Source organism: Pseudomonas sp. RC4D1 (assembly GCF_018390395.1).
GTDB classification, from domain to species: Bacteria; Pseudomonadota; Gammaproteobacteria; order Pseudomonadales; family Pseudomonadaceae; genus Aquipseudomonas; species Aquipseudomonas danubii.
In genome coordinates, this window is sequence record NZ_JAHBAW010000002.1 from 1,848,930 (window position 1) to 1,961,381 (window position 112,452).

At 60.4% G+C, this 112,452-nt stretch carries 107 protein-coding genes, 1 other RNA gene, 2 pseudogenes and 1 riboswitch (2 of these 111 running past the window's edge); of the genes and pseudogenes, 48 read left to right on the forward strand and 62 right to left on the reverse strand.

The annotated features are described in order from the left end of the window. The 6 genes from KHO49_RS24075 to KHO49_RS24100 form a co-directional block, all read left to right on the forward strand. Positions 1–417: the 3' portion of an ABC transporter permease gene (locus tag KHO49_RS24075; protein ID WP_047305985.1), read on the forward strand. Its footprint begins 297 nt before the window's first position; the window shows 417 of its 714 coding nt (coding positions 298–714); its start codon lies beyond the left edge, outside the window; it ends in the stop codon at positions 415–417. Positions 418–426: 9 nt separating this feature from the next. Beyond that, complete coding sequence (locus tag KHO49_RS24080; RefSeq protein WP_102860356.1) at positions 427–1,131, forward strand: ABC transporter permease; 705 nt, start codon at positions 427–429, stop codon at positions 1,129–1,131. A 43-nt stretch (positions 1,132–1,174) separates the two neighbouring features. Then, entirely contained in the window at positions 1,175–2,356 is a 1,182-nt protein-coding gene (locus tag KHO49_RS24085) for a pyridoxal phosphate-dependent aminotransferase (protein WP_213665913.1), read from the forward strand. A gap of 110 nt (positions 2,357–2,466) precedes the next feature. Beyond that, the gene (locus tag KHO49_RS24090) at positions 2,467–4,212 is read left to right on the forward strand and encodes an amidohydrolase (protein ID WP_213665914.1); all 1,746 of its coding nucleotides are present in this window, start codon (positions 2,467–2,469) and stop codon (positions 4,210–4,212) included. Next, a complete protein-coding gene (locus tag KHO49_RS24095; protein ID WP_123394011.1) occupies positions 4,212–5,138 on the forward strand; it encodes a CobW family GTP-binding protein in 927 nt (308 codons plus the stop codon). Before KHO49_RS24090 ends, KHO49_RS24095 begins: the two co-directional genes overlap by 1 nt. Before the next feature lie 165 nt (positions 5,139–5,303). Beyond that, on the forward strand, positions 5,304–6,005 hold the full coding sequence (locus tag KHO49_RS24100) for a hypothetical protein (RefSeq protein WP_213665915.1): 702 nt from the start codon (positions 5,304–5,306) through the stop codon (positions 6,003–6,005). Between the two features lie 97 nt (positions 6,006–6,102). Here the strand turns inward: KHO49_RS24100 and glyA are convergent, their stop codons facing one another. Then, entirely contained in the window at positions 6,103–7,458 is a 1,356-nt protein-coding gene (gene glyA, locus KHO49_RS24105) for a serine hydroxymethyltransferase (RefSeq protein WP_213665916.1), read from the reverse strand. A gap of 472 nt (positions 7,459–7,930) precedes the next feature. Here glyA and KHO49_RS24110 point away from each other — a divergent pair, with 472 nt between their 5' ends. Then, on the forward strand, positions 7,931–8,533 hold the full coding sequence (locus tag KHO49_RS24110; RefSeq protein WP_102880852.1) for a helix-turn-helix transcriptional regulator: 603 nt from the start codon (positions 7,931–7,933) through the stop codon (positions 8,531–8,533). After that, entirely contained in the window at positions 8,520–9,401 is an 882-nt protein-coding gene (locus tag KHO49_RS24115) for a queuosine precursor transporter (RefSeq protein WP_123394009.1), read from the forward strand. The genes KHO49_RS24110 and KHO49_RS24115 overlap by 14 nt, the downstream gene beginning before the upstream one ends. A gap of 100 nt (positions 9,402–9,501) precedes the next feature. Here the strand turns inward: KHO49_RS24115 and KHO49_RS24120 are convergent, their stop codons facing one another. After that, positions 9,502–10,056, reverse strand: coding sequence for a cytochrome b (locus tag KHO49_RS24120; protein WP_213665917.1), 555 nt, complete (start codon positions 10,054–10,056; stop codon positions 9,502–9,504). A 281-nt stretch (positions 10,057–10,337) separates the two neighbouring features. Here KHO49_RS24120 and KHO49_RS24125 point away from each other — a divergent pair, with 281 nt between their 5' ends. The 7 genes from KHO49_RS24125 (at position 10,338) to KHO49_RS24155 (ending at position 17,624) form a co-directional block, all read left to right on the forward strand. Then, entirely contained in the window at positions 10,338–12,422 is a 2,085-nt protein-coding gene (locus KHO49_RS24125; RefSeq protein ID WP_213665918.1) for a type VI secretion system Vgr family protein, read from the forward strand. Next, positions 12,419–12,997: a DUF4123 domain-containing protein gene (locus KHO49_RS24130; RefSeq protein ID WP_185021133.1), complete on the forward strand. Its 579-nt coding sequence runs from the start codon at positions 12,419–12,421 to the stop codon at positions 12,995–12,997. Before KHO49_RS24125 ends, KHO49_RS24130 begins: the two co-directional genes overlap by 4 nt. Then, positions 12,997–13,839, forward strand: coding sequence for a hypothetical protein (locus KHO49_RS24135; protein WP_123394005.1), 843 nt, complete (start codon positions 12,997–12,999; stop codon positions 13,837–13,839). Before KHO49_RS24130 ends, KHO49_RS24135 begins: the two co-directional genes overlap by 1 nt. Beyond that, positions 13,832–15,751: a hypothetical protein gene (locus tag KHO49_RS24140; RefSeq protein WP_213665919.1), complete on the forward strand. Its 1,920-nt coding sequence runs from the start codon at positions 13,832–13,834 to the stop codon at positions 15,749–15,751. Before KHO49_RS24135 ends, KHO49_RS24140 begins: the two co-directional genes overlap by 8 nt. 6 nt (positions 15,752–15,757) lie before the next feature. Next, positions 15,758–16,672, forward strand: coding sequence for a hypothetical protein (locus KHO49_RS31150; protein WP_249735714.1), 915 nt, complete (start codon positions 15,758–15,760; stop codon positions 16,670–16,672). A 43-nt stretch (positions 16,673–16,715) separates the two neighbouring features. Next, positions 16,716–16,985, forward strand: a complete 270-nt coding sequence (locus tag KHO49_RS24150) for a PAAR domain-containing protein (protein WP_123394003.1) — start codon at positions 16,716–16,718, stop codon at positions 16,983–16,985. A gap of 393 nt (positions 16,986–17,378) precedes the next feature. Beyond that, positions 17,379–17,624, forward strand: coding sequence for a hypothetical protein (locus tag KHO49_RS24155; protein WP_213665920.1), 246 nt, complete (start codon positions 17,379–17,381; stop codon positions 17,622–17,624). Between the two features lie 167 nt (positions 17,625–17,791). Here KHO49_RS24155 and cyoE read toward each other — a convergent pair whose 3' ends face one another. The 7 genes from cyoE to hmpA all read right to left on the reverse strand — a co-directional run bounded on the left by cyoE (position 17,792) and on the right by hmpA (position 25,407). Beyond that, on the reverse strand, positions 17,792–18,679 hold the full coding sequence (cyoE, locus tag KHO49_RS24160; RefSeq protein ID WP_102880855.1) for a heme o synthase: 888 nt from the start codon (positions 18,677–18,679) through the stop codon (positions 17,792–17,794). A 10-nt stretch (positions 18,680–18,689) separates the two neighbouring features. Continuing rightward, a complete protein-coding gene (cyoD, locus tag KHO49_RS24165; RefSeq protein ID WP_016964601.1) occupies positions 18,690–19,019 on the reverse strand; it encodes a cytochrome o ubiquinol oxidase subunit IV in 330 nt (109 codons plus the stop codon). Beyond that, complete coding sequence (locus tag KHO49_RS24170; RefSeq protein ID WP_011063285.1) at positions 19,020–19,646, reverse strand: cytochrome o ubiquinol oxidase subunit III; 627 nt, start codon at positions 19,644–19,646, stop codon at positions 19,020–19,022. It lies immediately after the preceding gene. Between the two features lie 3 nt (positions 19,647–19,649). Further along, a complete protein-coding gene (gene cyoB, locus KHO49_RS24175) occupies positions 19,650–21,668 on the reverse strand; it encodes a cytochrome o ubiquinol oxidase subunit I (protein ID WP_102860344.1) in 2,019 nt (672 codons plus the stop codon). A 3-nt stretch (positions 21,669–21,671) separates the two neighbouring features. Next, positions 21,672–22,616, reverse strand: a complete 945-nt coding sequence (gene cyoA, locus KHO49_RS24180) for a ubiquinol oxidase subunit II (RefSeq protein WP_102860343.1) — start codon at positions 22,614–22,616, stop codon at positions 21,672–21,674. 795 nt (positions 22,617–23,411) lie between these two features. Then, on the reverse strand, positions 23,412–23,921 hold the full coding sequence (locus KHO49_RS24185) for a disulfide bond formation protein B (RefSeq protein ID WP_102880856.1): 510 nt from the start codon (positions 23,919–23,921) through the stop codon (positions 23,412–23,414). Between the two features lie 304 nt (positions 23,922–24,225). Continuing rightward, positions 24,226–25,407, reverse strand: a complete 1,182-nt coding sequence (hmpA, locus tag KHO49_RS24190) for an NO-inducible flavohemoprotein (protein ID WP_110652250.1) — start codon at positions 25,405–25,407, stop codon at positions 24,226–24,228. 156 nt (positions 25,408–25,563) lie between these two features. Here hmpA and norR point away from each other — a divergent pair, with 156 nt between their 5' ends. The 4 genes from norR (at position 25,564) to KHO49_RS24210 (ending at position 29,560) form a co-directional block, all read left to right on the forward strand. Further along, entirely contained in the window at positions 25,564–27,120 is a 1,557-nt protein-coding gene (gene norR / locus KHO49_RS24195) for a nitric oxide reductase transcriptional regulator NorR (protein ID WP_110652249.1), read from the forward strand. A 186-nt stretch (positions 27,121–27,306) separates the two neighbouring features. Continuing rightward, positions 27,307–28,209, forward strand: a complete 903-nt coding sequence (locus tag KHO49_RS24200; protein WP_102880859.1) for a chemotaxis protein CheV — start codon at positions 27,307–27,309, stop codon at positions 28,207–28,209. A gap of 3 nt (positions 28,210–28,212) precedes the next feature. Then, complete coding sequence (locus KHO49_RS24205; RefSeq protein ID WP_102880860.1) at positions 28,213–28,692, forward strand: GNAT family N-acetyltransferase; 480 nt, start codon at positions 28,213–28,215, stop codon at positions 28,690–28,692. A gap of 118 nt (positions 28,693–28,810) precedes the next feature. Beyond that, positions 28,811–29,560 (forward strand): YkgJ family cysteine cluster protein, encoded by a 750-nt coding sequence (locus KHO49_RS24210; RefSeq protein WP_213665921.1) that lies wholly within the window; start codon positions 28,811–28,813, stop codon positions 29,558–29,560. Positions 29,561–29,592: 32 nt separating this feature from the next. On the opposite strand, the gene KHO49_RS24215 is transcribed toward KHO49_RS24210, so the two are convergent. The 3 genes and pseudogenes from KHO49_RS24215 to KHO49_RS24220 all read right to left on the reverse strand — a co-directional run bounded on the left by KHO49_RS24215 (position 29,593) and on the right by KHO49_RS24220 (position 31,579). Continuing rightward, entirely contained in the window at positions 29,593–30,648 is a 1,056-nt protein-coding gene (locus tag KHO49_RS24215) for a methyl-accepting chemotaxis protein (RefSeq protein ID WP_372342534.1), read from the reverse strand. 246 nt (positions 30,649–30,894) lie between these two features. Then, positions 30,895–31,176 (reverse strand): annotated as a pseudogene (locus KHO49_RS31600) (PAS domain-containing protein); the annotation flags it as partial. 157 nt (positions 31,177–31,333) lie between these two features. Continuing rightward, positions 31,334–31,579: a hypothetical protein gene (locus tag KHO49_RS24220; protein ID WP_102860335.1), complete on the reverse strand. Its 246-nt coding sequence runs from the start codon at positions 31,577–31,579 to the stop codon at positions 31,334–31,336. A 222-nt stretch (positions 31,580–31,801) separates the two neighbouring features. On the opposite strand from KHO49_RS24220, the gene KHO49_RS24225 reads away from it, so the two are divergent. The 7 genes from KHO49_RS24225 to KHO49_RS24255 all read left to right on the forward strand — a co-directional run bounded on the left by KHO49_RS24225 (position 31,802) and on the right by KHO49_RS24255 (position 41,708). After that, positions 31,802–32,962 carry an efflux RND transporter periplasmic adaptor subunit gene (locus KHO49_RS24225; protein ID WP_213665923.1) on the forward strand — a complete coding sequence of 387 codons (1,161 nt, stop codon included), beginning with the start codon at positions 31,802–31,804 and terminating at the stop codon, positions 32,960–32,962. Further along, a complete protein-coding gene (locus tag KHO49_RS24230) occupies positions 32,959–36,054 on the forward strand; it encodes a multidrug efflux RND transporter permease subunit (RefSeq protein ID WP_213665924.1) in 3,096 nt (1,031 codons plus the stop codon). Before KHO49_RS24225 ends, KHO49_RS24230 begins: the two co-directional genes overlap by 4 nt. 8 nt (positions 36,055–36,062) lie before the next feature. Then, the gene (locus KHO49_RS24235) at positions 36,063–36,740 is read left to right on the forward strand and encodes a heavy metal response regulator transcription factor (protein WP_102860332.1); all 678 of its coding nucleotides are present in this window, start codon (positions 36,063–36,065) and stop codon (positions 36,738–36,740) included. Then, complete coding sequence (locus KHO49_RS24240) at positions 36,730–38,094, forward strand: heavy metal sensor histidine kinase (RefSeq protein ID WP_213665925.1); 1,365 nt, start codon at positions 36,730–36,732, stop codon at positions 38,092–38,094. Before KHO49_RS24235 ends, KHO49_RS24240 begins: the two co-directional genes overlap by 11 nt. A 225-nt stretch (positions 38,095–38,319) precedes the next feature. Beyond that, positions 38,320–38,544: a hypothetical protein gene (locus KHO49_RS24245; RefSeq protein WP_102860330.1), complete on the forward strand. Its 225-nt coding sequence runs from the start codon at positions 38,320–38,322 to the stop codon at positions 38,542–38,544. Between the two features lie 163 nt (positions 38,545–38,707). Continuing rightward, entirely contained in the window at positions 38,708–40,057 is a 1,350-nt protein-coding gene (locus tag KHO49_RS24250) for an OprD family porin (protein ID WP_213665926.1), read from the forward strand. A gap of 139 nt (positions 40,058–40,196) precedes the next feature. Next, complete coding sequence (locus KHO49_RS24255; protein WP_213665927.1) at positions 40,197–41,708, forward strand: sensor domain-containing diguanylate cyclase; 1,512 nt, start codon at positions 40,197–40,199, stop codon at positions 41,706–41,708. Between the two features lie 67 nt (positions 41,709–41,775). On the opposite strand, the gene lpxC is transcribed toward KHO49_RS24255, so the two are convergent. From lpxC to rsmI, 18 genes are all read right to left on the reverse strand, one after another. Next, positions 41,776–42,687, reverse strand: a complete 912-nt coding sequence (gene lpxC / locus KHO49_RS24260) for a UDP-3-O-acyl-N-acetylglucosamine deacetylase (RefSeq protein WP_011063304.1) — start codon at positions 42,685–42,687, stop codon at positions 41,776–41,778. A 112-nt stretch (positions 42,688–42,799) separates the two neighbouring features. Continuing rightward, on the reverse strand, positions 42,800–43,993 hold the full coding sequence (ftsZ, locus tag KHO49_RS24265; protein ID WP_011063305.1) for a cell division protein FtsZ: 1,194 nt from the start codon (positions 43,991–43,993) through the stop codon (positions 42,800–42,802). Between the two features lie 72 nt (positions 43,994–44,065). Continuing rightward, positions 44,066–45,325, reverse strand: coding sequence for a cell division protein FtsA (gene ftsA, locus KHO49_RS24270; protein ID WP_011063306.1), 1,260 nt, complete (start codon positions 45,323–45,325; stop codon positions 44,066–44,068). Positions 45,326–45,339: 14 nt separating this feature from the next. Further along, entirely contained in the window at positions 45,340–46,206 is an 867-nt protein-coding gene (locus KHO49_RS24275; protein ID WP_102860327.1) for a cell division protein FtsQ/DivIB, read from the reverse strand. A gap of 4 nt (positions 46,207–46,210) precedes the next feature. Then, a complete protein-coding gene (locus KHO49_RS24280; protein WP_102860326.1) occupies positions 46,211–47,167 on the reverse strand; it encodes a D-alanine--D-alanine ligase in 957 nt (318 codons plus the stop codon). Continuing rightward, positions 47,164–48,618, reverse strand: a complete 1,455-nt coding sequence (gene murC, locus KHO49_RS24285; protein WP_102860325.1) for a UDP-N-acetylmuramate--L-alanine ligase — start codon at positions 48,616–48,618, stop codon at positions 47,164–47,166. The genes KHO49_RS24280 and murC overlap by 4 nt, the downstream gene beginning before the upstream one ends. Next, complete coding sequence (murG, locus tag KHO49_RS24290; protein ID WP_213665928.1) at positions 48,611–49,681, reverse strand: undecaprenyldiphospho-muramoylpentapeptide beta-N-acetylglucosaminyltransferase; 1,071 nt, start codon at positions 49,679–49,681, stop codon at positions 48,611–48,613. The genes murC and murG overlap by 8 nt, the downstream gene beginning before the upstream one ends. Then, complete coding sequence (gene ftsW, locus KHO49_RS24295; protein ID WP_102860323.1) at positions 49,671–50,888, reverse strand: putative lipid II flippase FtsW; 1,218 nt, start codon at positions 50,886–50,888, stop codon at positions 49,671–49,673. Before ftsW ends, murG begins: the two co-directional genes overlap by 11 nt. Beyond that, a complete protein-coding gene (gene murD / locus KHO49_RS24300) occupies positions 50,885–52,231 on the reverse strand; it encodes a UDP-N-acetylmuramoyl-L-alanine--D-glutamate ligase (RefSeq protein ID WP_102880871.1) in 1,347 nt (448 codons plus the stop codon). Before murD ends, ftsW begins: the two co-directional genes overlap by 4 nt. Before the next feature lie 5 nt (positions 52,232–52,236). Then, entirely contained in the window at positions 52,237–53,319 is a 1,083-nt protein-coding gene (gene mraY / locus KHO49_RS24305; protein WP_102860321.1) for a phospho-N-acetylmuramoyl-pentapeptide-transferase, read from the reverse strand. Further along, positions 53,319–54,686, reverse strand: a complete 1,368-nt coding sequence (locus tag KHO49_RS24310) for a UDP-N-acetylmuramoyl-tripeptide--D-alanyl-D-alanine ligase (RefSeq protein WP_102880872.1) — start codon at positions 54,684–54,686, stop codon at positions 53,319–53,321. The genes mraY and KHO49_RS24310 overlap by 1 nt, the downstream gene beginning before the upstream one ends. Continuing rightward, positions 54,679–56,142: a UDP-N-acetylmuramoyl-L-alanyl-D-glutamate--2,6-diaminopimelate ligase gene (locus tag KHO49_RS24315; protein ID WP_110596350.1), complete on the reverse strand. Its 1,464-nt coding sequence runs from the start codon at positions 56,140–56,142 to the stop codon at positions 54,679–54,681. The genes KHO49_RS24310 and KHO49_RS24315 overlap by 8 nt, the downstream gene beginning before the upstream one ends. Next, positions 56,142–57,881, reverse strand: a complete 1,740-nt coding sequence (locus tag KHO49_RS24320; RefSeq protein WP_102860318.1) for a peptidoglycan D,D-transpeptidase FtsI family protein — start codon at positions 57,879–57,881, stop codon at positions 56,142–56,144. Before KHO49_RS24320 ends, KHO49_RS24315 begins: the two co-directional genes overlap by 1 nt. Next, a complete protein-coding gene (gene ftsL / locus KHO49_RS24325) occupies positions 57,878–58,171 on the reverse strand; it encodes a cell division protein FtsL (protein ID WP_102860317.1) in 294 nt (97 codons plus the stop codon). The genes KHO49_RS24320 and ftsL overlap by 4 nt, the downstream gene beginning before the upstream one ends. Continuing rightward, positions 58,168–59,115 carry a 16S rRNA (cytosine(1402)-N(4))-methyltransferase RsmH gene (gene rsmH / locus KHO49_RS24330; protein WP_162884089.1) on the reverse strand — a complete coding sequence of 316 codons (948 nt, stop codon included), beginning with the start codon at positions 59,113–59,115 and terminating at the stop codon, positions 58,168–58,170. The genes ftsL and rsmH overlap by 4 nt, the downstream gene beginning before the upstream one ends. Beyond that, positions 59,112–59,567, reverse strand: a complete 456-nt coding sequence (mraZ, locus tag KHO49_RS24335; protein WP_019693566.1) for a division/cell wall cluster transcriptional repressor MraZ — start codon at positions 59,565–59,567, stop codon at positions 59,112–59,114. The genes rsmH and mraZ overlap by 4 nt, the downstream gene beginning before the upstream one ends. Before the next feature lie 308 nt (positions 59,568–59,875). Beyond that, positions 59,876–60,229: RNase P RNA component class A (gene rnpB, locus KHO49_RS24340), an RNA gene on the reverse strand. 72 nt (positions 60,230–60,301) lie between these two features. Next, positions 60,302–61,174, reverse strand: coding sequence for a 16S rRNA (cytidine(1402)-2'-O)-methyltransferase (gene rsmI / locus KHO49_RS24345; RefSeq protein ID WP_102860316.1), 873 nt, complete (start codon positions 61,172–61,174; stop codon positions 60,302–60,304). Between the two features lie 219 nt (positions 61,175–61,393). On the opposite strand from rsmI, the gene KHO49_RS24350 reads away from it, so the two are divergent. The 4 genes from KHO49_RS24350 (at position 61,394) to KHO49_RS24365 (ending at position 64,849) form a co-directional block, all read left to right on the forward strand. Next, positions 61,394–63,205: a penicillin-binding protein activator gene (locus KHO49_RS24350; RefSeq protein ID WP_213665929.1), complete on the forward strand. Its 1,812-nt coding sequence runs from the start codon at positions 61,394–61,396 to the stop codon at positions 63,203–63,205. Further along, positions 63,205–63,576, forward strand: coding sequence for a YraN family protein (locus KHO49_RS24355; RefSeq protein ID WP_102880876.1), 372 nt, complete (start codon positions 63,205–63,207; stop codon positions 63,574–63,576). Before KHO49_RS24350 ends, KHO49_RS24355 begins: the two co-directional genes overlap by 1 nt. A gap of 104 nt (positions 63,577–63,680) precedes the next feature. Continuing rightward, on the forward strand, positions 63,681–64,274 hold the full coding sequence (locus tag KHO49_RS24360) for a phosphoheptose isomerase (protein ID WP_213665930.1): 594 nt from the start codon (positions 63,681–63,683) through the stop codon (positions 64,272–64,274). Further along, positions 64,271–64,849 (forward strand): BON domain-containing protein, encoded by a 579-nt coding sequence (locus KHO49_RS24365; RefSeq protein WP_102860313.1) that lies wholly within the window; start codon positions 64,271–64,273, stop codon positions 64,847–64,849. Before KHO49_RS24360 ends, KHO49_RS24365 begins: the two co-directional genes overlap by 4 nt. Positions 64,850–64,902: 53 nt before the next feature. Here KHO49_RS24365 and KHO49_RS24370 read toward each other — a convergent pair whose 3' ends face one another. From KHO49_RS24370 to rplM, 7 genes are all read right to left on the reverse strand, one after another. After that, a complete protein-coding gene (locus tag KHO49_RS24370; protein WP_102860312.1) occupies positions 64,903–65,316 on the reverse strand; it encodes a ClpXP protease specificity-enhancing factor in 414 nt (137 codons plus the stop codon). Between the two features lie 16 nt (positions 65,317–65,332). Beyond that, the gene (locus KHO49_RS24375) at positions 65,333–65,950 is read right to left on the reverse strand and encodes a glutathione S-transferase N-terminal domain-containing protein (RefSeq protein ID WP_102860311.1); all 618 of its coding nucleotides are present in this window, start codon (positions 65,948–65,950) and stop codon (positions 65,333–65,335) included. 152 nt (positions 65,951–66,102) lie between these two features. Then, complete coding sequence (locus KHO49_RS24380; protein WP_102860310.1) at positions 66,103–66,882, reverse strand: cytochrome c1; 780 nt, start codon at positions 66,880–66,882, stop codon at positions 66,103–66,105. Then, complete coding sequence (locus KHO49_RS24385; protein ID WP_102860309.1) at positions 66,882–68,093, reverse strand: cytochrome b; 1,212 nt, start codon at positions 68,091–68,093, stop codon at positions 66,882–66,884. Before KHO49_RS24385 ends, KHO49_RS24380 begins: the two co-directional genes overlap by 1 nt. After that, positions 68,093–68,686, reverse strand: a complete 594-nt coding sequence (petA, locus tag KHO49_RS24390) for a ubiquinol-cytochrome c reductase iron-sulfur subunit (RefSeq protein WP_102860308.1) — start codon at positions 68,684–68,686, stop codon at positions 68,093–68,095. Before petA ends, KHO49_RS24385 begins: the two co-directional genes overlap by 1 nt. A 253-nt stretch (positions 68,687–68,939) precedes the next feature. Then, positions 68,940–69,332 (reverse strand): 30S ribosomal protein S9, encoded by a 393-nt coding sequence (gene rpsI, locus KHO49_RS24395; protein ID WP_003228056.1) that lies wholly within the window; start codon positions 69,330–69,332, stop codon positions 68,940–68,942. Positions 69,333–69,346: 14 nt separating this feature from the next. Further along, the gene (gene rplM, locus KHO49_RS24400; RefSeq protein ID WP_007928449.1) at positions 69,347–69,775 is read right to left on the reverse strand and encodes a 50S ribosomal protein L13; all 429 of its coding nucleotides are present in this window, start codon (positions 69,773–69,775) and stop codon (positions 69,347–69,349) included. A gap of 247 nt (positions 69,776–70,022) precedes the next feature. On the opposite strand from rplM, the gene KHO49_RS24405 reads away from it, so the two are divergent. Continuing rightward, positions 70,023–71,063: an NADP(H)-dependent aldo-keto reductase gene (locus tag KHO49_RS24405; RefSeq protein WP_213665931.1), complete on the forward strand. Its 1,041-nt coding sequence runs from the start codon at positions 70,023–70,025 to the stop codon at positions 71,061–71,063. 65 nt (positions 71,064–71,128) lie between these two features. Here KHO49_RS24405 and KHO49_RS24410 read toward each other — a convergent pair whose 3' ends face one another. Further along, positions 71,129–72,265, reverse strand: a complete 1,137-nt coding sequence (locus KHO49_RS24410) for an acyl-CoA dehydrogenase family protein (RefSeq protein ID WP_213665932.1) — start codon at positions 72,263–72,265, stop codon at positions 71,129–71,131. A 244-nt stretch (positions 72,266–72,509) separates the two neighbouring features. On the opposite strand from KHO49_RS24410, the gene KHO49_RS24415 reads away from it, so the two are divergent. Beyond that, positions 72,510–73,409, forward strand: a complete 900-nt coding sequence (locus KHO49_RS24415; RefSeq protein WP_170001537.1) for a GlxA family transcriptional regulator — start codon at positions 72,510–72,512, stop codon at positions 73,407–73,409. A gap of 42 nt (positions 73,410–73,451) precedes the next feature. Here KHO49_RS24415 and zapE read toward each other — a convergent pair whose 3' ends face one another. The 3 genes from zapE to KHO49_RS24430 all read right to left on the reverse strand — a co-directional run bounded on the left by zapE (position 73,452) and on the right by KHO49_RS24430 (position 76,644). Further along, a complete protein-coding gene (zapE, locus tag KHO49_RS24420; RefSeq protein WP_102860304.1) occupies positions 73,452–74,546 on the reverse strand; it encodes a cell division protein ZapE in 1,095 nt (364 codons plus the stop codon). A gap of 88 nt (positions 74,547–74,634) precedes the next feature. Beyond that, positions 74,635–75,990 carry a tryptophan--tRNA ligase gene (locus KHO49_RS24425; protein WP_213665933.1) on the reverse strand — a complete coding sequence of 452 codons (1,356 nt, stop codon included), beginning with the start codon at positions 75,988–75,990 and terminating at the stop codon, positions 74,635–74,637. 24 nt (positions 75,991–76,014) lie between these two features. Further along, positions 76,015–76,644 (reverse strand): alpha/beta hydrolase, encoded by a 630-nt coding sequence (locus KHO49_RS24430; protein ID WP_213665934.1) that lies wholly within the window; start codon positions 76,642–76,644, stop codon positions 76,015–76,017. A gap of 144 nt (positions 76,645–76,788) precedes the next feature. On the opposite strand from KHO49_RS24430, the gene KHO49_RS24435 reads away from it, so the two are divergent. Then, a complete protein-coding gene (locus KHO49_RS24435) occupies positions 76,789–77,223 on the forward strand; it encodes a Z-ring associated ZapG family protein (protein WP_102880880.1) in 435 nt (144 codons plus the stop codon). A 76-nt stretch (positions 77,224–77,299) separates the two neighbouring features. Here the strand turns inward: KHO49_RS24435 and KHO49_RS24440 are convergent, their stop codons facing one another. The 4 genes from KHO49_RS24440 to KHO49_RS24455 all read right to left on the reverse strand — a co-directional run bounded on the left by KHO49_RS24440 (position 77,300) and on the right by KHO49_RS24455 (position 79,770). After that, positions 77,300–78,034 carry a YiaD family glycine zipper/OmpA-like lipoprotein gene (locus tag KHO49_RS24440; RefSeq protein WP_102860300.1) on the reverse strand — a complete coding sequence of 245 codons (735 nt, stop codon included), beginning with the start codon at positions 78,032–78,034 and terminating at the stop codon, positions 77,300–77,302. A 111-nt stretch (positions 78,035–78,145) separates the two neighbouring features. Further along, a complete protein-coding gene (locus KHO49_RS24445) occupies positions 78,146–78,790 on the reverse strand; it encodes an MBL fold metallo-hydrolase (protein WP_102880881.1) in 645 nt (214 codons plus the stop codon). A gap of 59 nt (positions 78,791–78,849) precedes the next feature. Then, positions 78,850–79,350 (reverse strand): methylated-DNA--[protein]-cysteine S-methyltransferase, encoded by a 501-nt coding sequence (locus tag KHO49_RS24450; RefSeq protein ID WP_102880882.1) that lies wholly within the window; start codon positions 79,348–79,350, stop codon positions 78,850–78,852. Between the two features lie 165 nt (positions 79,351–79,515). Beyond that, positions 79,516–79,770 carry a hypothetical protein gene (locus tag KHO49_RS24455; RefSeq protein ID WP_102880883.1) on the reverse strand — a complete coding sequence of 85 codons (255 nt, stop codon included), beginning with the start codon at positions 79,768–79,770 and terminating at the stop codon, positions 79,516–79,518. Positions 79,771–80,072: 302 nt separating this feature from the next. Here KHO49_RS24455 and KHO49_RS24460 point away from each other — a divergent pair, with 302 nt between their 5' ends. The 3 genes from KHO49_RS24460 to KHO49_RS24470 all read left to right on the forward strand — a co-directional run bounded on the left by KHO49_RS24460 (position 80,073) and on the right by KHO49_RS24470 (position 83,198). Next, positions 80,073–80,747, forward strand: coding sequence for a response regulator transcription factor (locus KHO49_RS24460; protein WP_102880885.1), 675 nt, complete (start codon positions 80,073–80,075; stop codon positions 80,745–80,747). Further along, positions 80,740–82,071, forward strand: a complete 1,332-nt coding sequence (locus tag KHO49_RS24465) for a sensor histidine kinase (protein ID WP_102880886.1) — start codon at positions 80,740–80,742, stop codon at positions 82,069–82,071. The genes KHO49_RS24460 and KHO49_RS24465 overlap by 8 nt, the downstream gene beginning before the upstream one ends. 224 nt (positions 82,072–82,295) lie before the next feature. Then, the gene (locus KHO49_RS24470) at positions 82,296–83,198 is read left to right on the forward strand and encodes a LysR family transcriptional regulator (protein ID WP_102860294.1); all 903 of its coding nucleotides are present in this window, start codon (positions 82,296–82,298) and stop codon (positions 83,196–83,198) included. Between the two features lie 90 nt (positions 83,199–83,288). On the opposite strand, the gene KHO49_RS24475 is transcribed toward KHO49_RS24470, so the two are convergent. The 5 genes from KHO49_RS24475 to KHO49_RS24495 form a co-directional block, all read right to left on the reverse strand. Beyond that, entirely contained in the window at positions 83,289–86,021 is a 2,733-nt protein-coding gene (locus KHO49_RS24475) for a winged helix-turn-helix domain-containing protein (protein WP_102860293.1), read from the reverse strand. Between the two features lie 308 nt (positions 86,022–86,329). Continuing rightward, positions 86,330–87,694 (reverse strand): DUF1329 domain-containing protein, encoded by a 1,365-nt coding sequence (locus tag KHO49_RS24480; protein WP_115580891.1) that lies wholly within the window; start codon positions 87,692–87,694, stop codon positions 86,330–86,332. A gap of 30 nt (positions 87,695–87,724) precedes the next feature. Continuing rightward, complete coding sequence (locus tag KHO49_RS24485) at positions 87,725–89,614, reverse strand: DUF1302 domain-containing protein (RefSeq protein WP_123393985.1); 1,890 nt, start codon at positions 89,612–89,614, stop codon at positions 87,725–87,727. A gap of 337 nt (positions 89,615–89,951) precedes the next feature. Continuing rightward, positions 89,952–91,634: a fatty acid--CoA ligase gene (locus KHO49_RS24490; RefSeq protein WP_102880888.1), complete on the reverse strand. Its 1,683-nt coding sequence runs from the start codon at positions 91,632–91,634 to the stop codon at positions 89,952–89,954. A 171-nt stretch (positions 91,635–91,805) separates the two neighbouring features. After that, entirely contained in the window at positions 91,806–92,435 is a 630-nt protein-coding gene (locus KHO49_RS24495) for a LysE family translocator (protein WP_102860289.1), read from the reverse strand. Between the two features lie 84 nt (positions 92,436–92,519). On the opposite strand from KHO49_RS24495, the gene KHO49_RS24500 reads away from it, so the two are divergent. The 3 genes from KHO49_RS24500 (at position 92,520) to KHO49_RS24510 (ending at position 95,365) form a co-directional block, all read left to right on the forward strand. Next, positions 92,520–93,485 (forward strand): 2-hydroxyacid dehydrogenase, encoded by a 966-nt coding sequence (locus KHO49_RS24500; protein ID WP_213665935.1) that lies wholly within the window; start codon positions 92,520–92,522, stop codon positions 93,483–93,485. A 31-nt stretch (positions 93,486–93,516) separates the two neighbouring features. Then, positions 93,517–94,515 carry a methyltransferase gene (locus tag KHO49_RS24505; RefSeq protein ID WP_110652237.1) on the forward strand — a complete coding sequence of 333 codons (999 nt, stop codon included), beginning with the start codon at positions 93,517–93,519 and terminating at the stop codon, positions 94,513–94,515. 50 nt (positions 94,516–94,565) lie between these two features. Next, positions 94,566–94,689: riboswitch (yybP-ykoY riboswitch) on the forward strand. Between the two features lie 91 nt (positions 94,690–94,780). After that, the gene (locus tag KHO49_RS24510) at positions 94,781–95,365 is read left to right on the forward strand and encodes a TMEM165/GDT1 family protein (RefSeq protein WP_102860988.1); all 585 of its coding nucleotides are present in this window, start codon (positions 94,781–94,783) and stop codon (positions 95,363–95,365) included. A gap of 84 nt (positions 95,366–95,449) precedes the next feature. Here the strand turns inward: KHO49_RS24510 and KHO49_RS24515 are convergent, their stop codons facing one another. Beyond that, complete coding sequence (locus KHO49_RS24515) at positions 95,450–96,268, reverse strand: M48 family metallopeptidase (RefSeq protein WP_102881002.1); 819 nt, start codon at positions 96,266–96,268, stop codon at positions 95,450–95,452. Positions 96,269–97,631: 1,363 nt separating this feature from the next. Here KHO49_RS24515 and KHO49_RS31605 point away from each other — a divergent pair. After that, positions 97,632–97,829, forward strand: a pseudogene (locus KHO49_RS31605) (HAMP domain-containing protein); the annotation flags it as partial. Between the two features lie 111 nt (positions 97,830–97,940). Continuing rightward, positions 97,941–98,684, forward strand: a complete 744-nt coding sequence (locus KHO49_RS31610) for a methyl-accepting chemotaxis protein (protein WP_372820917.1) — start codon at positions 97,941–97,943, stop codon at positions 98,682–98,684. A gap of 101 nt (positions 98,685–98,785) precedes the next feature. On the opposite strand, the gene KHO49_RS24525 is transcribed toward KHO49_RS31610, so the two are convergent. From KHO49_RS24525 to KHO49_RS24535, 3 genes are read right to left on the reverse strand one after another with little or no spacing between them, the layout of a single operon-like run. Further along, on the reverse strand, positions 98,786–99,406 hold the full coding sequence (locus tag KHO49_RS24525; RefSeq protein ID WP_110652236.1) for an SOS response-associated peptidase: 621 nt from the start codon (positions 99,404–99,406) through the stop codon (positions 98,786–98,788). A gap of 35 nt (positions 99,407–99,441) precedes the next feature. After that, a complete protein-coding gene (locus KHO49_RS24530; RefSeq protein WP_102860283.1) occupies positions 99,442–99,702 on the reverse strand; it encodes a putative signal transducing protein in 261 nt (86 codons plus the stop codon). A 16-nt stretch (positions 99,703–99,718) separates the two neighbouring features. Beyond that, positions 99,719–99,901, reverse strand: a complete 183-nt coding sequence (locus KHO49_RS24535; protein ID WP_016967048.1) for a CPXCG motif-containing cysteine-rich protein — start codon at positions 99,899–99,901, stop codon at positions 99,719–99,721. A gap of 139 nt (positions 99,902–100,040) precedes the next feature. On the opposite strand from KHO49_RS24535, the gene KHO49_RS24540 reads away from it, so the two are divergent. Then, entirely contained in the window at positions 100,041–101,207 is a 1,167-nt protein-coding gene (locus tag KHO49_RS24540) for a 1-acyl-sn-glycerol-3-phosphate acyltransferase (protein ID WP_102860282.1), read from the forward strand. 66 nt (positions 101,208–101,273) lie between these two features. On the opposite strand, the gene KHO49_RS24545 is transcribed toward KHO49_RS24540, so the two are convergent. Then, the gene (locus KHO49_RS24545) at positions 101,274–101,555 is read right to left on the reverse strand and encodes a hypothetical protein (RefSeq protein WP_162884090.1); all 282 of its coding nucleotides are present in this window, start codon (positions 101,553–101,555) and stop codon (positions 101,274–101,276) included. 189 nt (positions 101,556–101,744) lie between these two features. On the opposite strand from KHO49_RS24545, the gene KHO49_RS24550 reads away from it, so the two are divergent. After that, complete coding sequence (locus KHO49_RS24550) at positions 101,745–101,951, forward strand: hypothetical protein (RefSeq protein ID WP_011063378.1); 207 nt, start codon at positions 101,745–101,747, stop codon at positions 101,949–101,951. A 90-nt stretch (positions 101,952–102,041) separates the two neighbouring features. On the opposite strand, the gene KHO49_RS24555 is transcribed toward KHO49_RS24550, so the two are convergent. Continuing rightward, complete coding sequence (locus KHO49_RS24555; protein ID WP_102860280.1) at positions 102,042–102,626, reverse strand: YajG family lipoprotein; 585 nt, start codon at positions 102,624–102,626, stop codon at positions 102,042–102,044. A 208-nt stretch (positions 102,627–102,834) separates the two neighbouring features. Here KHO49_RS24555 and KHO49_RS24560 point away from each other — a divergent pair, with 208 nt between their 5' ends. Both KHO49_RS24560 and mqo read left to right on the forward strand, forming a co-directional pair. Further along, on the forward strand, positions 102,835–103,068 hold the full coding sequence (locus KHO49_RS24560; RefSeq protein WP_102860279.1) for a hypothetical protein: 234 nt from the start codon (positions 102,835–102,837) through the stop codon (positions 103,066–103,068). A 740-nt stretch (positions 103,069–103,808) separates the two neighbouring features. After that, positions 103,809–105,320 (forward strand): malate dehydrogenase (quinone), encoded by a 1,512-nt coding sequence (gene mqo / locus KHO49_RS24565; protein WP_102860278.1) that lies wholly within the window; start codon positions 103,809–103,811, stop codon positions 105,318–105,320. A 67-nt stretch (positions 105,321–105,387) separates the two neighbouring features. Here the strand turns inward: mqo and KHO49_RS24570 are convergent, their stop codons facing one another. From KHO49_RS24570 to KHO49_RS24585, 4 genes are all read right to left on the reverse strand, one after another. After that, positions 105,388–105,675, reverse strand: coding sequence for a PA4642 family protein (locus tag KHO49_RS24570; protein ID WP_102860277.1), 288 nt, complete (start codon positions 105,673–105,675; stop codon positions 105,388–105,390). A gap of 63 nt (positions 105,676–105,738) precedes the next feature. Beyond that, on the reverse strand, positions 105,739–106,224 hold the full coding sequence (locus KHO49_RS24575) for a hypothetical protein (protein WP_102860276.1): 486 nt from the start codon (positions 106,222–106,224) through the stop codon (positions 105,739–105,741). A 113-nt stretch (positions 106,225–106,337) separates the two neighbouring features. Then, positions 106,338–106,811, reverse strand: a complete 474-nt coding sequence (locus tag KHO49_RS24580) for a WbuC family cupin fold metalloprotein (protein WP_170001502.1) — start codon at positions 106,809–106,811, stop codon at positions 106,338–106,340. A gap of 3 nt (positions 106,812–106,814) precedes the next feature. After that, positions 106,815–107,372, reverse strand: coding sequence for a hypoxanthine-guanine phosphoribosyltransferase (locus KHO49_RS24585; RefSeq protein ID WP_042941423.1), 558 nt, complete (start codon positions 107,370–107,372; stop codon positions 106,815–106,817). 165 nt (positions 107,373–107,537) lie between these two features. Here KHO49_RS24585 and upp point away from each other — a divergent pair, with 165 nt between their 5' ends. Together upp and KHO49_RS24595 are read left to right on the forward strand one after the other, a co-directional pair. Next, the gene (upp, locus tag KHO49_RS24590; RefSeq protein WP_011063386.1) at positions 107,538–108,176 is read left to right on the forward strand and encodes a uracil phosphoribosyltransferase; all 639 of its coding nucleotides are present in this window, start codon (positions 107,538–107,540) and stop codon (positions 108,174–108,176) included. Between the two features lie 2 nt (positions 108,177–108,178). Next, positions 108,179–109,453 carry a uracil-xanthine permease family protein gene (locus KHO49_RS24595; protein WP_016965962.1) on the forward strand — a complete coding sequence of 425 codons (1,275 nt, stop codon included), beginning with the start codon at positions 108,179–108,181 and terminating at the stop codon, positions 109,451–109,453. 55 nt (positions 109,454–109,508) lie between these two features. On the opposite strand, the gene hemH is transcribed toward KHO49_RS24595, so the two are convergent. Together hemH and KHO49_RS24605 are read right to left on the reverse strand one after the other, a co-directional pair. Beyond that, positions 109,509–110,534, reverse strand: coding sequence for a ferrochelatase (gene hemH / locus KHO49_RS24600; protein ID WP_102860273.1), 1,026 nt, complete (start codon positions 110,532–110,534; stop codon positions 109,509–109,511). 13 nt (positions 110,535–110,547) lie between these two features. Next, positions 110,548–111,450 (reverse strand): TIGR01777 family oxidoreductase, encoded by a 903-nt coding sequence (locus KHO49_RS24605; protein ID WP_213665936.1) that lies wholly within the window; start codon positions 111,448–111,450, stop codon positions 110,548–110,550. A 194-nt stretch (positions 111,451–111,644) separates the two neighbouring features. On the opposite strand from KHO49_RS24605, the gene KHO49_RS24610 reads away from it, so the two are divergent. Further along, a protein-coding gene (locus KHO49_RS24610) for an NAD(P)/FAD-dependent oxidoreductase (protein ID WP_102880897.1) crosses the window boundary here: on the forward strand, positions 111,645–112,452 show its 5' portion. The gene runs 179 nt beyond the window's last position; 808 of the gene's 987 nt are visible here — the first part of the coding sequence; the start codon lies at positions 111,645–111,647; its stop codon lies beyond the right edge, outside the window.

Sequence of the window (112,452 nt, forward strand, 5' to 3'; positions counted from 1 at the left end):
ACGGTCAACGGCTTTATCGCGGCGGTACTGGTGCTGGGGATTGTCCAGGGCGCCTATTCGGCGGAGATCATCCGCGGCGCGATCCAGGCCATTCCCCACGGCCAGATCGAAGCGGCGCGGGCCTACGGCATCGAGCGCTGGCTGCTGGTGCGGCGCATCCTGCTGCCGAGCATGCTGCCCTACGCCATGGCCGGGCTGTCGAACCTGTGGCTGGTACTGGTCAAGGACAGCGCGCTGATCAGCATCGTCGGTTACAGCGAACTGCTTTCAGTAGGCAAACAGGCGGCCGGTTCCACCAAGCACTACCTGGTGTTCTACCTCGCGGTCGCGGCTTTCTACTTCGTCATCACCCTGGTGTCCGGCAGCCTGTTCCGTGTGCTCGAACGTCGCACCAATCGCTGGCTGCCCCAGCACTAGGAGACTCGGATGGACTTTTCCTGGATCAACGGTTTTTCCACAGAGCTGCTGCGCGGCCTGGGCATCACCCTCAAGCTCCTGCTGCTGAGCGGAATCTGCGGCTTTGCCCTGGCGGTGGTGGTGGGCCTGGGCCGGGCGTCGCGCAACCCTCTGATTCGCGCACCGATGCAGTTCTATATCAGCGTGTTCCGCGGTACGCCGCTGCTGGTGCAGATCTACATCCTCTATTACGGGGTCGGCAGCCTGTTCGCCGCCTACCCGCCGATTCGCGGCAGCTTTCTCTGGCCCTACCTGCGTGAAGGCTTCTGGTACGTGGCCCTGGCCCTTACCCTGAGTGTCGGTGCCTATGTCGGTGAAGTGCTGCGCGGTGGCCTGCGGGCCGTGCCTCGGGGCGAACTGGAAGCCGCCCGCGCCTACGGCATGGGTTACTGGCTGACCCTGCGCCGGGTGTGGCTGCCCCGGGCCCTGGAGCTGGTGCGCCCGACCCTGGTGGGCGAATGCGTGCTGCTGCTCAAGGCCACTGCGCTGGCGTCCACCGTGGCGGTCACTGATTTGCTCGGCGCCGCCAACCTGGTGCGCGCCCAAACCCTGAAGGTCTACGAGCCACTGCTGGCGGTGGCGCTGATCTACATCATCCTGGCCTTCGCCATTGAGCATCTGTGCGCACGCCTGGGCAACCCCGAACGAAACCGGGCCCCCCAGCGTCAGGCCTGAACCCATTGATTGCACAGGCAACCAAGCCCGTGAGGAGAACAACATGCGTTACTCACCTTTCGTTCAGCGCATCAGCGGCGAATCCGTCAGCGCCTGGGATATTCACTACGCAGCCATCGAGGCTCGGGGGCGCGGCGAGGACGTCATCGTCCTGAGCGTCGGTGATCCGGACTTCGCCACCGATGCGCGCATCAGCGCCGCCGCCAGCGCCGCCCTGGAGCAAGGCGACACCCATTACACCCATGTCCTCGGCCGCCCGGCCCTGCGCGAGGCGATTGCCGCCAAGCAGCGGCGCCTGCTGGGCATCGATGTCAGTGCCGATAACGTGGCCCTGGTGGCGGGTGCACAGAACGGTCTGTTCGCCACCTGCCTGTGCCTGTTCGGCAGTGGCGACGAAGTGCTGGTGCCCGAGCCCATGTACCTGACCTACGAGGCCTGCGTACATGCCTCCGGGGCGCAGATCGCCTGCGTCCAGCAGCCGGCGGCCAACGGCTTCCGCCTGACCGCCGCCGCGCTGGAAGCGGCGCTGACCGACAAGACCCGGGGCATCGCCCTGGCCACGCCGTGCAACCCCACCGGCAACGTCTACAGCCGCGAGGAGCTGGAGGCCGTGGCCGAGGTGGCGCGCAAGCATGACCTGTGGGTGATCTCCGACGAGGTCTACGGGCAACTGACCTATGACCGCGAACACCTGAGCATCGCCTCAATGCCAGGCATGGCCGAGCGCACGGTGATCCTCAACAGCCTGTCGAAAACCCACGCCATGACCGGCTGGCGCGTGGGCTGGGTGATCGCCCCACCGGCCTTGGTCGGGCACCTGGACAACCTGCTGCTGTGCATGCTCTACGGCCTGCCCGGGTTTATCCAGGAAGCCGCGCTCAAGGCCCTGGAGCTGGATGAAGAAGTGATCGGCAGCGCTCGCGAGGTCTATCGCCGGCGCCGCGATCTGGTGGTGGCCGGCCTCAAGCCGGTGCAACTGCTCGATTGCCGCGAGCCCGAGGCAGGGATGTTCATGCTGGTGGACGTGCGTCGTACCGGGCTGTCGAGCATGGATTTCGCCTGGCAGCTGTTCCGCGCCACCGGGGTCTCGGTGCTCGACGCCCAGGCCTTCGGCGCCAGTGCCGAGGGCTTCGTGCGGATCTCCTTCACCGTCGCCGACGACGTGCTCAAGGACGCCTGCCAGCGCATCGCCGGCTTTGTCGAAACCCTGGGCGCCACACGCTGAACGCATGACTCGGGCCGCCCCTGCGGCCCTTGTAACTCTGACAAGAACACTGCTGCGCCTCACTTTTTTGCCCACCTTTGAAGGGCCCCCCTGCTTGAGAGGTTGACCCCGTGACCGCTTCCGACCAATTCAACTCCACCCATAGCGCCGTCGATCAATACGCCGAACTGGTGCTGCACAACGGCCGGATGTACACCCTCGATCCGGCCCAGCCCTGGGCCGATGCCGTAGCGATCCGCCAGGGCAAGCTGATCGCGGTGGGCAGCCTCGCCTCCCTGGCTTCGCTGATCGGGCCCAACACCCGTCAACACGATCTGGATGGGGCCTTCTGCATGCCCGGCCTGCACGACATGCACACCCACCCGGACCTGGCCCTGGCGCCGCGCTACGCCGACGATCTGGACGTGGGCATCGAAGACCCGACTCCCGAGCAACTGGCCGCGGCGATCCACGCCTATGCCGACAGTCACCCAGGCGATGGCTGGATCTACGGCCAGTACTGGGTGCGCTACACCTTCCGCGAAGCCGGCCTGATCCCGGGCCGCGAGTGGCTCGACAGCGTCATGCCGGACCGTCCGGTGGCCCTGCTGGACCGCATGTGGGGCACCATGATGGTCAACTCCAAAGCCCTGGAACTGGCCGGTATCGACCGCCACACCAGCGACCCGCGCAACGGCTACCTGGAGCGCGATGAACTGACCGGCGAACCCAATGGCCTGCTGATCGACGGCGCCTACGCCCTGATCCACGCCGCCATGCCGCCGACTCCGGTGTCGGTACTGCGCCGCGCCTACCGTGATGGCGTGCACTTCCAGACCTCTCGCGGGGTCACCGCCACCAAGTACGTGCACGTCTGCGAGAACCGCCTGCAAGCCCTCAAGGAACTGGACGATGCCGGTGAGCTGACCCTGCGGGTGGAGGCGGCCATCAGCTGGCAGGACGATATCTTCCCGGTGCGTCGGCGCTGGGAGCTGCTCAGCGGCGAGCGGCATTTCTATCGCAGCGCCCGCCTGAATGCCAACGCGGTGAAGTTCCATTTCGACGGCACCGTGGAGCCCAAGTCGTCCTACCTGCTGACCCCCTGGCCGGAAGAGTCGAGCTGGCGCGGCAAGCTCAACCTGACCCCGGAACACATCACCGACATGGTGGTGGACATGGACAAGCGCGGCCTGCGGGTGATCGCCCACTGCACCGGCGACGGCGCCTCCGACGTGTTCCTCGACGCCGTGGCCGAAGCCCGGCGGCGCAACGGCAACAGCGGCATCCGTCACCAATGTGCCCACAGCACCCTGCTGCACCCGGGCAACCTCAAGCGCTTCCAGAGCCTGGACGTGATTGCCGAGTTCTCCCCGGCGGCCTGGTACCCGACGCCATTCGCCAGCGGTGCGCGTTCCGGCTACGGCCAGGAGCGCCTCAAGCGCATCTATGACTTCAAGGGCGTGCTGGCGGCCGGCGGCATCGCGGTGTTCGGCACCGACTGGCCGGTGGCGTCCATCGATCCGTGGCTGGCCCTGGAAACCATGGTCACCCGGCAGAACCCGTGGAACCAGGAACCCGACACCTTCGGCGACCCCATCAGCCTGGAGCAGGCCCTGCAAGTGGCGACCCTCAACGGCGCCCACGCCATGGGCCTGGAACACCTGACCGGCAGCCTGGAGGCTGGCAAGTCGGCGGACCTGATCGTCCTCGACCGCAACCTGTTCGCCCAGGACGCGCGCAACTACATCCACCACACCCAGGTGCAACTGACCTTCGTCGAAGGGCAACTGGTCTACGACCGCCAGGGCATCTTCAGCGACACGCCGTTGCAGGCAGTGTGGGAAGGCCTGCCGCCGGTGATCGAGGGCAAGGAATAATGAACAGCACCCCGAGCATTCCGGTCACCGTGGTTGCAGGCTTTCTCGGCGCCGGCAAGACCACCCTGCTCAACCGCATGGTGCAGCGCGCCGACAGCGGCCGGCTGGCGGTGATCGTTAATGATTTCGGCGAGCTGAACATCGATGCAGCGATCATCGCCGAGGTCACCGACGCGGTGTACAGCCTGCAGAACGGCTGCATCTGCTGCACCGTGCAAGAGGACCTGCTGGCGCAACTGGTGAGCCTGTCCAAGCTGCGCCCGGCCCTGGAGCGAATCGTCATCGAGTGCAGCGGCGTCTCCGACCCGCAGCGTATCGTGCAGACCATCGGCTACCCGCAATTGCGCAACCGCCTGCACCTGGACGCGGTGATCACCCTGGTGGACGCCAGCGGCTACCAGGACCTGGAAGGGGAAATGGCTCGGCTGTCCCGGGCCCAGGTGGCCTGCGCCGACTGGGTGCTGCTGAACAAGGCCGACCTGGTGAGCGCCGAGCAGTTGCAGAGCATTCGCGCCAGCCTCGGCCACCGCGCCCCGGTGTTCGATACGGTGCAAGCCGAGCTGCCGGCGGAGTTGCTGCTGACGCCGCCGGTGCGTTCCACCGAAGTGCTGTTCAAGGCCCTGCCCCAGGCCCACGACGAATTGTTCGAAAGCTGGGTGTGGAAAAGCTCGCGACCGCTGCAGCCCAAGGCTTTGCGCGACTGGCTGGCGCGCCTGCCCGCCGATCTGCTGCGCCTCAAGGGCCTGGTGCGCCTGGAAGGCAATGAACAACCCTACTGGTTGCAGCATGTGGGCAACCGCAGTCAGTTCACCCTGGCCACAGGGCAGCCCACCGAGCATGCCGCGCAGTTGGTGTTCATCGCCCGCCGGGGCAGCGATCTGCGTCAGGAACTGGAGGCTGGGGTCAGCGATACACAAGTGCTTTGAACGACAGGGAATCTGTGGCGAGGCGTCCGGTCTGATGAGGCGCGGCTGCCGGGCCGTCGCTTGGTCCGTGACAATAGTGTCCGGGTCCAATAGATTAGGCGCCCCCGAAAATGCCCCCCGGGCCTTTCGCGCCTCAAACCTGTTAAACCAAGTAGTGGATGTTCAATGCCTGATTCCAACACCGAAGAATCCGTGATCGCCCTGTCCAACAAGGCCGAATACGAAAACGCCATTCATCTTTCCCAGCACGTGTCCCAGGCCAAGACCATCAGCGAGATGGTGCTCGACGCCTTCCACAGCTCGAAAGAAAGTGACCAGATTCGCGAACTGCGTGCTGCGATTCGCCAGGCCCACGACCGCTTTGACGACGACACCGCCTATGAACTCATGGGCCAGCTCAAGCAACTCAAAGACGCCGAGGCCGCCGACCTGGCCGCCCTGGAAGACCTGAGCAAGAAATTCCCCATCAGCCGGATTCTCTCCAGCTACAAGGACGACCCGGACTTCCAGGAGCTGGTCTACGGCCTGGCCCTGAAAGTGCTGAACCAGACGCACCAGGCCATCAGCAACCCCAGCGGTGGCAAGAGCAAGGCACGGCCGAAGAAGGAAATGGAAGTGTTTGCCATCAGCAAGGACGGCATCAGCGTCACCCTGCCGATGCGCCCGCGCTCCAAGGCCAACGTCGACCGTGAAGCCTTCGAATTCCTCGGTTTCAGCTTTGTCGGCGAAGGCGATGAGGCAGAGCTGGAAAGCGAAATGTTCCTCGACAAGAACGGCAACGAGCAGCAAGCGACCCGCAAGAACATCGTCACCGCAATCCAGCAACAGACGGCGTTCGAAGGCTACAGCGCGCAGCAACAGCTGTAACCCGGCCCTGTAGCGAGCTGCTCGCGAAGGCACCAGCCCGCCCCGAGCAGCCAAGAAAAAGCCCCGTACTTGCGTGTGAAGTCGGGGCTTTTTGTTTTCAGCGATCCCCGTACTCACGGATCGGGTACATCGCGCACAACGCTTCGGTCTGTTGCCGGAACTGCTCCTGCAATACGGGCTCCAGGGTGTATTTCTGCTCGCCGTGGGGCTGCACCTGATCGAGTATCCGGCACACCAGGTCGACGATCTGGCGACACCCTTGGGCGTCCACGTAGCGCTGGGCGATGGAGCCGGTGCCGATACACAAGCCATTGGCGGCGAATGATGATCGGTTTTCCCTCGGACCGCGTTTTTTGCTGACGATGATTCCACACTTCTCCAGCGCCGATTCGGCGATGGAGCCGCTGATGCCGCCACGCAAGCGCAGCAGGATCGTGTGATTTTCCGTTCCTCCACCCACAACCTCGTAGTCCCGCTCCATGAACGCGCAAGCCATTTCATCTGCCGTGGCGCGAATCCGCCCCATGTAGGCATCAAACGGCGGGGACATCGCATAGCCCAGCGCGGCCGCCTTGGCGGCAATCACGTTGACGGCAGGCGCGCCTTGCATGCCGGGGGAAACCGCTTGTTCGAGAACCCGGCGAAAACTCGACCTCAGGCCAGGCACTTTGGTGTCTGCATCACGACCGGAAAGAATCAGACCTCCACGCGGGCCGGCGAGCTGTTTGTGGGTGCAGGTGATTGTGACGTGCGCGGCATCGATCGGGCTCGGATGGCGCCCTGTGGCCACCAGCCCGGCGATATGGGAAATATCGGCAAGCACGATGGCACCGGCCTCATCGGCAATGGCACGAAAGCGCTGGAAGTCCACGACCCGAGAATGGGCCGTCGCCCCGCAAATGATGATGCGCGGACGGTGAGCCATCGCCAGTTGGCGCACTTCTGCGTAATCGATCTCCCCCTGGGATGTGGTGCCGTAGCGAACAGCCTTGTAGTTGGCCTCCGTGAAGGCTTCGACTCGGCCATGTGCAAGGTGCCCACCCTGTTCGAGGGCCATGCCCAGGATCGTATCCCCCGGCTCGGCCAGCGCCGTCAGCACCTGGTAAATGGCATTCGAGGCCGAGTGTGATTGCACGCAGGCGTATTGGGCAGAGAACAGCTCCCGAGCGCGTCGGATCGCCAGAGACTCAACCCGATCGACGTTCTCACACCCACTATAATGACGCCGGCCGGGAGCGCCCTCGACCGTGACGTTGACCAGCGCCGAGGCTGATGCCGCCAAGCTCCGGGGGCCGGCCGCGCAGGAAGATGAAACCAAAGACAGTGTGCGGTGTTGGCGCGTGACTTCCGCGTCCAGGATGCTTGCCAGCTCCGTGTCTTCAGCGCGCAGATCGGCCAAGCCCCGTCGCAGCAGGTCGGCCTGGGTCCTGAGTGGTTCAGTGTCAGCTGCCATTCTTCTGTGTCCCTTCCTTGTATGTTGCGCGCCACGAACGACAGCACGCTTCCTGGATATCACGTTCGTTTGCCTGCATCGGGCTTATCCAAGCCTCGACGTCAGACTCTATAAGGCGCAACAAAATTAATCAAAGAATTAAACATTTTCCAAATTAAATGCTGCTTTTCTTATCGAGGAAGGGCAGCCTCGGCCTTGCGTTACCGAGAACCTTCACTGTCGAGCGCCATGACGCCAAGCCTACGGGACTGTATTGTCATGGCCGGCGCATGCGACAATTTTTCCTCAGTGACGCTGATCCAGCACCTGTCGGAGAGCTTGATCACTCAGTAAATCGACAGCGAAATGTCCCGGGATGGAGGCGGCAATCTAGCCGTTCTCGCCTCGGCGTCGGGTGACTGGATGCCTGATGCGGCTCTGTCACTGTTGAAGATTCAATGGGTTACGGCCAAAAGGAAGTGGTGAGTATCAGATGCACAAGAGAGAAAGAACCGAGCATTTAAAAAGCAACATCAAGTACCTGATCAAAAGCCGTGGTGAGACACAACTGTCTTTGTGCAATGCCAGTGGCCTTACCAGAACGACCATCTACAACATTCTGGAAGGCAAGGTCACCAACGTACAGCAGTCCACCATTCGAAAAATCTCCGACTTTTTCGGCGTCTCCTACGAAGAAATAGAGACTGTCGACTTTGAAGAAAAGGAGATCATCGAGAGCAGCATCTCCCCTCAAGGGAACATGAACCCAGCGGCCGTTCCGATCATCAAGGAGAGCCTGCTGATAGCCAACATGGACAAACGAATTGGAGAGTTGGCGATACTCTATCCATTGACTTACTACTTCGGCACTTCCCACAACTTGATAGCGGTGCTGCTGGAGAGCGAGATCAACGGCATGAATGAACCCGGCGATCTATTGATCGTACAAAAGGGCTCATCGAGTGACGACAAAGAGAAACTGGCTTACGACAAACTGACAGGAAAGCTGCTTATCTTGAATGATGTTTGTTCCGACTCAGATCGCATGATTCTAGTGGGCGATATCATTGAGGAGCGGTTCAATGTCGATCCATGAAGCTGAAATCGAAAATAGCAAATACAAGCTTCTGGGCTTTGACAACAACAAAAAACTTGCCGTAATCATGATTATCGCCACAGGCAAGGTCATCAAAATCAAGTTAAGAGAGGTACTTAATAGTGAAATAATGGACAACCTGAACAAAGCGGAAATCAAAAACCTGTATCGAAAGCTCTACTCACAGGGAGACACGCTAACAGCATACGACCTGAATGATCGCCATGAGAATTCATGGATGATTTATATCATCCTGAATCTGCTGCTCGTTACATTTTATATTTTCACCAGTATTGCTGCGACAAAACCTATCTACTTGGAATCGCTGGATATCATTATCACTCCCGGGACCTTTCTTTACTCCCTAACCTTTTTAATCGTTGATTTATTAAACGAAAACTTCGGACTTCGACTAGCAAGAAAGGCCATCTTTTTTGCATTCGCAAGCACCTCCACGGTCTTCATCCTACTCTATGGTTCGACCTTCCTCCCCGGACTGCCCGGCTGGAGACTCGATACACCTTACAATGATGTGGTCACTCAGGTTTCATCAGTACTCGTGGCTTCATCCATCTCATTTCTTATTTCTGAAAATATAAATTCCTACTTGCTGTGCAAGATAAAAGAACTGACAAACTCCAGATTTCTGTTCCTGCGAATCTTCTTGAGTACCTTTTTTGCGGTGATCATCGATAGCTTTCTATTTTGCTACATCGCCTTTTATGGACTAATGAAGAACAGCGACATCCTCAACATGATCTACTTTCAAATCGCGATCAAAGTATTCTTTGCGCTCTTCAATATCTTGCCAGCCTATGGTGCAAGGTCACTATTCAAGAAATACATGACCTGCGGTCAAGAAAAATAATATGGCGTAAGGGCCTTCTCCTGAAGACCCATTAACGACCCTTGAATAAAAAGCCCCGCACTCCTCTGGAAGTGCGGGGCTTTTTGTCTGGGACAACAAATCAAGCCGAAGCGCTTCTACCCGCCATGCGCCGCAGGACATGCCCCTGGCCTTTGACGCAATGCAGGATCACCGCCGCTACATGGCCCACGATCAGTACCAGCAAGCTCCAGCCCAGCAGGCTGTGGAAGCTGTTGCCCAGGTCGGTCATCCACTGGATCTTCGGCCCTTCGAAGCCGCTCATCACCGGCAGCCCGAAGGCGGAAAACGCTCGCCCGGAACCGTACTGGCGCAGCAGGCCGAGAAACGGGATGGCGAACATGCCGGCATACAGCAGCCCATGCCCCAGACGCGCGGCCAGGTTCAGGCTCGGCGGCCGACGATGGCGGTTCAGCAGGCTCCAGAGCAGCCGCACCAGCAACAGCCCCATCAATAGCAGCCCCACTTGCTTGTGGGTCGGCCAGAGGAACTTGTCCAATGCCGAATCCTCCAGCAGGTAATGGGCAGCGGTCGTGCAATAGATCCAGGCAAAGGCCAGCGCCATGGCCCAGTGCAACCCACGACTGACCGCGCCGTAGCGCGCCTTGGAGTCGTTCATTTCAATACGGCTTTGCATGACATCCACTCAGGCTTAATCAACGAACCGGTAATTTTACCCAGCCCGGGGATCGTACTGGGCCGAAAAACTTTAAATGATGTAACGACAGCATCCTTTAGGTGATTGCTCCACACACGGGGGTCTCATTAAAAACGCCAACTTAAAGCCAGAAACTTCAAGCGACTTTCCAGACTCATCCCATATTAGCGTTTGCGCCCCCTTTGCTAGGTTGAGCGCCACTTTGCACCCGGGCCAGGTACGGCGCGGGTCTGGCCTCTCTCACGCTTAAGGATGAGCCTATGTTCGCGCCGGCCGACACTGCGCATTTCGTGCTGTCCATCCCTGCCGTTCGCCACGACTTCAAGGTGCTGGCCTTCAAGGGTCGCGAAGCCATCAGCGAGCTGTATGCCATCCATATCGAGCTGGTTTCGGACAATCCCAATGTCGATCTGGAAAGCCTGCTCAACCAGCCGGCGTTCCTGCAGTTCGGCCTCAAGGGTGAAGGCATCCACGGCCTGATCGACGACATCGAAATCGGCGACAGCGGCAAGCGCATGACCCGCTATCACCTGATCCTGCGTCCTCACCTTTATCAGTTGCAGCACCGCCACAACCAACGGGTCTACCAGAACCTGACGGTGCCGCAGATCATCGCCAAGGTGCTCAAGGAACACGGCATCCTCGCCGACCAATACCGCTTCAACATCGCTCCCAAGCCTTCGGTGCCCAGGGTGTATTGCGTGCAATACGGGGAGACGGATTTCCAGTTTGTGCAACGCCTGTGCTTCGAAGACGGCATTCACTGGCACCACGAACACAGCCTCGACCAGCACCTGCTGGTGTTCTCCGACAATCAGACCGACTACCCGATCCTGGCCCAAGCGCGCTATCAACAAGGCAGCGGCCTGGCCGCCGAAGACCCGGTGGTCAGCCATTTCGCGGTGCGTTTCAGCACCCGCACCAGCCAGGTGGTGCGCCGCGACTACAACCTGAAAAAGCCCGACCCGCGCAGCGCCTCCAGCGGCGCCCCGCTCGATCCGGTGCCCAGCACCCTGCACAGTTCCGCACAGAGCGAGGCGCTACCAATCCTTGAGGACTATCGCTACCCGGGCCGCTACAGCACCGGCGCGGTGGGCCAGCAACTGAGCCAGATCGCCCTTGAAGGCCATCGCGCCGATTACCAGTTGGCCAAGGGGCAGAGTGATCTGTCGAGCTTTCGCTGCGGCCATCTGGTCACCCTGACCGAGCATCCGCGCGGCGAATACAACCAGATGTGGCTGCTGGTCAGCGTTGAGCATGAGGGTCGACAACCGCAGGTGCTGGAAGAGTCGGTCACCAGCGACGACCGCCACGGCGGCTTTACCCAGGGTTACCGTAACCGCTTCAGCGCCATCCCCTGGGACACCTTCTTTCGGCCGCAAGAGCCCGCCCCCAAGCCCCGCCTGAGCAGCCAGACCGCGCTGGTGACCGGTCCTGCCGGTGAGGAAATCTGGTGTGACGAATTCTCACGGATAAAGATTCAATTTCATTGGGACCGCGAAGGCGAGCGCAACGAGTTCTCCAGCTGCTGGGTACGGGTGGCCACCAGTTGGGCCGGTGAAGGCTTTGGCCACGTGATCATCCCGCGGATCGGCATGGAAGTGCTGGTCAGTTTTATCGGCGGTGATCCCGAACAGCCCTTGGTGACCGGCTGCGTGCCGAACCAGCACACGCCCGTGCCTTATCCGTTGCCGGCGAACAAGACCCGCAGCGTGTTCAAGACCAACAGCAGTCCAGGCGGAGGCGGCTACAACGAGTTGCGCATCGAAGACCGCAAAGGCCAGGAAGAGATCTACGTTCACGCACAGAAAGACCAGACCATCCATGTCAACAATGACGAGTTGGTCTCTATTGGCAATGACCAGACTATTGGTGTGATACGTGATCGGGTCACCTCCATCGGTCAAGACGAAACCAATACGGTCAGCCGCAATCGCAAGGAGCACATCCGTCAGGATGTGTTCGTCACCATTGATCGCAACGAAGTCCGCAAGATCGGAAACACCCTCAAGGAAGACATCACCGCCAGCCATTGGGTGACTGTCGGTGAAAACGAAAAAATCGTGATCGAGGGCGTGCAGTCCATCGAAGCCAAGACGGCCCTGCGCACTTTGACCCGGGAATATCAACTGCAAGGCACCGAGCGCATTCTGATCCGTGGGCCGGCAGGCAAGATCGTACTCGACGCTGGCGGGATCACCCTGGAGGCGCCCAACATCAGGCTCAAGGGCAACGTGAGCATCGTCGCCCCTGGCGGTGATCAGGTCCAAGCCATTGAAGCCGCGATCAACCAAGGTTCTGCGTTGATCGAAGAATGCCCCTTCGCCAAAGGGGCCAAAGCATGAGCGCCTATCAACACCTTGATGAGTTTGCTCTGCTCAAGCGTTCGAACCCCCCATCAGTTTTCGTTCTGGTCGAGGCATCGGCCGAGCGTAATCTGCTTGCGCGCCTGGAGTTTCACGGTGTCACCCACCGCTCACTGTGGCGTTTGGAGTCGATGAGCAGCCTGGAACAACATGCGCCGTACCTGTGCCAGGTCGAGCCGGGTAGCGATTTTGATGACTGGCTGGGTGAACATTACGACAGGCTGGCCTTGACCTGGCTGTTCACCCGACTGCCTTTCGTGGAGCTTTGGCAACACCTGCGACGCTTCAGCAAATTCGAAGATCAGGGCCGTTTCTTTTTCCTGCGCCTGGGCAATCCGGACGCTCTGCACACCTACGTGGCCTCGCTCTCTCACGCCCCAGAACCCCTGGCACGACTGTTTGCCGAGGGCGGCATTGAAGCACTCTATTTTCATGGGCCACACAGCGGCCTGTCGCGGCGGGTGCAACCCCTGTTCGAACAGCAAGGCGACAGCGCTGCCACATTCGATGGTTGTCTGGTCTGGCATGAAGTGACGGCGAAGGTGGGTAGCTGATGGCCCTGAACACCCTGGACCTAAGCGCGATGGAGCGCATCGAGCGCGAACAGGCAAACCGCAGGCTGACGCGCTATTTGTGCGAGACCCTGGCAGCCGTTATACCCCGCCTCCCCAGCCAGCCGGGCTGCGTGCAAGGTTTGGTCAACCAGGCTGGCGTTGATGCCACAGCCGCCGGCTGCGATCAGGGTAAGCCATACAGCAGCCACATCACCTTGAGTTTCCTGTTGGGACTGCACTGGGAACGTGATCCGACCTACGCCCAGGTTGCTCTCATCCTCGAAGACCCAGGCATGGAACAGGACGTATGCCTGGACATGGCGGTCAATACCGCGATCAAGCTGCGTCGGCAGCTTGAGTCCGTGCAGTGCTCGATGCATGAGGTGACCCTCGACATCCTGTCCATTCCCAGAGAAAACCTCGGTCACGACGCTATCTGGTCGGCGTTTCAGCGATTAGCGGCCTTGCGCGGCGTGCTGAAGGCAGAAGACGTTCTGCAACTGTTCATGCTGTACGAAGCCGATGCCTGCAAGTTTCTCGAATTGGCTCCCATCAAGCGCAAGGCACCGACCGCCTACGAGTACCGGATCTATCAGGAGATGGGACTGCCCCTGCCACTGCCTACCGATGATCTTCATGGCGTGGCGCGTACCAGCCTGGTGCTGTTGACCCACCACTTGTTGTTAGCGGCGAGCTTCGGTCGCTTCTACCACCTCAATCCGCTGCTTAAAACCCTGCACCGCGCACTCGACGAAGTCACCAACCTGCCTGCCCGAAGCCATGCCTTGGCGACCTTCCTGCGTCAGCACCAGAACGTTCTGATGGAGGCCGACCATGGCTGAGAACCCCGTCAACGCCAGCTACGAAAAACTCGCCCAGGACGCGATGGATAACCAGGCACCGCGCCCCAGGGTCGTGTGCGCAGCCTGCACCGAACTGGGGGTTCCATTCGCCCTCAACGGCCCAGCGGGGCCCCGAGATGCGGACCTGCTGTTGGGCATTCCGTCCCACGAGAAGGCGGCCACCAGCGACTGGTTTACCCGCAACCCGTGGATTAAGGACAAGGTTCAAAACTTCCGAGATGCCTACTTATTGCAGGTCATCGACAGCCTGGGAGCGACCCGTGGCGATGCCTATCTGGCCGAACTCTATGCCTTTGTCGCAGCCAAGGGTTACGAGTTCGTCTGCCTGGATGACGAAATGGACACCGAGGACTACGTCACCCCGCGCTTTTGGGCGCAAGTCCTCGGCATTCATCCAACGCCGCCGAACATCGCTTGCGGCAGTGGCAACTTCGTCTTCCATGATCGGCGTATCTATTTCTGGACCTTTACCAGCGCCCGCTATGCCGACGACCGTGCCATCGGCGCCTATGGCGAACGCTCTGCGCTGCCCAGTTTCAACTGGACTATCAGCGGTCAGTACGACCCGGCCAAAGCGGCCGAGGATCTGGCCCGGCACCTGCAACGGGCCAAGGACATCGACAAGACCTGGATGAAGGTCTTCGCCGTTACCGAGATCGTCTTTGGCGTCCTGGCGTTGATCCCGGTGGTGGGCATCGCGACCCGCGGCCTGTTCGGGGGCTACAAGGCCATTCGCTACACCATTGCCGCCATCGATACGGCGCTGGCCTTGAATGCCATCGGCAGCGGCAGCACCAAGCTCATCACCGGCGAAGACATCGACGTTGGGGAAAAGCTTTTCGCCAGCCTGGGACAGCTTGCCGATCCCAAGGACGGCGCAGAGCGCGGGCGCCAGGTGTTCATGTTCATCAACCTGGTCATGTTGACCCCCTCCGCCTTTGGCGGGGCGCGCTGGATCTTGCGCAAGATACGCCGCGACGCCCCGGCCTCGGCCGCACTCGATGTCCAGGTCCTGAGCGAGGAGCAACGCAAGCGCCTGGGCGGCCACACCTCTGCCGAGCCCCTGGCCATCGAACTGCGCGGCAGCAAGCGCGAAGGTGGCTACAGCGCCAGGAACAGCGATCACCAGACGGGCGGCGGCGACTGGTTCGACCGCCCCTCGCTGGACACCAACAGCAGCCAGGTTGGCTACAGCTCCCCCATGGGCAAAGCCAACTACGCGGTCATGTCCAACACCTTGCGCAACCGACTCACCATGTTGATCGTGCAGCACTGCGGCAGCCTCAAGGTGGTGGGCAGAATCGGCAAGATCGTCGGTGATGCCGGCGAGGAAGCCTTTGCCGCGGCCCTGATCGACAAATGGGGTGTGCAGCCCAAACGCATTCTTGGCTACAGCGACAACGCCCAAGTCCCCAACCGCTTCGGCCTGTCCAACAAGAGTGGCCACGGGCTCGACATGCTGGTGTGGGTCCCGCCACCGCCCTCGATCACCGTACGCGTACCTACGGATGCCGAGCGGCATTTTATTGATGGGGTCAAAGGCACGGCGCCGACCAAGACCTTGAACTTTACCGAGGACACGCTGTTGGTGATTGAAGCCAAAGCAACTTTGGGCGGGGTGAAGACGCCAGGGTTTAATAAGACGCAGAAGGATGGTGGGGCGGTGAAAATGGAGAGGTTGCTAAGAAGAATAGGATTAAAACGAGGAGGATGGACAGCCGAAAAAATGGCGGAGATGGATCCAAATTACACTCAAAAAATTTTAGCTATTGATAGTGCTTTGACAAACGGAAAAATTGAGTATCTCCATGCACAAATATTCTTCGACTCCCAGGGTGGCATGAGCAAACTAGTTGGAGACAGCTCGGGCATACAACTCAATATATGGTGAAAAACAATGGCTAAGAATGCTGTGAATAGACTGGAAAAGAGTTTGCGTGGAGTAAACAAATGGGCATCTGGGCGCTCTTTACCAACGACATCCTTTAAAGAATATCTTGAAGGCCGTGGGAACATTGGCTTGGCTGTAAGTGGATTATCGGGCTTGTTTGTATTAGGGATGGAGGAGGTCAGTCAAAGCCTTCTAGCAGCAGGGAGAGGCCAATGGAGCTTGGCTAACCAGCATATGGCTCATGGTTTTGCTCGCATGCTCTATGCGCAAGCAATCGACCTCAACAACGTGAAAGGCTCTAACCGCGAAATAATTGGGAACTTGGATGATGTCACTCATCTCATGTTGGGCGCTATCGCCATGGGACGACTTGAACTTGTTAAACCCTTTTACGAAAAAGTCTTCGAAGGCATACACGGTGGCTATGGCATTCGCGATGGTCATGATGTTTCTCTCGATTCGACACTTCGCTACGCCGCCTTCGGCCTGAGCATCATCGGCGACTGGCTGGGCCACCCCCTCGACCTTCAGAAGCACGCGTTGCCCCGTGACTTGGCCTGGGGGCAATTGGTGGCCAACTGGCGCAACCCCGATCCCGATGTGCTGCTACCTGCGCTACTGCTGGCTTGCGATACCCACGTCGAGCGCATTGCCTTGACCGAGCGCGAGGATGACAGCGGAAAGTTTGAATTCGGTTCGGTTTTCCTGGCCGTACACCCCACCGAAATCCTCGCTGTCTTGCGTCTGCGTGATTTGCTTGGCCTGCCTAACCCCAAAGAAATCGATCATCCCTTGATGAAGACGCCTTACGCCGCGATCACTTGCCTGCCGGGCGCCGTCACCGAGCGCGACGAGTTGCTGGAGCAGTTTCTGGCCGTTGTGCGTCAGCGTGATCCGCAGGTTTTGCCGGCGGGGTTGTGAGTGATGAGTACACGACAACACCTTCAATGAAAAGGAGGCAAACATGTCCGGACGAGGCGCAATCCGCTTGGGCGACAATCACTCAGGCGGGGGAACCATGATTGAAGCCAGCGGCTTTCCGGTGAATGGCATTGCCCAATGCCTGCTCGGCGATAAAGCCCTTTGCCCGACCCACCTGGGTACTTATGCCCTGGTGTCCGGTGGTGACGGCAGCGCGATCCATAATGGCCGCCCGATGGCATTTGAACCCGCGACACTCGCCTGTGGCTGCAGCGTCACGTCCTCTTGTACAGCCCAGTATGCGAAGGCCTGAGGGATCCCACCCATTGATGAGAAATACAGTCGATGCCCGCTGCGAAAACGTGGCTCAAGACAAGGTATCGCACTCAGTTTCACGTACGTCCTGCTTTTACATTTCGGAAAAACACGGCTCTTGCGGTGACGAACTGGCATCCATATAGTGACGCCCGTCGCTGCCAATTCAGCGACCTGACTTGGCCGTCAGTATCCTAAGCGCACAGGCGCTACCCATAACAAGGCAAGCGCTTTTTTGTGCTCGCACGTTCGTGTTATGGCGACTGTGCGTGGGACACCTTCGGGTGTGCCGGGATGCTTAGGTCCGGTCGGCCAACCCGCGTACAGTTGCCACCCTTCTTCGCTTGGCCGCGATTGGTGGTAGCTACCTAAGTTATGGAGCGTCACCGTTATGGATTACCAAGCTTTCACCTCCTCCAACACCACCGACCACGCCGTTGCCTTTATCAACCCTCAAGCGCCCTTGCTTGATTTGCTGACCTACGCCGGCTTGCGCATCCGCGCTGCCCGCGACCTGCTGGACAGTGTCTCCGGTATGACCCCCCGCAACGCCGACGACCTCGATCTGATGCGTTTCTCCAGTGTGGCCACCTTGTTGTTGCAGGACGGATGCGACGTGTTGCGCGTAGCAGAATAACAAGCGATGGATTTACCTGAGCCTTAACGCCGGTAGCCTTGCGACAGTGGTGATGAAAAGCGCAGCAGCGTAAACCTTAATCGTCACCCAGAATGAGTTACTCGTTCACGTATGTAAAAAACCCCGCGCTTCTCTCGAAGGCGGGGCTTTTCTGTGGCCTGGACAGCTTAGTGTGCGTAGGTCAGCAACAGCTCGGTCGGGGCCTTGAAATCCACCGACATCATCACGCTCAGCGCGGTGATGGTGAAGATCGAGAACACGAACAGCTTGCGCGCCCACACGGTGTCATCCACCGCCTTGTAGCCGGTCCAGGCCATGTACAACCAGTACATACCCATCGCCGCCGCTACCGCCAGGTAGCTCATGCCGGCGTAACCGCTGAAGGTCAGCATCAGGGTCGCCACCAGGAACGCCAGGATGTAGAGCAGGATGTGCTTCTTGGCCACGCGAATCCCACGTTTTACCGGCAGCACCGGAATCGATGCGGCCAGGTAATCGTTGAAGCGGAAGATCGCGATGGCGTAGGAATGCGGCATCTGCCACAGGCTGAACATCACCAGCAGGGTCAGCGCGGCCATGTCGAAGCTGTTGCTCACGGCCACATAACCGATCACCGGCGGCATGGCCCCGGACAGACTGCCCACCAGCGTGCCGTGAACCGACTTGCGCTTGAGGTACAGGCTGTAGAGACCGACGTAGATGACAAAGCCGATTACCGCGAACAACGCGGCCAACGGATTGGCCACGTAGTACAGCAGGGCGACGCCAGCGACCCCGAGGAGGGAGGCATAGACCAAGGCCGCTTCCAGGGAAATCAGGCCCTGGACCAGCACCCGGTTCTTGGTGCGCTCCATCTTCAGGTCGATGTCACGGTCGATGCAGTTGTTGAACACGCAACCGGACGCTACCACCAGCGAGGTGCCAATCATGGCGGCCAGGAAAATGGCCAGATCGACATGCCCTTTCGAGGCCAGGAAAAACCCGCCTGCCACAGAAAGCACGTTACCGAAAATGATCCCCGGTTTGGTGATTTGGATAAAGTGCTTGAGCGACATCGGGTTTACCTCACTTGGCCATCATGACGGTGTGGATGCTGAACATGATCCACAACGACAGACCAACCAGCAGAACAATGACCAGCGCCGCGAAGATAAACGCGATGACGTTGTTACGCTGCGCCGCGGAACGGTCCAGATGGAGGAAGTACACCAGGTGAACGATCACCTGGATGACCGCGAACGCCAGGACGATCCACAGGGTCACGTCTTTAGGCAGCGACGGGTACATCACCAGGCCGAACGGGATCAGTGTCAGGATGACCGACAGGATGAAGCCGATGGCGTAGGACTTGACGCTGCCGTGACCGGCTTCGTCGTGGGAGTGTGTGTTGGCCATTTACATAGTCCCCATCAGGTAAACAACGGTGAATACGCAGATCCACACCACGTCCAGGAAGTGCCAGAACAGGCTCAGGCAGCTCAGACGGGTCTTGTTGGTCGCCGTCAGGCCGTTTTTCTGCACCTGATACATCATGATCGCCATCCAGATCAGACCGCTGGTCACGTGCAGACCGTGGGTGCCGACCAGGGTGAAGAACCCGGACAGGAAGCCGGAACGGCTAGGGCCGTAGCCTTCGGAGATCAGCAGGTGGAACTCGTTGATCTCCATGCCGATGAAGCCCAGGCCGAACAGGAAGGTCATGGCCAGCCAGCCCAGTACCTGCTTCTTGTTGCCCCGGAAGAACGCCAGCATGGCGAAGCCGTAGGTGATCGAACTGAACAGCAGCAGAGCGGTTTCGCCCAGTACGTAAGGCAGTTCGAAGATGTCGTGGCCCGATGGGCCACCCGCTACGTTGTTAACCAGTACCGCGTATACCGCGAAGATCGACGCAAACAGAATGCAGTCGGTCATCAGGTAGAGCCAGAAACCGAATACGGTCATCTCGCCCGAGTCGTGGTGATGGTCATCGTGCCCATGGTCATCGACATGGGCGTGTCCAGCATTGGTCACTAAGTTCGACATGGATTAAGCCTGTTCCAACGAGGTTTCAACACGGGTAGCCGGGATCTTGTTCTCCGATACCAGACGCTTGTGCTGCTCGGCTTCGATGCGTTCGATCGTCTCGACCGGCACCATGTAGCCTTGATCATCACGGGCAGCGTGGATCGCGAAATAGATCACGGTGCCGGCCAGGCTTGCGATGGCCAGCCACCAGATGTGCCAGATCATGGCGAAACCGAACACGGTCAGCAGGGCCCCCATGACCACACCGGTAGCGGTGTTGTTGGGCATGTGGATCGGCTGGTAGCGGCTTGGCTTCGCGTAGGCGGTACCGTCTTCCTTGGCTTCGGTGAACGGGTCGATGCCGTCGGCTTTGGGCAGTACCGCGAAGTTGTAGAACGGCGGTGGCGACGAGGTCGACCATTCCAGGGTGTGGGCGTTCCATGGGTCGCCGGACACACACATGTTCTGCTTGCGGTCACGCACGCTGACGTACAGCTGGATCAGCTGGCAGGCGATACCCACAGCGATCATCAGTGCACCCACCATGGCCACGTACAGGTATGGCACCCACTCAGGGTTGGTGGTGGCGTTCAGACGACGGGTCATGCCCATGAAGCCCAGTGCATAGAGCGGCATGAAGGCGACGAAGAAGCCCGAGATCCAGAACCAGAAGGCAGCCTTGCCCCAACCTTCATGCAGCTTGAAGCCGAAGGCTTTCGGGAAGTAGAAGCTGAAGCCGGCGATGTAGCCGAATACCGCGCCGCCGATGATCACGTTGTGGAAGTGAGCGATCACGAACAGGCTGTTGTGCAGGACGAAGTCCGCACCCGGGATGGCCAGCAGTACGCCGGTCATGCCGCCGATGGCGAAGGTCACCATGAAGCCCAGGGTCCACAGAACCTGGCTGGTGATGCGCAGACGGCCGTGGTAGATGGTGAACAGCCAGTTGAATAGCTTCACCCCCGTCGGGATCGAGATCAGCATGGTGGCCAGGCCGAAGAAGGCGTTGACGCTGGCCCCCGAACCCATGGTGAAGAAGTGGTGCAGCCAGACCATGAAGCCCAGGATCGAGATCGCGCCGGACGCGTAGATCATCGAGTGGTGGCCGAACAGGCGCTTGCCCGAGAAGGTCGAGATGACTTCGGAGAAGATACCGAACGCTGGCAGGATCAGGATGTACACCTCGGGGTGACCCCAGGCCCAGAACAGGTTCACGTACATCATTGGATTGCCACCAAGTTCATTGGTGAAAATGTGGAAATCCATGTAACGGTCAAGCGTCAGCAGTGCCAGGGTAGCGGTGAGGATCGGGAACGAAGCCACGATCAGCACGTTGGCCCAGGTGCAGGTCCAGGTGAAGATCGGCATGTCCATCATCTTCATGCCCGGGGTACGCATTTTCAGCACGGTGGCCAGGAAGTTGACCCCCGTCAGCGTTGTCCCCAGCCCTGATAGCTGTAGCGCCCAGATGTAGTAGTCGACACCCACGCCCGGACTGTATTGCAGGCCCGACAGTGGCGGATAGGCAACCCAGCCGGTCTTGGCGAATTCGCCAACGCCCAGGGACAGGTTGATCAGCACCACGCCCGATACCAGCAGCCAGAAGCTCAGGGAGTTGAGGAACGGATAGGCCACGTCACGCGCGCCGATCTGCAGCGGCACGACCAGGTTCATCAGGCCGGTGAAGAAAGGCATCGCCATGAAGATGATCATGATCACACCGTGGGCGGTGAATATCTGGTCATAGTGTTCAGGTGGCAGGTAGCCAGGCGAACCCTCGGTGGCCATGGCCAGCTGGGTACGCATCATGATGGCGTCGGCGAAGCCACGCAGCAGCATGACCATGGCGACGATGATGTACATCACACCGATTTTCTTGTGGTCGACGGACGTCAGCCACTCGGTCCACAGGTAGGTCCACTTCTTGAAGTAGGTGATTGCCGCGAACAGCGCCACGCCGCCGAGCGCGATCATGGCAATGGTCACCATGACAATCGGCTCGTGGAACGGAATCGCTTCCAGACTTAATTTACCAAACATCGTTTACTCCTCTGCCCCGGCAGCTGAATGCGAACTCACGTCCATCCCTTCGGTTGCAGCCACTTCCTTTTCTTTCTTCTCGTGCTTGAGCGGCTGGCCCGGTTTCATGCCTTCATACTTGTCGATGATGGTCTGGAACAGGTTCGGCGCGTACGCGGAGTAGAGTTCTACAGGATTGTTCTGGCTCGCCTTGGAAAGGGCTTCGTATTCAGCGGTGTCCAGCTGTTTAGGTGCCTTCTTGACTTCGTTTACCCAGGCGTCGAAATCTTCCTGACTGGTTGCGATCGCTTTGAATTTCATGCCGGTAAAACCCGCGCCGCTGTAGTTGGCGGAGATACCTTCAAGTTCGGTGTTCTGGTTGGCAATCAGGTGCAGCTTGGTGGTCATGCCCGCCATCGCGTAGATCTGGCCGCCCAGGCCCGGGATGAAGAACGAGTTCATCACGGTGTCGGAGGTCACGCGGAAGTTCACCGGGGTATGGGCCGGGAACACGATCTTGTTGACGGTGGCGATGCCTTGCTCGGGGTAGATGAACAGCCACTTCCAGTCCATGGCGACCACTTCGATGGTCACCGGCTTGACGTCGGACTCCAGCGGACGGTACGGGTCCAGGGCGTGGGTCGACTTGTAGGTGACATAACCCAGGGCAATGATGATCAGCACCGGAACCAGCCATACGGCGATTTCGATCTTGGTGGAGTGGGACCACTTCGGCGCGTAGGTCGCGTCCGTGTTCGAGGCGCGGTATTTCCAGGCGAAGGCGAAGGTCATGATGATGACCGGCACAACCACCAGCAGCATCAGGATGGTTGCCGTGATGATCAGGTTTCGTTCATCCAGACCGACCTGACCCTTAGGATCGAGCAAGGTCCATTTGCAGCCTCCCAGCATCAACATGCCGAGCAGCGGCAATAAGCCTAGTAATCTGGGGTACCTGTTTTTACTCATCTCACGACCTCTAAAGCAGCTTGCGCAATGCAGTTGGGTTTTGATCGCCAACACTTCACCCTGCCAAGGGTTGGCATTTTTCTTCAATGGAATAAGGGCCTGCCCGTTGCGTTAAACGCTCAACGACACATCCCGGGCTAGCAGTGGTTCTTATTCGATCTCGTGGTCAAAGGCCTTGTTACAGACCAATTCCATTTGGTGCGGAAGTTTGGAAGGCGCCGACACCCGCAGTCGCATGGAGCGCTCAATCCGCCCCTCGACCGTCCTCGTGTGCTCAGGGATGAGCAGCGTCGGAAATTCAGTGCGGGCGATTGTAGATATGTCGCGTTTTATAAACCATGTCTTATCCCGAAATAATTTTTATCGCTGGGCGCAACAATCGCTCACGATTGTTGCAAAGGATCGCAATCATAACGATTTTCATTATCAACAAAAACCCCCAAAAAGGACTTGAAAAAGCCCCGCCGCCGGACCTCTACCCACCCCTGAAAGCCGCCTTTCATATGGCTTCACCCCTTGTAAAACGGGGTCTGTGAAGAATTGTATAGATAGCAGGCTATGGGTTTTCCCCAACAACGCGGCTTACATAAACTGACAGACTTGTATGGAACCAGTTGCCCGGAATGCAGTCTGTTGGCAGCCCCCGACCGCCCGCCTGCGGCCGCGACAGTGTGACAACATGTCGCACTTTTGCCGCACCCTCACTTGCCGCAAATCACGGACTTTTCAACTGCTGGATGAACGACATGAAAAAGCCCCGGCCCCTGTTGAGGGACCGGGGCTTTTCCGGGTGAATCAGTAGGTTTTTTTGCGATTGCGCACCACGCCCAGGGGCACCAGGATCACCGTCAGCACGAACGCCAACAGTGCCCACTGGGCCAGGGACAGCCCAAGGATCGGCGGATACGGCGTGGAGCAGAAGCCGTCTACCTGAAAGCCCAGGGGAAAGATCGTCGCCAAGGGCAGGCTGTCGACAATCGGCTGCAGCACGTCAATGCCACAGCTCACTGCTGGATAGAACTGGGTGTACACATGGTGCCCGGCCACTCCCGCGCCGGCGATGGCACTGATCACCACCAGCGTCTCCATGATGGTGATGCCACGCCGCGAACTCAGGGCCGCGCCAATGAAGGCGAACAGTGCAATCAGCAGCAAGGCGTAGCGCTGCAAGATGCACAGAGGGCAAGGCGCCTCGCCCAATACCACCTGCATGTACAGGGCACCGCCGATCAACGCCAGGCAGATAACCCCCAGCAGCACCAGGAAGCGCCGTTCACGTCCCAAACGCAGTCTGTCGTCACTCATCCCTTTTCCTTTTTTCTGTTGTCTGTCCAACCGGGCCACCTGTGCTGCTCACGGCAGCCCACGGTTGAATTGCGAAGTTGATCTGATTGCCATCGGGTGCCCGGAAGTCTACACGCTGATCATGACCTTTGAATGCATTGCATCGCAGGCAATACCCAAGGTTTACGGGCCTGGGGGACGCACAATGAAAGGGCCGGCATGGCAGCGCCATCCCAGCATCGTGGGGAATTAACGACAGGCAGGTTAAGCAAGGATTAACAAGCCAGCCCCATTGCAGGGCTGGCTTGTGCAGGAGTCGCGAGGGTTATTCCAGGGCCGCCGCCGGGCCGAAGAACTCGTAGCGACTTTGTTGCTCGGGAATGCCCAGGGCCTTGAGATGGCGCTTGATGGCCGCCATGAAGCCCTTGGGCCCAAGGAAATAGGCATCCAGATCACGCTGCTCCGGCAACCAGTCGGCCAACTGCTCCCGGGTCAGCAGCCCCAGTTTGTCTGCTGCTGGGCTGATGCCGTCGTCTTCGGCGTAGCAGTAGAAACGCTTGAGCTGTGGATAACGCTGCGCCAACTCGTCGACCCAGTGGCGAAACGCATGCACCTGGCCATTGCGTGCACAGTGGATGAAATGCACCGGGCGCTCGGTCGCCAACGCGGCCTCCAGCATCGGCAGGGTCGGGGTGATACCAACCCCGCCACTGATCAGCACCAGGGGCTTGTCGCTGGCCTCCAGGGTGAACTCACCCGCCGGCGGAAACAGCATGATGCGCGCGCCCACCGGGCACTGGTCATGCAGGTAGTTGGACGCCACGCCTCCGGCCTCGCGCTTGACGCTGATGCGGTACTGGCCCTGGCTGGTAAGCGCCGACAGGGAATAATTGCGCCGTACTTCCTCGCCCTCGATGAAGAGCTGCAAGCCAATGTACTGCCCAGGCTCGGCGGCGAGGATCGGCCCCCGGTCCAATGGCTCGAAATAGAAGGAGGTGATTTCCGCACTCTCCTGGACCTTATCCACCAATGTGAATTCCCGCGCGCCCCGCCAGCCGCCGGGTGCCTGGGCCTTCTCGTCGTAGATGGCCGCCTCGGCGCCAATCAGGATATCCGCCAACTGGTTGTAAGCCGCGCCCCAGGCATTGATCACTTCGGGAGTGGCGATCTCGCTGCCCAGCACCTCGGAAATGGCCCGCAACAGGCAGGCGCCAACTATGGGGTAATGCTCCGGCAGGATCTGCAGGGCCACATGCTTGTTGATGATCTTGGCCACCAGGTCCCCCAGTTGGTCCAACTGGTCGATATGCCGGGCATACATCAGTACGCCATTGGCCAGGGCCCGGGGCTGATCACCGCTGGCCTGGTGGGCCTGGTTGAACAGCGGACGCACCTGGGGGTACTCGGACAGCATCATCCGGTAGAAATGGGTAATCAGGGCTTCGCCACCGCTTTCCAGCAGGGGCACAGTGGATTTGATGATGGCGCGATCTTGAACGCTTAGCATAGGGACAACTCCTGGACTTTTTGACTGCTTGCAGGTTGCCCTTAACTAATCAGTTTCCATGCCAGAATTTAAATCGTTATAAATCAATAACTTAAAATATAAATAGTCATAAAGACACGCCGACCTTTATAGTCATTAAGACAACGCGGAGTCCTTATGACTGCAAAATCCCTACTCACGACCCTACTGCCACTGGTGACCGACCTGTCCCGGGAACTGCCTGAGGGCGAACGATATCGCCGCCTGCTGGAGGCCCTGCGAGCCCTGCTGCCCTGCGATGCCGCCGCGCTGCTGCGCCTGGATGGCGAATGGCTGGTGCCGCTGGCGGTCAACGGCCTGAGTACCGATACCCTGGGCCGGCGCTTCAAGGTCAGCGAGCACCCGCGCTTTGCCGCCCTGCTCAGCAGCCCGGGACCGACCCGTTTTGCCAGCGACAGTGAACTGCCCGATCCCTATGACGGCCTGGTGGAAGGTCTCGACGATCACCTGGAAGTCCATGACTGCATGGGCTGTCCGCTGTTCGTCGATGAACGCCCCTGGGGCCTGCTGACCCTCGACGCCCTCGACCCGCAGCGCTTCGAGCCTATCGAGCTGGACGCCCTGCAAGCCTTCGCCAGCCTGGCTGCCGCCACGGTCAGCGCTGCCGAACGCATCGAGCGCCTGGCACTGCGCGCCGAAAACGAGCATCAACGGGCCGAAGTCTTCCGCCAGGCCAGCGGGCAGAACCGCGAGATGATTGGCCAGAGCAAGGCCCACAAGCGCTTGCTGGAAGAGATCAATCTGGTTGGCGGCAGCGACCTGACCGTGCTGATCACCGGGGAAACCGGCGTTGGCAAGGAGTTGGTGGCCCAAGCCATTCACGCGGCCTCGCCCCGGGCGGAGCAACCGATCATCAGCCTCAACTGCGCGGCCCTGCCCGACACCCTGGTGGAGAGCGAGCTGTTCGGCCATGTGCGCGGCGCCTTTACCGGGGCCACCCAGGATCGTCGGGGGAAATTCGAGCTGGCCAATGGCGGCACCCTGTTTCTCGATGAAGTCGGTGAACTGTCGCTGACGGTACAAGCCAAGCTGCTGCGGGTGCTGCAAAGCGGCCAATTGCAACGCCTGGGCTCGGACAAGGAACATCAGGTGGACGTACGCCTGATCGCCGCCACCAACCGCGATCTGGCAGAAGAGGTGCGCAACGGTCGTTATCGCGCCGACTTCTACCATCGCCTCAGCGTGTATCCACTGCGGGTGCCGGCCCTGCGGGACCGGGGCCGGGACGTGCTGCTGCTCAGCGGCTACTTCCTGGAACAGAACCGCTCGCGCATGGGCCTGGGCAGCCTGCGCCTGAGCGCCGATGCGCAACAGGCGCTGCTGGCCTACAACTGGCCGGGCAACGTCCGCGAACTGGAGCACTTGATCGGACGCAGCGCCCTCAAGGCCTTGGGCAACTGCCGTGAACGGCCGAAGATCCTCAGCCTGGATGCAACGGACCTGGACCTGCCGCGGGTCAGCGAAAAGGCGCCTGCCGTGCCCGAGCAAGCCCTTGAAAGCGCGCCTCTGGCCCTCACCAACGGCGATCTGCGCCAGGCCACCGAGCACTATCAACGCCAACTGATCAACGCCTGCCTTGAACGGCACCAGCACAACTGGGCCAGTGCCGCCCGTGAGCTAGGCTTGGACAGGGCCAACCTCAGCCGCCTGGCCAAGCGCCTGGGCCTGCGGTAGAGGCCAAGGGCCTGCTCGCTGGAGCGGGCGTGCCAGCAAAGGGCACGGCGTAAATCCAGGGACCCGCGCAGCGGCCGACGGAAAGCAGCCTCGCCGCTAAAGCCCGTCCTGAATACGTCGATAACCCGTTATCAAGGGTTGTCCGTGGGTCGAGCCACAAGCCAATTTTTTCCAGAGAAGGTTTTTATGTCCTCCAACAAAGCCCGCGCAGACTCGCTTTCGCTTCTGCTGTTTACCTTGCGCAGCGGCAAGCTGATGGCAATCAACCTGCTTAAAGTCAGTGAAATCATTCCCTGCCCGCCGCTGACCAAGCTGCCGGAATCCCACCCCCATGTGAAAGGCATCGCCACCTTGCGCGGCAACTCGCTGTCGGTGATCGACCTCAGCCGGGCCATCGGCGAGCGCCCCCTGGCCGACCCGGACAGCGGTTGCCTGATCGTCACCGACGTCAGCCGTTCCAAACAGGGCCTGCACGTGCAGGCGGTGAGCAAGATCGTCCACTGCCTGACCACCGATATCCGCCCACCGCCCTTTGGTTCCGGCGGTATCAAGTCCTACATCACCGGCGTGACCCAGGTGGACGGCACGCTGGTGCAAGTGCTGGATATCGAGAAAGTGATCCACGGCATCGCCCCGGCGCAGATCGAGATGGCGCCCACCGAACTGAGCATGGAAGACGCCGATGCCCTGGGCAATGCGCGCATCCTGGTGGTGGACGACAGCCAGGTAGCGCTGCAGCAATCGGTACACACCCTGCGCAACCTCGGCCTGCAATGTCACACCGCCCGCAGCGCCAAGGAGGCCATCGACTGCCTGCTGGAACTGCAAGGCACGGCCAACGAGATCAACCTGATCGTTTCGGACATCGAGATGTCGGAAATGGATGGCTACGCCCTGACCCGGACCCTGCGGGAAACCCCGGACTTCGCCCATCTGTATGTGTTGCTGCACACCTCGCTGGACAGTGCCATGAACAGTGAAAAGGCCCGCCTGGCTGGAGCCAATGCGGTACTCACCAAATTCTCCTCGCCGGAACTGACCCGCTGCCTGATCGACGCTGCCAAGACCATCGCCAGCCAGGCAGCCTGAGCCATGAGCGAGGTCCACTGCCTGCTGCTGCGTCGTGACCTCAGTGTCCCCCAGGCCACGCCACAGTGGCCGGCGGGCATCACCCTGCAGCACTACAGCCCGGAACTGGCCGAAGCCGTGCATCAACTGCTGCACCTGGGCTACCAGGACGGCGGTGGCCAGGTGCCACCCCTGGAAAACTGGCGCCGGGCCTTCGAAACCGATGCCGAGTACGACCCTCAACTGTGCCTGGTGGTGCGGGATGCGCAGGGCGTAGTGGCGGTGGCCCAGTGCTGGACCAGCGCCTATATCAAGGATCTGGTGGTGCACCCTCGGGCCCGTGGTCAAGGACTGGGCCGCGCCCTGCTGCTACAAGCCTTCATGATGTTCGCCGAACGCCGGGAAGGCTTTGTCGATCTCAGGGTGCTGGAGGACAACCTGCGGGCGCGGCGCTTGTATGAAAGCACCGGCATGCATATCGTGCGTCGCGAAGTCCTGCCCTAGGCGACAGCCATCAAGACCCGACAGCTGGCGTGCAACTTGCTTCGACACGGCTCCTGGCCGCGTCAATAACAGCATTTATGGCGCTATCCCTGTCGACCCAGAACGGTTTACTCGCTCCATGAATACTCAGTTTTCCTGCGTTGGTTGCGGCAAGTGCTGCAACGATCACCATGTGCCCCTGACCCTCACCGAAGCCCGGGCCTGGGCCGCCGACGGCGGTCAGGTGATCGTCCTGGTGGAGGCCTTCCTCGGCAATGGCCTGGGGCTGCCGGCGCAACAGCGCGAGCACGCCGAGCGCCGTTCCTGCCGGGTCAGCAGTGGCAGTACCGAGGCCTACGTGGCAATCACCTTTGCCGCCTACAACGTCGGCCCCTGCCGGAATCTTGACGAAGACCAGCTCTGCCGCATCTATGAGCGTCGCCCCCTGGTGTGCCGTATCTACCCCATGGAGATCAATCCCCATATCCCCCTCAACCCGCAGGCCAAGGAGTGCCCGCCGGAATCCTGGGAACAGGGACCGCAACTGATTCTGGGGGGAGCACTGGTGGATAGGGAACTGGCCGAGCTGATCAGCCGCTCACGCCAGGCCGACCGCGACGATATCCACACCAAGGAAGCCATTTGCGCCCTGCTCGGCATTCGCACCACGGCCCTCAAGGGCGACGGCTTCACCGCCTACTTGCCCGACATGAATGCCCTGGCCAAGGCCATCGATCAAGTTCAGGCAGCGCCCCCCGTGGCATCCAGCCAGCCCTGGCGCTTTCATCTGTCCGGAAACGACATCGCCGGCCAGGTCCAGGCTGCCGGCGCCCTGGTGGTCAGCGAAGCGGCCCTGGACTACGCCTTCATCTCGCTGCGCGCCGCCTGACCCCGCAGGATCAGGCTGGCCGGCGAACCGGCCTATCCGCGCTTATGCCAGAACTCCTGGGCCAGTTGCCGCAGGTCCCCCGCCAGCCCGGCCACGTCGCCTGAATTGACATGACTGAGCTGCCCGGCACTGACCGTCACTTCACAGGCATTGCGAATACCGATGATGTTGCGATTGATGTCCTCGCTCACCGCGCTCTGCTCCTCCACCGCCGCGGCAATCTGCAGGCTCATTTCGGTGATCTGATTGACCCGCTGGCTGATGCCGTCCAGGGCCACTGCGGCGCGCTGGGCCTGGTCGACGCTGCTTTCCACATGCGCACTGCTGTGCTGCATGGCCTCCACGGCATGGCGCGCCGCATTTTGCAGGGTGCTGATCATGCGCTGGATTTCGTTGGTGGAATCCTGGGTCCGCTGGGCCAGCCCACGGACTTCATCGGCCACCACGGCAAAGCCGCGCCCCTGCTCACCGGCCCGCGCCGCCTCGATGGCAGCGTTCAGGGCCAGCAGGTTGGTTTGCTCGGCGATGCTGCGGATCACCTCCAGCACCCCGGAAATATCCGTGCTGTGGCCCTCCAGCTGATGAATGACTTCGGTGGCCCGCTCCAGCTCGCTGGCCAGGCGCAGCACCGCGCTGCGGCTTTCGCCCACCAGTTGATGACCTTCACGGGTTTCGCTTTCCGCCTGATCTGCCGCCACCGATGCCTGCTGGGCATGGGTGGCGACCTCGGCCACGCTGGCGGCCATCTGGTGAATGGCGGCCGCCACCTGATCGGTTTCCGCCTGCTGCTCCAGGGTGCTGTTGTGGCTGCTGTGCAGGTGTTCCACCAGCTCTGCGGCGTGCCCGGCCAAGCGCTGGGACGCATCGCCGATCCGCCCCACCACCGCCCCCACTTGGGCCTCGAGCATCTGCAAGGCGAACTCGATACGCCCGAACTCGTCGGCACGACCGGTGTAGATGCCCTGGCTCAGTGGGTTGTCGCCAATCTGCCGGGCACGCTCGGCGAGGCGATCCAGCGGGCGCATTTGCAGACCGACTGCCACCAGACTCAGGCACCAGCCCATGGCCATCACCGTGCCCTGGAGCATCCAGGACTCGGGCAGCAGCCAGGCTGAAACCCCGAAACTGCCGATAAAACCGGCGCTGATAGCGGCCCACAGGCGCAAGCGCAGGCTGACGACAGGCAGCATGCTCCAACCTGAACGCCCGCCCTCCCTGAGCCGGGCATAAGCCCGCTCCGCGGCGTCGATCTGTTGCGGACTGGGCTTGGTGCGCACCGATTGGTACTCCACCGCCTGACCGTCGCGGGTCACCGGCGTGACGTAGGCGCTGACCCAGTAGTGGTCGCCGTTCTTGCAGCGGTTCTTGACCATGCCCATCCACGAGCGGCCGCTCTTGAGGGTGCGCCACATATGGCCGAAGGCCGCGGAGGGCATGTCCGGGTGACGCAGCAGGTTGTGCGGCGAACCCAGCAGTTCCTCGCGGGTGTAGCCACTGATCTCGATGAAATCAGGATTGGCGTAGGTGATCGCGCTGGTCAGATCGGTGGTCGAAAGGATGTTCGCATCAGGGGCAAAGTCCACGTTTCGCCCAGTAACCGGCAGGTTGATCTTCATGGGAAGCGCGCTCGTAATTGTTAGGAGGAGTCGGCAGGGCTGCTGACTCTAAGCGCACTGATGCCACAAATACTGATCCAGCTCAGGTTTAAAGCAATTAGCCATCATTGCGATTAAAAAGCGCAAATCGAGGCAATATCTTCGATTGTCGGCGATATCAACGTTTGCCCATGGAGCGCCGGGTACCGGGAGGCGCTGCGCCGGGGGTCTTGGTGTGGCCATTGCTGGCGCCGTTCTTGTACCAGGGCTGCTGAACGTTTTTTGCCGCGGCGAATTCGGACGGTTTGAAGGGAAACTTGAACGCCGGTATCTCAGCCTTGCCCTCGGTTTCAGGGGTGGCCGGCTCGGCCGCAGGATCAACGCTCAGGGCGTCATCCGCAGCAGGTTGTGCAGGGGAAGTCATGGAAGCTCCAGGAGAGAAAGAAAAGCCGGGCCGAGGGACGGGCCACAGGGGTCGGCAGTATACCTGTGTGCCTGCGATCTTTGACCTGCGTCGCAAGGACTGACCGATACTTTTCTGACAGGGCTGACAGCTGGCCGTCACCCTGCTGACCGGGTTAGCGGACTATAACTGTGCACAGATCATGGCCATCCTTCCGACATCACTGCCCGGCGCCCTCCCCCCATGCCCATTGCCAAGAAAACCGTCGTGACCGCAACGCTTCTCCTGGCCATCGCCGCCGCTGCGATCTGGTTCTTCAACAAACCCACAAGCCCCAGGCTGGCCGCGCCCACGGCGATACCAGTGCGGGTGGTACAGGTGGTCCAGCAGGACGTAGCGCGCTACACCAGCGGCATAGGCTCGGTGCAGTCGCTGCACAGTGTGACCATCCGTCCCCAGGTGGACGGCATCCTCACCCGATTGCGGGTCAAGGAAGGGCAGTGGGTGAAAGCAGGTGACCTGCTGGCCACTCTCGATGACCGTTCGATCCGCGCCAACCTGGATCAGGCCCGGGCCCAGCTGGCACAGAATCAGGCCCAGTTGCAGGTGGCGCAGATCAATCTCAAGCGCTACAAGCTGCTGTCGGTGGATGACGGCGTCTCGAAGCAGACGTACGACCAGCAAGTGGCCCTGGTCAATCAGCTCAATGCCACGGCCCAGGGCAACCAGGCCGCCATTGACGCCACCCAGGTACAACTCTCCTACACCCAGATCCGCTCTCCCGTCACTGGCCGGGTGGGTATTCGTACCGTGGATGAAGGCAATTTCCTACGCGTGACCGACACCCAGGGGCTGTTTTCGGTGACCCAGATCGACCCCATCGCCGTGGAGTTTTCCCTGCCCCAGCAAATGCTGCCGACCTTGCAGCAGTTGATCCGCGCCCCGGAGCCGGCGGCGGTCCAAGCCTACCTGGGCGCCGACAGCAACAGCCCCGATGCCCTGCTGGGCAACGGGCACCTGACGCTGATCGACAACCAGATCAATGCCGGTACCGGCACCATTCGCGTCAAGGCCGAGTTCGACAACGCTCAGCAAAAGCTCTGGCCCGGACAATTGGTGACGGTGAAAATCCAGACGGCGCTGGACCAGGCCGCGCTCACCGTACCGCCTAACGTGGTCCAGCGCGGCCTGGATCAGCACTTCGTGTTCAGGGTCAAAGGCCAGCACGTGGAAAGCGTGCCGGTGCAGGTGCTGTATCAGGACAGCGGGCTGAACATCATCTCCGGCGTCCAGGCCGGGGACGTGCTGGTCAGTGACGGCCAGTCGCGGCTCAAACCCGGCTCCCAGGTCCAGGTACTGAGCGACCCGCCGCCCCTGGTGCAGGCCTCGGAGCCCAAGCCATGAAGGGCCGTGGCTCGATGTCCGCCTGGTGCATCGACCATCCGGTCGCCACCGTGTTGCTGACGTTCGCGCTGGTGCTGCTGGGGCTGATCGCCTTTGCGCGCCTGCCGGTGGCGCCGCTGCCAGAGGCCGAGTTTCCCACCATCCAGGTTTCCGCCACCCTGCCCGGGGCCAGTCCGGACACCATGGCCTCCTCGGTAGCCACGCCGCTTGAGGTGCAGTTCAGCTCCATCCCCGGCGTGACCCAGATGACCTCCAGCAGCGCCCTGGGCTCCTCCCTGCTGACCCTGCAATTCACCTTGAACAAGAGCATCGACACCGCCGCTCAGGAAGTACAGGCGGCCATCAACACCGCCGCCGGCAAACTGCCCAAGGACATGCCCACCCTGCCCACCTGGAGGAAGGTCAACCCCGCCGACAGCCCGGTGCTGATCCTCAGCATCAGCTCGACGCAGATGCCCGGCACCGAGCTCAGCGACTACGCGGAAACCCTGCTGGCCCGGCAGATCAGCCAGATCGACGGTGTTGGCCAGATCAACATCACCGGCCAGCAGCGCCCGGCGATCCGGGTCCAGGCTTCAGCAGACAAGCTGGCGGCCATCGGCCTGACCCTGGCCGACATCCGCCTGGCGATCCAGCAAACCAGCCTCAACCTGGCCAAGGGCGCGCTGTATGGCGAATCGAGCATCTCCACCCTATCCACCAACGACCAGCTGTTCCATCCCGAGGAATACGGCCAGTTGATCGTTTCCTACAAGGACGGCGCACCAGTGCACCTGCAGGACGTGGCGCGAGTGGTCAACGGCTCGGAGAACGCCTACGTCCAGGCCTGGTCCGGCGACCAGCCTGGGGTCAATCTGGTGATCTCGCGCCAACCGGGGGCCAATATCGTCGACACCGTGGACCGCATCCAGGCTGCGCTGCCGGGCCTTGAGGCCATGCTGCCGGCGTCGGTGCAGGTCAAGGTGCTGGTGGATCGCACCCAGACCATCCGCGCCTCGCTGCATGAAGTGGAGATCACGCTGCTGATCGCCGTGCTGCTGGTGGTGGCGGTGATGGCGCTGTTCCTGCGCCAGTGGTCGGCGACCCTGATCGTCTCCGCAGTGCTGGGGGTATCGCTGACCGCCAGTTTCGCCCTCATGTACGTGATGGGCTTCAGCCTGAACAACCTGACCCTGGTGGCCATCGTCATCGCCGTGGGCTTTGTGGTGGACGATGCCATCGTGGTGGTGGAGAACATCCACCGTCACCTGGAGGCCGGCGACGGCATGCGCGAGGCGGCGATCAAGGGCGCCGCAGAGATCGGCTTTACCGTGGTCTCCATCAGCTTTTCCCTGGTGGCGGCGTTCATTCCCCTGCTGTTCATGGGCGGCGTGGTGGGCCGGCTGTTCAAGGAGTTCGCCCTGACCGCCACCTCCACCATCATGATTTCGGTGGTGGTCTCGCTGACCCTGGCCCCGACCCTGGCCGCCCTGTTCATGCGTGCCCCGGTGAACCCGGCCCATGCCCAGCCGGGTTTCGGCGAGCGCCTGCTGGCCTTCTACGAACGCGGCCTGCGCAAGGCCCTGGCCCATCAGCAACTGATGCTGGGGATTTTCGGCCTGACCTTGAGCATGGCCATCGCCGGTTACATTCTGATTCCCAAGGGCTTCTTCCCGGTGCAGGACACCGGCTTCGTGCTGGGTACTACCGAGGCGGCGGCGGACATCTCCTACCCGGACATGGTGAAAAAACATCAGGCCCTGGCGGAAATCGTCGCTGCCGACCCAGCAGTGCAAGCCTTCTCCCATTCGGTGGGCGTCTCCGGCAGCAACCAGACCATCGCCAATGGCCGCTTCTGGATCTCGCTGAAAAAACGTGGCGACCGGGATGTCTCCGCCAGCGCCTTTATCGACCGCATCCGCCCGCAACTGATGCAGGTGCCGGGCATCGTCCTCTACTTGCGGGCCGGCCAGGACATCAACCTCAGTTCCGGCCCCAGCCGCGCCCAGTATCAATACGTGCTCAAAAGCAACGACGGCCCGACCCTGAGTACCTGGACCCAACGCCTGACTGAAAAACTGCGCGGCAACCCGGCGTTCCGCGATGTTTCCAACGACCTGCAACTGGGCGGCAGCATCACCCACATCAACATCGATCGCACCACCGCCGCGCGCTTCGGCCTCACCGCCAGCGATATCGACGAAGCGCTGTACGACGCCTTCGGCCAGCGTCAGATCAACGAGTTCCAGACCGAGATCAACCAGTACAACGTGATCCTCGAACTCGACACTCAGCAACGGGGCAAGGCCGAGAGCCTGAACTACTTCTACCTGCGCTCGCCGCTGACCGGGGAAATGGTCCCGCTGTCGGCCCTGGCCCGCTTCGACGCGCCCAGCATCGGGCCGCTGTCGATCGCCCACGACGGCATGTTTCCGGCGGCCAATCTGTCGTTCAACCTGGCCCCCGGCGTGGCCCTGGGGGATGCGGTGATCCTGCTTGACCAGGCCAAGAGCGAGATCGGTATGCCGGCGGCCATCAGCGGCAACTTCCAGGGCGCGGCCCAGGCCTTCCAAAGCTCCTTGGCCAGCCAGCCGTACCTGATCCTCGCCGCGCTGGTGGCGGTCTACATCATTCTCGGGGTGCTGTACGAAAGCTTCGTGCATCCGCTGACCATCATTTCCACCCTGCCTTCAGCGGGCCTCGGCGCCTTGTTGATGCTCTGGCTCTGCGGCCAGGACTTTTCCATCATGGCGCTGATCGGCCTGGTGCTGCTGATCGGCATCGTCAAGAAAAACGGCATCCTGATGATCGACTTCGCCCTGGAGGCCCAGCGCAACCGTGGCCTGGCTCCTGAAGAAGCGATCTACCAGGCCTGTATCACCCGCTTCCGGCCGATCATCATGACCACCCTCGCCGCCTTGCTCGGCGCCCTGCCGCTGATGCTCGGCTATGGTACCGGTGCCGAACTGCGCCAGCCCCTGGGCATCGCCGTGGTCGGCGGTTTGCTGGTAAGCCAGGCCCTGACGCTGTTCACTACGCCGGTCATATACTTGTGGCTCGAGCGGCTGTTCCACCGGCCCCAGCCGGCCCTTTCGCCGGCCACCAACACCTGAGGCGGGTCATGCGCGTTCTGATTATCGAAGACGAAGAAAAAACTGCGGACTACCTGCATCGCGGACTGACCGAACAGGGCTATACCGTCGACCTGGCCCGGGATGGCGTCGAGGGTCTGCACCTGGCTCTGGAAAGTGACTATGCGGTGATCGTGCTGGATGTGATGCTCCCCGGCCTGGACGGCTTTGGCGTGCTGCGAGCCCTGCGTGCGCGCAAGCAGACCCCGGTGATCATGCTCACCGCCCGGGAGCGCGTGGAGGACCGGATTCGCGGCCTGCGCGATGGCGCCGACGACTACCTGGGCAAGCCCTTTTCCTTCCTTGAACTGGTGGCCCGCCTGCAGGCCCTGACCCGCCGCAGCGGTGGTCACGAACCGGTGCAGATCAGCATCGCCGACCTGTGGATCGATCTCATCAGCCGCAAGGCCAGCCGCGCCGGCACGCGCCTGGACCTGACCGCCAAGGAGTTCTCCCTGCTCAGCGTGCTGGCCCGGCGCCAGGGCGAGATCCTGTCCAAGACCTCGATTGCCGAGATGGTCTGGGACATTAACTTCGACAGCGACGCCAACGTCGTCGAAGTGGCAATCAAGCGCCTGCGGGCCAAACTCGACGGCCCTTTCGAACACAAGCTGCTGCACACCATCCGCGGCATGGGTTATGTGCTGGAGAGCCGCAGTGCCGAGTAACTCCATTGCCCTGCGCCTGAGCGGGCTGTTCACCCTGGTGGCACTGCTGATCTTCCTGCTGATTGGTGGCGCCCTCTATCAACAGGTGGACAAAGGCCTGGGCCTGCTGCCGGAAGCCGAGCTGGACGCGCGTTACAGCGTGCTGGAGTCGGCCTTGAACCGTTACGGCACGCCTGAACACTGGGCCAAGATCAACGCCAAGCTCAAGCTGCTCAGCGAGGAGGACAAGCGCATCCGTTTCTGGGCAGTGAGCGGCGATCCCGCTTATGAGTACGGCAACCCGGACCCACAGATCCGCGCATTCGCCCAAGGTCCTCTGGGCATGCGCGACCTGATCCTGAGCGCTCATCCCTATCCACTGAAGGTACTGGTCAGCCAATTGCCGGCCAAGGAACAGCGCCCGGCCCTGCGCTTCCTGATTGCCATCGACACCGATACCTTCCACCAGACCCAGCAGCAGTTGCTGATAGCCCTGATCGGCCTGGCCATCGTCGGTGTACTGCTGGCCTCGGCCCTGGGTTACTGGGTGGCGCGGATCGGCCTCAAGCCGCTGATCAAGCTGTCCCAGGAGGCCCAGCGCCTGGCACCGCCGCGGCTCTCCGGGCGCCTGCAGCTCTCGCCCCTGGCGCCGGAGCTGAGCCAGTTCGTCAGCTCCTTCAACTCCACCCTGGAACGGGTCGAACAGGCCTATTCGCGCCTGGAGTCGTTCAACGCCGACGTCGCCCATGAACTGCGCTCGCCCCTGACCAACCTGATCGGCCAGACCCAGGTGGCCCTGACTCGGGGCCGCTCGGCGGAGCATTACTTCGAGGTACTGCAATCCAATCTTGAAGAACTGGAACGGCTGCGCTCCATCGTCAACGACATGCTGTTCCTGGCCAGTGCCGACCAGGGCAACAAGGCCACCAAGCTCACCAGCACCTCCCTGGCGACGGAAGTGGCCGCCACCCTGGACTACCTGGACTTCATCCTCGAAGACGCCCAGGTCAGTGTCGAGGTCCAGGGCGATGCCCAGGTGCGAATCGAGATTGCCCACCTGCGCCGGGCCCTGATCAATCTGCTGAACAATGCCGTGCAGCACACGGCGGTGGGGGAAGTGATCCGGGTGCGGATTGAAGTGCAGGAGCAGCAAGTGACGATCGCCGTCAGTAACCCGGGGCAAGGCATCGCCAGCGAACACCTGCCGCGTTTGTTCGAGCGCTTCTACCGGGTCGATGCCTCGCGCAGCAACAGCGGCGCCAACCACGGCCTGGGGCTGGCCATCGTCAAGGCCATCGCCCTGATGCATGGCGGCGACGTCTTTGTGCGCAGCGATCGGGGGATCAACACCTTCGGCCTTTATCTGCCTCTGTGACTCGGGATTCTCGGATTCTGCAGACGCCGACTGGCCGACGCACGCCTCAACCTATCCGGCGCGGACTATGGGGCACTTTCGCTGGCAACCCGGCGCCTGCTGGCCAGTCTCTACTGTTGTGTTTTTGGTAACAGTCCTTATCCTGTTCGGCTCTTTTTCCAGCAGCCCCATGGTTATATTTTTGTCGCACCGAATTGAACTTGCTCTGCAAGAAGGTCTTCAGAAATGTCCAACAGTATGGGTTTGGCCAGCGTCTTTGTTTTGTCTTCCCTGTTCGTGGTGCCAATGGCCATGGCCGAAGAATCCCAGGGATTCGTGGCGAGAAATGCCGCACGCGCCGCCGCGTTCGAACAAGCACAGATTGCCCAGGCCGCCCAGCAGCAACACAGTCAGCAAGCCCAGAAGATCACCGCTGAGCACAGCAAGACCGACGCTCACAAAGACAGTTGATCGGCGATAGCCACTCGTTTCCCTCGACAACTTCTCTGCTTTCAACCCTGGAGTAAGTTGTCTTAAAGCCGCTGACTTCAGCGGCTTTTTTTTGCTGTAGAGAAACCCTCTGCACATTCGTCATGCACAGAACAAGAAACAACCGAATTCACAATAAAAAATCATGTTCATTCACCAAAGGAGCTACACGTTGTTCAGGACCACGCTGAGAATCAGCCCACTATTCATTGCAATCGCTGCAACTATTCCCGCCTTGGGCCAGGCTGCCGAAGAGCGCGACAAACAGGGCTTCGTCGCCGGCTCGAGCCTCAAGCTCAACGCCCGCAACTACTACATGAATCGCAACCGGCATCAGCAAGCCGATGACAACATCGAATGGGGCCAGGGTTTGCTGGGGGTCTTCGAGTCCGGCTACACCCAGGGCACCGTGGGTTTCGGCCTGGATGCCAATGCCATGCTCGGCCTCAAGCTCGATGGCGGTGGCGGCACCGACAGTTCGAGCATCCTGCCCATCAGCGATGGCAACGGAAAAGCGCCCGCAGCGTTCTCCACCGCTGGCGCCACCTTGAAGATGCGAGCCTTCGACACCGAGCTCAAGGCAGGCGATCTGTTTCTCAACAACCCGGTGATCGCCGGGGGCATGAGCCGCATGCTGCCGCAGACCTTTCGCGGCGTCAGCCTGACCAACCACAGTTTCGACGGCTGGTTGATCGAAGGCGGCCAAGCCAGTTTCACCAAGCCTTACAACCAGAGTGGCCACAAGCGCATCGGCACCTCCTACGGCACCTTGCAAAAAGGTGACGAAAGCCTGCACCTGAATTGGGCCGGGGTCGCCTGGAGCGGCGTTCCGGGGCTGACCAGCAGCCTCTACGCCTCTGAACTCAAGGACATCTGGAACCAGTACTACTACGACCTGGACTACACCTACGCGCTCAACGATCTGGTCAGCCTCAATCCGGGCCTGCACTTCTATCACACCCAGGACACCGGCCAGGCGCTGCTGGGCAACATCGACAACAACACCTACAGCCTGCACTTCACCGTGGGCGTAGGCAGCCACAGCGTCACTGCGGCCTACCAGCGAGTCAACGGCAACACGCCGTTCGACTACATCGCCCAGGGCGACAGCATCTACCTGGACAACTCCCAGCAGTACTCGGACTTCAACGGTCCCAACGAGCGCTCCTGGAAGCTCAAGTACGCCTACGATTTCGCCGGCGTCGGCCTGCCGGGCCTGACCTCGGCACTGTCTTACTCCCGGGGCGAGTTGGACCTGACCCAGGTCGATCCGGCCAGCCGCGGCTATGCCAACTGGTACAGCGCCGACGGCAAGCACGCCAAGCACTGGGAGCGCGACCTCGACCTCAAGTACGTGGTGCAAGGCGGCACCGCCAAGGACCTGGCCGTGCGCTTGCAATGGGCCACCAACCGTGGCGGCAACGGCTACGGCGCACTGGACAACGACACCGATGAGTACCGGGTGATCGTCGACTATCCGATCAACGTGTTCTAAGCCGATATAAGCAAAAGGCCAGCATGTTTTGCTGGCCTTTTTTTTATTCGGGATTTATACAGGCGCGAAGGCGTGACCGATTTCTGTAGCCCACGTCCACACTAGACTTAACTATGTCGACGTAGCAGAAATCAAAATCATGAGCGTGAGTCGTGCGACACCCCGCACAGGGAAAATCGCGTCAAATCCGGAACGTCTGTTGGTCCTGGCCAGCTCGCTGATCGTCGTGGCCATTCTCAGTATCGTCACCTACCTGTTGATCCGTGAACACGCTGCTGCCGAACAGGCTGCCACCCGTGCCGCGAACAACATCGTGCAACTGATCGAAGCGGATGTGTTGCGCAACGTCGAACTCTACGACCTGTCCCTCAAGGGGCTGATCAGTGCGGCGCAACGCGTCGACCTGAAGGACGTGTCGGCGCCCATCCGCCATCTGGCGCTGTTCGACCGGGCCACCGCAGCGCCCTACAAGGGCGATATTCTGTTACTGGACAAGCACGGCGAGGTACTTGCCGACTCGGCTTCGGTCGTGCCGCGCACGGGCAACTACGCCGACCGCGAGTACTTCCGCTCGCATATCGACAATCCAGATCCTGGCATGATGATCAGCCCCCCGTTCCGTGCCCGCACCGCCGAGCATGACTGGCGGATCAGCTTCAGTCGTCGGCTCAGCAACGAGAATGGCGAGTTCATTGGTGTCGCCGAAGCGGCCATGCGCCTGAGCTACTTCAATGAGCTGTTCAAGAATCTGGATATCGGGCGCAACGGCTCGATCAACCTGATCAGCCGCGACGGGGTTCTGCTAGCCCAACAACCGCCCCTGGCGGACGACCTGATTGGCAAGAGTTTCAGTAACCGCCCCAACTTCGTGCGCATCCTGCGCGAAGGCAATGGCAGCTTCGGCAGCGTGTCCAGCGTGGATCGGATGCACCGGCTGTACACCTTTTCCCAGGTGGGCGACCTGCCGCTGATCGTGGTTGTGGCGCTGTCCATCGACGAAGTCTTCGCTGCCTGGCAACGCACGGCGCTGCTGATCAGCGGCGCCACTGGGGCGCTGTGCATCGCCCTGTTCTGGCTAACCTGGCAACTGTGTCGCGAACTGCGGCGCCGGCAGGATGCCGAGCAGGAGCTGGCGCGCCTGGCAGCTGTCGATGCCCTCACCGGCCTGGCCAACCGTCGTACCCTGGATCAGGTGATGAACAATGAGTGGGCCCGGGCCCGGCGCACCAACCAGCCCCTGTCGCTGCTGATGGTCGATGTCGACCACTTCAAGTCGTTCAACGACCGCTTTGGCCATCCACTGGGGGACCAGGCATTGCGTGCAGTGGCGCAGAACATTGGCACTTGCGCGGGACGCCCGGCAGATCTGGCGGCGCGCTACGGAGGCGAAGAGTTCGCGGTAGTACTGCCGGAGACCGACAGCGCCGGCGCCGCCGTACTCGCCGAGCGAATCCGCGCCAGCATCGCCGCCTTGCCGCCTGTCAGCGAACAGGCCACACCCTTGACGGTGAGCATCGGCATCAACACCTGGTCGGGCAATCCCGATATCAGCCTCGACCAATGGGTGAGTGACGCCGACAGGGCCCTGTATCAAGCCAAGTACAGCGGCCGCAACCGAGTGGTTTCCAACATGTCACGGCGCAGCAGCTGAACCTTCGGGCATAAAAAAAGGCCATCCGGGGGGATGGCCTTCAAAAACAAAAGGAAAGAGAGAGTAATTACACGGCCGCGACCGGACGCATGTAAGAGATCGGTGCAGTGCTGGCATCTTCGAAGGTCACGACTTCCCAGGCATCTTTCTGCTCAATCAACTTGCGCAGTAGCTGGTTGTTCAGTGCGTGGCCCGACTTGAAGCCCTTGAACTCGCCTATCAGGCTGTTGCCTAGCAGGTAGAGGTCACCAATTGCATCCAGGATCTTGTGCTTGACGAATTCGTCTTCGTAGCGAAGACCGTCTTCGTTCAGTACGCCATCCGAATCGACCACAATGGCGTTTTCCACGCTGCCGCCGAGTGCGAGGTTGTGCTTGCGCAGGTACTCGATATCACTCATGAAACCAAAGGTACGGGCGCGGCTGACTTCTTTTACAAACGAAGTGCTGGAGAAGTCCACGCTTGCACTCTGGGTGCGGTCACGGAAAACCGGGTGATCGAAATCGATCTCGAAGCTCACTTTAAAACCATCGAAAGGCACGAAAGTGGCGCGCTTGTCGCCGTCTTCCACGGTCACTTCACGAAGGATGCGGATGAACTTTTTAGCTGCGTCCTGTTCTTCGAGGCCAGCAGATTGAATCAGGAATACGAAGGGTCCGGCGCTACCATCCATGATCGGGACTTCGGACGCGGAGAGCTCGACGTAGGCGTTATCGATGCCCAGGCCAGCCATGGCCGAGAGCAAGTGCTCCACCGTGTCCACTTTGACGTCACCGTTGACCAACGTGGTCGACATCGTGGTTTCGCCAACATTTTCCGCGCGAGCAGGAATCTGCACCACAGGGTCCAGGTCGGCACGACAAAACACAATGCCGGTGTCGACAGGCGCAGGCTTGAGGGTCAGGTAAACCTTCTCCCCGGAATGCAGGCCTACACCTGTGGCACGGATAATATTCTTCAGGGTGCGTTGTTTAATCATGGCTTGGGCCGCTTCAGCGCAAATTGCGAACTGGTATCAACAAAGGCTGGCGATAATAGCAGACCATGCCTTTGCTGAACACCAATCACCCTAATACCCCTGATACATTCCATCAATCGGCCTGACGACGCAGGAATGCCGGGATGTCCAGGTAATCCAGATCATCTTGCGGATTCAGCTTCGCCGCGGTCGCCGCGTTCGACTGCGCCTGATTGCGCATGACGGTCGGACGGTCCAGGTCACGGTAGTTCACCGACGGCAGTTCCTGACGAGCAGGGGCTGGCGCTTGCGACTGTGCGGACATGGAAGTCTGAACGGTGTTGTCGATGACCTTTACAGGTTTCTCGATTTTCGCGCCCAGACCGGTGGCCACTACGGTTACATGCAGCTCGTCACGCATGTCCGGATCGATAACGGTACCGACCTTGACCATGGCGTGTTCGGAAGCGAAGGCTTCGATGATGCTACCCACGTCGGAGTACTCACCCAGGGACAGGTCAGGACCGGCGGTGATGTTCACCAGGATGCCGCGTGCACCTTCCAGGTTCACGTCTTCCAGCAACGGGTTGCGGATCGCCGCTTCAGTGGCCTCACGCGCACGGTTCGGACCGCTGGCGCAGCCAGTGCCCATCATCGCCATGCCCATTTCGCTCATCACGGTACGTACGTCGGCAAAGTCGACGTTGATCATGCCCGGACGCTTGATGATGTCGGAGATACCGCGAACGGCACCGGCCAGCACGTCGTCAGCCTTGGCGAAAGCCGACAGCAGGCTGGCGTCCTTGCCGAGGATGGTCAGCAGCTTCTCGTTGGGGATGGTGATCAACGAGTCGACGCTTTCGCTCAGCGCGCGGATGCCCTCATCGGCGATCTGCATGCGCTTGCGGCCTTCGAATGGGAACGGACGGGTCACCACCGCAACGGTGAGGATGCCCATTTCCTTGGCCACTTCAGCGATGATCGGCGCCGCACCGGTACCGGTACCGCCGCCCATGCCGGTGGTGATGAACACCATGTTGGTGCCCGCCAGTACTTCGGCGATACGCTCGCGGTCTTCCAGAGCGGCTTGACGGCCGACTTCCGGATTGGCACCAGCGCCCAGGCCCTTGGTCACGCCGGTACCCAGTTGCAGGATGGTCCGCGCGCCGATGTTTTTCAGCGCTTGAGCATCAGTGTTGGCGCAGATGAACTCGACGCCTTCGATGTTGCTCTTGACCATGTGATTGACCGCGTTGCCGCCGCCACCGCCAACACCGATAACCTTGATTACCGGACTCTGCGGGATGTTGTCTACGAGTTCGAACATTTTCCCTCTCCTTTCATTTCTCTAGTTTTTCGCCTACTGCCTACTGCTTTGAAACGGTGTTGCGGTAAATCTTTAGAAGTTGCCCTGGACCCAGCTCTTGATGCGGTCCAGCAACGCGGCCTTGGGCTCGTCGCTGCTGTAGCTGTCGCGGCTGCCGATGCCGGAGAACGAGATGCCATCGGACTGTTTCTGCAGTCCGTACAGCAGCAGGCCGACGCCGGTGGAATAGATCGGGTTGCGCACCACGTCGGACAGGCCCTTGACACTGTGGGGCACGCCCAGACGAACCGGCATGTGGAAAATCTCCTCGGCCAGTTCCACCGCGCCTTCCATCTTCGAAGTACCACCGGTGAGCACGATGCCGGCCGGGATCAAGTCTTCGTAGCCGCTGCGACGCAGCTCGGCCTGGATCAGGGTGAACAGTTCGTCGTAACGCGGCTCGACCACCTCGGCCAAGGCCTGGCGCGACAGCTCGCGCGGCGGACGATCGCCAACGCTCGGCACCTTGATGGTTTCGCCGGCACCGGCCAGCTTGGCCAGGGCGCAGGCGTAACGGATCTTGATCTCTTCGGCATACTGGGTCGGCGTGCGCAGGGCCATGGCGATGTCGTTGGTCACCTGATCGCCGGCAATCGGGATCACCGCGGTGTGACGGATCGCGCCTTCGGTGAAGATCGCCATGTCGGTGGTACCGCCGCCGATGTCCACCAGGCACACGCCCAGCTCTTTCTCGTCGTCGGTGAGTACCGAATAGGCCGAGGCCAGTTGCTCGAGGATGATGTCGTCGATTTCCAGGCCGCAGCGACGCACGCACTTCTCGATGTTCTGAGCGGCATTCACCGCACAGGTCACCACGTGCACCTTGGCTTCCAGACGCACGCCCGACATGCCCAAAGGCTCACGCACGCCTTCCTGGTTATCGATCACGTAATCCTGTGGCAGGGTGTGCAGGACCCGCTGGTCAGCCGGGATTGCCACGGCCTGGGCCGCATCCAATACCCGCTCCAGATCCGCCGAGCTGACTTCACGGTCGCGGATCGCCACGATGCCGTGGGAGTTCAGGCTGCGGATGTGATTGCCCGCCACACCGACGAAGGCCGAGTGGATACGGCAACCCGCCATCAGTTGCGCTTCTTCCACCGCGCGCTGGATCGACTGCACGGTGGACTCGATGTTCACCACCACGCCCTTCTTCAGGCCGCGGGAAGGATGAGTGCCGATGCCGACGATTTCCAGCGAGCCATCGGCCGCGACTTCGCCCACCAGCGCCACCACCTTGGAGGTGCCGATATCCAGGCCGACGATCATTTTGCCGCTTTGCACATTTGCCATGGTCCTGCCTCTTCTTAATTCTTCGCGACGGCAGGTTGCGCCGTCGTGGGTGCCGCCGGATCGCGCCAGCCCACGGCCAGGCCGTTGGCGTAGCGCAGATCGATGCGCGCGATGTTCGTGATCTGTTCTTTCAGCGTTTTTTCATAAATGGCAATGAAGCGGCGCATCTTCTCCACCAGATGATCGCGACCCAGGAGCAACTCGATACCGGGACCGGCACTGCCGGCACCGGTGGTCAGGAACCAGCTGCCGCGCTCGCGCAGCTCCAGACGGGCTATCGAAAAGCCCAGCGGCCGCAGCATCTGGCTCAACACCTGATACTGCTGCATCACTTGCTGCTGGGCCCGCTGCGGCCCGAACAACTGCGGCAAGTGTTCATAGTTCGCCAGTTCACGCGGAGTGAAGGCCTGGCCCTGGTTGTTCAACAGTGCCTCGTCGCCCCAGCGGGCCACTGGCAGTTGTTCTTCCAGGCGAATCACCACTTGGTCCGGCCACACCCGACGAACTTCGGCGTGGGCGATCCAGGGCATCTTTTCCAGCTCGGTGCGCATGCTCGCCAGGTCGATGGTGAAGAAGCTCGCCGCGACATATGGCGCGATCCGCTGCTGCACCGCCTGCTGGCTGATGTAGCTCAAGTCCCCCTGCACCGCGATCTTGGTGATCGGACGGTCGGCGTATGGCAGCAAGCGCTGGGCACCTTCATAGGTGCCAAAGCCCAACGCCACCAGCAGCACCGGCCAGAACAGGCTTTTCAGAAAACCAAAGTTGGCTTTCGGCAGGCGCACCGACATCGGCTCTTTGGCCACCATACGGCTGGCACCCCGCGGCACCGGCTTGCGGCCGGGTGCGGGTTGCTGATGACGAAGCGACGCGCCTTGCATGGACTTAACCTCTCGCCTCAAGACTGGCTGCCAGGATGGCCAATACCAACTGCTGGAAATCCAGACCGGCCGCACGAGCGGCCATCGGCACCAGGCTGTGGTCGGTCATCCCGGGAGCGGTGTTCACTTCCAGGAACCAGAACTGCCCCTGGGCATCCTGCATCACATCGGCACGCGCCCAACCGGCGATACCGAGCGCCTCACAGGCTTTCGCCGTGAGGTCCATGAGTTCCTGTTCCTTGGCGCTATCGAGGCCGCATGGAATCCGGTACTGGGTATCGGAAGCCAGGTACTTGGCGTCGTAGTCGTAAAACGTGTGGGGAGTACCCAACGCGATCGGTGGCAGCACCTGGCCACGCAGGGTTGCGATGGTGAACTCCGGACCCTGAATCCATTGCTCGACCAACACTTGCGAATCGTAGGTACTGGCCGCCTTCCATGCCTCGATCAATTCGGGCGCGGAAGTCACCTTGGCCATACCGATACTGGAGCCTTCATGAGCCGGTTTGACGATCAAAGGCAGGCCCAGTTCCGCCACCGCGGAAATACAGTCGGCTTCCGAACTCAGGACCGCGTGACGCGGCGTCGGAATACCCAGGCTGTGCCAGACCTGCTTGGTGCGCAGCTTGTCCATGGCCAGGGCCGAAGCGAGGATGCCGCTACCGGTGTAGGGAATCCCCAGGCATTCCAGCAGGCCTTGCATGCTGCCGTCTTCTCCGCCACGGCCATGGAGAATGATGAAGGCGCGATCGATCTTCTCGCTCAAGAGGCGCTGCAGCAGGTCGTCACCGACATCAATGCCGAAGGCGTTCACGCCGCCACTCTGCAAGGCTTCAAGCACGGCCTTGCCGGACTTCAGCGACACTTCACGCTCGGCGCTCTTGCCGCCGTAGAGCACGGCAACGCGACCGAAATCGCTCGGCTTTACGGTGGAGAACAGGTTGGCGTAGGCAGCTGTCATTTCGCCCCCTTGCCAGCGGCCACAGCACCGGCGAACAGCGGGCTGTTGAGCAGTTTTGGCGCCAGGCCACCGATATCACCGGCGCCTTGGCACAGCAGGATGTCACCAGCACGCAGCAGTGGCTTGACCAGCGGTGCCAGGTCGACGCCTCGCTCGATGTAGATCGGGTCCAACTGGCCCCGTTGCCGAATGCTGTGGCACAACTGGCGGCTGTCAGCGCCCGGAATCGGCTCTTCACCGGCCGGGTAGACCTCCATCAACAGCAGCACGTTGGCATCGGCCAGCACCTGCACGAAGTCGTCGTACAGATCGCGGGTACGGCTGAAACGGTGCGGCTGGTAGACCATCACCAGACGGCGTTCCGGCCAACCGCCACGCACGGCCTTGATCACTGCCGCGACCTCGGTCGGGTGGTGCCCGTAGTCGTCCACCAGCATGACGTTGCCGCCTTCCACCGGCAGTTCGCCGTAGACCTGGAAGCGCCGGCCCACACCCTGGAAGCCCGACAGCCCCTGGACAATGGCTTCGTCGCTGATGCCTTCGTCGGTGGCGATGCAGATGGTCGCCAGGGAGTTCAGCACGTTGTGGTTGCCCGGCATGTTCACCGACACGTCCAGCGGCTCGCGGTCACGACGCAGCACGGTGAAGAAGGTCTGCATGCCTTGCTGGCGTACATTGATGGCACGCACGTCGGCTTCTTCGCTGAAGCCGTAGGTCACGGTCGGACGCTTGACCTGCGGCAGGATATCGCGCACCACCGGATCGTCCAGGCACATCACCGCCAACCCGTAGAACGGCAGGTTATGCAGGAAGTCGACGAAGGTTTTCTTCAGTTTGTTGAAGTCACCGTCGTAGGTCGCCATATGGTCGGCGTCGATGTTGGTGACCACGGCCACCAGCGGCTGCAGATGCAGGAAGCTGGCGTCGCTTTCGTCGGCTTCGGCAATCAGGTAACGGCTGGTGCCCAGCTGGGCATTGGTGCCCGCTGCATTGAGCCGACCACCGATGACAAAGGTCGGGTCCAGACCGCCCGCGGCGAACACCGAAGCCAGCAGGCTGGTGGTGGTGGTCTTGCCGTGCGTACCAGCCACGGCAACGCCGTGACGGTAGCGCATCAGCTCAGCGAGCATTTCCGCCCGCGGCACCACCGGAATGCGCCGTTCCAAGGCAGTGGCGACTTCCGGGTTGGAGGTGTTCACGGCGCTGGAAACCACCAGTACATCGGCGTTCGCAGCGTTCTCGGCGCGGTGGCCGATAAAAATCTGTGCACCGAACGACTCCAGGCGCTCGGTGACCGGCGACGCCTTGAGATCGGAACCGGAGACCTGGTAACCCAGGTTCAGCAGCACCTCGGCAATCCCGCACATGCCCACGCCGCCAATACCGACGAAATGGATACGACGGATACGGCGCATTTCCGGTTGCGGCATGGCTTTTTGATTCTCAACCATGGGCCACCTCCAGGCAGATATTCACCACATCGCGGGTGGCATCGGGTTTGGCCAGGCGGCGCGCAGCCTGGGCCATCTTGTCGAGTCGTTCTGGTTGCATCAAAACCTCTGTCAGGCGAGCGGCAAGGTCCGCTGCACCAGTCGTTCTTTGCGGCATCAGGAAGGCAGCACCTTCACGAGCCAAATATTCGGCATTGCGGGTCTGGTGATCGTCGATCGCATGGGGCAAAGGCACCAGCATCGAAGGCAGACCGGCAGCAGCCAGTTCGCTGACGGTCAACGCGCCTGCGCGACAGACCACCAGGTCGGCCCAGCCATAGGCTTGAGCCATGTCTTTGATAAAGGGCTGCACTTGCGCCTCGACGCCGGCGGCGCGATAGCGCTCTGCAGTGACTTCATCGTGGTTTTTACCAGCCTGATGGAACACCTCCGGACGCAGCTCGGGGGCGACCTGTGCCAGGGCTTCCGGCAATAACTTGTTCAACGGCTCTGCCCCCAGGCTTCCGCCCAGGATCAGCAAACGCGCCTTGCGTCCGGCCAGGGCCTCGCGCGGTGTGTCGAGGAACAGTTCGGTGCGCACCGGATTGCCCGTGGTGCGGCGGCTGTCGGAGGCTCCGAAGGTGTCCGGGAAAGCTTCGCAGACTCGGGCGGCCAACGGCACCAGCAGCCGATTGGCGGTACCGGCCACAGCATTCTGCTCGTGAACGATCACCGGCACCCCCGACAACTTGGCGGCAACACCACCAGGGCCGGTCACATAACCACCAAAACCCAGCACACACACCGGCTTGAGTTGCCGAATGATCCGCCGGGCCTGGAGCACCGCCTTGATCAGGACGAACGGCGCCTTGAGCAGGGACAGCTTGCCCTTGCCCCGCAGCCCGGTGACGTTGATCAAGTGCAGCGGCAGGCCTGCCGCCGGTACCAATTCGTTCTCGATCCCACGGGGAGTACCCAGCCAGTGCACGCTGTAGCCACGGGCCTGGAACTCGCGGGCACAAGCCAGCGCCGGGAACACGTGGCCACCGGTGCCGCCCGCCATGATCAGCACGTTAGCGCCCATGGATCGGCTCCTCGGCAAAGTCACTCTCACTGAACTCCATCTCTTCACTGCCCAAGTGGGTCCTGCTCTCCCATTCGATACGCAGCAACAATCCGAGGCAGGCGCAGCAGATCACCAACGAACTACCGCCATAACTGAGGAACGGCAGGGTCAGCCCCTTGGTCGGCAGCAGACCGACGTTCACCCCGATATTGATCAAGAACTGACCAATCCACAGGAACGACAAGCCATAAGCCACATAAGCGGCAAAATACTGCTTGGCTTTCTCGGCCCACAGGCCGATGTACATGCCGCGTATACAGACGAATACGAACAGCGCCACCGTGCACAAGGAGCCCACGGCACCCAGCTCTTCGGCCAGCACCGAGAACACGAAGTCGGTGTGAGCCTCCGGCAGATAGAACTGTTTCTGCACACTGTTGCCCAGGCCCACGCCCAGCCACTCGCCACGACCGAAGGCGATCAAGGCTTGGGACAGCTGGTAACCGGCACCGAACTGGTCCGCCCAGGGGTCGGCAAAGTTAGTCAGACGGGCCATTCGATAGGGCTGCATCTGAATCAGCAAGACAACCGCCGCCACCGCCAGGAGCACCATCAGGGAAAACCGGAACAGCCCGACACCGCCGAGGAACAGCATCGCCGCCGCCGCGCCCATCATCACCACGGTGGCACCGAAGTCCGGCTCCATCAGAAGCAGGCCCGCCATTGGCAGCAGAACGATGAACGGCTTGAAGAAGCCCATCCAGCTTTCACGCACTTCCTTCTGCCGCCGCACCAGGTAGCCGGCGAGGTAAATCACCACGAACACCTTGGCAATCTCGGAGGGCTGAACGTTAAAGAAGCTGAAACCGATCCAGCGCATCGAACCGTTCACTTCACGGCCAATCCCCGGAATGATCACCATCACCAGCAAGCCGAAGGCACCAATCAACATCATCCAGCCCAGGCGCTGCCAGGTGGCGATGGGAATCATCATGGTGACAATGCAGGCCCCCAGGCCCAACACGATGTAGATAAGGTGGCGAATCATGTAATACAGGGCACTGCCCGACTGCGCCGCTGCCACTTCGGTAGAGGCCGATGCAATCATGACCAGCCCCAGGCCGAGCAGCGTCAGGCAGCCGGCGAGCATCGGGAAATCAAGATCGATGCCACGCCCAGTGATGAGCGGTGACGGATATGGCTTGATGATGTTTCTCAGATTCATGCCAGTTCCTCCACGACGCGGACGAACTGGTGACCCCGGTCTTCGTAATTCTTGAACATGTCGAAACTGGCGCAGGCGGGAGATAGCAACACCACGTCGCCAGGCTGCGCGGCTGCGCGGCATTGAGCCACAGCGTCGGCCAGCGAATCGGCACGAATCAGCGGCACGGCATCGCCGATGGCCTCACCGATCTTGTCGGAGTCACGGCCCATCAAGACCACCGCGCGGCAGTTGGCCGCCACCGGGTCCCGCAGATCCTTGAACTCGGCGCCCTTGCCGTCGCCACCGGCGATCAGCACGATCTTGCCAGCGATGTCCGCACCCAGGCCTTCGATGGCAGCCAGTGCGGCGCCGACGTTGGTGGCTTTGGAATCGTTGTAATAGCCCACGCCATCCACGTCGCGAACCCACTGGCAACGGTGCTCGAGGCCGGCGAAGGTGCGCAGGGCCGAGAGCATCGCGTCGAACGGCAAGCCGACTGCATGCCCCAGGGCCAATGCCGCCAGGGCGTTGGACTGGTTATGGGCACCACGGATCTTCAGTTCGCGCACCGGCATCAGGGTCTGGAACTCGAAGGCCAGGTACTTCTCGCCATTCTCTTCCCGCAGGCCAAAGCCCTTGAAATCGGGCTTGCCCAGGCCAAAGGTCCAGCACGGCAGGTTCTCGCTCAACAACGGCCGGGACAGCGCATCCTGGCGATTGACCACCACTTGCCGCGCTCCCCGGAAGATCCGGTGCTTGGCCAGGTGATAGGCCGGCAGACCGCTGTAACGGTCCATGTGGTCTTCGCTGATGTTGAGCACAGTGGCCACTTCAGCGCCCAGCTGGTCGGTGGTTTCCAGCTGGAAGCTGGACAGTTCCATCACGTACAGCTCGACATCGTCGCTGAGCAGATCCAGGGCCGGAGTACCCAGGTTGCCGCCCACGGCGACCCGCTTGCCCGCCGCAGCGGCCATCTCGCCCACCAGGGTGGTCACGGTGCTTTTCGCGTTGGAACCGCTGATGGCGACAATCGGCGCCTTCGCGTTACGCGCGAACAGCTCGATGTCACCGGACAATTTCACGCCACGGGCAGCAGCGGCCTGCAGGGCCGGGGTCGCCAGGGCCAGGCCGGGGCTCACGTAGAGCTCGTCGGCACGGCACAGGAACTCGACGTCCAGCTCGCCACAACGCACCTCCACCTGCGGGTAGTCACGACGCAACGTGGCCAGCTCAGGTGGATTCTCCCGCGTATCGGCCACCGCAAAAGCCACGCCCCGGTTCGCCAGGAAGCGAACCAGGGACATGCCGCTCTTGCCGAGGCCGACAACGATGCGGAAGTGGTCAGAAGCGATCAGAGACACTCGTTCTACCTCAGCTTCAGGGTGGCAAGGCCGATCAACACGAGGATCACGGTGATGATCCAGAAGCGGACAATCACGCGAGGCTCGGGCCAGCCCTTGAGTTCAAAGTGGTGGTGGATCGGCGCCATGCGGAACACACGGCGACCGGTCAATTTGAAGGAAGCGACCTGGATCACCACCGACAGGGTCTCCATCACGAACACACCGCCCATGATGAACAGGACGATTTCCTGACGGACGATCACCGCAATGGTGCCCAGGGCCGCGCCCAGCGCCAGTGCGCCGACGTCGCCCATGAAGACTTGTGCCGGATAGGTGTTGAACCACAAGAAACCCAGGCCGGCACCGATCAGCGCACCGCAGAAGACGATCAGCTCGCCCGCCCCCGGTACGTAAGGAATCAGCAGGTATTCGGCGAACTTCACGTTACCCGACAGGTAGCAGAAGATCCCCAGCGCGCCGCCGACCATCACGGTCGGCATGATCGCCAGGCCATCGAGGCCGTCGGTCAGGTTGACCGCGTTACTCGAACCGACGATGACGAAGTAGGTCAGGACCACGAAACCGATACCCAGAGGAATACTCACGTCCTTGAGCATCGGAATCAGCAGGGTGGTTTCCACCGGACTCTGTGCGGTCATATAAAGGAAGATCGCGGCGCCCAGGCCGAACACCGACTGCCAGAAATACTTCCAGCGGCTGGGCAAGCCACGGGAGTTCTTCTCGATCACCTTGCGGTAGTCATCGACCCAACCGATGGCGCCAAACGCCAGGGTGACCACCAGCACTACCCACACATAGTGGTTGCGCAGGTCGGCCCAGAGCAGGGTGCTGATACCGATAGCGGAAAGAATCAGCGCGCCGCCCATGGTCGGCGTACCGGACTTGGACAGGTGGGACTGCGGACCGTCATTACGCACGGCCTGGCCGATCTGCCGGTTTTGCAGAGTACGGATCATCCACGGACCCAGGCACAGCGCCAAAGACAGCGCAGTCAGTACCCCGAGAATCCCGCGCAGGGTCAGGTACTGAAAGACCGCGAAGCCTTTGTAGAACTGTTGCAGGTACTCCGCTAGCAGCAGCAGCATCAATGTTTCTCCGTGCTCGAGCCGCACAAAGCCGCGACGATGTTTTCCATCACCGCGCTGCGCGATCCCTTGATCAAAATGGTGGTATTTGGGTCTTGCTCGACGTCCAGGGCGGCAATCAGATCAGCCTGGCTGGCGAAGTGGCGCGCGTGTTCGCCGAATGCGGCAACGGCATGAGCCATCATCGGGCCTACGGCGTAGAGGGCCGAAACCTTGCCAGCGGCATATGCACCTACTTCGCGGTGCCCCTGCTCCGCCCACTCGCCCAACTCGCCAATGTCTCCGAGCACCAGGACGGTGCGGCCGGAAAAGCCGGCGAGTATATCAACGGCGGCACACATTGAGGTGGGGTTTGCGTTGTAAGTGTCATCGATCACCCGCATGCCGTTCTTGGACAGTTGGGCAACGGTGCGGCCCTTGACCGGCTGCACAGCGTTCAGGCCAGTGACGATGCCGAACAGCGAGACACCCATGGCATGGGCTGCGGCAGCAGCAGCCAGGGCGTTGGCCACGTTATGGGTGCCAAGCAGGTTCAGTTGCACCCTATCCACGCCCTTTGGGCTGTGCAATGTGAAGGACGGGCAACCACGGGCATCACGACCGATATCCGAGGCATGGAAATCTGCTGCGCTGTTGTCCAGGGCAAAGCTCAGCACCTGGCGACCGGCGGCTCGGGTCTTCCAGATTGGGAAGGCCTTGTCGTCCAGATTGAGCACCGCGATCCCGGCGCTATCGAGCCCCTCGAGAATCTCGCCCTTGGCTTCGACGATTTTCTCCGGGCCGCCGAACTCACCGACGTGAGCGGTACCTGCATTATTGATGATCGCCACATGGGGGCGAGTCATGGCCACGGTGTAGGCGATTTCGCCGATGCGTGACGCACCCAGCTCGATCACCGCAGCGGTGTGTTCGGGGGCCAGTTCCAGCAGTGTCAGCGGCGCGCCCAGATCATTGTTCAGGTTGCCCCGGGTTGCCAGCACTGGACCACGGGTACGCAGGATGCTGGCCAGCATCTCCTTGACCGTGGTCTTGCCGCTGGAACCCGTCACCGCAGCCACCGGCTGGGTAAAGGCGCCACGATTCAGAGCGCCCAATTGGCCGAGGGCCAGACGGGTATCCTTGACCAGCAACTGAGGCAGGGTGCTGTCCGGAACTTCACGTTCAACCAACGCAGCTACGGCACCTTTGCCTGCCACTTCGTTCAAGTAGTCATGGCCGTCAAAACGGGGGCCCGTCAAGGCAACGAACAACTGGCCCGCCTGAATCGCCCGGCTATCGATACTGACACCACTGAAACGCACGTCGCCCGCGATCAAGCGGGCATCCAATGGGGCCGATACTTCACTGAGCAGCAAGGCTTTAAGCATGTGCCACCTCCCATGCGGTCAAGGCCTTGTCGGCTTCAGCAAGGTCGGAGAAGTCATGGCGCTGGCCATTGATCTCCTGATAATCCTCATGGCCCTTACCCGCCAGAACCACCACATCGTCTGCCGATGCGGCGGCGATCAATCGAGCAATGGCGAGGCCACGACCGGCAACAAAATCGACCTTGTCTACCGCGCTGAAACCAGCACGGATGTCGTCGAAGATCTGCGCAGGGTCTTCGCTGCGTGGGTTGTCATCGGTGACCAGCACACCATCTGCCAGGCGCTCTACCACTTCGGCCATCAGCGGACGCTTGCCACGATCGCGGTCACCGCCGCAGCCGAACAGGCAGAGCAGACGCCCCTTGGCGTGAGGGCGCAGGGCCAGCAATACTTTTTCCAGGGCATCCGGAGTGTGGGCGTAATCCACGACCACCAGGGGCTGAGTACCACCACCCAGGCGTTGCATGCGCCCGGCAGGACCTTCGAGCTTGGGCAGCACGGCGAGAATTTCGTCCAGTGCATACTCCAGGCCCAACAAAGCACCGACCGCAGCCAGCACATTGCTCAGGTTGAAGCGTCCAAGCAGAGCGCTGCGCAGATGGTGCTCGCCCTGCGGAGTCACCAGGGTTGCGCGAACGCCGTCGTCGTCGAAGGTCGCCTCACGGCAATACAGATAAGCAGAGGCATCCTCGAGACTGTAAGTAATCAGCCGTGACTCGTGCTTGTCCGCTGCCAGTTGCCGGCCGAACTCATCATCGAGATTGATTACCCGGCAACGCAGGTCAGTCCAGTTGAAGAGCTTCGCCTTGGCTGCGCCATAGGCTTGCATGGTTCCGTGGTAATCCAGATGGTCACGGGACAAATTGGTCAGCACCGCAACATCGAATGCCAGGGCCGCCACGCGCCCCTGATCCAGACCATGGGACGAGACCTCCATGGCCACCGCCTTGGCGCCGGCGTTTTTCAGGTCAGCCAGGGTCGCCTGCACAGCGATAGGGTTAGGCGTGGTGTGCAAGCCACTTTCCAGCGCGCCATAGAAGCCAGTGCCCAGCGTGCCCACCAAACCACAACGCTGGCCCAACAGATCCAGTGCCTGAGCCACCAACTGGGTAACACTGGTCTTGCCGTTGGTACCGGTCACGCCCAGCAGATTCAGCTGGCGGCTTGGATCACCATAAAAGCGTCCGGCAATATCCGACAGCTGCGCCGCTAGGCCCTTGACTGGAATCAGCGGCACATCAGTCAGCGGCAATACAGTTGCGCCTTCCACCTCATAGGCCACTGCAGCAGCACCGCGCTGCAAGGCGTCGGCAATATGCGCACGGCCGTCAAACTTGGCGCCGGGTACCGCCAGGAACAAATCACCGGCACGTACATTGCGGCTGTCCAGCGTCAACTCGCGGATCAGCAGATCGCGACCAGCGTGGGCGAAAATCTTGTTCAGGCTAAGAGACATTAGCCGCGCCCTCCATTAGCTCGTACTGGGGTACCGGGCACCGCATTGGCCTGTTGCGTGGCCGGCAGATTATCCGGAGTGATGTTCATCAGGCGCAGGGTGCCGGACATCACTTTGCTGAACACCGGAGCCGATACCAGGCCACCGAAGTAACCGGCCTTGCTCGGCTCGTCGATCACCACCACGATGGCATAACGCGGATCGCTCATCGGGCCGAAACCAGCAAACAGCGAACGATAGGAATTCTCGGCATAGCCTTTGGTGCCGACCGAAGTCTTGCGCGCGGTACCGCTCTTGCCAGCCACGTGATAGGCCGGAACCTGGGCACGGAACACGCCCCGGGGCGCCTCGATCACCTGCTGCAGCATGCCCTGCATAGTCTTGGCGACGTTTTCCGGAATCACCTGGGCGGTTTGCGGGGTCTTGTCGGATTTGATCAGCGTCAGTGGAGCGATCCGACCGTTGTTGGCCAACGCGGAAAACGCGTGGACCAGCTGGATCGCGGTCACCGAGAGGCCGTAGCCATAAGACAGGGTCGCGGTTTCAGCCTTGCGCCATTCACGGTAGTTCGGCAGGTTGCCGACTCGCTCGCCAGGGAAGCCCAGGCCGGTGTCCTGACCCAGGCCAATCTTCTGTGCCAGACGAAAAATGGCTTCACCACCGATATCGAAGGCGATCTTGCTCATGCCGACGTTACTGGAGTTGATCAGGATGCCGGTCAGATCAAGCACCGGCCCTTCGGTCTTCGACACGTCACGAATGGTGTATTTACCCAACTGCAGGGTGCCCGGATAGACCTCGACAGTATCGCTGGGCTTCCAGCGCCCGGTTTCCAGAGCGGCACTCATGGAGATCGCCTTCATGGTCGAGCCAGGCTCGAACACGTCGATCATCGCGCGGTTACGCATCATCGCCGGCTGTAAATTGCGGCGGTTGTTCGGGTTGTAGGTCGGCTGGTTGACCATGGCCAGGATCTCGCCGGTCTTCACGTCCATGATCACCAGGCTGCCGGCCTTGGCGCCATTTTCGACAATGGCATTGCGCAGCTCACGGTTGGCCAGGTACTGCAGGCGCAGGTCAATCGACAACGCCAAGGGCTTGCCGGCCTTGGCGTTCTTGGTGACCTGGACATCCTTGATCAATCTGCCGCGCCGGTCCTTGATCACCTGGCGCTTGCCGGGAACACCGGCGAGCCATTCGTCATAGGCCAGCTCGACCCCTTCGCGGCCACGGTCGTCAATGTCGGTAAAGCCAACCATGTGCGCGGTCACTTCGCCGGCCGGATAGAAGCGCCGGAACTCCTCAATGCCATAGACGCCCGGCACCTTCAGATCGAGCACCGCCTGGCCCTGCTCCGGAGTCAGGCCCCGGACCAGATAGATGAATTCTTTATTGGCCTGAGCTTCAAGACGCTCGGCCAACGCCTTGGGGTCCTGACCAAGAGCCATGGCCAATGCTGGCCAGCGGTCCTTGGCCAACTGCATTTCCTTGGCATTGGCCCAAAGCGTGGTCACTGGCGTACTCACGGCCAGAGGCTCGCCATTGCGATCGGTGATCAGGCCACGGTGAGCGGGAATAGGGATGTGCCGGACACTGCGCGCATCGCCCTGCCCCTTGAGGAAGTCACGGTCGACCACCTGCAGATCGATAATGCGCCAGCCAATCGCCGACACCATGATCGCCAGCAGACCCAGCACCACACGGAAACGCCAGGGGTAGAGAGCGCCTTCAAGTTTCATGGCGCCACCATGCGGACTTCAGCCGCGCCAGGGATATGCATCTTCAGCTGTTCGGTGGCCAGCACTTCGATCCGGCTATGAGCGGTCCAGGTGCTTTGCTCGAGAATCAACCGTCCCCATTCGGCCTGGGCCTTGTCACGCACACTCAACTCGCCATACAGCGTATTGAGTAATTGACGATTCCAGTGGGCGCTGTAGGTAACCGCAATCGCGGAGACCAAAACGCCAACGAATAGCAGAAGCATGAAAAAGCTTCCGCCTGGAAGAGGCTTGGCGAAGAGCTTGCTCACCGAAGCTTCTCCGCAACACGCATGACCGCACTACGGGAACGGGGATTGGCTTTGAGCTCGGCCTCGGAGGCGAACTGCGCTTTGCCATGAATCTTGATTTTCGGCACGAAGGCTTCGAAACGTACCGGCAGGTTGCGCGGCAGATTGTCGGACTCGCCCTTCACCAGGCGCCGCATGAACAATTTGACGATGCGATCTTCCAGGGAGTGGAAGCTGATCACCACCAGGCGCCCCCCCACTTCCAGCGACTCCAGTGCCGCTTCAAGGCCGGCCTCGAGATCACCCAGTTCGTTGTTAACGTGGATGCGCAATCCCTGGAAAGCCCGAGTAGCAGGATTCTTGCCCTTCTCCCAGGCAGGATTGGCGACTTTAAGCACTTCGGCCAGATCGGCGGTGCGTTCGAAGGGCTGGATTTCACGACGCTCGACGACGGCCCGCGCCATGCGCCCGGAGAAGCGCTCTTCACCATACTCCTTGAACACACGGGCAATTTCCTCGACGGGTGCGGTGGCAATGAACTGCGCAGCGCTGATACCACGAGTCGGGTCCATGCGCATGTCCAGAGGGCCATCATTGAGAAAGCTGAAGCCGCGCTCAGGATCGTCCAGCTGTGGAGAAGACACGCCAAGATCCAGCAGAACACCGCTGACCTTGCCTGCCAGGCCGCGCTCCGCGACCTCCGAACCCAACTCGGCAAAACTGCGCTGTACAACGACAAAGCGGCCGTCTTCGGCCGCTAGCGCTTGCCCGGTGGCAATCGCTTGAGGGTCCTTATCAAATCCGAGGAGCCGGCCCTCCGTTCCGAGCTTGCTGAGAATCAAGCGGCTATGCCCGCCACGGCCGAAGGTGCCATCCAGATAGCAGCCATCAGGGCGCACGGCGAGAGCCTCGACGGCTTCGTCAAGCAGCACGGTGATGTGGTTAAAGCCGCTATCAATAGTCACAGGATCAAATCACGCAGTTCATCAGGCATCGCGCCCGGTTGTTGAATAGCCGCCAGGTCAGCCGCAGAAACAGCATCCCAGGCATCCTCGTCCCACAATTGGAACTTGTTCAGTTGGCCCACCAGCATCGCGCGCTTATCCAACTTGGCATATTCACGCAGGCGCGGCGGCACCAGAAAACGACCACTGCCATCGAGTTCAAGATCGACGGCATTACCAATCAGCAAACGCTGCAAACGACGGTTTTCTTCGCGAAGCGAAGGCAATGCGCGCAGTTTGGTTTCTATCAGCTCCCACTCATCGAGGGGGTAAACACACAAACAAGGATCAACAGCGTCGATAGTGACGATTAATTGCCCAGAACTTCGCGAAACGAGCTCGTCACGATACCGGCTCGGCATGGCGAGACGGCCCTTCGCATCGAGACTGATAGCGTTAGCTCCGCGAAACACGTCAGCGTTTCTCCAAATTTTAGCGTTTTGCGCTCAAAAAACCCACTTCATGCCACTTTCTGCCACTTGCGCACACTATAGGAATGCGCCCACACCACCGTCAAGGCGCGCAGCGACGGAAAAGCCTTATAGAACGGAGATTTAGGAGACTAAGAGGAGAGATAACGAGAATTCGGAGGGCATTCCAGAGCATCAACTTCAGACAGCTCAATAAGCTGCAGCATGAAGTTAAAGTAATTTATTAAGAGTAAGATTTTTTCGGTATTACAGAAACGCTTCTGCTATTGATTCAAGCAGGGAGGGAAAAGGTGGAGAGTCGATCTGTAAGCCGGGTTCTGTCGAGGACAGTCATTCCTCTACGATGGCCATCACTGGACATCTTTAGCAACCTACCCGGTTCCAGCGCGGGCCACGCCTTGGAACCCTATTTGGTCTTGCTCCGAGTGGGGTTTACCTAGCCACGAACTGTTACCAGACGTGCGGTGCGCTCTTACCGCACCTTTTCACCCTTACCGGCACCGAAGTGCTTAGGCGGTTATTTTCTGTGGCACTTTCCGTAGGCTCACGCCCCCCAGGCATTACCTGGCACTCCGCCCTATGGAGCCCGGACTTTCCTCCCCCCTCTAATTTTCATAGAGGGCAGCGACTGTCCAATCGACTCTCCGCCGCGCAGGTTAACGGCAGAGCGCCCCAAGAACAAGCGCTAAAAGCCTTTGGCCACCCTGCCGCGCAATTTATTGTTCTTTCTGTTTATTCAGAGCTACCTGATACAGGACATTCTTGCGCTCACCCGTGATCTCGGCTGCCAGCGCCGCCGCCCTTTTGAGAGGCATCTCCTTAAGCAACAGATCAAGAATGCGCATCGACTCACTACTGATCGCTTCATCACTTTCCGGTGCCGTCCATCCCGCCACCAGCACTACGCACTCACCACGCTGCTGGTTGCTGTCAGCCTCTACGAACTGGCGCAACTCGGAAAGAGGCAGCCCCTTGAGGGTCTCAAAGGTCTTGGTCAGCTCTCGAGCCAACAGTGCCGGCCGCTCACCACCGAATACCGCTTCCATGTCTTGCAGACACTCAAGAATGCGATGCGGCGCCTCATAAAAAATCAACGTGCGGGGTTCTTCCTTGACCAACTCCAGGCGCCCACGCCGCCCAACGGCCTTGGCCGGCAGAAAACCCTCGAAGATAAACCGATCCGACGGCAAACCTGCCGCCGACAGTGCCGCGATCAATGCACAAGCCCCCGGCACAGGAACCACATTGATGCCTGCAGCTCGAGCCTGCCGTACCAAGTGATAACCCGGGTCGGAAATCAGCGGCGTGCCGGCGTCGGAAATTAAGGCGACATCATCACCCGCCAATAAACGAGTAATGAAACGAGAGCCTTCATCACGCTCGTTATGCTCATGGCAAGCCGCCAAGGGCGTGGAAATACCAAAGTGCTGCATGAGGCGCTGAGAGTGCCGAGTATCCTCGGCAGCGATCAAAGACACTTCGCGCAACAACTTAAGGGCCCGGGCACTGATGTCGTCCAGGTTGCCGATGGGCGTTGCCACCACATAAAGCGAGCCGGCAGCGGTATTCAAAGCACCTGGAGCAGTCAAAGGGCACACCTCTAGATCGAAAAAGGCACCATTGTAACGCGTTGAAGCCCTATCAATACGCCTGACGATCACTCAACAACCCAGCCCTTTGGGACCTTTTAGGCACTACGGCAACATTTGCACCAGCTAAATAGACGGTTTATCACCAGCAACATCGCGCCCCGGCCAGCGCTTGGGTACAATTCCACGCTCATTTGATCGAGTATCAGGAACACTTACATGATCGCTTGCCTGCGGCTGTTTCTTGCCCTCTGCCTGGCTACCCTTTTGGTGGCTTGCGCCAGCTCGCCCTCTTCCAGCCTTGGCGAACTTCCACGGACACCGGATGCCAGCATCGAGCAATTGCTCGAACAGGCCGCCACCAGCAAAAGCCCGGACAAGGCAGCTCTGCTGCGCTTGAGCGCTGCAGACCTGGCATATCGCCAGGGCAACGCAGGACGCGCCGGACAAATCCTTCAGCAAGTGTCGCTGGATCAACTCAAACCTGCCCAGCAGATCTTCGCCAGCACCCTGGCCGCAGAGCTGGCCATGATCCGCAATCAGCCGAAGGCCGCGCTGACTGCGCTGAGCCATCAGAGCCTGCAACATCTCAGCGAACTACCTGCAACTCAGCAGATCCGCACCGGCAACGTTTATGCTCGCGCCCTGGAAGCAGACGGCCAAACGCTCTCTGCCGCCAAGCAGCGAATTCTTATCGCCCCCCTGCTGAAAGATGATGCCGCGGCAAAAAACCATGAGGCCATCTGGACACTGATTGCGGCCCTGCCCACCGACCAACTGCAACCTGCAGGCAACGATGACCTGGCCGGCTGGCTGAGCCTGGCCCTGGCAGTCAAGACCGCCGGCACTCTAGAGCAGCAACAGTCGGCCATTGATAACTGGCGCGCGCAGAACCCAAAGCATCCTGCCGCCATTCAACTGCCACAACCGCTGACCCAGCTCAAAGAGCTGGCTAGCCAACCCGTTTCGAAAATCGCCCTGCTTCTGCCACAAGATGGTCCCTTGGCTTCGGTTTCCAAGGCCCTGCGTGAAGGCTTCATGGCCGCTCACTACCAGGCTCAGCAAGCAGGGCAAAAGCCGCCCAGCATTGAGTTTTACGACAGCTCGCGCTTGAGCTCCCTGGACGACTTCTACCGCAAAGCCCAGGCCGCAGGCGTGCAACTGGTAGTCGGCCCCCTGGAAAAACCATTGGTCAAGCAACTGGCCACACGCTCGCAACTGCCGATTACCACCCTCGCACTGAACTACAGCGAAGGCGAACAAGGCCCGGCGCAACTGTTCCAGTTCGGCCTGGCTGCCGAGGACGAAGCCCGTGAAGTCTCTCGTCGTGCCCGCGCCGATGGCCTGCATCGCGCCGCGGTACTGGTCCCCAAGGGCGAGTGGGGCGATCGCGTGCTCAAGGCGTTCCGCCAGGATTGGGAAGCCAACGGTGGCAGCGTGATCGGCATCGAACGCGTTGACCAGCCTGTCGCCTTAGCTCAGCAAATTGCCGACCTGTTCCGACTGCGCCAAAGCGAGAGCCGCGCCAAGAGCCTGCAGAGCACTGTAGGCACTCAAGTCGCCGCACAACCGTCGCGCCGCCAGGATATCGAGTTCATTTTTCTCGCCTCCACTCCACAGCAAGCACAGCAGATCAAGCCGACCCTGAACTTCCAGTACGCTGGCGATGTTCCGGTGTACGCAACTTCCAACGTGTTCAGCGCCAGCGGCGATCAGAATCAATACAACGACATGAACGGTGTAATGTTCTGCGAAACGCCTTGGCTGCTGGATGCCAACGGCCTTCTGCGTCGCCAGGTCACTGCACAATGGCCACAAGCTGGAGGCAGCCTCGGTCGCCTGTACGCAATGGGTGTCGATGCCTATCGCCTGGCGCCACGCCTGGGTCAGCTCAAGGCTCTGCCCGACAGCCGTATCGAAGGCGAATCCGGAAGCCTGGGCATGGCCGCCGGTCAGCGCATTGAGCGTCAACTGCCCTGGGCCAAGTTCGTCAACGGCCAGGTCACCCGCCTGCCCGACACACCGCGCTAATGATTCAAGGGTCACGCCAGCAAAGCGGAAGAGATGCCGAGAGCCAAGCACTCCGGCATCTCCAACAGCACGGGCTGCGCCTATTGGCGCAGAACTGGCTGTGCAAACGCGGCGAGCTTGATCTGGTCATGCTTGACGGCGATACAGTAGTATTCGTCGAAGTCCGCTACAGACAACACACGCAATGGGGTGGAGCTCTGGGCAGTATCGATGGACGCAAGCGTCAAAAACTGATTCTTGCCGCGCAGATTTTCCTGCAACGCGAATCATGTTGGTCCAACCACCCCTGCCGTTTCGACGTGGTCGCCATTGAAGGCGCCCCGGGTGCAGAAGCCCGTTTGAACTGGCTACGCAATGCCTTTGATAGCTGAAAGACGCCTTCAGGCCGCACCCATTTTCACTCAACTTTTTTGCTCTTTGCTTTGCGGGCTGCACATTCACGTGCCACCAAGCCGCGCCACTTAAGGTCACACAGATGGACATGCAATCCCGAATTCGCCAGCTTTTTCAGGCCAGCATCGACACCAAGCAACAGGCGATAGACGTACTTGCACCGCACATCGAGCAAGCCAGCCAGGTCATGGTCAACGCCTTGCTCAACGAGGGCAAAATGCTCTCCTGTGGCAACGGTGGCTCCGCCGGCGACGCCCAGCACTTCTCCTCCGAGTTGCTCAACCGCTTCGAGCGTGAGCGCCCCAGCTTGCCCGCCATCGCCCTGACCACCGACAGCTCGACCATCACTTCGATTGCCAACGACTACAGCTACAACGAAGTCTTCTCCAAGCAGATTCGCGCTCTAGGTCAACCTGGCGATGTGTTGCTGGCAATTTCCACCAGCGGCAACTCGGCGAACATTATTCAAGCCATCCAGGCCGCACATGATCGTGAAATGATTGTCGTAGCATTGACTGGTCGCGACGGCGGCGGCATGGCCTCACTGCTACTGCCTGAAGACGTGGAAATTCGCGTACCGGCCACCGTCACTGCACGTATTCAAGAAGTCCACCTGCTGGCGATCCATTGCCTTTGCGACTTGATCGACAGCCAATTGTTCGGGAGTGAAGAATGACCCTTAATCGCCTTGGCCTTCTGGCCTTGACCTTGTGCCTCGGCATCACTGGTTGCAGCTCGGTGATTACCGCCACCCGCGACAAACCAATCGATGACGATCGCGGCACCCGCACCTTCGGCAGCAAGATCGACGATTCGCTGATAGAAACCAAAGTCGCCGTCAACGTTGCCAAGGCCAACCCGGATCTGGAAAACAACTCGCACATTGTCGTCACCAGCTTCAACGGTATCGTCCTGTTGGCCGGCCAGACACCGCGCCCCGACCTCAAGGCAACAGCCGAACAGGCCGCCAGCGAGGTACAGCGAGTCAAGAAGGTGCATAACGAACTGCAGGTGCTGCCACCATCAGGATTCCTGGCACGGCAGAACGATGGCTGGCTGACCACCAAGATCAAGACACAGATGCTCACCGACGCCAGCATTCCCGCTTCACGGATCAAGGTGGTGACCGAGAACGGCATTGTCTACTTGCTGGGCTTGCTGACCCAACAGGAAGCCGCCCAAGCCACCAATTTGGTACAGGGCGTCTCCGGCGTACAGAAAATCGTTAAGCTGTTCGAATACATCGACTGACAAAGCACTGCAGCAGATACAAAAAAGGCGATCCATCCGGATCGCCTTTTTTATTACTTGACCACTTTCAGGCTCGGCCGGCCGCTAGGTCGCGGCGGCTCACTGCCCGGTGGAGGCAGGTCGTCATCCGGCTCAATATCGTCCTCCTCATCCAGAGGCGATTCCAGATCAAAGACCATGCCCTGCCCATTCTCGCGCGCATAGATCCCAAGGATCGCAGCAACCGGTACGTGCAGGCTGTGAGGCACACCGCCGAAGCGCCCCTCGAAAGTTACTGCATCGTTGTCCATATGCAGATGGCGCACGGCACTGGGAGAAATATTCAGAACAATTTGCCCATCGCTGGCGAAACCCTGAGGCACCTGTACAGCCGGGTAATCGGAGTTGACCAGCATGTGCGGGGTGCAATCGTTGTCCACAATCCACTCATAGAGCGCGCGGACCAGATAAGGTCGACTGGAGTTCATAGCGGCTCCTTAAGCCTCAGCGCATATCACGTTCGACGCCAGACAAACTTGCCTGGAAAGCCTCACGCGCAAATTGGCGGTCCATATAATCAAGCAGCGGCTTGGCCTGCCGCGGCAGTTCGATACCCAGGATTGGCAACCTCCAGAGTATGGGCAGTAGGCAGCAGTCCACCAGGCTTTGTTCCTCACTGAGGAAAAATGGCTTATCGGCGAACAGCGGGGAAACCCCTGTCAGACTTTCGCGTAATTCCTTACGCGCCTGCACCCGGACCGCCTCCTTGGTCCGCGAATCCAGAATCAGATCCACCTGCCCGCACCAATCACGCTGGATCCGATGGATGAGCAAGCGACTGTTGGCACGCGCAACAGGGTAAACCGGCAGCAATGGAGGATGAGGGTAACGCTCATCCAGGTATTCCATCACCACTGTCGATTCCCACAACGCCAGGTCCCGATCGACCAGCGTCGGCAAGCTCCCGTAAGGGTTCACTTCGATCAGTTTCGGCGGCTGACGCCCCGCCTCCACACTGATGATCTCGGCGCTGACACCCTTCTCCGCAAGCACAATGCGCACCCGGTGGGAATAGTGGTCGGCGGGGTCGGAGTAACAGGCCAACCGATTGGTCACGCCCATGGCGATCCTCCTCGCTTGTTGAAATTATCGGAAGCAGAAAAAACAAGCGCGCCCTCAGGGCGCCTCTGGTAACCCCCGAATGATACAGGGTTGTTACAGTTTCAGAGACGCCCCTGGGCGCGCATGTTCAACAACTGATGCTTAAAACGCTATTAATGCACATCCTTCCAGTATTCGCGCTTGAGCAGATAGGCGAATACGAAGAAGAAGGCCAGATACAAGAGCACGTAAGTACCGATGCGCTGGTGCTGCAGCTTGACAGGGTTGGCCGAGTAAGCCAGGAAGGTCACCAGATTCTTGACCTTCTCGTCGAACTGAGCCTCATTGAGAGTACCGGTACCCTCTTTGACTGTCAGCTGGTCGCACGCCTCGTGAGTCAGGGGCGTACCAGTCAGCGGATCGTATTGTTTCTTACCGTCTTCAACGATTTGCACCTGCTTGCAACCGACAACTTGACGCCCTTGCAGACCGACCAGGACGTTAGGCATACCAACGTTCGGGAAGACCTTGTTGTTCACGCCCCAAGGGCGCGCAGGATCTTCATAGAAGGACTTGAGGTAGCCATAAAGCCAATCGGTACCACGAACGCGAGCCACCAGGGTCAAATCTGGCGGCGCAGCGCCGAACCAGGTCTTGGCATCAGCCGGCTGCATGCCGATGTTCATGTGGTCACCGATCTTGGCACCGGTGAAAACCAGCTTGCTCAACATCAAGTCGTGAGGAATACCCAAGTCATCGGCGACCCGCTCATAACGCTGGAACTTGGCGCTGTGGCAGCCCATGCAGTAGTTGGCGAAAGTACGCGCACCGTCTTGCAAGGCAGCCTTGTCGGACAGGTCAATATCAACCTTCTCCAACTCAGGACCCGCGGTATTCGCGAAAGACAACACAGGCATAGCAGCAAGAATCAGTACAGCAAATAGCTTTTTCATCAGCCAGTCACCCTTTCCGGAACCGGTTTGGTCTTCTCGAGCCTGGTATAGAACGGCATCAGAATGAAGTAGGCGAAGTACAGGAAGGTACACACCTGCGACAACAGCGTACGGCCTGGAGTCGGCGCCAACACACCCAAGACACCCAGGATCACGAACGAGACGCAGAACACCAGCAGCCAGATCTTGCTCAGCCAGCCTTTGTAGCGCATGGACTTGACCGGACTACGGTCGAGCCAAGGCAGCACGAACAGGACCGCAATTGCAGCGCCCATGGCGATAACACCCAAGAGCTTGTCTGGCACCGCACGCAGAATCGCGTAGAACGGAGTGAAGTACCAAACAGGAGCAATATGCTCAGGTGTCTTGAACGGGTTGGCCGGTTCGAAGTTCGGCTTCTCGAGGAAGTAACCACCCATCTCAGGGAAGAAAAACACGATCGAGCAGAAGATGAACAGGAACACAACTACGCCGACGATATCCTTCACGGTGTAGTAAGGGTGGAAAGGAATGCCATCCAGCGGGATACCGTTCTCATCCTTGTTCTTCTTGATGTCTACGCCATCCGGGTTATTCGAACCCACCTCGTGCAACGCCAGAATGTGCAGCACCACCAGACCGAGAATCACTATCGGCAGGGCTACCACGTGCAGAGCGAAGAAGCGGTTCAGGGTAATCCCGGAAATCAGGTAATCACCACGGATCCACTGAGTCAGGTCGTCACCAATAACGGGGATTGCACCGAACAGCGAGATGATCACCTGGGCACCCCAGTAGGACATCTGCCCCCAAGGCAGCAGGTAGCCCATGAAGGCCTCAGCCATCAGCGCCAGGTAGATCAGCATGCCGAACAGCCACACCAGCTCACGAGGCTTCTGGTAGGAACCGTAGAGCAAGCCACGGAACATGTGCAGATAGACCACGATGAAGAACGCCGAAGCGCCGGTGGAGTGAAGCAAACGCAGGATCGCGCCGTACTCGACGTCGCGCATGATGTATTCAACGGAAGCAAAGGCTTCTTCCGCCGAAGGGGTGTAGCTCATGGTCAACCAGACACCAGTAACGATCTGGTTAACCAGAACCAGCAGTGCCAGGGAGCCAAAGAAATAGAAGAAGTTGAAGTTCTTCGGAGCGTAATACTTGCTGAGATGGTCTTCCCACATCTTGGTCGCGGGGAAGCGCGCATCAACCCAATCCATGAACTTGCTCATCACGCTTTCTCCGTGTCGACGCCAATGACGATGATGTCATCCGACTCATAGGAATGCGGGGGTACTGGCAGGTTCAGGGGCGCAGGCTGCGCTTTATAGACGCGACCAGCCAGGTCGTAGTGGGAGCCGTGGCAAGGGCAGAAATAGCCACCTACCCAGTCCTTGCCCAAATCAGCGGGCGCCACTTCAGGACGGAAGGTCGGAGAACAACCCAGGTGAGTACAGATCCCGATCAGCAGCAGAATCTCTGGCTTGATCGAACGCACTTCCGGATCGACGTAGGTTGGTTGTACCGAGTTCTTGGAGTCAGGGTCAGACAGCTGGCCCTCGATCTTTTTAAGATTCCCCAGGATTTCCTCTGTACGGCGGACGATGAATACCGGTTGACCACGCCACTCAGCAATCATCTGCTGACCTGGTTCGATCTTGCTGATATTCACTTTCACCGGTGCACCTGCGGCTTTCGCCTTGGCACTGGGAAACCATGACCCCACGAACGGGACCGCAGCCCCCACCGCTCCAGCAGCACCCACCACGGATGTGGCTGCTACTAGGAAGCGACGCCGGCCTGCATTCACGCCGTCATTGCTCATTCAGTCCTCTCCCATCAGCTTTGTGGCCTGTTAAATCAGGCATCTACTAAGTAAAAATCTGAACTTATAAAAATTTTGCCGAATGGTAATGAAAAGCCCCTATTCTGACAAGGTAATTACCAAGCCGACCCAGCCCGAAGCCTTGTAGTATAGGGCCTGCGCGGATGTGGCAAGTTGTCACAGCGCAAATTTCAGACAATAAAAAACGCCCAGCTCCGCGAGGAGACTGGGCGCTTTTGAACGCAGTAGCGAATTAACGCTTGGAGTATTGCGGACGCTTACGCGCTTTACGCAGACCCACTTTCTTACGCTCAACTTCACGTGCGTCACGGGTTACGAAGCCAGCTTTACGCAGAGCGCTGCGCAGAGTTTCGTCGTAATCCATCAGAGCGCGAGTGATACCGTGGCGGATTGCGCCAGCTTGACCACTTACACCGCCGCCGATAACGGTAACGTAGATATCGAACTTCTCAACAGTCTCGGTCAGCTCCAGCGGCTGACGAACTACCATGCGGGCAGTTTCGCGACCGAAGAAGTTATCCAGGGAGCGGTTGTTGATCGAGATATTGCCAGTGCCCGGACGCAGGAAAACGCGTGCGGTTGCAGTCTTGCGACGGCCAGTGCCGTAATTTTGAGTCGCCGACATAATGAACTATTCCGTTAAATCTTCAGTTCTTGGGGCTGCTGAGCAGTATGAGGGTGAGCAGCGCCCGCATAGACTTTCAGCTTACGGTACATGTCGCGACCCAGCGGGTTCTTAGGCAGCATGCCTTTTACCGCGGTCTCGATCACGCGCTCAGGGGCTTTAGCGATCAGCTTTTCGAAGTTGATCGACTTGATGCCGCCCGGGAAACCGGAGTGGGAGTAGTACATTTTGTCAGTGGTTTTAGCGCCAGTAACACGTACCTGCTCGGCATTGATTACGACGATGTAGTCGCCGGTATCAACGTGAGGAGTGTACTCAGGCTTGTGCTTGCCACGCAGACGGCTCGCGATTTCGGTGGCCAGACGACCCAGGGTCTGACCAGCAGCGTCGACGACGAACCAGTCGCGCTTTACTGTTTCCGGTTTAGCAGTAAAAGTTTTCATTCTTTATAGCCTCAGGGGCCGCCCAGCAAAATAGACGGCGGATCTTACTGAATAGTGCGTACTTTGACAAGGTCAAAGGCAGCCGGACACAGACGCTATCGGGGGCTCGGGTCAGCGCGTCTGATATACGGCAAGATTCTTCGGCAGGCGGCGCATCACTTCCACTGCAGAAAGAGCTGCCGAATTATGCAGATTGCGAAAAAAAATTCAACCTGCTTTTATGATTGTTTTGCCAAGGGAGTACCCGATGGACTACCGCCAGCTGGGCCGAACCGATCTGAATGTGAGTGCGATTTGCCTGGGAACAATGACCTGGGGTGAGCAGAACACCGAGGCAGAGGCCTTCGCTCAGATCGAGCGGGCCAAGAATGCCGGAATCAACTTCATGGACACCGCCGAGATGTATCCGGTGCCCCCCAAGGCCGAAACCTACGCCACCACCGAACGCTATATCGGTAACTGGTTCAAGCAACGTGGCGACCGCGCCGACTGGGTCCTGGCCAGCAAGATCGCAGGTCCAGGCAACACCATCGACTATATTCGCGACAAACAGCTCAAGCACAACCGCAAACATATAACTGAAGCCGTGGATGCCAGCCTCAAGCGCCTGCAGACTGACTGGATCGACCTCTACCAACTGCACTGGCCCGAGCGCAGCACCAACTTCTTCGGCCAACTGGGCTACAAGCATCAGCCCGATGAAGACTTCACACCTCTGGAGGAAACCCTCGAAGCCCTGGACGAACAGGTTCGCGCCGGCAAGATCCGCCATATCGGCCTGTCCAACGAAACGCCCTGGGGCACCATGAAGTTCCTAGCCCTTGCCGAAAGCCGCGGCTGGCCAAGGGCCGTTTCGATCCAGAACCCCTACAACTTGCTCAACCGCAGCTTTGAAGTAGGCCTGGCGGAAATCGCCATTCGCGAGCAGTGCGGCCTGCTGGCCTACTCGCCCCTGGCGTTCGGTTTCCTGTCCGGCAAGTATGAAAATGGCGCGCGACCAGCCAAGGCTCGACTGAGCCTCTACAGCCGCTTCAGCCGCTACTTCAACCCTCAGTCGGAAGCGGCCTGCAGCCGTTATGTGGCGCTGGCCCGCGAGCATGGTCTGGACCCGGCACAGATGGCCCTGGCCTTCGTCACTCAACAGCCGTTCGTGACCAGCAACATCATCGGTGCCACCACACTGGAACAGCTGGACAGCAACATCGCCAGCGCCACCTTGAAGTTGTCGGAAGAGGTCCTCGCCGGGATCGAGGCAATCCACAAGGATCACCCCAACCCTGCGCCTTAACTGGTCTACAGGAGCTGGCTTGCCAACGAATGGGCACGTCGCACCATTTGCCGGCAAGCCGGTCCCTACAGTGAACGGGCGATGATTTCCTTCATGATCTCGTTGGTCCCGGCATAAATGCGCTGCACCCGGGAATCGGCCCAGGCCCGGGCCACCGGGTACTCCCACATGAAGCCGTAGCCGCCGTGCAGTTGTACGCACTCATCGAGTACCTTGCACTGCAGATCGGTGCCCCAGTACTTGGCCATGGCCGCCGTCGGCACATCGAGCTTGCCCTGCAAATGCAGCTCCAGGCAGCGATCGACAAAGACCCGGCCGATCTGAATTTCCGTGGCCATTTCAGCCAGCTTGAAGCGGCTATTCTGGAAATCGGCAATTGCCTTGCCAAAGGCCTTGCGTTCGCGGGTGTATTCCAGGGTCCACTGCAACGCGGCCTCGGCACTGGCCAGGCCACCAATGGCCACGGTCAGGCGCTCCTGGGGCAACTCCTGCATCAAGTAGGCAAAACCTGCCCCAGCCTGCCCCAGCAGATTTTCCTTGGGCACTCGCACATCCTGGAAGAACAGCTCGGAGGTGTCCTGAGCCTTCATTCCAACCTTTTCCAGGCGCTTGCCCTTGGAGAACCCGGGAGTATCGGCCTCAACCAGAAACAGGCTGGTGCCCTTAGCTCCTGCCTTGGGATCGGTCTTGGCCACGACTATCACCAGGTCCGCCAGGTAGCCGTTGGTAATAAAGGTCTTGGACCCATTGATCACATACTCGTCGCCGTCGAGCACTGCCGTGGTCTTCACCCCTTGCAAGTCAGAGCCCGCACCCGGCTCGGTCATGGCAATGGCCGTGACCATATCCCCCGACACCAGACGGGGCAGGTATTTGCGTTTCAGCGCCTCACTGCCGTAGTGCAGGATGTAGGGCGCAACAATGTCCGAATGCAGAGAGAAACCAATGCCGGTCAGACCCAGACGGCCGACTTCCTCAATCACCACCGCACTGTAGAGAAAATCCGCCCCCAGACCGCCGTACTCCTCGGGAATGTGCGAACACAGCATCCCCGCCTCCCCGGCCTTGTTCCACAACTGACGGTCGATGAAGCCCTGTTTTTCCCACTCACCATGGAAAGGCACAGCCTCTTTTTCAAGGAACGTACGCACGCTGTCACGAAAGAGTTCATGCTCGGAACTGAACAAGGTTCTAGGGATCATGCAGGCACCTGTGATGTTGATTGATCATGGGTTGGCTGCCAGAGCCTAAGCCCAGGCACCTGCACGGGACACTGGACACATCCGACAAAAAATAAGACGATCCAGCCGTCTGGTGACCACTTTCCCCTATAAGAACAATTGAATTATGTCTAACCAAACCTCCACGCCCTTGCGGCGCGTCAGCATCCTGGCTATCGACCGGGTTTTCGCTTCCACCCTCATGCAGGCCAAGGATTTTTTTCATCTGGCCAGCCTGCGCTACGGCAAACAGCTGGGCCAAGGCCTGACTCCGGCGTTCGAAACTCGCCTGGTCAGCCCCGACGGCCAGCCAGTCTGCAGCTTCAGCAATGTGATCATGCCGGTGGACGGTGCGCTGGAAGATACCGATGTGATCATTCTCCCGGCCTTCTGGGATGATTTCGACACCCTGTGCCAGCGTTATCCACAGATACTGCCCTGGCTGCGCGCCCAGCACGCCCGCGGTGCGGTGCTTTGCGGTGAAGCCACCGGGGTTTTCTGGCTGGCTGAAGCCGGACTGCTCGACGGCAAGGAAGCCACCACTTACTGGCGCTTCTTCAACGCCTTCAGCGAGCGCTTCCCCAAGGTCCAGCTCAACCAGGACAAGCACCTGACAGACGCCGACAATCTCTATTGCGCCGGCGGCACCACCTCGGCCTGCGACCTGTACATTTACCTGATCGAACGCTTCTGTGGAGCCAACGTGGCCCAGGCCGTGGCTCGGGACATCCTCTATGAAGTGCAGCGCAGCTACGCCCCCGGACGCATCGGCTTCGGCGGCCAGAAACTGCATCAGGACGTAATCATCCTGCAGATCCAGCATTGGCTTGAAGAGCACTTCGCCGACAAGTTCCGCTTCGAGGACGTGGCTCGCGAACATGGCATGAGCATTCGCAATTTCATGCGCCGCTTTCAGACGGCTACCGGCGACAAGCCCCTGCACTACCTGCAGCGTCTACGCATCGAAACCGCCAAGGGCCTGCTTTCGGGAACGCGCAAGAGCATCAAGACCATCAGCTATGAAGTCGGCTACGACGACGCCAGTTTCTTCGCCCGCCTGTTCCGCCAACACACCGAACTCTCACCCAATCAGTACCGCCAGCAGTTTCAGCAGCAGGCGGCATAAAAAAAGGGCCTGCAATGCAGGCCCTTTTTCATCGACTCGAGATTATGGCTTGTGCGCCCGCGACAGAAACTCGTGGGACTGCATCTCCAGCAACCGGCTGAGAGTGCGCTGGAACTCGAACGTCAGGCGCCCTCCGGTATAGAGGTCCTTGAGCTCGACCTCGGCGGAGATGATCAGCTTGACGTTGCGGTCATAGAACTCGTCGACCATGTTGATGAAACGTCGAGCAATATCATCCGTGGTAACACTCATCTGCTCCACGCCACTGAGCAGCACGGCATGAAAGATCTTGCCCAGTTCGATGTAGTCGTTCTGGCTACGAGGACCATCGCACAGCTCACGGAAGTCGAACCAGGCCACATCATCACAGGTGCGCAGCGCACGAATTTCTCGGTTCTCGATGATCAATACATCGTTTTCCACCGCCTGAGTGCACTCTGGCGTCAGCGCACGGAAGCTCTTGCGCAGGCTTTCATGGGCAGCTTCATCCAATGGATAGTGAAACAGCTCCGCCTGCTCCAGATGCCGCAGACGGTAGTCGACGCCGCTGTCGACGTTGACGATCTCGGTGTTCTGCTTGATCAGGGCAATGGCCGGCAAGAAGCGCGCACGCTGCAGACCGTCCTTGTACAAGCCATCCGGAACGATGTTCGACGTCGCCACCAGGGTCACACCGTTCTTGAACAACTCTTCCATCAGGGTGCCGAGAATCATCGCATCGGTAATATCAGACACGAAGAATTCATCGAAGCAGATCACCCGCGCCTCTTGTGAGAAACGCTTGGCAATGATGGTCAGCGGATTCTTTTCGCCACCCAGGGTTTTCATTTCTTCGTGTACGCGCTTCATAAAGCGGTGAAAGTGCGTACGAACCTTTTCCTTGAACGGCAAGGCTTCGAAGAAGGTGTCTACCAGATAAGTCTTTCCACGCCCTACTCCGCCCCAGAAGTACAGCCCCTTGACCGGCGCCTGATCCTTCTTGCCAAAGAGCTTGCCGAGCAAGCCCGGCTTGTTTTGCTCGGCTGCAATCAGATCCTCATACAGGCGCTGCAGATGACGCACAGCGGTTTCCTGTGCCGCGTCATGAAAGAAGTCCGGGCGTTTCAGATCTGCTTGGTATCGTTCTAGGGGCGTCATAATTCGTTAGCAAGGCAACAAAAACGGGCCGTCACTTTAGCGACGGCCCTGGGGAATGGCAATCAGCCCTTGGTCGGGAAGATTCCGATTAGTCCTGCGCTGGGGTCAGCGCAATCCGCAGCGCATCAATGGCTGCGTCACGCGCGGCAGCGTCAGCGAAGGCTGGGCTGTCAGCCACGCAGGCGCCATCCAGCCAAACGCTGAAACTGCCGGCTTCGCTACGCAGATCCAGCTCCTGCCCTGATTGCAGTCGTTTGGTCACCGCACCGGCAGCCTTGCCATCGGCGAAGTGACGCGACAGCAGCAACTGCTCGCCATCGGCGGACAGCAAGCGGAAACGGAAACTACCATCGTCTTCACGGAAGCTGATGAAGCGCGGGGCCTTGGCGGCCTTTTTCTTGGTCGTGGCGGCAACTTGCACCTGACTGGCAAAGGAGCGCAGGCCCACGGCCTCACGCAGCTCGGCAAGGAACGGCGTAGCCACAGCCCGAGCTTTGGCGGCACCGGCACGCAGAATGTCTTCAAGATCCCCGGGGCGGGCGATCAACTGGTGGTAACGCTCACGAGCCTCACCCAATTCACCATCCAGCAACCGGAACAGGCGGTTCTTGGCTTCGCCCCAACCCAGCCCCTGCAACAGCTCAGTACGGAACTCGGCAGCCTGTGCCGGGGTAGAAAATGCCTGGAACAGAGTGAACAGATGTGAGTTGTCCGGGTCCTTGGCCTCACCCGGCGCCTTGGAGTCAGTAACGATCCGCGAGATCGCGTCCTTCATGTCCTTGGCACTGGTGAACAAAGGGATGGTGTTGTCGTAGCTCTTGGACATCTTGCGACCGTCCAGGCCAGGCAGGGTGGCGACGCTCTCCTCGATCAGCGCCTCGGGCATGGTGAAAAACTCCTTGCCCTGGCCAAACAGATGGTTGAAACGCTGGCCAATGTCCCGAGCCATTTCCACGTGCTGGATCTGATCACGGCCCACCGGCACCTTGTGCGCGTTGAACATCAGGATGTCCGCAGCCATCAGCACCGGGTAGCTGTAGAGCCCCATGGTGATGCCGGCATCCGGGTCTTCACCGGCCTCGAGGTTCTTGTCCACCGATGCTTTGTACGCATGGGCACGATTGAGCAGGCCCTTGGCGGCTACGCAGGTCAGCAGCCAGGTCAGTTCCGGAATCTCCGGGATGTCCGACTGACGATAGAAGGTCACACGTTCCACATCCAGGCCGCCCGCCAGCCAGGTCGCCGCGATTTCCTGGCGCGAACGCTGAATGCGCAACGGGTCATCGCACTTGATCAGCGCGTGATAGTCGGCCAGGAAGTAGAAGGAATCGGCATTACTGTCACGGCTGGCAAGGATCGCCGGGCGAATCGCGCCAGCGTAGTTGCCCAGGTGCGGGGTACCGGTGGTGGTGATGCCGGTGAGGATACGCGTACGAGTAGTCATGGGTAATCGCTTATCAGACTGCTATCAATTCGAAAGTCGCGGCAGCACCAGATCCTTGAGATCAGTGAGCTTGCCATGAAAAAAGTGCCCGCATTCTGCCACTTTCAGCAGCTCATGGGGGCGAACAAGCGCGTCGGACCAGTCATAGACCGCTTGAGGGTCAATGACTTCATCGGTTTCCGGCTGGATCAGGGTCAGCGGGCAGTTTTCCGGTAACTGGTCGGTATCCCGCAGACGGGTCACCGCCGCCGCCACCATGAACAGGTGCTTGAGCTGCACGCCCTGGGCCTCTAGGCGCCCGCCAAGACTGGCGGCGACAAAACCGCCGAAGGAGAACCCCAGCAGGGTCAATGGCAGTTCAGGATGTTTGGCCTGCAACCACTGGGCGGCAGCCTGGGCGTCATCGACTTCGCCACTGCCCATGTCGTGACTGCCTTCACTGGCACCAACACCCCGGTAGTTGAAGCGCAAGGTAATCAGGCCGGCATCCCGCGCGGTGCGCTGCAAGGTGGACACCACCTTGTTGAGCATGGTGCCGCCCTGCACCGGGTTGGGGTGGCAGATCAGTGCCACACCACGAGGATCGGGCACCTCCAGATACAGGGCTTCCAATTGGCCCGCCGGGCCGGCAATCACTACAGGGGTTTCACGCATTAGCAAGGAAGGAACTCCGTGACCTCGAAGGGGGTCGACTCGTCTAGCAAATGGTCTGTGCCAATCTATTGCGAGTGAATCGCGGTATACAGCGCAGGTTCGAGCCGTTAACGTAAAGCAAAGCCGTTTATAGAGGAAGGACTCGTGGAACACTCGCTCTTAGTTTGGTTGTTGCCGACTCTTGCCCTGGTCGCGGGTGTCGCCATTGGATTCCTGGTTGCTCGCCTGCTGCCCAATGCCGCGCCTAACCGCACGCAGCGTCAGTTGGACGATATTCAGGAACGTTTCGACAATTATCAAAATGAAGTGGTCACCCATTTCAACAGCACTGCCACCCTGGTGAAAAAACTCACCCAGAGCTATCAGGAAGTGCAGGACCATCTCGCCGAGGGTGCCAACCGCCTGGCCCTGGACGAACTGACCCGGCAACGCCTGCTGGCCGCACTGCATTCCGAGTCGGCACAAGCTCCACGGGAGCGCCTGACTCCACCGCGGGATCAGGAGCCACCACGGGACTACGCGCCGAAGACGCCAAACGCTCCGGGCATGCTCGACGAGCACTACGGCCTGAAGAAGTAACCGCTTCAGTCATTAAAAAGCCCGCCCGATTTGCATCGGGCGGGCTTTTTTGTACCTGGGATTGCAGTCGAGTCGATCAGTACTGCTGGTAGGGCTGCTGGTACTGCTGACCTTGCTGCTGATACTGCTGGCCCGGAATCGCCTTGAGGTTGACCTCTACACGACGGTTCTGCGCACGGCCATTGACGTCGGCGTTGCTGGCAATCGGATTGTCCGGACCAGCACCGCGAGCGGACAGGTTGGCACTGCTCACCCCCTGAGACGTGAGGTAGGTCGCCACGCTCTGGGCACGACGCTGGGAAAGGTCCATGTTGTGCTGACGGCTGCCAGTGCTGTCGGTGTAGCCGACGATCTCGATCTGGTTCTGGTTGAACTCGCGCAGGGAGTTGGCCAGGTTGTTCAGCGGTTGGTAGAAGCTTGGGGCGATATTGGCCGAATCAGTGGCAAACGTGATGTTGCCCGGCATGATCAGCTTGATCTGATCACCCTGACGCTGCACTTCAACCCCGGTATTGGCCATACTGGCGCGCAGTTTCTTCTCCTGCTGGTCGGCGTAGTAACCGTAACCGGCGGCGGATGCTCCCACCACCGCGGCACCGATCAACGCGCCCTTGCCACGGTTATTGTGGTCAATGGCAGCACCGGCCAATGCACCAGCCAGGGCACCCAGGCCACCGTATTTTGCAGTTTTGCTCATGCCCGACGAGCCGCCGTCGGCCTGCCCCTGATTGTCATAGGGGTTAGGCGAAGCGCAGCCGGACAACAAGGCCACAGCAGTAGCGACAACAATCAAACGACGCGAGGTGAACATGGAAAACTCCTACATTTTGCATTCTGTGGTGCAGCGGACGTTGGCAACAGACCTTAGCTAGCGTTGGAACACACAGAGTGGCAAAAATTCCGTCAGCGGCCTGGCTAAAAGTCAGGCCCTCACAAACGGATTCTGGCGCATCTCATCGCCCAATCGGGTGTCTGGGCCGTGCCCGGCAACCACTGTGGCATCTTCATCAAGGGTATACAGACGCTGCTTGATCGAACGCACCAGAGTGGCCTGATCCCCGCCCCACAAGTCCGTGCGCCCGACCCCGCGCTTGAACAGCGTGTCGCCGGCAATCAGAAGCTTAGCCTCGGAAAACCAAAAACTCATGGAACCCGGAGTGTGCCCGGGAGTATGCAGGGCCACGCCGCAACCGCAGTCCAGTTCTTCATCGTCGCCCAGCCAGCGGTCCGGGGACGGAACAGGCGTGTAGGGTACGCCGAACATGCTGCATTGCATCTCCAGGTTGTCCCACAGGAACTGGTCGTCCTTATGCAGATGCAAAGTGGCGCCGGTCTTTTCCTTCATCTGCCCGGAAGCGAGAAAATGATCCAGGTGCGCATGGGTATGAATGATGCTCACCACCTTCAACCCCAGGGCATCGAGGCGAGCCATGATCAAATCGGGATTGCCTCCCGGATCGACAACTATGGCTTTCTTGGTCAGCGGGTCGCCAATGATGGTGCAGTTGCACTGCAAAGGGCCGACGGGGAAGGTTTCGCGGATAAGGCTGGGTTTGGCGGCGTCCATGGAAGCGTTCCAGAAAAAATCGATGGCCCATTCTGGCACAGCTCGCCGCCAGCACTCACTCAGAACGCCAGTTGCAGCGTCTCCTCCCCCTCCAGCGCCAGCAGGAACTGCTTGGCTTCAAGCCCTCCGGCAAAGCCGGTCAGGCTCCCCGATGCACCGATCACTCGGTGACAGGGGGCGACAATCGAGATCGGGTTCCGGCCATTGGCTGCGCCCACCGCCCGCACCGCCTTGGGACTGCCAATCTGCTGGGCGATCTGGCTGTAGCTGCGGGTCTCACCGAAAGGGATGGTCAGCAAAGCCTGCCAGACCTTGCACTGAAACTCGGTACCGACGAAATCCAGCTCAAGCTCGAAGCGCTCACGGCTGCCTGCAAAGTATTCCCGAAGCTGGCGCTCGGCTTCCAGCAGCATGGGATGATCAACCGACTCCTGCAACGGCCCGAGACGTACCCGGTTCTGCCGTTCGTGCTCCCAGAGAATCGCCGCCAGCTTGGTCCCTCTGGCCACCAGGGTCAGTTGGCCAACGGGGGACGGCATCAGTTTGAATACGCAGGACATCTCAGGTCTCCTTCAATCCGTCAGTGGAATCGGACCCGGAACCCAGTGGTCCATGGCCTTCCTCTTAGTACGCCGACACTGTAAAACGAGATTCAAGCGCAAGAACCACGTTTCTTGTGCTTGAACTCGACGGCGAATCAATCTGAGTGCAGAGCGGACCCGAAGCTAATCGTCCTCATCCACCAGGAAACAGTTGTCACTGCTACTGCGCTGGCCATAAGGGTCGACAATGAAGGCCCCGCGCCCCTGGCCGCATTCGAGCAGGTGCACCGGGGACAATTCGCGCTGCCGGTCGATCTGCGCATTGAAGCGCATGATGTAGATCCCCAGGGAGATCGATACACAGAGAATCAGCACCAGGCACAGCACCAACTGATCGGTGTAGCTGGCGCCGGCCTTATCAGCATGCAGTGATGACATGCTCGGATCCCGCCCGCTCAACACTGTGGCCAATCAGTAACCAACTCAGGGGGCCGCCCCCTCCCAGGCGCCCCAAAGGTGCCTGGGAAGGCAGGACGCAGGCCATCAGGACGAGAAGTATCAGGACCAGTAGGATTCCTTTGACTACCGAAATCAGGTTCATGGCTGTGCCACGCTCTGGAGTTAAGAAGAGCCCAAGCTTAGAGACGGCCGGGTTAACACCGGGTAAACATCCGCAGAAACCGGCCTGACTCCGCTATCCTTCGGCCCATCGAGCGCCAAGGGTCCAAGGGGACGTTTCCGTGCATATTCAACTGCTATTGGTCGAGGACAACCTCGACCTGGCCAACACCGTCATCGAGTACCTGGAAATCAGCGGCATCGTCTGCGACCACGCCAGCAATGGCCAGACCGGCCTTAACCTGGCTTTAAGCCAGCACTACGACGTCATCCTGCTGGACATCATGTTGCCGCGACTGGACGGCCAGCAGCTGTGCCAACAGTTGCGCCAGCAAGGCAGCCAGACGCCGATCCTGATGCTCACCTCGCTGGACGCCCTTTCCGACAAACTCGCCAGCTTCGCCGCCGGGGCCGACGACTATCTGGTCAAGCCCTTTGAAATGGCGGAACTGGTGGCCCGTATCCGAGCCCTGAGCATGCGCCGCAGCGGCCAGGCAAGCCGCCTGCAAGTGGCCGACCTGGTGATGGAGCTGTCTACCCGCAAGGTCAGCCGCGCCGGGCAAGAACTGCATCTGTCACCCATTTGCTGGACCCTGCTGGAGTGCCTGATGCGTGCCAGTCCGGAACCGGTAACCCGGGAACGCCTGGAGACAACGATCTGGGGCGACGAGCCACCGGACAGCAATACCCTCAAGGTGCACATGCACCGATTGCGCAAGACCGTGGACAAATCCTTCGGCCAACCGTTGATCCACACCCTCCCTGGTATTGGCATTCAGATGAGGTCACATGCGTAACGGTCTGGGTCTGAAATGGGTGATCAGCGGCAGCTTCCTGCTGCTGATTGCCGTGGTGTTGCTGATCTACAGCCTGCTGCTGCCCGAATACAGTGTCCGTGGCCTGCTCTATACCGCCAGCGCAATGATGGAGGAGGAAGCCCAGTACTTCGCCAGGCATTACAAGAAAGATCCAAACACCCCACCGCCGCATAACTACTTCTATACCAGCGTCATCGGCAAGGAGGCGCTGCCGGAGAAAATCCGTCAGATGCTGGACACCCCACCCAGCCTGTCCTTCGGTGCGGTGCAGGCGTTTGGCGACCTGGAGTCCGATGACGAGGATGAAGGGCGGGTGGTACTGGCCCAGCCGCTTAGCGACGGCAAGACCCTGTACATGTACGACGTCGACCACGACAAAGAAGAAGGCGGTGAAGTGGAGACGCCACTGTCCGACGCCTACATCGAGCGAGAGTTGCGCGGCGTCAACTTCATCAGCCTGGCGGTGTTCGTCCCGGCGCTGATTATCATTGCCCTGCTGGTCTGGTGGCTGGTACGGCCCCTGGGGCGCCTGGCCCAATGGTCCTCCACCCTCAAGGATGCGGACGCGGTATCCAGTCAGCGGCCGAGTTTCGGCTTCAAGGAGTTCAATATGCTGGCCGATGCCCTGGCCCAAAGCGTGCAGCAAGTGCAGGCCGCCAGCCTGCGCGAAGGCCGCCTGCTGCGCTACACCAGCCATGAGTTGCGCACCCCACTGGCGGTGCTCAAGGCCAATATCGAACTGCTGACCTTGCAATCCGGCGGCGTCCTGCCGCCGCCCCTGCAACGTATCGAGCGCTCGGTATTGAACATGCAGCGCATCGCCGAAACCTTGCTGTGGATGAGCCGGGAACTGCCCGAACCCTTGCCCGAGGAGCCCATCGACATGAGCGGCCTGGTCACTGAATTGATCGAGGAACACCGCTACCTGATCGGCACACGGGACATCGAACTACTGCTGGACATCAGCAGTACCCCTTGCCGCCTGCCTCTGACCGCCTGCCGCATCGTGGTGGGCAACTTCCTGCGCAATGCCTTGCAATACGCCGATGAGGGCAGTGTCGAGATCAATTTCGACTACCCACAACTGCGCATCGTCAACCGCATCCGGGAAGCCAAGCAGTTGGAGCCATCCAACGACTTTGGCTATGGCCTGGGCTTGGAACTGATGCGGCAACTCAGTGCCCGGCTCGGCTGGCGCATTGAGGTGCTGATGGAACAGCAACGCTTCACGGTCACCCTGGACTTCAATGCCGCCCCGCCCGCCGAGGAGCTGCCTGCACCGCAGAGCGCTCCAGAGGCGTAAAGTTGAAAACCATCGTCCTGGCCGAGATCGGTTAAGGCCAGGAAATACCTGCTCACAAGCGATGAAAAAACTGCCTAGACCCCGCCCTTTCCGACAGCGTTTGTGAGTATCGTTGACGGACAAGAAACCAAGCCCGGGAGGCTTGTCGGTGCATAACTTGCTTGCAGGAAGCGGGCTGCATCTTTCGCAGTGCACTCTAGAGCCGGATCAGAACGAGGTTCGCTGTGGCCGCCTACAATCTGCGTCAACTCAAGTACTTCATCACCACCGTCGAATGCGGCAGCGTCGCTGAAGCGTCACGCAAGCTGTATATCGCCCAGCCGTCGATCTCCACCGCCATCAAGGGCCTGGAGGACAGCTTCGGCGTGCAATTGCTGATCCGCCACCACGCCCTGGGTGTGTCCCTGACCCCAAGTGGTGCACGCTTCTACCGCAAGGCTCAGGAACTGCTGCGCATGGCCAAGGAGTTCGAGCAGAACGCCCTGGCGGACAACGACGTGGTGGCCGGACAGATCGACATCGGTTGCTTTGAAACCGTGGCACCGCTGTATCTGCCGCAGTTGATCGCCGGCTTCAGTGCCCTGTATCCCGGGGTGGAAATCCGCATCCGCGATGGCGAACAGCAGGAACTGGTACAGGGCTTGACCGGCGGTGCGTTCGACTTGGTGATCCTGTACGAGCACGAACTGGACGGCACCATCGAAACCGAACCACTGATGCCACCGCAACGGCCCTATGCGTTGCTTCCCGCCGACCACCGCTACGCCCAGCAGGCCCAGGTTTCACTGCGTGACCTGAGCCTGGAACCAATGATCCTGCTGGATGTGCAACCGAGCCGGACCTACTTCGTCAGCCTGTTCGAGGAACTGGGATTGACGCCACAGATCGCCTTCAGCTCGCCCTCCATCGAGATGGTGCGGGGCATGGTGGGCCAGGGCTTCGGCTTTTCGATTCTGGTAACCCGCCCCCACTCCCAGTGCTCCTACGACGGCAAGCCGGTGGTGTGCGTGGATATTGTCGAGGACGTGACCGGCTCCGGCCTGGTGGCGGCCTGGCTCAAGCGTGGCCAGTTGACCAAGCCGGCGCGCCTGTTCGCCGATTACTGCAAACAGCACCTGGCCCGATAACCCCGGGCCCGGCGCTGTATCACGGCGCAGCTGCAGCCGGTCGGCCGACCACGACGCGACCGCTACAAGCCCTGGCCGGCAGAGTAGCGCCTACCCCAGCAACCCCAACTCCTGGGCCCGTGCCACTGCCTGTGTACGTCGCTCAACCCCCAGCTTGCTGTTGATATGGCTGGCGTGGGTTTTCACCGTATGCAGCGAAATGAACAAGCGCTCGCTGATTTCCTGATTGGAACACCCCTGAGCAATCAATTGCAGCACCGACAACTCCCGGGAACTCAACGACTCACTATGAGCCGCCTCGGGAAGCTCACGGGGGGCAGCAGGCAAACGCTGCAACAGAGCCTGGGTCAAAGCGGTCGACACACAGTGCTGCAATTGCTCGCGCATCCAGCAGGGGTGACTGCGGATCAAGCTCTCGAAAGGTTGCACTGCGCCTCCCACCGCTGCTTCCAGGGCCTGGGCAAAGTCCCGTCGTGCCTCTGCGCCGCGCCCGGACGCCAGCAACAGCAGGGTTTTCTGGGTCAGGGCCATAACGCTCAACAACTGCCGACCGCTTTGCTGGCCATGCTCCACCAATCGACTCAAGCGCTGTTCGGCCCGGGCGGAGTCGCCCTTGATGGTTTCCAGTTGGGCTTGCTGCAATTCGATGTGCAAGGGCAACTGCGGATGGAACTCCGGCGGCGCCGCAGCCTGTTCTCCAGTGTAGGTCTGGCCCAGACGCGCCAGCCAGGCCTCGGCCAGGTCGATGCGGCCCTGGGCCAGCCAGAGCTCGCACTTCACCAGGGTGATCATCGCCAAGTAGTAGATCGGCGGCACGTCCCAGATATGCATCAGGCGCTCGGCCTCGGCCAACTCGGCAAAGGCCCGGGAAAACTCGCTCCGCAGGCCTTCCTGCTTGGCAATCACGCAATGGGCGATCAACACGCTGATGTCGCGACAGGCCCGCGCCTCCAGCAACCCGGCCTGTAAACGCACCAGGCCGGCCTCAGGCTGGGCACGCAGCGTCAACAGATAACCTTCATACAGGGTCAGCCGGGCCCGCACCGCGTACAGCCGCTGAGCCGACAGTCCCTGCAGCCGTCGCAGCCCTTGGTGCACCTCCTCCAGCGCTCTGAGCACCTCGCCCCGCGCCTGCAGAACCCGGGCCCGATCGTAATGGGCCAGGGCCTCGAACAGCGGATTGCCGACCCGCTGCGCCAACTCCAGGGATTCGCGATTGAGACTGCGGGCGCGCCACAGGTCGGCGTCGGTAATCGCCAGGTTGGACAAGGTCGACAGACACATCAGGCGCTGTCCGTAACGCTTGTGCGGCAGGCTTTCCAGTGCCTCGCCGCAGTAGGCCAGGGTCCGTTCCCGCTGGCCCCGCCCGCGAGCGATGATCCCGCTCAAGGCCAGCCATTGCGCCAGCATCGACTTTTGCGCAGTAGCCGAAGGCGCCGGCAGGAAACGACTCAGATGATCCGCCAGTTCCTCTGCCGCGTCCAACTGGCAGGCCAGGCCAAGGGCCCAGCTGTAGAGCACGATCAGCCGCGGTGTGCTGATCAACAGGCTGTCGGGCAGGTCCATCTTCCAGCGCAGCAGCATGCCGACGTTCTGCTCCGCCAGCAGTTGCTCCTCCGACAGGTTCTGCACCAGATTGGCCGCCACATCCAGGTGTCCGGCACGCAGCGCCTGCTCCACGGCTTCATCCAGCAGCCCCTGAGCGTTGAACCAACGACAGGCACGCAAATGCAGGCTGGCGGCCGGCACCAGGGTATTGGCCGTGGGTCGGGTACGCAGCAGATCGGAAAACAGATGGTGATAGCGATACCAGTGCCCGTGTTCGTCCAATGGCACCAGGAACACTTGGTGAGCCTGCAGGAAACCCAAGATCTCGGCACTGTCATGCGCTTCGCGCAGGGCGTCGCAGAGCTCGGCGCAGAAGCGCTCCTGGGGCGCCGTGTCATAGAGGAAAGCCTGGACCTCGGCGGGCAGGCAGTCGATGACCTCTTCCAGCAGGTAGTCGCGGATCAGCCCTTCGCCCCCATGCAGTCCCTGAGGCAAGGTGCCCAGCGCACCAGCCTCGGACGCTGCCAACAGCCAGAAACGCAGCCCGGCAACCCAGCCCTCGCTGCGCTGGATCAGACTTTCCAGAGCCTCGCCGCGCAAGGAACTGCTGTGGCGGTCCAACAAGCTCAGGGACTCGTCATGGGTCAGGCGCAAATCCTGCTCATGCAGCTCCAGCAACTGTCGTGAAAGTCGCAGCCGCGCCAGATGCCAATCCGGACGCTGGCGGCTGGTGACCAGCACCAGCAGGCCGTCGGGCAGGTGATTGAGGAAAAACTGCAAGCAACGATCAAGCACCGGCCCCTGGGCCAGGTGATAGTCGTCCAGGACCAGCAACAACGGCCTGCTGCTAGACAGGTGAAGCGCCAGTTCGTCCAGCAAGCCATCCAGCCACTCTTCAAAGGCGAAAGGCTGATGGCGCTGGCGCATTTTCAACAGACCGAGAGACTGCCGGCCCAATTGGGGAAAGTACTGCTGCAAACCGGCCAGCAAGCGTTCGAGAAAACGCCCGGGATCGCTGTCCCGGCGGCTCAACCCCAGCCATAGGCTCTGCCAGTTGCCCGGCAAGCCCTGGCAAAACTCCACCGCCAACGAGCTCTTACCGAACCCGGCCGGCGCACTGACCAGCAACAGCCTGCCCTTCAACCCGGCACTCAAGCGCTCGCAAAGACGCGGCCGCTGCACGTATCCGTCGGGCAGAGGGGGTCGATAGAAACGCCCTTCCAACGCAGGAATCACCGCGCTGGCAGACCGTTGAAGGGGGGACAGCTCAGTCATGGCCAACTCTTATTGATGTAGGGTTGTCGGCGTAGCAGATGCCCGCAGACTAGCGGTAAAAAGCGACCTGTTGAAGATTTTTGCGACCATTCGAGTGAAAAAGACTATGACCAAATGGGTCAGATAAAGCTGATTGATCAGTCGTTATTTCGGTTGTTTATCCGGCAACCTACTAATTCATCTGGAGAAAGCCTGCCGGAACAGCCTAGATTGTTGTGCATATCTGCGAATCCACAATCTTCCAGACAAAAAAAAGCCCCGAGCCAGTCGGGGCAATTTCCGAGGATGCGGCCTCTATTTACAGCGGATCAGCGAACCCCGTCCTGACGCAAGGCGGCTGGAGTGAAGTCGCTGGTGGTCGCGGTGAAGCCAAAGTCATACGCCTGCTTCTCTTCGTTCTTCATGCCCAGTGCCAGGTAGCGGCCGGACTGCAGGTCGTAGAGGGTTTCCAGGGCATACCACGGTACTTGCTTGTCGTAGTAGTTCTCGGCATGGGCTTCGGCCACACGCCACAGTTGACCACGACCGTCATAGTGGTCGATCACCGCAGCCTGCCAGGTGTCTTCGTCGATATAGAAGTCACGTTTGGCATAGATGTGCCGCTGACCTTCCTTCAAGGTGGCGACCACATGCCAGACCCGACGCAGCTCGTAGCGAGCCAAGTCCTGGTTAATGTGCCCGGCCTTGATGATGTCCGCGTACTTCAGGCTCGGCGAGTCGAGCTTGTAGCTGTCGGAGGCGATGTACATCTCCTTCTTGCCTTCCAGTTTCCAGTCGTAGCGATCCGGCGCACCGTTGTACATGTCCAGGTTGTCGGAAGTCCGCAGACCATCGGCGGCGGTACCCGGGCCGTCATAGGAGACTTGCGGGGCACGGCGCACACGACGCTGGCCAGCGTTGTAGACCCAGGCCGAACGCGGCTCCTTCACTTGGTCGAGGGTTTCGTGGACCAGCAGCACGCCACCGGCCAGACGCGCCGGGGCCGTCACCTTCTGCTTGAAGTAGAACAGGATGTTGCCCGGGTTTTTCGGGTCGTAGTCCTTCATCTTGTCGCGGAACACGAACTGGTCCTGGAAGTACACCAGGCTGTAGGAGCCGTTGGCCTGTGGCGTGGCCTGGGTCACCAGACGGGTCACGCTGCCACCGCGATAGCGGGTGATGTGGTTCCAGATGACTTCCACACCGCTTTTCGGGATCGGGAACGGAATCGCGGTTTCGAAGTTCTCCAGGCCGTTGCCGCCGGACACCAGGTTGGTGTTGGTGGCATTGCGTTTGATGGCGGCGAACACCTCAGCAGGCACCGTGGCCCCGCGATGAGACGGGTAAACCGGCATCTTGAAGGTTTCCGGGTAGCGCTTGAACATCGCGTACTGCCCGGGGGCCAACTTGTCCTTGTACTGCTCGACGTTCTGCGCAGTGATCGTGAACAGCGGCTGCTCGCTGCCGTATGGGTTGGACAGGAAACCCTTGCTGTCCACGGTACCGGCGTTGGTTGCCAGGGGTTTCCAGGCGGGAATGGTACCGGCAGCGTTACCGGCCATTTCCGCGCCCATCGGCGTCAGGCTGGTGCCCAGCTTGGCCGCTTCATCGGCCGAGACCGCAGCCATGACCCCGGTGGCCAGCAGTGACAGTCCCAGCACACCGATGTGCAACAGACTCTTGGTGATGTTCATATTGTTGTTCTTCCTGAAAATGCAGTGTGCTTAGAAGTTCACGCCAACGCTCAAGGCGAGGAAGTCCCGGTCATCCACGGTGCTGTAGTCGCCACCAAAGAAGTTGGTGTAGGCCAGGCTCGCGGTGTAGGTGTTCTGGTACTCGGCATCCAGCCCCAGGCTGATGGCCTTGCGGCCTTCCTCGAAGTTGGCGCCAGGACCTGGCGAGTAGCCCTTGACGTCATGGGACCAGGCCACGTTCGGCTTGAGGTTCACACCGGCGAATACATCCGGGTATTCCCAGATCGCCCGGCCGCGGTAACCCCAGGAGGTGGCGGTGGTGAAGCCGTCGTTGTTGCAGTTGCTGCTGAGGTTGCTGGCATCTGCGCCCGGTCCTGCGCCAGCGATGGTGGCGGAGTTGAGTGCGCGACAGGTGTTTTGCCCTCCGGTGGCTGGCAAGGCGCCAGGACCAAACACCGGATCACGTCCATAGCGGACATCCGACTTGCTCTCAAGACCGCCGACGTGGGTAACCCCTACCTCACCCACCAGAGTCAGGCGGCTGGCGCCCATGACCTGGTCGAAGAAGTGCGTGAAGGTGGTCTGGAACTGGGTAATTTCCTTGCGGCGATAGCCATGAAGGTCTTGTCCAGGAACCCCATCGAGCAAGGAAGCATTGGTGAAGGAGCCTCCCAGACGCCGGACCGCAGAGTAGAGGATATCGGTACTGTTCAACTGAACCGGCGCATTCGGCCGATAGCTCAGTTCGCCGCTCCAGGCGGTCCCTGTAGGCAAGGTGGTGGAGAAGCTCAGCCCGTACAGGCGGATGTCTTCCGGATACTCGACAAAGTACTTCGAGTTACCGGCAATCCACACCGGCGCCAACGTGCCAAAGCCCGGGGCGATGGTATAGGCCGACTGAGGTGCACCGGTGGCGCTGAAGATCGGCGCACGGCTGTGATAGTTCATGAAGTAGGCGCCGAACTCGGTGTCCAGCGGCTCGAAGTTGTAACGGAAAGCCACACCGAACTGGCCGCTGTCACGAGCATCGCGGTCGCCACTGCGACGCACCAGCGCACCCTCTTCATTGACATCGACGCCACGAGCCTGCATCGCCGCCAGGGCCGCCCGGCCCGGGGCCGTGGCGGTGATGGTCGAACGCTTGGCGAGCAGACGCAGATTGTCGTCACAGCCATCGGAAATGTTGTCCGGCTGCGAGAAGAAGGTCCCGCAGTTGTCGGTAACGGTCTGGTCCCATTCCAATTGATAGAAAGCTTCGGCCGACAGGTTCTCGGTCAGGTTCTGGGAGATGTAGAACATGTTGACCGGAATCAGACCTTCCTTGACCTCGGCACCGGGACGGCGGAATGCCGACACGTCGATCGGGTTGATCGAGTTGATACCGCCGCCAATGAAGGTACTTTCACCCCAACTCACTACCTGCTTGCCCAAACGCACCGAGCCCGGTTCATCGGCGATGGAGTAGTTGTGATAGACAAAGGCATCGAGGATCTGACCGCCGGAGGACTTGGCGCCTTCCTTGCGGTTGTTGTCACTGATGTTCTTGAAGTCCATGTCTTCGTCTTTGAGCTTGAAGTCATACCAGTACTTGCCACGAACAAACACACCGGTATCGCCGTACTTCAACTCCAGGTCATGAATGCCCTTGAAGATCTTCGAGAAGGTCTGCCCCTTGTTGAAGTTCAAGTGGCCGTCATCGGTGGTCTGGGACAGACCCTTGCCGCCATTGTTGACCCCGATCAGGTCCTTGTTGCGTCCGGCGGTCGACCAACTGGCCCCCACCGACAGGGACGAATCGAAGCTGCCTTCGATTTCACCGATATTGAAGCTGACGCCGAATGCAGGCCCGGCGAGCGTGGAGGCGAGACCGACGGCCAGGGGCAGTTTCGCCCGGCGCCAGAACTGGTTTGCTGATGTCATCGACGCTACTCCATGTGCATTATTTTTATGGCAGTACGCTCTTCTGAAAACGCTTCGAATACCGGTTGGATGAACACTTGCCCGGTTCCGAAGTTGCATGGCGCGAGCACCCCACAGTGCTCCGTTGTTCAGAAAAATCCGTAGGCGGACTATATCCAGCAGGGATTACTGCTTGATCCCTCTAAAGTGTGATTTGCAGCCGACCACCGCATTGGAACAGTCCTTTGCCACAACCGTTGAAAGACGGCGCGGTAAGGATGGCTGAAAATCTCGTGAGCACAAGGCAAAGGCTTGTCGAATGGGCATGCCGTGCCCGGACGGGCACGGCAGAGGACGCTCAAAGCGTGGAGAGGAAGGTACTGTTACTGGCTTGCCATTCGCTGATGTCGACGCGGATGCGCTTCTTGTCGAGCTTACCAACGCTGGTCTTGGGAATTTCAGTAACAAGGGCGATCTGGCTGGGAATCGCCCACTTGCTCAGGTGCCCCAGCTCCACGAACGGCTTGAGGTGTTCCTTGAGCTCACGGGCACCAATCTCATGGCCTTCGCGGATCACCAACAAGGCAAACGGGCGCTCGCCCCACTGTGGATCGGCGATGCCCACCACTGCTACTTCACGTACCGCCGCATGGCGACTGATGAGGTCTTCCAGGTCCAGGGAGGAGATCCACTCGCCACCGGTCTTGATCACGTCCTTGATCCGGTCACGGATGTCGATCACCCCCATGCTGTCCAGGGTCGCCACGTCGCCGGTGTGCAGCCAGCCGCCCTCCCAGAGCTCGGCGCCCTTCTGCGGCTCGTTGAAATAGCCTTCAGTCAGCCAGGGCGCACGCAGCACCAGCTCGCCCTGGGACTCACCGTCCGCCGGCAGGAAGTTGCCCTCGGCATCGATGATCGCTGCCTCCACCAAGGGCCCTGGCACCCCGGCCTTGATCCGGTAAGTGGTGCGCTCGTCTTCGCTGCCCGCCATCAGTTCATCGTTGAGGTGGGCGCAGGACACCAGCGGACCAGTCTCCGACATGCCGTAGGCGGCCGTCAGTTGAATCCCCTTGGCCTTGGCCGCCTCGTACAGCGCACGGTTCAGCGCACTGCCGCCGATGACGATCTTCCAGCCACCGAAATCGGTGTTCTGGGCCGCCTTGGCATTGAGCACCATCTGCAGGATGGTCGGCACACAGTGGGAGAAGGTGACTTTCTCCCGGCGCCACAGCTCCACCAGGTACTCCGGGTCGTAACGCCCGGGATAGACCTGCTTGAGCCCAAGCATGGTGGCAACATAAGGCAGCCCCCAGGCATGCACATGGAACATCGGCGTAATGGGCATGTACACATCGTTGGTGCCTAGCAGGCGCACACTGTCGATGGAGCCCATGATGGTGGAGACGCCCATGGTGTGCAGCACCAGTTGCCGATGGGTGAAATACACCCCCTTGGGATTGCCAGTGGTCCCGGTGGTGTAGAAGGTGGTGGCCACCGAGTTCTCGTCAAAGTCCTCGAACTGATACTGGGGGCTGGCGGCGGCCAGCAAGGTCTCATACTCGCCCACCAGATTCGGCAGTTCGGCAGTCTTTTGCGGTGCATCGGTGAGCAGCAGGGTTTTCTCCACCGTGGTCAAGTGCCCGGCGATGGCCTGATACAGACCGACGAACTCGCTGTTGACCAGCACGAAGCGGTCCTCGGCGTGGTTCATGGTGTAGAGGATCTGCTCCGGTGACAGGCGCACGTTGATGGTGTGGATCACCGCACCGATCATCGGGATGGCGAACATGCACTCCAGGTAGCGATGGCTGTCCCAGTCCATCACCGCCACGGTATCTCCGGCCTTGACCCCGGCCGCAGTCAACACATTGGCCAGACGCGCCACCCGCTCGATCAGGGTCGGATAGGTGTAGCGCAACTGGTCGCGATAGATGATTTCGCGGGTTTTCTCGTAGCGCGCGCCGGACATCAGCAACCGCTTGATCAGGAGCGGGTATTGATAAGCGCCTTCGGCGGGGGGAATAACACGAGTCTGCAACATAAGAATCCCTTTTCTGACGGCTCGGTCGTGACTGGAGGATGACCACTCTAAAGTTCCCGTGCGCCGGCTAAATCAGCCAAAGGGATGATTTGCAGGGCCGCACCAATACTAGCTCCAGGCCAGTATTCGCGCGGTTCAGGAGATCCTGCGTGCCCCGTCCGGGGAGAGTGTTCAATGCATCTCGGTGAAGGCCAGTTTCACGCCGATGGCGATCAGCACCGCGCCCATGGTGCGGTCGAACCAGTGCCCCATGCGGGCGAAGCCGGCACGCACCCGTTGCTGGCTGAAGAGCATGGCTACCAGGCAGAACCAGACTGCGGTGGCCGCCGCCAGATACACCCCATAACCGGCCTGGATCGCCAGGGGGGTGTGCGGGTTGATCACCACGGTGAACAGCGAGAGGAAGAACAGGGTCGCCTTGGGGTTCAAGCCATTGGTGACAAAACCGGAAGTAAAGGCACCGCGCGCGGTACGCTCTCCGGCTTCCTTGTGCAGGTCGTCCGCCGCCGGCTTGGCCGGCTGAGCACGCAGGGCCTTGTAGCCGATGTACAGCAGATACGCCGCCGCCAACCACTTCAGGGCGTTGAATAGCACGATGGACTGGGAAACGATCAGGCCGATCCCCAGCAGCGAGTAACCCACGTGCAGGAAGATCGCACAGCCCACTCCCAGGGCAGTCCAGGTACCGGCGCGGCGGCCGTGGGTCACGCTTTCGCGCACCACCACGGCAAAGTCCGGGCCGGGGCTGGCCACCGCCAGCAAGTGGATCAGGGCAACGGTCAAGAACTCGGTGAGGTACATGCAGGCTCCTGTGTATGTCTAATTATTTCATCTGTTAGGCTCGGCAGATTACGCCTTAGATCCCTCGTGCAAAAGGTACAGTTCATGATCAACAATCGCCGCGCCGTCTTCCTCGATCACAGCTCACTGGACCTGGGCGACCTGGATCTGAGTGCGCTGCATGAGTGCTTCAGCCCCCTGCAAGTGCATGCCCACACCCCCGCGGACCAAGTGACCGAGCGCTTGCAGGGTGCGCAAGTCGCCATCAGCAACAAGGTGGCCCTGAGCGCCGAGACCCTGGCGGCCTGCCCTGATCTGCAACTGATCCTGGTGGCCGCCACCGGCACCAACAATGTCGATCTGGCCGCTGCCCGCCAACAAGGCATCAGCGTCAGCAACTGCCAGGGTTATGGCACTCCGTCGGTGGCCCAGCACACCCTGATGCTGCTGCTCAATCTCGCCACTCGGGTTGCCGACTACCAACAAGCCGTGGCCGCCGGCCGCTGGCAACAGGCCAAGCAGTTCTGCCTGCTGGACTTCCCCATCATCGAACTGGCGGGCAAGACCCTGGGTCTGCTGGGCAATGGCGAGCTGGGCAGCGCCGTGGCACGCCTGGCCGAAGCCTTTGGCATGCGCGTGGTATTGGGGCAGATCCCCGGACGCCCGGCTCGACCGGATCGCCTGCCGCTGGAGGAACTGCTAACACAAGTGGATGCCCTGACCCTGCACTGCCCACTCAACGAACACACCCGAAACTTCATCGGTGCCCGGGAACTGGCCCTACTCAAGCCCGGCGCCCTGGTGGTCAACACCGCCCGCGGCGGCCTGATTGACGAACAGGCCCTGGCCGATGCGCTGCGCAGTGGTCATCTGGGTGGGGCTGCCACCGACGTCCTGAGCGTCGAACCGCCGGTGAACGGCAATCCAATGCTGGCCGGTGATATCCCACGCCTGATCGTCACGCCGCACAATGCCTGGGGCAGCCGCGAAGCTCGCCAGCGAATCGTCGGGCAACTGACGGAAAATGCCCAAGCCTTCTTCAGCGGCGCCCCACTGCGTGTCGTGAGTTGATAAACTTCGCCACTTTTTTCGGGTGCGGATCATGGACACACGCAGTGAAGTACTGTTACGCCAGGCTCAATTGTTTCAAGGCTCACTGCTGCTGGCCGGCCTGACCGCGGATGACCTGCTCGGGCGTCTGCCCAATGCCCGTGGCTGGAGCTGGCACGCCGGTGACCATGCGGCCCTGGAGGCACGCTTTCCAGGCCGCAGCCACTTTGGCGTAGAAGCACCGGCAGAATCCTTCGACAGCGCCGTGCTGTTCCTGCCCAAGTCCAAGGACCTCACCGACTACCTGCTCAACGCCCTGGCCTCACGCCTGGCCGGACGCGAGCTGTATCTGGTGGGGGAAAAGCGTAGCGGCGTAGAAAGCGCCGCCAAGCAACTCAACCCTTTCGGCAAACCGCGCAAGCTCGACAGCGCGCGCCACTGCCAGCTGTGGCAGGTCACGGTCGCCAACGCTCCCGAACCGGTGGCGCTGGAGAGTCTGGCCCAGGAATACGAACTGCCCCTGGCCGAAGGTCCATTGACGGTCGTCAGCCTGCCGGGAGTGTTCAGCCACGGGCGCCTGGACCGCGGCACCGCGCTGTTGCTGGAGCATCTGGATCACTTGCCCGCCGGCCACCTGCTGGACTTCGGCTGTGGCGCCGGGGTGCTGGGGGCCACAGTGAAGCGCCGCTACCCGGACAACAGCGTGACCTTGCTGGATGTGGACGCCTTTGCCGCCGCCAGCAGTCGCCTGACCCTGGCCGCCAACGGTCTTGAAGCCGAGGTACTGACCGGCGACGGGATTGATGCCGCGCCCATGGAGTTGAACTGCATTCTGACCAATCCCCCCTTCCATACCGGGGTCCACACCGATTACCAAGCCACAGAAAACCTGCTGCGAAAAGCGGCCAAACATCTGCAAAAAGGCGGCGAACTACGGGTAGTGGCCAACAGCTTCCTGCGCTACCAACCCCTGATCGAAGAGCACCTTGGACCCTGCGCAATCAAGGCCGAAGGCCAGGGATTTCGGATTTATCGGGCCAAGCGCGGCTGACCTTCTTTTCGCAAACAAGGCTTGCCGAATGGAGTTTGCCTAGGCAGAATCCGCTCCGTCCTAGGGGAGTAGTCTCCCACGAGCGCCACGCTCGTCCGGCATGCGTCAACATACTTGGTCCTCAGACCATGGCGCATGCGACCCAAGAGTCCGCACAGACGGACCGCAGGGTTTGACAAGACCTATGACACGCACACCTTACCCGGGGCGGGAAGGCTGTACGTGTCATAGCCGTGTCGACCCGCCCCTTAGGAAAACCCTGATGATGCTGGATTCTCTCCTCGTTCCCACCGCAATCGTTGCCTTGGCCGAAATCGGCGACAAGACGCAACTGCTCGCCCTGATTCTTGCCGCGCGCTTTCGCAAACCCTGGCCCATCATCGCCGGCATCGTCGCCGCGACCCTGGCCAACCATGCGGCCGCCGGCGCGGTAGGTGCCTGGTTCGGCAGCTTCTTCTCGGACGCGACCCTGCACTGGATTCTCGCCGCTAGCTTCACCGCCACCGCCCTGTGGACCCTGGTTCCAGACAAGATGGATGACGATGAAGCCACTACCGCACGCAAGTTCGGGCCTTTCCTCACGACCCTGATCGCGTTCTTCCTGGCTGAAATCGGCGACAAGACCCAAGTCGCTACCGTCATGCTGGCGGCGCAATATCCGGATCTGTGGCTGGTGATCATCGGCACCACCCTGGGCATGCTGATTGCCAACGTGCCGGTGGTTCTGGCGGGTAACTTCGCCGCGGACAAGCTGCCCCTGACCCTGATTCGTCGCCTGGCGGCGACGGCCTTCTTCATCCTCGCCGTAGTGGCGGTGTACAAGGCCATGCAGATCAGTGGCTGGCTGTAAATGAAATCACCGGCAAGTCGACTCCTACACAACCTGCAGGAGCCGGCTTGCCGGCGAACGCGTCAGCGCAAATGAAGCAATGGATCAGGACTTCTTGGCCTGCTCATACAACGGCATCACCTTTGGAATCGCCGCCTGCAGGGAGGCGATACGGCTGGTGGAAGCCGGGTGAGTACTCATGAACTCGGGCGGCGCAGAACCACCGGCAGCCTGGCCCATCTTGTTCCACAAGCTGATGGCCGCGTTCGGGTTGTAACCGGCGCGGGCAGCCAGCTCCAGACCAATCAGGTCCGCTTCGTTTTCATTCTCGCGGCTGTTGGGCAGAGTCATCAGCAGGCTCACCCCGTTGTCGCCCAGGGCTACGGTTTCCTGCGAGACACCGAACAGGGTAGCGATTTGCTTGCCTGCACCGACCGCGTACTGCTTGGACATCGCTTCACGACCATGCTCGCGCAGGGCGTGGGCAATTTCATGACCCATGACCGCAGCGATTTCATCGTCGGTCAGTTTCAGCTTTTCGATCAGCCCGGAATAGAAAATGATCTTGCCGCCAGGACCGCAGTTGGCGTTGAGCTCGTCGCTCTTGATCAGGTTGACTTCCCATTTCCACTGCGCGCAGTCGGGACGGAAGGTCGGTGCCTGGGCAATCAGGCGATTGGCAATGACCTGCAGGCGCTTGGCATTGGCACTGGTCTTGTCCAGTACGCCTTGGCTGCTGGCCTCACCCAGAGTCTGTTGATAGGACTGGGCGTAGGACTGGTTGACTTCAGCGCTGGACACCATGCTGAACATCGACTGTTTGCGATCCACACCCACCACGCCACCGCTAGTGGTATTGACCGTTTCACAGCCGGTCAGCAGCACAGCAGCGCTCAATGCACATACGAGTAACGACTTCTTCATCATGAAACCTCCCTGAAAACATGGCGCGTATCCTAAGGGCGGAACTGTGTCTGCGCCAGATGCAAAACACGCATTCAGTCGCAATTCAGATACATCCAGAGCCTGACGAAAAAACTTCACATACCGCCCAAGGCCGCCAACGGTCTGCAACACGCCCCCGCCAATAACGACCTTTAACCATCTGAAACAGTCATTTCTCCTCTCCAGGCTAATGACCGGTGAGGCTGCGGCCGATACAGCACGGCAGACCTAAATTCCTGCGCCCGGAGCCTCTATGAAGTTCAAGTCGATCCAGTTTTCCGTCGCCGCCCTGGCCGGTGCCATTGTCCTCAGCGTGGTTGTAGCCCTGGTGCTGTACGCCCTGTTCTCCGGGGCCAAGACCCAGCAAATGGTGCAGGAACGGACCCAGGCCCAATTCGAGCAAGTCATCGAACAGCGCCTGAGCGGCCTGGCGCAGACTCAGGTCAGCCAGATCCAACGGGAGCTGGAAGCGCCACTGCTGATTGCCGGCGGCCTGGTGCGGGTCAATGCCCTGATGGGCACCCAGGACTCCCAAGGCCATGCCGGACTCAGCCTGAACCGTGAACAGCTGATCGCCCTGATCAAAGAGAACGTCACCCAGAATCCGAAGATCCTCGGCGCCTACATCGCCTGGGAGCCGGGCGCCATCGACCACAACGACGCGGCCTACATCGGCACCTCGGTGGTAGGTATGGACGCCGCCAACGGGCGCTTCCTGCCCTGGTGGTTCCGCAACGAAGACGGCAGCCTGGGCCTGGACAAGCTGGCCGACGTCAACGACCGGACCCTGCTCTCCACCGGCGTGCGTACCAGCGAGTACTACCTGTGCTCCCAGGACAGCCTCAAGTCCTGCGTCATCGACCCCGCTCCGTACAAGGTCGGCGACAAGGTGGTGATGCTCGCCTCCTTTATTCAGCCCATCCTGCTCAACGGCAAATTCCAGGGCATCGTCGGCGCTGACCTGTCGGTGAACTTCATTCAGGACATGCTGGTAGCTGCCAATCAGAAGCTCTACAACGGTGCCGGGGAAATGGCCCTGATCGGCGGCAACGGCCGTCTGGTGGCCTACACCAAGGATTCGAGCAAGTTCGGCGAGAAAGTCAGCGACGTGCTGCGCCAAGACACCGTGGCCAGACTGTCCAACCTCAAGCGCGGCGAAGTGACCTACAACGTCGACCAGGCCAACGGCCAGATTGCCCTGTACCTGCCGTTCGGTATCGGTCAGACCGATGCCAACTGGACGCTGATGCTGCAACTGCCCCTGGGGGCGGTGATGGCCGATCTGGACAAGCTGCAAGGCGACCTGGCCGAACAGCGCAAGGCCGACACCTTCGGCATGGCCATGGTCGGCTTGGTGATTGCTGGCCTCGGCCTGCTGGTGATCTGGTTGGTGGGGCACGGCATCGCACGTCCACTGCGACAGATGGTGGCCATGCTCGATGATATCGCCCAGGGCGAAGGTGACCTGACTCGGCGCCTGACCAGCGACCGGGCCGACGAGCTGGGCTCCATCGCCAAAGGGTTCAACACCTTCCTGGCCAAGCTGCAGGCAATGATCAGCCAAGTGGTGACCTCGGTGCAAAGCGTCAGCGATTCCTCGGAACACACCGCCGATATCGCTATTCGCACCAACCAGGGCGTACATAAACAGATGGTGGAAATCGACCAAGTGGCCACGGCAGTGCATGAAATGACCGCCACCGCCCAGGACGTGGCCCGCAATGCGACCCAGGCTGCGCAAGCGGCCAGTCATGCCGATCAGGCCGCCAGCCAGGGCATGCAGATCGTGCGCGACACCTCCAGCTCGATTGGCGCCCTGGCCGAGGAAATCGGCCGCGCAGTGGGCGTGGTGCAGACCCTGGCCAAGGACAGCGAGAACATCAACGCCATTCTTATTGCCATCCGTGGGATTGCCGAGCAGACCAACCTCCTGGCCCTTAACGCAGCGATCGAGGCGGCACGAGCAGGCGAACAGGGCCGCGGCTTTGCCGTGGTCGCCGACGAAGTGCGCAATCTGGCCCAGAAGACCCAGCAGGCCACGGAAGAAATCCAGTCGATGATCCAGCAGCTGCAGCAGGGCACCCGGGAAGTGGTGCGGGTCATGGAAGACAGCCAGCACAAGACCGACCAAAGCGTGGAGCATGCGGCCAAGGCAGCCCAGGCTCTGGAAACCATCACTCAGGCGGTATCGGTGATCAACGACATGAACACCCAGATCGCCAGCGCCGCCGAGGAGCAGAGCGCAGTGGCCGAGGACATCAACCGCAACGTGATCAACATCGGCCAGGTGGCCAACGAGGTAGCAAGCGGTGCCGATGAGTCCAGCGCCGCCAGCGCCGGGCTGACCAAGCTCGCCGAACAGCAACGGCGCCTGATCAATCAGTTCAAGGTTTAATCCAGCACCACGCCGCTGCTCCATCCCTCTTGGGAGCCGGCTTTTCGGCGAAGGTGGCTCAAGGCCCTTTCGCCGGCAAGCCAGCTTCTATTGCCACCCAATCAGGCGGGGGTCAGGCACTCGGGGCCGTTGAGCTTGGGGTCGTTGACCAGGTTGGCCAGGACCCGCTCGCGCAACGCGGCAGGCGGGCTGGCGAGCAAGGCTTGCAAGGCAGGTAGCGGCGTCTCGGGATCGAGCCAGACTTCCTGGGCGGCGGCGTCCAGGATCAACGGGCGACGCAGATTGGCAGCCGCCTGAGTCACCACCGCAGTACTCAGCCAGACCTGTTCCTGTACCGGATAGGCCTCCCAGATCGCGGCAAAGAAGATCGACGAACCCTCACCCGGCGTCAGCCAATAAGGCCGTTTACGACTTCCGCCGCGCCATTCATAGAAGCCGTTGGCCGGTAACAGACAGCGGCGCTCACGGAACGCCTGACGAAACATCGGCTGCTCCGCCAGGGTTTCCGCCCGGGCATGAGCCGGAGTACGCGACAGGTCCGTCAGCCAGGGCGGGGTCAGCCCCCAACGGGCCCGGGCCAGAGTGCGCTGGCCGTTTTCGACCCGCTGGATCAGCACCGAATCATTGGGCGATATATTCCACTGCGCGCGCTGATCCTCGGGAAATCCCGGCAAGGCGGCAAAAGCGGGGTTCCAACGAAACAGGGCATAACGTCCACACATGGGGCAATACAACTCTCGGCAAATCGGCGCTCAGCCTAACAGACCAGCACCCCGGTAAAACTATCCGGTTCTTCAAAGGGCAATGGCTGGGCCGCATTGTACGCAGCGATCAGTTCCAGCGCCTGCTGCGCCTGATCATTCTCCACCGTCAGCCCCAGCAGTCCGAACAGCGGCAACTCCCCCGCCCCGCCCAACAAATCGCGCCCTTGCAGGTGTGCCTCGATACCCTCGCTCGCCAGCATGCACTGGAGCAACTCGCCTTCCATCAGATTTTCTGGCTCATAGATGCGCTGCATAAGAACCACGCCCCACTCAGTCATTTTCACTGTGGACATCGAGCATCCACTCCCGACCATCGGTTTGCAGCGTGAAGACAATGGGCCGGCAGCACACCGGGCAGTCTTCGATATAGGTCTGGTCGCCGGCGGACAGGTCCAATACAGCTTCTGCCTGTTCGCCACAGTAAGGGCATTGATAATGGTCGGTTTCCAGCATCGCCGTCTCCAGAGTGACTTATGCGTATAATCGCCGGTCTATTTGCAGGGCTTTTTTTGTTTGAGCTGAACTTTCAGACCATGCCCGGCTTTTTTCGATACAGACCTTTTCTTACCCTAGCCGTTTCTAACAAGAGAGCATGATGGGCGAATTCGATGCCATCCGACCTTACCACGACAGCGAAGTACCAGCGGTGCTGGCCCGGCTGCTCAGCGACAAGGCGTTTCTAGATATCCTCACCCACTTCCGCTTCCCGCGTTTTGCCAATACGTTCGGCTGGCTGCTCAAACCCCTGATTGCCCATCGCCTGCGCCGCGAATTCGCCGGGGTCACTTCGGTGGCGACCCTGCAGGACAAGGTCGAGTTCTACGTCGACCACACCATTGAACGTGCCACCGACGGCGTGACCTATACCGGCGTCGAGCAGTTCAAATCCGGCACCGCCTATGTCTTCCTGGCCAACCATCGCGACATCGTCATGGACCCGGCCTTCGTCAATTACGCGGTGTATCACGCCGGACTGCCGACACCGCGCATCGCCATTGGCGACAACCTGCTGCAGAAGCCGTTCGTCAGCGACCTGATGCGCCTGAACAAGAGTTTCATCGTCCATCGCTCCATCAGCGGGCGACGGGAAAAACTCGCGGCCTATCAACTGCTCTCGGCCTATATCAACCATTCGATCCGCAACGACGTCCAGTCGATCTGGATCGCCCAGGCCGAAGGCCGGGCCAAGGATGGCGACGACCGCACCGAGTCGGCGATCCTCAAGATGTTCCACATGAGCCGCAAGGACGAGCCGTTTGGCGAGGTCATCCAATCGCTGAACCTGACCCCGGTGTCCATCAGCTACGAATATGACCCCTGCGACCAGGCCAAGGCCCGGGAGCTGTACATCCGCGCCACCACCGGCAGCTACACCAAAGCGCCAGGGGAGGATGACGTGAGCATCGCCAAAGGCATCACTGGCTATAAGGGCCGGGTCCACGTGAACTTCGCCGCCCCCATCAGCGAACTGTTCGAAGACACCAAGCAATTGGCCATGGAAATGGACCGGCAGATTCTCGGCGGCTACCGCCTGTTCCCGGTGCATTACCTGGCGTATGCCCAGTGGAGCGATGCCGACCCGCAACTGCAGGTACCGAGCGCCGCCGAGGTCTTCGCGCCACAGGAACTGGCCAAGGCCGAGGAAGAATGGCAGCGCCGGCTGGACGCCTGCCCACCGGAGCACCGCCCTTACCTGGTGCTGCAATATGCCAATCCGGTGCGCAATCAGTACCGGGTCAAGGCAGGCCTGGCGCTGTAATCGCGGCACTGCAACGCACAACGGCGCCTGCGGGCGCCGTTGTCATGTCTGCGGTTCAAGGATCGGTCAGAAACGCGTACTGATCCAGGACACCAGCAATGCCAGCCCCAGGCAGGCGAAACCGAAGCGGTAGAAGAATCGGTTCATTCGCAAAGTAGCGGGGTCCAGCATGGGTTGACCCAGCCCCCGGTCTTCACTCTGGACGGCCAGGTTGGCCAGGGCCCGCCGTTCACGGCAACGAGTGGCGTGCAGCAGCCAACTGCCCGGGCAAGCAAACAGCAGGGCCAGCAGGTTGATCAATTTGGCAGGGTGGGCGTTGAACATCGACCAGATCAGTTGCAGCGACATCATGAACCTCGAATGAAACCTGTATTCGGGTCGTCGAGTGCACCCGCGGCGCGGATTCTACTCAATCCCCGGATAAACGCGGGGGCTTTCCGACCAGTAACGAGGTGTCGACCAATTAATTTGAATCGTCATCTTTTCGTCATCTAAACAAGCCAGTCTGTTGCCCCTCGATGCCCCACGGAGCTTGTCATGCTGCACGCAGAAAACCAGGATCGCCTTTACCTGATAGCCCCCAGTGAAGAACAGCAAGCGCTAGTGGGCGCCCTGGCCTTCAACGTTCAGGACCGGCATTGGCTGGTGTATTGCGCCCTGGGCGGACACCAGCATGCGGACTTGCCGGAAACCGATCTGCTGACCGGCGTCAGCATGCTGGACTTCTACGTCGAGGCGGCCTGACACGCGAACAGCAAAAAGCCCGGCTGCCTGATGGGCAGCCGGGCTTTTTATTGACGGAGCCAGTAGCGAGCATGAAGCCGCAGCGGCGCCTTACTCGCCGAGGATCTGGCCGACGGTCGGGTCCTTGAACAGACGGGTCAGCGCATCGCTCAGTACGTCGCTCACCAGCTTGGTATTGGTGTCCTGGTTCGGCGCCATGCCGAAACGCTGGTCAAGGGAGGCGCCATAGCGACCGCTGTAGCGACGGTTGGCGTTCTGCACATCAGAACGGAAAGTGGCGCCAATGGTGGCCTCGGTCACGTACAGGCCCTCTTTGGGCGACTGGTACTTGAGCTCGGCCAGGGTCACGGTCAACTGCGGAGCATTGCTGCCGCCGGCGGTCGGGGTGAAGCCCAACAGACGTACCGCGGCTTCGGCCTGGGCCTGCAGTTTCGGCAGGATCTGCGCGCTCTGCACAGTAATGGCGCTGGTTTCCGGGTACAGACCGCCACGAGTACCCAGGGTCGGCGATGGACGTCCATCAACCACTTTCACCACCACCGGCTGGCCATGGCCGACGGGGGCCAACTGGGTCGTGAGCTTCGGCTCCGGGCTCAGTTGTTGCGGGCTGTGGGCGCAACCCACCAGCGACAGGCTGGTCACAGTGATCAAACCGAACAACAGGCGTTGCAACATGCTCATCTCTCCAGGAATCAGGCACAAACAGGGCCGCAGTATAGCGGTGCATAACCGCGACGAACCAGCTTCAGGCAAGAGTTAGTCAAGTCTCAGACAGGTGCCGTACAACCAGGTTCCTGTAACCTGCCGTTCACTCGCAATACATCATGATGTAACGGCTCAAGGGCACTCTTATCGTCAATGACCCACTCACAGGTGTTCGGTTATGAACTTCCTTCGCTCCCTGTTCGCCCCGCGTCAGCAGTTCCGCAGTTTTGCCCTGCTCGATGGCCAAGGCCGTTGCCGCGCCTTCAAACACTGCCCGGCGGCTCCCGTGGGTGACGGTTGGGTGGAAATCCAAGAGATTCGCCTGAACTGGTTGCACCAGGTATTACCCGCCAGCGCCCGGATCAGCCCACGCTGCGCCAGCTCCTTGGTGCGACCGATACTGGCCACCTGACCAACAGCCTAATAAAAGTCACGAAACAGGATCATTTCTGCGCATTTCTTCGTTACAATCTCCCCCCGATTATAAGGACGTCTCCTGATCGGGCCTCGCAGTACCGCCAACGCCACTGCATTGGCACCCCGCACCGCCCACAGAGAGCCGCCCACACAGATCGAGTGAAGCTGGCGTGCTTGCTGTACCACCTTGCAAACCTCCACTTTTCGCGAATCTGCAGAGCTGCCATTGCTCGGCCACTTAAAGCTGTTTGCCCGTTGTGCCCGCATGCCTTGCATGCCGGCAACACCGCTCGGGCCAGGTGCCAGGCCGAGGCAGCCCTTTTTTGAGGTTCACGTCTTCAAAAGAGCGTGAAAAAACGGGTTTTCACAACTTCACAAGAGTGTGGCGAGCAAATGAATAGTTTTGCGTCTGAACTGGCACCATTGGCCTCTACAACAGCCCGATTACACAGGACCGAGCACTCCTCAAGAACTGGTGCTTGAAGCCTGTCCGCTGACGGATTTGGTTGCACGAGCGGATGTATCGACCATAAGTCGAATTGCCTGAGGCGCCCCGAGATGCGTTCATATGCACCTTGAGGCCCGGTTGGCAGCGTCCGCAGTAGTTGCAAAGAATTGCGAAGATTCGGACATGGCGATCCTGGCCATGGGTAACCTGGGGCATTACGTGAACCGCCCCGTCACTCCTGGCAGCCATGCCGTCAATTTGGTGCTGCAGATTTTGGAGACGCGTTAATGGCGCATAACGAAGCAGTAGACGTCGTATTGGTTGGGGCCGGCATCATGAGTGCCACCCTCGCTGTACTGCTCAAAGAGCTCGACCCCGCAATCAAGCTGGAAGTCGTCGAGCTGATGGATTCGGGTGCCGCGGAGAGTTCCAACCCGTGGAACAACGCCGGTACCGGCCACGCAGGCCTCTGTGAGCTGAACTACACGCCACAGGCCGCCGATGGCAGCATCGACATCAAGAAAGCCGTACACATCAATACCCAGTTCGAAGTGTCGAAACAGTTCTGGTCCTACCTGACCAAGAAAGGCACGTTCGGCTCGTCCAAGTCCTTCATCAGCCCAGTGCCGCACCTGAGCTTCGTGCAGGGCGACAAGGGTGTGTCCTTCCTCAAGAAGCGTTTTGAAGTGCTGAGCCAGCACCATGCCTTCGCGGACATGGAATACACCGAAGACAAGGCCAAGATGGCCGAGTGGATGCCGCTGATGATGCCGGGCCGTCCGGCAGATGAAACCATCGCCGCGACCCGGGTGATCAATGGCACCGACGTCAACTTCGGCGCCCTGACCAACCAGTTGCTCAAGCACCTGACCAGCGCACCCGATGCCCAGGTCAAGTACTGCAAGCGCGTGACCGGTCTCAAGCGCAACAAGGACAACGGCTGGACCGTGAGCATCAAGGACGTCAACAGCGGCAACAGCCGCGAAGTCGACGCCAAGTTCGTGTTCCTCGGCGCCGGTGGCGCGGCCCTGCCGCTGCTGCAGGCTTCCGGCATTGAAGAGAGCAAAGGCTTTGGCGGCTTCCCGGTGAGCGGCCAGTGGCTGCGTTGCGACAATCCGGAAGTGGTCAAGCAACACCAGGCCAAGGTCTACAGCCAGGCCGCCGTGGGTTCGCCACCGATGTCGGTGCCGCACCTGGACACCCGCGTGGTCGACGGCAAGAAATCCCTGCTGTTCGGACCTTATGCCGGCTTCACCACCAAGTTCCTCAAGCACGGCTCGTTCCTCGACCTGCCAATGTCGGTTCGCGCCGGCAACATCGGTCCAATGCTGGCCGTAGCCCGGGACAACATGGACCTGACCAAATACCTGGTCAGCGAAGTCATGCAGTCCATGGAGCAGCGCCTGGAGTCCCTGCGCCGCTTCTATCCACAGGCCAAGGCGGAAGACTGGCGCCTGGAAGTGGCCGGGCAACGGGTGCAGATCATCAAGAAAGACCCGAAGAAAGGCGGCATCCTGCAGTTCGGTACCGAGCTGGTGGCGGCCAAGGACGGTTCTCTGGCCGCCCTGCTCGGCGCTTCGCCAGGTGCATCGGTGACCGTGTCGATCATGCTGGAGCTGATCGAGCGTTGCTTCCCGGCCAAGGCCAGCGGCGAATGGGCTACCAAGCTCAAGGAAATTTTCCCGGCGCGGGAGAAGGCCCTGGAAACCGACGCAGCGCTGTATCACAAGATCAACAGCGAAAATAACCTGAGTCTGGAACTGGTCGAGCCCAGCAAGGAAACCGAAAGCTGCGCCTGATCTGACGCCCATAAAAAACGCCCCGGCCTGCAAAGGACGGGGCGTTTTTTTATGCCTTCCGAGCGGGTCAGCCGCGGGCGTTGTCCATCAGCTCGATGTAGTCGGCGGCGTTGCGCTGATCCTTGATCAGATCAACGAAGGTCTGGCCGTGCTCATCCTTGCCATCCAGATCCAGACCGGCTGCTACGAAGAAGGTCAGGAAGCGCTCGAAATCGTCGATGCGCAGGCCACGGTAGGCCTTGATCAGTTTGTGCAGGGACGGCGAAGTGGCGTCGACCGGCTCGAAATCGAGGAACAACTTGATCTGCTCGTCGCTGATCTCGTCACCAATCACTTGTTTCTTATCTTTACGCATCGCCGACTCCAGCTCGCAGACATTTCACGGGGCGGGCAGTTTACCCTCAGCCCGCCTCGGGCCTCAACGCGGACGCACGCTGCCGGTGTGCAAGTCAGCCCAGATATGACCATTGGCATAACTGAGAAACTGGCAATACACCGTGTCGTTCCGCAGCAGGTCCATCACTGCCCGGTACTGGGCCAGGGGGTAATACAGGGTCAAGGTCCTGGACTTGGCGTCGTACTGGGGCTTTTTCAGGCTTTTGCTTTCACCGTCGAAATTCACCAGTACCTGGCTGATGGTGGCCCCCTTGTTCAGCGGCTTGCCCTTGAGGCGCACCCACACCGGCGATGTCACCGGAATCGGCTGCTGATTGGATTGGCGCTGGCTGCCGATCACCACGGAATACTCGGTCACCTGCAACAGCTGCTGCTGTTCAGGGACCGAGTCGCGCAGGGTCAGGTCGTCAGGCGGCAAGAATTGCCCGTGCAGAGGCGCCGGGGCGGCTGCCAGGGGCAGGCTCAAGCTCAGAAGAAGGGCCGCGCTAGTGCGAATCAACAGGCTCATGACAGGCTCCAATCAAGGGCTGAGCACTCTAGCATGGGTTTTTGTCGCAAATCCTGCACCGCAGTCTGAGGCGCCTGCCGCAGGCTGCGGATACGACAAACGGGGGAACACAATCAGTCGAATTGCGCACGCATCCAGGCGTGGTATTGCGCCACTCCCGGCTCGCCTTCACGAGGCGCCCAACTGGCCTGTTCGCCCTCGCCCACCGGACGGTAAGGCCCGGCCTTGCATTCGAACATCAGGCTGTCGGGCTCAAGCACCACCAGGCCATGGAAAACCCCGGCCGGCAGATCGACACCGACGCAGTCACCACCGGCCTGCAAGACGCGCTTGCCCAGCACCTGGCCCGCCTCATCGAAAATCAGCACGCCCAGCCGCCCCTTGAGCACCAGCAAGGTCTCAGCCTTGTCGGCACTCAGGTGCCGGTGCGGCGGAACGTAGGTGGAAGGTTGCAGCCCCACTGCCATGCGATGACAGGGCTCTTCCATGGCGTGGAAGTTGTGGTGCTGACGCCCACGGGGATTGGCCAAGGCCTTCTCAGCCAGGTCGCTGAACAACGCTTGATCGAGAAAGCTCGGCCCGGACATGCCTTACATCCCCTTCACGGCATAGATGCCGGCGGCGTTGCGCCAGTAGCCTTTGTAATCCATGCCGTAGCCGAAGACATAGCGGTCGACGCAAGGCAGGCCCATGTAGTCGGCCTTCAGGTCCGGACGGGCCTTGCGATCGTGCTCCTTGTCGATCAGCACCGCGGTGTGCACCGCACGGGCACCGGCATGTTTGCAGAAGTCGATGATGGCGCCCAGGGTGTGACCTTCATCAAGAATGTCGTCGATGATCAGCACGTCGCGATCAATAAAGGAGACTTCCGGCTTGGACTTCCAGAACAGCTCGCCGCCACTGGTTTCGTTGCGATAGCGCGTGGCGTGCAGGTAGGAGGCTTCCAGGGGGAACTGCAGGTGGGTCAGCAGCTTGCCAGCGAAGATCAGGCCGCCGTTCATGACGCAGAACACCACCGGATTGCGCTCAGCCAGTTCTTCAGTGATTTGTGCACCGACCCGGGCGATGGCCGCCTCGACTTCAGCTTCGGTGTACAGGCAGTCAGCCTCGCGCATGATTTGACGGATATGCTCGAGATCAGCGGACATGGCGCTCTCCAAGGGGGTGGCAGTTTCGGAAAAGCGGGCAAAGGTACGCATCCGGCCCGATCAGATCAAGCGTTTCTGGACTAACGTACTTTATGTCTATAGGACAACAACCCCGGATAGATTAATCTAGGCCGTTTTTTTTGCCCGCCGCCGGAGCCTTTCCCTATGCCCATCCGTGAGATCCGCCATCCGCTGATCCGACACAAACTTGGCCTTATGCGCCGCGCAGACATTAGCACGAAGAACTTTCGCGAGCTCGCTCAGGAAGTCGGTGCCCTGCTGACGTACGAAGCCACCAAAGACCTGCCCCTGGAAAGCTATGAAATTCCAGGCTGGTGCGGCCCTGTCCAGGTCGAGAAAATCGCCGGCAAGAAGATTACCGTGGTGCCGATCCTGCGCGCCGGTATCGGCATGCTCGAAGGCGTGCTGAGCCTGATTCCAGGCGCCAAGGTCAGCGCCGTGGGCGTGGCCCGCAACGAAGAAACCCTGCAGGCTCACACCTACCTGGAAAAACTGGTTCCGGAGATCGACGAACGTCTGGCGATGATCATTGACCCGATGCTGGCCACCGGCAGTTCCATGGTCGCCACCATCGACCTGCTGAAAAAAGCCGGCTGCCGTGACATCCGTGCCATGGTCCTGGTGGCCGCCCCCGAAGGCATCGCCGCCGTCGAGCAGGCGCACCCGGATGTGACCATCTACACCGCTTCCATCGATCAGAAGCTCAACGAGCATGGCTACATCATTCCAGGCCTGGGTGATGCCGGTGACAAGATCTTCGGCACCAAGCAGAAGGACTCCTGATCATGCAGGATGAGTTCAACGATCCGCTCTGGCGCCAGGTATTGTCTGGCGCGCAGATGCTCTTCGTGGCCTTTGGTGCCCTGGTGTTGATGCCGCTGATTACCGGTCTTGACCCGAACGTGGCGCTGTTCACGGCGGGTCTCGGGACTCTGTTGTTCCAGGTAGTGACCGGCCGCCAGGTGCCGGTCTTCCTGGCGTCAAGCTTTGCCTTCATCACTCCGATCATTCTCGCCAAGGGCCAGTTCGGCCTCGCGGCGACCATGGGCGGGGTAATGGCGGCGGGCTTCGTCTACACCTTTCTGGGCCTGGCGGTGAAGATCAAGGGCACCGGTTTCATCGACCGCCTGCTGCCACCCGTGGTCATCGGCCCGGTGATCATCTCCATCGGCCTGGCCATGGCCCCGATCGCCGCCAACATGGCCATGGGCAAGGCTGGCGACGGCAGTGAGCTGATTCATTACCAGACGGCGATGATGATCTCGATGCCCGCGCTGCTCACCACGCTGATTGTCGCGGTGTTCGGCAAAGGCATCTTCCGCCTGGTGCCGATTATTTCCGGGGTGCTGGTGGGCTTTGCCCTGTCCTTCTACTTCGGCGTGGTGGACACCGCGAAGATCGCCGCCGCTCCCTGGCTGGCACTGCCGCACTTCACCGCCCCGGAGTTTAACTGGCAGGCGATCCTGTTCATTGTCCCGGTGGCCCTGGCGCCGGCCATTGAACACATCGGCGGGGTGATTGCCGTCGGCAGCGTGACCGGTCGCGACTACCTGAAGAAGCCCGGCCTGCATCGCACCCTGTTCGGTGACGGCATCGCCACCACTGCTGCCGGCCTGTTCGGCGGTCCGCCCAACACCACCTATGCCGAAGTGACTGGCGCGGTGATGCTGACCAAGAACTACAACCCGAAAATCATGACCTGGGCGGCGGTCTTCGCCATCACCCTGGCCTTTATCGGCAAGTTCGGCGCGCTGCTGCAAAGCATCCCGGTGCCAGTCATGGGCGGGATTCTCTGCCTGCTGTTCGGTTCGATTGCAGCGGTGGGTATGAACACCCTGATCCGTCACAAGATCGATCTGGGCGAAGCCCGCAACCTGGTGATCGTTTCGGTGACCCTGGTGTTCGGCATCGGCGGCGTGCTGGTGGGAACCGGCACCGGTCCGGATGACTTCGGCCTCAAGGGCATCGCCCTGTGCGCCATCGTCGCCATCGTGCTGAACCTGGTGCTGCCGGGTAATGACGGCTGGAAGAACAAGAAGGCCGACGAGCCTCTGATCTGAAGACGCGTTCGCCGGCAAGTCCGCTCCGCAGGAGCTGGCTTGCCGGCGAAGCTGTTTACAACGCCAAAGGCGCTCTGGCGCACAAGGTGTTCAAGGCCTGCGCCCATTGCGGGTCGTCATTCAGGCACGGGATCAACACCAGATCCTCACCTCCGGCTTCGCGGAACTGCTCACGACCGCGATCACCAATTTCCTCCAGGGTCTCGATGCAATCGGCAACAAAAGCCGGGCACATCACCATGACCTTCTTCACCCCCTGCTTGGCCAACTCATCAAGCCGTGCCTCGGTGTAGGGCTCGATCCATTTGGCCCGCCCCAAACGCGACTGGAACGACACCGACCAGGAGCCTTGCGCCAACCCCAGATGCTCGGCCAGGGCCGAGGCCGTCCGCATGCACTGAGCGCGGTAACAGGTGGCCAGCACCTGCGCAGAGGCGTTGCGGCAACAGTCAGCATCCTTGAAGCAATGCTGGCCGGTCGGGTCCAGTTTGGTCAGGTGCCGCTCCGGCAGACCGTGAAAGCTCAGCAGCAGATGATCATGCTCCTGGGCCAGGTAGGGTCTGGCGCTGGCCGCCAGGGCCTCGATGTACTCCGGCTGATCGTAGAAGGGTTGCAGCACGCTGAACTGCACATCCAGCTTGTGCTCGCGCACCACACGCTTGGCCTCTTCGATCACCGTGGTCACGGTACTGTCGGCGAACTGTGGATAGAGCGGTGCCAGGGTGATTTTCTTCTGCCCCTGGGCCACCAACTTGAGCAGTGCCGACTCGATCGAAGGCTGGCCATAACGCATTGCCAGCTCCACTGGCCCCTGTTTCCACTGCTCGCTCATCACCTGTTGCAACCGGCGGCTGAGCACCACCAACGGCGAACCGTCCTCCCACCAGATCGATGCATAGGCATGGGCAGACTGCTCCGGGCGCTTGATCAGGATCAGCGACACCAGCAAGCGCCGCACCGGCCAAGGCAGGTCGATGACATAAGGGTCCATTAGAAATTGGTTGAGGTAGCTGCGCACATCCGCCACCGAAGTGGAGGCCGGCGAACCGAGATTGACCAGGAGCAACGCGTGATCGGTCATGCAACGTCCTATTTCAAAGGCGGCTGGACACATCGTCCAGGGCCGCGGACAAATCAGTGAACTGGAAAGTGAATCCCGTCTCCAGCAAACGCGCGGGAACGGCACGCTGGCCGCCCAGCAACAGCAACGACAGCTCACCCAGCGCCAGGCGCAAGACAAAGGCCGGCAGCGGTATCAGCGCCGGCCGGCGCAGCACCCGCCCCAGGCTCTTGGCGAACTCACGGTTGCGCACCGGCTTCGGCGCGCAGGCATTATAAGGACCGCGTGCCTCACCCTGATGCACAAGAAAATCAATCAGGGCGATTTGGTCATCGATATGAATCCACGGCATCCATTGCCGACCGTTACCGATCGGCCCGCCCAGCCCCAGCTTGAACGGCAGCAGCAGGCGCGACAAAAAGCCGCCCTCGGACGACAGCACCAAACCGGTGCGCACCAGCACTACGCGCACGCCCAAGGCCTCGGCCCGCTGAGCGGTTTCTTCCCAGGCAATGCACAACTGGCTGGCAAAATCCTCGCTGACCGGAGGTGAATCCTCGCTCAGTTCCCGCTCGCCACCGTCGCCATACCAACCTACTGCCGAGCCAGAAACCAGCACCCGAGGTTTATGCTCGCGAGTTTCAAGCCAGGCCAGCAGGGTTTCGGTGAGGGCAATACGGCTGCTCCACAGCAGCGCCTTGCGCTTGTGGGTCCAGGGCCGATCGGCAATCGGCGCTCCGGCCAGATTGATCACCGCATCGAGCGGCGCCTGGTCCAGCTCTTGCAAAGTTCTGATGGCCCGCACTTGGGGACCGCACAGAGCGGCCACTTTTTCGGGATGGCGCGTCCATACACTCAATTGGTGACCCTGGGCCTGCCAGTAACGGCACAGCGCACGCCCGATCAAACCAGTACCGCCGGTCAGCAATATATGCATGACATCTTCCTCGCGTGGCGTTTTACCCGAATCACTAGTCTATTTTTATAGGCAGGGATCTTTTCAATCGGACAGGCTGTGACTTAACGATAGACAACTTGCACAACCGATGACGCCGAAAGCTATACCAAAAAACAATATTGTACAGGTTTTAGTAGCGGCGTAATCTGTACAGACTGGTAAACGAGGCCCCTATGACAGTACCCATCGCAATCATTGGTACCGGCATCGCCGGACTCTCCGCCGCCCAGGCACTTCGAGATGCCGGGCACAGCGTCCAACTCTTCGACAAGAGCCGCGGCAGCGGTGGGCGCATGTCGAGCAAACGCAGCGATGCCGGCAGCCTGGACCTGGGGGCCCAGTATTTTACCGCTCGCGACCGCCGTTTCGTTACCGAAGTCCAGCGCTGGCAAGCCAAGGGCTGGGTCGCCGAATGGGCGCCGCAACTCTACAACTCCCACGGCGGACAACTCAGCCCTTCTCCCGATGAACAGACCCGCTGGGTCGGCACGCCACGCATGAGCGCCATCACCCGCGCCCTTATCGGCGACCTCGAAGTGCACTTCGCCTGCCGCATCACTGAAGTCTTCCGTGGCGAACAGCACTGGCACCTGCAGGACGCCGAAGGCTTTACCCACGGCCCCTTCAGCCACGTAGTGATCGCCACGCCGGCACCGCAAGCCACCGCTTTGCTGGCCGCCGCGCCGAAGCTCGCCGGAGTCGCCGCCGGGGTGAAAATGGACCCGACCTGGGCTGTCGCACTGGCCTTCGATACGCCCCTGGAAACCCCCATGGAAGGCTGCTTCGTCCAGGACAGCCCGCTGGACTGGCTGGCCCGCAACCGCAGCAAGCCAGGACGCGACAGCCATCTCGACACCTGGATACTGCACGCCACCAGTGCCTGGAGCCGGCAACACATCGACCTCAGCAAAGAGGCCGTGACCGAACAACTGCATGGGGCCTTCGCCGAATTGCTGCACAGCGTCATGCCCGCCCCAACCT

What these genes read in the sequence shown, in the direction of transcription:
- KHO49_RS24080 (WP_102860356.1), top strand. Translation starts at nt 427, where the DNA reads ATGGACTTTTCCTGGATCAACGGTTTTTCCACAGAGCTGCTGCGCGGC.
- KHO49_RS24085 (WP_213665913.1), top strand. Translation starts at nt 1,175, where the DNA reads ATGCGTTACTCACCTTTCGTTCAGCGCATCAGCGGCGAATCCGTCAGC.
- KHO49_RS24095 (WP_123394011.1), top strand. Translation starts at nt 4,212, where the DNA reads ATGAACAGCACCCCGAGCATTCCGGTCACCGTGGTTGCAGGCTTTCTC.
- KHO49_RS24100 (WP_213665915.1), top strand. Translation starts at nt 5,304, where the DNA reads ATGCCTGATTCCAACACCGAAGAATCCGTGATCGCCCTGTCCAACAAG.
- glyA (WP_213665916.1), bottom strand. Translation starts at nt 7,458, where the DNA reads ATGGCAGCTGACACTGAACCACTCAGGACCCAGGCCGACCTGCTGCGA.
- KHO49_RS24110 (WP_102880852.1), top strand. Translation starts at nt 7,931, where the DNA reads ATGCACAAGAGAGAAAGAACCGAGCATTTAAAAAGCAACATCAAGTAC.
- KHO49_RS24115 (WP_123394009.1), top strand. Translation starts at nt 8,520, where the DNA reads ATGTCGATCCATGAAGCTGAAATCGAAAATAGCAAATACAAGCTTCTG.
- KHO49_RS24120 (WP_213665917.1), bottom strand. Translation starts at nt 10,056, where the DNA reads ATGCAAAGCCGTATTGAAATGAACGACTCCAAGGCGCGCTACGGCGCG.
- KHO49_RS24125 (WP_213665918.1), top strand. Translation starts at nt 10,338, where the DNA reads ATGTTCGCGCCGGCCGACACTGCGCATTTCGTGCTGTCCATCCCTGCC.
- KHO49_RS24130 (WP_185021133.1), top strand. Translation starts at nt 12,419, where the DNA reads ATGAGCGCCTATCAACACCTTGATGAGTTTGCTCTGCTCAAGCGTTCG.
- KHO49_RS24135 (WP_123394005.1), top strand. Translation starts at nt 12,997, where the DNA reads ATGGCCCTGAACACCCTGGACCTAAGCGCGATGGAGCGCATCGAGCGC.
- KHO49_RS24140 (WP_213665919.1), top strand. Translation starts at nt 13,832, where the DNA reads ATGGCTGAGAACCCCGTCAACGCCAGCTACGAAAAACTCGCCCAGGAC.
- KHO49_RS31150 (WP_249735714.1), top strand. Translation starts at nt 15,758, where the DNA reads ATGGCTAAGAATGCTGTGAATAGACTGGAAAAGAGTTTGCGTGGAGTA.
- KHO49_RS24150 (WP_123394003.1), top strand. Translation starts at nt 16,716, where the DNA reads ATGTCCGGACGAGGCGCAATCCGCTTGGGCGACAATCACTCAGGCGGG.
- KHO49_RS24155 (WP_213665920.1), top strand. Translation starts at nt 17,379, where the DNA reads ATGGATTACCAAGCTTTCACCTCCTCCAACACCACCGACCACGCCGTT.
- cyoE (WP_102880855.1), bottom strand. Translation starts at nt 18,679, where the DNA reads ATGTCGCTCAAGCACTTTATCCAAATCACCAAACCGGGGATCATTTTC.
- cyoD (WP_016964601.1), bottom strand. Translation starts at nt 19,019, where the DNA reads ATGGCCAACACACACTCCCACGACGAAGCCGGTCACGGCAGCGTCAAG.
- KHO49_RS24170 (WP_011063285.1), bottom strand. Translation starts at nt 19,646, where the DNA reads ATGTCGAACTTAGTGACCAATGCTGGACACGCCCATGTCGATGACCAT.
- cyoB (WP_102860344.1), bottom strand. Translation starts at nt 21,668, where the DNA reads ATGTTTGGTAAATTAAGTCTGGAAGCGATTCCGTTCCACGAGCCGATT.
- cyoA (WP_102860343.1), bottom strand. Translation starts at nt 22,616, where the DNA reads ATGAGTAAAAACAGGTACCCCAGATTACTAGGCTTATTGCCGCTGCTC.
- KHO49_RS24185 (WP_102880856.1), bottom strand. Translation starts at nt 23,921, where the DNA reads ATGAGTGACGACAGACTGCGTTTGGGACGTGAACGGCGCTTCCTGGTG.
- hmpA (WP_110652250.1), bottom strand. Translation starts at nt 25,407, where the DNA reads ATGCTAAGCGTTCAAGATCGCGCCATCATCAAATCCACTGTGCCCCTG.
- norR (WP_110652249.1), top strand. Translation starts at nt 25,564, where the DNA reads ATGACTGCAAAATCCCTACTCACGACCCTACTGCCACTGGTGACCGAC.
- KHO49_RS24200 (WP_102880859.1), top strand. Translation starts at nt 27,307, where the DNA reads ATGTCCTCCAACAAAGCCCGCGCAGACTCGCTTTCGCTTCTGCTGTTT.
- KHO49_RS24205 (WP_102880860.1), top strand. Translation starts at nt 28,213, where the DNA reads ATGAGCGAGGTCCACTGCCTGCTGCTGCGTCGTGACCTCAGTGTCCCC.
- KHO49_RS24210 (WP_213665921.1), top strand. Translation starts at nt 28,811, where the DNA reads ATGAATACTCAGTTTTCCTGCGTTGGTTGCGGCAAGTGCTGCAACGAT.
- KHO49_RS24215 (WP_372342534.1), bottom strand. Translation starts at nt 30,648, where the DNA reads ATGCTCCAGGGCACGGTGATGGCCATGGGCTGGTGCCTGAGTCTGGTG.
- KHO49_RS24220 (WP_102860335.1), bottom strand. Translation starts at nt 31,579, where the DNA reads ATGACTTCCCCTGCACAACCTGCTGCGGATGACGCCCTGAGCGTTGAT.
- KHO49_RS24225 (WP_213665923.1), top strand. Translation starts at nt 31,802, where the DNA reads ATGCCCATTGCCAAGAAAACCGTCGTGACCGCAACGCTTCTCCTGGCC.
- KHO49_RS24230 (WP_213665924.1), top strand. Translation starts at nt 32,959, where the DNA reads ATGAAGGGCCGTGGCTCGATGTCCGCCTGGTGCATCGACCATCCGGTC.
- KHO49_RS24235 (WP_102860332.1), top strand. Translation starts at nt 36,063, where the DNA reads ATGCGCGTTCTGATTATCGAAGACGAAGAAAAAACTGCGGACTACCTG.
- KHO49_RS24245 (WP_102860330.1), top strand. Translation starts at nt 38,320, where the DNA reads ATGTCCAACAGTATGGGTTTGGCCAGCGTCTTTGTTTTGTCTTCCCTG.
- KHO49_RS24250 (WP_213665926.1), top strand. Translation starts at nt 38,708, where the DNA reads ATGTTCATTCACCAAAGGAGCTACACGTTGTTCAGGACCACGCTGAGA.
- KHO49_RS24255 (WP_213665927.1), top strand. Translation starts at nt 40,197, where the DNA reads ATGAGCGTGAGTCGTGCGACACCCCGCACAGGGAAAATCGCGTCAAAT.
- lpxC (WP_011063304.1), bottom strand. Translation starts at nt 42,687, where the DNA reads ATGATTAAACAACGCACCCTGAAGAATATTATCCGTGCCACAGGTGTA.
- ftsZ (WP_011063305.1), bottom strand. Translation starts at nt 43,993, where the DNA reads ATGTTCGAACTCGTAGACAACATCCCGCAGAGTCCGGTAATCAAGGTT.
- ftsA (WP_011063306.1), bottom strand. Translation starts at nt 45,325, where the DNA reads ATGGCAAATGTGCAAAGCGGCAAAATGATCGTCGGCCTGGATATCGGC.
- KHO49_RS24275 (WP_102860327.1), bottom strand. Translation starts at nt 46,206, where the DNA reads ATGCAAGGCGCGTCGCTTCGTCATCAGCAACCCGCACCCGGCCGCAAG.
- KHO49_RS24280 (WP_102860326.1), bottom strand. Translation starts at nt 47,167, where the DNA reads ATGACAGCTGCCTACGCCAACCTGTTCTCCACCGTAAAGCCGAGCGAT.
- murC (WP_102860325.1), bottom strand. Translation starts at nt 48,618, where the DNA reads ATGGTTGAGAATCAAAAAGCCATGCCGCAACCGGAAATGCGCCGTATC.
- murG (WP_213665928.1), bottom strand. Translation starts at nt 49,681, where the DNA reads ATGGGCGCTAACGTGCTGATCATGGCGGGCGGCACCGGTGGCCACGTG.
- ftsW (WP_102860323.1), bottom strand. Translation starts at nt 50,888, where the DNA reads ATGAATCTGAGAAACATCATCAAGCCATATCCGTCACCGCTCATCACT.
- mraY (WP_102860321.1), bottom strand. Translation starts at nt 53,319, where the DNA reads ATGCTGCTGCTGCTAGCGGAGTACCTGCAACAGTTCTACAAAGGCTTC.
- KHO49_RS24310 (WP_102880872.1), bottom strand. Translation starts at nt 54,686, where the DNA reads ATGCTTAAAGCCTTGCTGCTCAGTGAAGTATCGGCCCCATTGGATGCC.
- KHO49_RS24315 (WP_110596350.1), bottom strand. Translation starts at nt 56,142, where the DNA reads ATGTCTCTTAGCCTGAACAAGATTTTCGCCCACGCTGGTCGCGATCTG.
- KHO49_RS24320 (WP_102860318.1), bottom strand. Translation starts at nt 57,881, where the DNA reads ATGAAACTTGAAGGCGCTCTCTACCCCTGGCGTTTCCGTGTGGTGCTG.
- KHO49_RS24350 (WP_213665929.1), top strand. Translation starts at nt 61,394, where the DNA reads ATGATCGCTTGCCTGCGGCTGTTTCTTGCCCTCTGCCTGGCTACCCTT.
- KHO49_RS24355 (WP_102880876.1), top strand. Translation starts at nt 63,205, where the DNA reads ATGATTCAAGGGTCACGCCAGCAAAGCGGAAGAGATGCCGAGAGCCAA.
- KHO49_RS24360 (WP_213665930.1), top strand. Translation starts at nt 63,681, where the DNA reads ATGGACATGCAATCCCGAATTCGCCAGCTTTTTCAGGCCAGCATCGAC.
- KHO49_RS24365 (WP_102860313.1), top strand. Translation starts at nt 64,271, where the DNA reads ATGACCCTTAATCGCCTTGGCCTTCTGGCCTTGACCTTGTGCCTCGGC.
- KHO49_RS24370 (WP_102860312.1), bottom strand. Translation starts at nt 65,316, where the DNA reads ATGAACTCCAGTCGACCTTATCTGGTCCGCGCGCTCTATGAGTGGATT.
- KHO49_RS24375 (WP_102860311.1), bottom strand. Translation starts at nt 65,950, where the DNA reads ATGGGCGTGACCAATCGGTTGGCCTGTTACTCCGACCCCGCCGACCAC.
- KHO49_RS24380 (WP_102860310.1), bottom strand. Translation starts at nt 66,882, where the DNA reads ATGAAAAAGCTATTTGCTGTACTGATTCTTGCTGCTATGCCTGTGTTG.
- KHO49_RS24385 (WP_102860309.1), bottom strand. Translation starts at nt 68,093, where the DNA reads ATGAGCAAGTTCATGGATTGGGTTGATGCGCGCTTCCCCGCGACCAAG.
- petA (WP_102860308.1), bottom strand. Translation starts at nt 68,686, where the DNA reads ATGAGCAATGACGGCGTGAATGCAGGCCGGCGTCGCTTCCTAGTAGCA.
- rpsI (WP_003228056.1), bottom strand. Translation starts at nt 69,332, where the DNA reads ATGTCGGCGACTCAAAATTACGGCACTGGCCGTCGCAAGACTGCAACC.
- rplM (WP_007928449.1), bottom strand. Translation starts at nt 69,775, where the DNA reads ATGAAAACTTTTACTGCTAAACCGGAAACAGTAAAGCGCGACTGGTTC.
- KHO49_RS24405 (WP_213665931.1), top strand. Translation starts at nt 70,023, where the DNA reads ATGGACTACCGCCAGCTGGGCCGAACCGATCTGAATGTGAGTGCGATT.
- KHO49_RS24410 (WP_213665932.1), bottom strand. Translation starts at nt 72,265, where the DNA reads ATGATCCCTAGAACCTTGTTCAGTTCCGAGCATGAACTCTTTCGTGAC.
- zapE (WP_102860304.1), bottom strand. Translation starts at nt 74,546, where the DNA reads ATGACGCCCCTAGAACGATACCAAGCAGATCTGAAACGCCCGGACTTC.
- KHO49_RS24425 (WP_213665933.1), bottom strand. Translation starts at nt 75,990, where the DNA reads ATGACTACTCGTACGCGTATCCTCACCGGCATCACCACCACCGGTACC.
- KHO49_RS24430 (WP_213665934.1), bottom strand. Translation starts at nt 76,644, where the DNA reads ATGCGTGAAACCCCTGTAGTGATTGCCGGCCCGGCGGGCCAATTGGAA.
- KHO49_RS24440 (WP_102860300.1), bottom strand. Translation starts at nt 78,034, where the DNA reads ATGTTCACCTCGCGTCGTTTGATTGTTGTCGCTACTGCTGTGGCCTTG.
- KHO49_RS24445 (WP_102880881.1), bottom strand. Translation starts at nt 78,790, where the DNA reads ATGGACGCCGCCAAACCCAGCCTTATCCGCGAAACCTTCCCCGTCGGC.
- KHO49_RS24450 (WP_102880882.1), bottom strand. Translation starts at nt 79,350, where the DNA reads ATGTCCTGCGTATTCAAACTGATGCCGTCCCCCGTTGGCCAACTGACC.
- KHO49_RS24455 (WP_102880883.1), bottom strand. Translation starts at nt 79,770, where the DNA reads ATGTCATCACTGCATGCTGATAAGGCCGGCGCCAGCTACACCGATCAG.
- KHO49_RS24465 (WP_102880886.1), top strand. Translation starts at nt 80,740, where the DNA reads ATGCGTAACGGTCTGGGTCTGAAATGGGTGATCAGCGGCAGCTTCCTG.
- KHO49_RS24475 (WP_102860293.1), bottom strand. Translation starts at nt 86,021, where the DNA reads ATGACTGAGCTGTCCCCCCTTCAACGGTCTGCCAGCGCGGTGATTCCT.
- KHO49_RS24480 (WP_115580891.1), bottom strand. Translation starts at nt 87,694, where the DNA reads ATGAACATCACCAAGAGTCTGTTGCACATCGGTGTGCTGGGACTGTCA.
- KHO49_RS24485 (WP_123393985.1), bottom strand. Translation starts at nt 89,614, where the DNA reads ATGACATCAGCAAACCAGTTCTGGCGCCGGGCGAAACTGCCCCTGGCC.
- KHO49_RS24490 (WP_102880888.1), bottom strand. Translation starts at nt 91,634, where the DNA reads ATGTTGCAGACTCGTGTTATTCCCCCCGCCGAAGGCGCTTATCAATAC.
- KHO49_RS24495 (WP_102860289.1), bottom strand. Translation starts at nt 92,435, where the DNA reads ATGTACCTCACCGAGTTCTTGACCGTTGCCCTGATCCACTTGCTGGCG.
- KHO49_RS24500 (WP_213665935.1), top strand. Translation starts at nt 92,520, where the DNA reads ATGATCAACAATCGCCGCGCCGTCTTCCTCGATCACAGCTCACTGGAC.
- KHO49_RS24505 (WP_110652237.1), top strand. Translation starts at nt 93,517, where the DNA reads ATGGACACACGCAGTGAAGTACTGTTACGCCAGGCTCAATTGTTTCAA.
- KHO49_RS24510 (WP_102860988.1), top strand. Translation starts at nt 94,781, where the DNA reads ATGCTGGATTCTCTCCTCGTTCCCACCGCAATCGTTGCCTTGGCCGAA.
- KHO49_RS24515 (WP_102881002.1), bottom strand. Translation starts at nt 96,268, where the DNA reads ATGAAGAAGTCGTTACTCGTATGTGCATTGAGCGCTGCTGTGCTGCTG.
- KHO49_RS31610 (WP_372820917.1), top strand. Translation starts at nt 97,941, where the DNA reads ATGGTGGAAATCGACCAAGTGGCCACGGCAGTGCATGAAATGACCGCC.
- KHO49_RS24525 (WP_110652236.1), bottom strand. Translation starts at nt 99,406, where the DNA reads ATGTGTGGACGTTATGCCCTGTTTCGTTGGAACCCCGCTTTTGCCGCC.
- KHO49_RS24530 (WP_102860283.1), bottom strand. Translation starts at nt 99,702, where the DNA reads ATGCAGCGCATCTATGAGCCAGAAAATCTGATGGAAGGCGAGTTGCTC.
- KHO49_RS24535 (WP_016967048.1), bottom strand. Translation starts at nt 99,901, where the DNA reads ATGCTGGAAACCGACCATTATCAATGCCCTTACTGTGGCGAACAGGCA.
- KHO49_RS24540 (WP_102860282.1), top strand. Translation starts at nt 100,041, where the DNA reads ATGATGGGCGAATTCGATGCCATCCGACCTTACCACGACAGCGAAGTA.
- KHO49_RS24545 (WP_162884090.1), bottom strand. Translation starts at nt 101,555, where the DNA reads ATGTCGCTGCAACTGATCTGGTCGATGTTCAACGCCCACCCTGCCAAA.
- KHO49_RS24550 (WP_011063378.1), top strand. Translation starts at nt 101,745, where the DNA reads ATGCTGCACGCAGAAAACCAGGATCGCCTTTACCTGATAGCCCCCAGT.
- KHO49_RS24555 (WP_102860280.1), bottom strand. Translation starts at nt 102,626, where the DNA reads ATGTTGCAACGCCTGTTGTTCGGTTTGATCACTGTGACCAGCCTGTCG.
- KHO49_RS24560 (WP_102860279.1), top strand. Translation starts at nt 102,835, where the DNA reads ATGAACTTCCTTCGCTCCCTGTTCGCCCCGCGTCAGCAGTTCCGCAGT.
- mqo (WP_102860278.1), top strand. Translation starts at nt 103,809, where the DNA reads ATGGCGCATAACGAAGCAGTAGACGTCGTATTGGTTGGGGCCGGCATC.
- KHO49_RS24570 (WP_102860277.1), bottom strand. Translation starts at nt 105,675, where the DNA reads ATGCGTAAAGATAAGAAACAAGTGATTGGTGACGAGATCAGCGACGAG.
- KHO49_RS24575 (WP_102860276.1), bottom strand. Translation starts at nt 106,224, where the DNA reads ATGAGCCTGTTGATTCGCACTAGCGCGGCCCTTCTTCTGAGCTTGAGC.
- KHO49_RS24580 (WP_170001502.1), bottom strand. Translation starts at nt 106,811, where the DNA reads ATGTCCGGGCCGAGCTTTCTCGATCAAGCGTTGTTCAGCGACCTGGCT.
- KHO49_RS24585 (WP_042941423.1), bottom strand. Translation starts at nt 107,372, where the DNA reads ATGTCCGCTGATCTCGAGCATATCCGTCAAATCATGCGCGAGGCTGAC.
- upp (WP_011063386.1), top strand. Translation starts at nt 107,538, where the DNA reads ATGCCCATCCGTGAGATCCGCCATCCGCTGATCCGACACAAACTTGGC.
- KHO49_RS24595 (WP_016965962.1), top strand. Translation starts at nt 108,179, where the DNA reads ATGCAGGATGAGTTCAACGATCCGCTCTGGCGCCAGGTATTGTCTGGC.
- hemH (WP_102860273.1), bottom strand. Translation starts at nt 110,534, where the DNA reads ATGACCGATCACGCGTTGCTCCTGGTCAATCTCGGTTCGCCGGCCTCC.
- KHO49_RS24605 (WP_213665936.1), bottom strand. Translation starts at nt 111,450, where the DNA reads ATGCATATATTGCTGACCGGCGGTACTGGTTTGATCGGGCGTGCGCTG.